The sequence below is a fragment of the Duganella sp. GW821-FHT07F09 genome (genome assembly GCF_059418705.1).
The window spans coordinates 56,590-169,559 of the sequence record NZ_JBWKQJ010000010.1 but is presented as its reverse complement, the minus strand read 5'-3'; the positions used below and the strand labels follow the sequence as shown (position 1 = coordinate 169,559).

The window sequence follows — 112,970 nt, the reverse complement described above, 5'->3', positions numbered from 1 at the left end:
GGGCGGTTCAGGGACAAAGCCTCGGACAGCGTCTCCCGATGGTGCTCCGCCACGGCATGCGCCACCTCATGGGCGAGCAAGGTGGCCAGTTCGCCGTCGCTGAGCGCCAGTTTGTGGACAAACGCGCCTCCCACCAGAATTTTTCCGCCCGCCATGCAGAAGGCGTCCACCTCCGGATCGCTGGTGGTGTGGACCTCCCACTGCCATTCCGCCGCTTCCGGCTTCATCGCCACGGCGGCCTTGATCAATCCTTCGCTGATGACACGCAGCCGCGCCAGCAGCGCGCGGTCCTCGTCAAGCTTGCCGGCGGCGGCCAGATCGACCATGCGGTCGATGTATTTGTCCTCCATGCGGGCGCCAACTTCGTCGGCGCTGAAGCTCAGTTCCTGCGCGCGCCCGGACTCGGGCACCTGGGCGCGGGCGCAGGCATACATCAGGCTCAAGGCCATCAGGCCAACGGCGACCACTTTCATCCTGCCTCCCGGGAGCATTCTGATATAAACGATTTATATCAATATATGCCATGCGCGGTCGAAGGCAAGCGTGATAGATCAAATCTGTTGCGTATTCGTGTATCCCGGCAGCCGCGCGATTTGCCCCGCCAGATGATCGAGCAGCAACCGCGCGCGCAGCGGCTGGTAGCGGCGCGATGGCGACAGCAGATGCAGCGCCTGCGGCTGGCCCTCCCACTCCGGCAGCACGCGCACCAGTGCACCGCTGTCGAGCAAATCCTGCACCAGCCATAACGGACACAATCCAATCCCGCCGCCGGCCGCCAGGCTTTCGCGGATCGCCAGCGCGTGGTTGACGCGGTAGCGCCCGCGCGTGACCACGCTTTCAATCTTGTCGCCACTATGGAGCGTTAGCATATCGCCATCGGCCAGCCAGGCAAAGCGGATGTAGTCGAAGTTCGCCAGCTCCGCCGGATGGAGCGGTTGGCCGCGCAGGCGCAGATATGACGGCGCCGCCACCAGGTGTCTGGGAGACATGCCAGCCAGCCGCGCCACCGCATCCGGCGGCAGTTCACGGCCCTGCCGCAACGCGATATCGACGCCCTCCTTGACCAGATCGACCATGCGGTCGTCGAGTATCAGTTCGATGTCGACCTGCGGATATTGTTCGAGGAAGGACGCCAGCATGGCGTTAAGCCGGAACTGGCCAAAGGCAGCCGGCGCGTTGACTCGTATCAGTCCCGCCGGCGTGTCGGTCTGGCCGCGCGCTTCGGCCACGGCCTCCTGGTATTCCGCCAGCACACCAAGCGCGCGCTGATAGAAGCGGCTTCCCTGCGGCGTCGGTTGCAGGCTGGTGGTGCTGCGCTCGAGCAGACGCACGCCCAGTTCGCGCTCCAGCCCCGCCATCAGTTTGCTGACGGTGGGCTGGGTGGTGCGCTCCTCGCGCGCGACGGCAGAGAGGCTGCCCAATTCGATGGCGCGCACGAAGCAGCGCAATGACCGGATGGTATCCATGGCTCGCTTATTCGATATTTGAATGAAGTATAGTCCAATTCCTCGTCTTCACGTGATATTCGGAATGACCTATCGTGTGGCTTTACAGGAGCCCATGATGAAAACCTTGAACTATCTCGCCCTGGCGGCCGCGCTGGCAGTGGTGGCGCCGTCATATGCCGCCGAACGATCGGGCGGCTGGACCACCAGTTGGTACGCCAGCCCGCAAGCCACATGGGGAGCGGATTTTCCACTGCCGACCGCCGTTCCGGCAACGCTGGAGCGGCAAACCGTACGCGAAACGGCGCGCATCAGCGTCGGCGGGACACGCGTACGTATCGTCTTGTCGAACCGCTACGGCGACCGGCCGATCGTCATTGGGGAAGCGCGCATCGCCCGTGCCGGTGACACGGGCGGTTCCGCGCGGGAGCTAACCTTCGGCGGCCAGCGCGCCGCCACCATTCCGGCCGGGGCGCCGTTGATCAGCGATCCTGTCGATATGCGCGTGGACGCGCTGGAAAAGCTGGCGGTCGGCGTATTCCTGCCGCAGGCAACGCCGTTGAAGACCTTCCATTGGGGTGCGCAGCAGACCGGCGATATCGTCGACGGCAACGCCACCGGAGCGGCGACGTTGAAAGGTGCGCGAGCGATGCATGGACGGGCCCTGCTCAGCGCCATCCTGGTCGAAGCGCCGGGTGGCAAAGGCGCTTTGGTGGCCTTGGGAGACTCCATCACCGATGGCAACGGCTCGACCCCGGATCGTGACCGGCGCTGGCCGGATTATCTGGCCGCCCGTTTCGGCGCGGACGGCGTCGCCGTGGTCAACGCCGGCATCTCCGGCGCGCGGTTGCTGGGTGATCGCATGGGCGTCAATGCCGCCGCGCGTTTCGAGCAGGATGTATTGAGTCAGCCCGGCGTCAGGACTGTCGTGGTTCTGTTGGGGATCAATGATATCGGGTGGCCGCAAAGCGCCTTCGCGCCGGACGAGCCCCTGATGCGGGCGGAGCGCATGGTCGCCGTGTATCGACAGCTGATCGCGCAGGCGCGCGTGCGCGGGGTGCGTATCGTCGGTGCGACGTTGCTGCCGTTTGAGGGGGCGCTGCATGGCACGCCGTTCGAGGGTTATTACACTCCAGAGAAGGATGCGGTGCGGCGCGAGGTCAATCAGTGGATCAGGGACGGTGGGGAGTTCGACGCGGTGGTCGATTTTGACAGGGCGCTGCGCGATCCGGCGCGGCCGGCACGCATGTTGCCGCGCTACGATAGCGGCGATCACCTGCACCCCGGCGATGCCGGTTACGAGGCGATGGCCAAAGCGGTGGCGGCGAACGGATTGGGTGGGACGCCGTAATCGGCCATGTGTGAGCCGTCGACGGAGCACACATTGGCCGATTACGCTGCGCTAATCCGCCCTACGTGTTTCCGGGGTCGTTCAATGTCCCATGCCCCAGTGGCACGTAGGGCGGATTAGGCGGAACGCCGTAATCCGCCAATGCGTGAGCCGCCAACGGCACTCGTCGGATCAACCGTTGTTGACCACCAGACGCGGCTCGTCGCCGGCGCTGTCGAAGCGCTTCTTGATCGACGCGGTGATGCCGGCGCCATCCAGGCCCACGCTGGCGAGCAGCTTGGCCGGGTCGCCGTGGTCGATGAATTTGTCCGGCAAGCCAAGCATCAGCACCTGCTTGACGATGCCTTCGGCGGCCAACGCCTCGGCAACCGCCGAACCTGCGCCGCCCATGATCGAGCCCTCTTCCACCGTCACCAGATAATCGTGTTCGGCGGCCAGTTGCTTGACCAGCTCCACATCCAGCGGCTTGATGAAGCGCATGTTGGCGACCGTCGCGTCGAGCGTCTCGCCCGCCACCATTGACGGCGTGACCATCGAACCGAACGCCAGGATCGCGATCTTCTGCCCCTTGCGCTTGATCTCGCCCTTGCCGATCTCGATCGTCGTCAGCTCCGGCTTGATGGCCGCGCCGATGCCGGCGCCGCGCGGATAGCGGATCGCCGCCGGTCCCTTGTACTGGTAGCCGGTGGTCAGCATCTGGCGGCATTCGTTTTCGTCCGAGGCGGCCATGACGACCATGTTCGGGATGCAGCGCAGATAAGCCAGATCGTAATTACCCGCGTGCGTGGCGCCGTCGGCGCCGACCAGGCCGGCGCGGTCCAGCGCGAACGTCACGTCCAGGTTTTGCAGCGCCACGTCGTGGATCAGTTGATCGTAGGCGCGCTGCAGGAAGGTCGAATAAATCGCCACCACCGGCTTCATGTCCTCGCACGCCAGGCCGGCGCCGAAGGTCACCGCGTGCTGCTCGGCGATGCCGACGTCGAAGTAGCGGTCCGGATATTCCTGCTCGAAGCGGACCATGCCCGAACCTTCGCGCATGGCGGGCGTGATGCCGACCAGTTTCTTGTCGGCGGCCGCCATGTCGCACAGCCAGTTGCCGAAGACGTCGGTGTAGGTCATCTTGCCGGGAGCGACCGCCGGCTTGATGCCTTCGGCCGGATTGAACTTGCCAGGGCCGTGGTACAGGGTCGGCTCGGCCTCGGCCAACTTGTAGCCCTGGCCCTTCTTGGTCACCACGTGCAGGAACTGCGGCCCCTTGAGCTGCTTGATGTTCTGCAGCGTCGGGATCAGCGAGTCCAGATCGTGGCCGTCGATCGGGCCGATGTAGTTGAAGCCGAATTCCTCGAACATCGTGGCCGGCACCACCATGCCCTTGGCATGTTCTTCCAGCCGCTTGGCCAGTTCCAGCACGGGACCGGGCAGCACCGATTTGCCGACGTTCTTGGCGGCGGCGTAGAACTGCCCCGACATCAGGCGCGCCAGGTAGCGGTTCAAGGCGCCGACCGGCGGCGAGATCGACATGTCGTTGTCGTTGAGGATAACCAGCAGGTTGATGTCGTCCTGCACCCCGGCGTTGTTGAGCGCCTCGAACGCCATGCCGGCGGTCATCGAGCCGTCGCCGATGACGGCGATCGCGTGGCGGTGCTCGCCCTTGATCTTGGCCGCCTGCGCCATGCCCAGCGCGGCCGAAATCGACGTCGACGAATGCGCGGTGCCGAAGGTGTCGTACTCGCTCTCGTCGCGCTTGGGGAAGCCGGAGATGCCGTTCAGCTGGCGCAGGGTATTCATGCGCTCGCGCCGGCCCGTGAGGATCTTGTGCGAATACGTCTGATGGCCGACATCCCAGACGATGCGGTCGTGCGGCGTGTTGAACACGTAGTGCAGCGCCACGGTCAGTTCGACCGTGCCGAGATTGGACGACAGGTGGCCGCCGGTCTTGGAGACCGAATCGAGCAGGTAGGCGCGCAGTTCGTGCGCCAGCGGCGTCAATTGGGTGTACGCCAGTTTGCGCACATCGGCTGGTGAATCTATATTTTGTAGCAAGTTCATTTATGCCTTCCGCTGCACGATCAAATCCGCGAGTTCGCGTAACCGCAGAGCTTTGTCTCCGAACGGCGCGAGCGCTACGTGCGCATCGAGCCGCAATTTTTGCGCCAGCGCGCGCGACGGTTCCAGACCCAGTATCGACACGTAGGTCGGCTTGTTGTCGGCGGCGTCCTTGCCGGCGGTCTTGCCCAGGGTGGCCGAATCGGCCGTGGCGTCGAGCACGTCGTCGACCACCTGGAACGCCAGGCCGATGGCGCGCGCGTAGGTGTTCAGCGCCGTCATTTCGGCCTGGTCCAGATCCTTGCCGGCCAGCGCGCCAAGGATCACGGCGGCGCGCAGCAGCGCGCCGGTTTTCAACTGGTGCATCCGCTCCAGCTGTTCCAGCGTCAGACTCAGGCCGACGCTGTCGAGATCGATCGCCTGGCCGCCGCACATGCCGGCCGAACCGGAGGCGTGGGCCAGCAACCGCAGCATCGCCACCTGGCGCGACGCGGGCACGCCGGTCGCCTCGGACAGCACCAGGAAGGCCTGCGACTGCAGCGCGTCGCCAACCAGCAGCGCGGTCGCCTCGTCGTAGGCGACGTGCACGGTCGGCTTGCCCCGGCGCAGCGCGTCGTCGTCCATGCACGGCATGTCGTCGTGCACCAGCGAATAGGCGTGGATCATTTCGACGGCGGCCGCCGCGCGGCTCAGGGTGGCGGTGTCGGCGTCGAACAGCGCGCCGGCCGCGTACACCAGCAGCGGGCGCACGCGCTTGCCGCCGCCCAGCAGCGCGTAGCGCATGGCCTCGTGCAGCTTGGCCGGCACCGTCGTCGCGGTCGGGAGGAAACCGGATAAATCGTTTTCGGACCCGGCCTGCACGGTTTTCATCCAGTCGTCGAAGGCGCCGCTCATTGCTCGGCCTCGCCGCTCTCCGCGAACGGCTTGAGCATGTCGCCCTCCAGCACCTTGACCTGGGATTCGACTTTTTCCAACTGGGCGGCGCAGAACTTGACCAGCTCCGAGCCGCGCGCATAGGCGGCCACCGACGCTTCGAGCGGCAGTTGCCCTGCTTCCATTTGCGCGACCAAGGTTGCCAGCTCCGCCATCGCTTCTTCAAACGAGACGGGGGCGGCGGCGATCGCGTCGGCGGTTAATTTCTTAGACATAGTCACTCAGGCTTCAAGGCAAACTTCAGGGCTCATTCCAGGCTAACTTGCGGTTAACAATACCCGCCAGCGCAGTGTAGCCCGTTATTTTAGAACAAACCACCTTCTCCGGTGGAACTATAGCGGCCGCACCGGCGGCGAACTATGGATTTTATCGCAATCGACCCCATATCCTCGATCTGCATGTGTTTGTTACAAGTTTTTGCACGAAAAACGAGCACGGCCGTCTGTCGGTCAGGAATGAAACGCGGTATAATCGCCGGTTCTGTCCGAAATACCATTTTCAACGAACTTGAATTCAGGTCTTTACGGATTCTGTCTCTCTTTGGTTTGATGTACATATTAAGGGGGGTTGGGATGTCCGATCTGGGTACCCACGCCAAGCTGGCGCGTCCACACGCGCAACTGCCGGTAAACGTCTACTTCGACGAAGCGCTGTTGCAGCGTGAAATGCAGCAATTATTCCAGGCCGGTCCGCGCTACGTCGGACACGAACTGATGGTGCCGAACGTCGGCGATTTTGCGACCCTCGTTTCCGAAAACGAAGGGCGTATGCTGGTGCGCAACGCAAACGGCCTCGAACTGCTGTCCAACGTCTGCCGCCACCGCCAGGCGCTGATGTTCAACGGCCGTGGCAATGCCAACAACATCGTCTGCCCGCTGCACCGCTGGACCTACGACCTCAAGGGCGAGTTGATCGGCGCGCCGCACTTCGCCGAGACGCCGTGCCTGAACCTGCCCAAGACCCGGCTGCAAAGCTGGAACGGCCTGCTGTTCGAGCAAAACGGCTACAACGTCATGGACAAGCTCAAGAACCTGTCGGTGACCGGCGACCTGGATTTTTCCGGCTATATGTTCGACCACGCCGAAGTCCAGATCTGCAACTACAACTGGAAGACCTTCATCGAGGTCTATCTGGAGGATTACCACGTCGAGCCGTTCCACCCGGGCCTGGGCGGCTTTGTCAGCTGCGACGACCTGCGCTGGGAATTCGGCCGCGACTACAGCGTGCAGACCGTGGGCGTGAACAAGGGCCTGCTCAAATCGGGTTCCGAGGTCTACAAGCGCTGGCAGGAGCAGGTGCTCAAGTTCCGCGGCGGCGAACCGCCTCCGTACGGCGCCATCTGGCTGACCCTGTACCCGAACATCATGGTCGAGTGGTATCCGCACGTGCTGATCGTCTCGACCCTGTGGCCGGACGGCCCGCAGCGCACCCGCAACGTGGTGGAGTTCTACTATCCCGAGGAAATCGTGCTGTTCGAGCGCGAGTTCATCGAGGCCGAACGCGCCGCCTATATGGAAACCGTGGCCGAGGACGACGAGATCGCCCTGCGCATGGACGCCGGCCGCAAGGCCCTGTTCGAGCGCGGCACCAGCGACGCCGGTCCCTACCAGTCGCCGATGGAAGACGGCATGCAGCATTTCCACGAGTGGTACCGCGCCAATATTGACACGTAGGGCGGATTAGCGAAGCGTAATCGGCCATCCGTGCGCCGCCGGCGGCTCATAAATGGCCGATTACGGCGTTCCGCCTAATCCGCCCTACGTGAAACCGTTTCACGTCGATGTAAGGAATCAGATGCAGTCACTTTGGATGTTGTTCGCAAGCTTCATGTTCGCCATCATGGGGGTGTGCGTGAAGCTGGCCTCCGAAGAGTTCTCGACATCTGAAATGGTCATGTACCGGGGCATCGTCGGCGTCATCGTGCTGGCGGTGATCATCCGCGCCCAGGGCGACACCTTCCGCACCAGCATGCCGATGGCGCACTTCTGGCGCTGCCTGATCGGCGTCATCTCGCTGTGGCTGTGGTATTACTCGATCGCCAACCTGCCGCTGGCCACCGCCATGACGCTCAACTACCTGTCGCCGATCTGGATCGCCGTCTGGCTGTTCACGATGGGCTGGTGGCACGCCAAGAACCAGGTCAAATGGCCGCTGCTGGTGGCCGTGGCGATGAGTTTTGTCGGCGTCACCCTGCTGCTGCAACCGGCCTTCCACGCCAACCAGCTGGTGCCGGCGCTGATCGCGCTGTTCTCGAGCGTGCTGACGGCGATGGCCTACATGCAGGTGCGCAAGCTGGGCCTGGCCGGCGAACCGGAAAACCGCGTGGTGTTCTACTTCGCGGTGATGAACATCGTCGCCGGCGTGGCCGGCAATTACCTGTTCGCGGGCGACAAGCCGGCCGTCTGGCATCCGATCAACACGGTCCACGGCGCCCTGCTGCTGCTGGGCATCGGCGTCTGCGCCACCAGCGCGCAGATCGCCATGACGCGCGCCTACCGCCTCGGCCAGACTCTGGTGGTCGCCAATCTGCAGTACACCGGCATCGTGTTCTCCAGTATCTGGGGCGTGCTGGTGTTCGGCGACGTGTTCAGCTGGCACAGCTGGGCCGGCATCGCGATCATTCTGGCGTCGGGCGTGGCCGCGACGTTCTACAATACCCGTAACACCGAACGCGGTAAGGCCATCGCCAATACCGACCCGATCGCCAGTGAAGTTTAAGGAGTCCGGACCATGCACACCACGTTGATCAGCGCCGCCGACCTGTCCCAGCATCTGAACGATGACAACTGGGTCATTCTCGATTGCCGGCACGACCTGATGAATCCGAACGCGGGCCGCGACGGTTTCGCCATCGGCCACATCCAGAACGCGCAATTCGCCAATATCGACACCGACCTGTCCGGCGCCAAGGTGGGCGCGGACGGCAAGTTCCAGGGCCGCCATCCGCTGCCCGACCGCGCCGCGCTGATCGAGACATTACGCGGCTGGGGCATCAACGACGACACGCAAGTGGTGGGATACGACGCGCACGGCGGCATGTTCGCGGCGCGCTTGTGGTGGCTGCTGCGCTGGGTCGGCCATCCGGCGGTGGCGGTGCTCGACGGCGGCCTGGCCGCGTGGCAGTCGCAGGGCTTGCCGCTGGTGACGATGGTGGCCGCGCGTTCGGGCGGCACGATAGCTGACAAGCCGTCACTGGCGCACACGGTCACGGTGGAGGACGTGGAGTCGAACCTGGTCACGCAGACGCGGGTGGTGGTCGATGCGCGCGCGGCGGACCGCTTCCGTGGCGAGAACGAGACCATCGATCCGGTCGGCGGCCATATCCCCGGCGCCAAGAACCGCTTCTTCAAGGACAACCTGACGCCGGATGGGCGCTTCAAGAGCGCTCAGCAGCTGAAGCAGGAATTCTCGCCGCTGTTCGCGGCGGCACCGCAGGCGATCATGCAGTGCGGCTCGGGTGTGACGGCTTGCCACAATTTGCTGGCGTTGGAGATCGCCGGGCTGCCGGGCGCGGCGCTGTATCCCGGCTCGTGGAGCGAGTGGTGCTCGGACCCGGCACGGCCGGTGGCGACCGGGGGCTAAGGCTTCCGGCTGTGCCGAGCCCAACGAGTGATTCTGACTTCATTGCTCGCGATGTAGTACTCCAGAATATGTCCTGTTTTCGGCACTGGGTATCGGCGACGCCCTGCACGAGTGGGAGTTCCTATCTCTGGCTGAGTCGAAATCAGGAGAAGCGCTTTTTCCACGCGTTGGGCTACAAGCATCGAAGCCTGCTGGTCTTGGCTAGCAATATAAGTAATGGATTGACTATAGGCCTTGCGCGCACTGGGAATCCAGCGCACGGAACAGTTCTTTTGCCTAGCCCCTTGGCTTGCCATGGACGGCAATCAATTTCTTGATATCAGCCATCACTTCGGCGTTGTCGATACCCGCGTTGGACTTAAAGTACTCGTCGGCCTCAATGTCCGCAAGAATGCCTTCTTCGACGTCGTCGAAACCATAAAGCCAGACATCCGGCCAAAGATCATCAGCACTAAGCTTCGCCATCGCTGCCAAGCGCTCCAGACGTGAACGGTCCGCATCGGAGAGCGCAGCAAACGCCGCCAACTGCTTCGTCGATTTCAAATCCATATCTTCTCCTGCAATCGGCCGATCAAATGCGCAACTAAGCCGGGCCTTACTTAGGCTTGGCACGACTATCTAATTTGCGCCATGCTCCATTACTTCTTCGTGAGGTATCGTCCGACCAGCAGCGATATCCTCATCAGCGGCTAGATCCGCGTCGACGCTTTCTTCAATGTCTTCGAATCCGTAGAGCCACACCTCATCCCAGATCGCCTCTGGGCTGACGCCGGCGCGCGCGGCCAAGCGCTCCAGGCGAGCACGGTCGGAGGCCGGAAGGGCCGCTAACGCTTCCGCCTGCTTCTTTTCTCTGGAGTTCATCCCGCCATGATACGCCGGGCGGCGCCGGCTGCAAGCGTCTCGCCGCAAACGAAAACGCGTGGATCAATGACCGTTGGTCAGGAACAGCACGATGGCGACGCCGGTGGCGATCAGCAGCACTTGCGGCACCGATTCGCGCAGCGTGGCGCGGCGTTGCATCTGCGGCATCAGGTCGCTCACGGCGATGTAGATGAAGCCCGACGACGCGAACACCAGCACATACGGAATCAGCTCGCTGGCGCGGTCCAGGGTGTAATAGCCCAGCAGGCCGCCGGCGATCGCCAGCAAACTGCACAGCAAATTGTAGACATACGCGCGCGTCCGCGAAAAGCCGGCGTTGAGCAGCACGATGAAATCGCCGATCTCCTGCGGGATCTCGTGGGCGATGATGGCCAGCGCCGTCACCAGGCCCAACTCCGGATTGGCCATGAAGGCGGCGGCGATCAAAATGCCGTCGGTGAAGTTGTGCATGCCATCGCCGACCAGGATCATCCAGCCGGCCTTGCCCGCCTCGTGCTTGTCATGCCCGTGATGGTGGTGGTGGCCGTCGCCCTCGTGGTGGTGCGAGTGGCGCATAATCGCCAGTTTTTCCAGCAGGAAGAACGCCAGCAGGCCGGCCAGCAGGGTCGCGAACAGGCTGCGCGCGCTGGCGTGCGATTCGAACGCTTCCGGCAAGGCGTGCAGCAGCGAGGTCGACAGCATGATGCCGACCGACAGGCTGACCATGCGCTCGACCACCTTCGAGAGCAGCGTAAACGAGAACACGGCAGCGGCCGAAATGCTGACGACACCGGCTAGTGTGGTCGCCAGTAATATGGAGATAAGTATGGGATCGATGTTATAGCCTCTTGTACCTGGAGCCGTGCCGCTGCGCAGGCCGGGGGCGTTATTTTACCGCCCGGCACGCTTTCCTGCTCATTTTTGGCTAAAAACAGTTAAAACGGCGTGATCGGCTCCAGTTCAGGCGACCCCGTTCTGCCTGAACCATGCCAGCATGCGTCCCCAACCGTCCTTGGCGTCCGCTTCCACATAGCTGGGACGGTAGTCCGCGTGGAAGGCGTGGCCGGAGTTGGGGTAGATGACGAAGGTCGATTTGTTCGGTCCCTTGGCCAGCATGGCCTGCATCGCCTTGATCGAATCCTGGGTGATGCCGGTGTCTTTTTCACCATACAAGCCCAGCACGGGCACGTTCAAAGATGACGCGATATCGATCGGATGCCTGGGCGTGTTGGCGTTGGAGGTGCCGATCAGGCGGCCGTACCAGGCGACGCCGGCCTTGATCGACGGATTGTGCGCCGCGTACATCCACGTCACGCGCCCGCCCCAGCAGAAGCCGGTGATGGCGATCTTGTCTGGGTTGCCGCCGTTGGCCTTGGCCCAGGCCACCAGCGCGTCCAGGTCGGCCATGACCTGGGTGTCGGGGGTTTTGGAGATGATGTCGCGTTGCAGGTCGGCGATCGAGGCGGATTTTTGCGGATCGCCCTGGCGCACGAACAGGTCCGGCGCCAGCGCCAGGTAGCCGAGCTTGGCGAAGCGGCGGGCGACGTCGGCGATGTGTTCGTGCACGCCGAAGATTTCGGAGATCACCAGCACCACCGGCAGATTGGTCTTGCCTTCCGGCTGGGCGCGGTAGACGGGGACGGTTTGGCCGTCGACCGTCAGGGTGATGGTGCCGGCGGTCAGGCCGGTGGTGTCGGTTTTGATGACGTTTTGCGCCATCACCGGCATGGCGGCGGCGGCGAAACCGCTGCCCAGCGCCACCTTGAGGAAGTCGCGGCGGTCGACACCGTCCGACAGGCTGGTTTTCGTCAGCAAACTCTCCGCGTCCCGCTTCAAATCATCCATGCGACTCCTCCGTTGATTACGTTGGTTGGGGTAATGGTCAAATCATATGTTATCGGCGGCGCTTGGCGGATTACGGCGTGCCGCCTAATCCGCCCTACGTGTCTCCGCGGTCTCCTCGTGCCCCGGGGCGATGTTTTACGTTTGCCATGGTCATGCCGCGTCCGTCGTGTTGTTCCACGTAGGGCGGATTAGCGCAGCGTAATCCGCCATTCGGCGCGCCGCCGATAACGCATCCGGAGCGCGAAGCACGTTTTAATGCGCCTCGTCCCAGTTCTTGCCGACGCCGACTTCCGCCGTCAGCGGTACTTTCAACTTCGCCACGCCGGCCATCAACTCCGGCAGCTTTTGCTTGACCAGCTCCAGCTCGGCATCCGGCACTTCCAGCACCAGTTCATCGTGCACCTGCATGATCATCTTGGTCTGCAGCTTGTCGGTCTCGAGCCAGTTCTGCACCGCCACCATCGCCAGCTTGATCAGGTCGGCCGCCGTGCCCTGCATCGGCGCGTTGATCGCGGCCCGTTCGGCGCCCTGGCGGCGCGGGCCGTTCGGCGAGTTGATCTCCGGCAGCCACAGGCGGCGTCCGAACACCGTTTCGACATAGCCGCGCGCCTTGGCCTGCAAACGCGTATCGTCCATATACTGCTTCACGCCGGAGAAACGGGCGAAATAACGGTCGATGTAGCTTTGCGCTGCGGCGCGCTCGATGCCCAGGTTGGACGCCAGGCCGAACGCGCTCATGCCGTAGATCAGGCCGAAGTTGATGACCTTGGCATAGCGGCGCTGCTCGCTCGACACCTCGTCCGGCGCCACGCCGAAGATCTCGGCGGCGGTGGCGCGGTGGATGTCGACGCCCTCGGCGAACGCGCGCAGCATGTTCTCGTCGCCCGAGATGTGCGCCATGATGCGCAGCTCGATCTGCGAATAGTCGGCCGAGACGATGTGGCTGCCCGGCGGCGCGATGAACGCCTCGCGGATGCGACGCCCTTCCTTGGTGCGGATCGGAATGTTCTGCAAGTTCGGATCGTTCGACGCCAGGCGTCCCGTCACCGCCACCGCCTGCGCGTAGTTGGTGTGCACGCGGCCGGTTTCCTTGTTGATGCCCTTGGGCAGCTTGTCGGTGTAGGTCGACTTCAGCTTCGACAGGCTGCGGTACTCCAGCAGCACCTTCGGCAACGGATAGTCCTCGGCCAGCTTTTGCAGCACTTCCTCGTCGGTCGACGGCGCGCCGCTCGGGGTCTTTTTGACCACCGGCAGTTTCAACTTCTCGAAGAAGATCTCGCCGATCTGCTTCGGCGAGCCCAGGTTGAACGGCTGCTCGGCCAGCTCGTGCGCCTTGGCCTCCAGCTCGATGATGCGCGCACCCAGTTCGGCCGATTGCGTGTCGAGCAGCGCGGCGTCGATGTGCACGCCGTTGCGCTCGATCTTTTGCAACACCACCGCCGTCGGCAGCTCGATGTTGCGGTAGATGTAGCTCAGGCGCTCGTCGTTCTCGACCTCGCCGATCATCGCCAGGTGCAGGCGCAGCGTGATGTCGGCGTCCTCGGCCGCGTATTCGGTGGCGCGCGCGATGTCCACCTTGTCGAAGGTGATCATGCTGGCGCCCTTGCCGCAGACGTCGACGAACGGGATCGTCGTGTGGTTCAGGTGGCGCAACGCCAGGCCGTCCATGTCGTGCGTGCGGTGCGATTCGAACACATACGATTGCAGCAAGGTGTCGTGATGGATGCCGCGCAGGCGCACGCCGTGGTTGGCGAAGATGTGGCTGTCGTATTTCAGGTTCTGGCCGACCTTGAGCTTGGTCTCGTCCTCCAGCCATGGCTTGAGTTTGTCCAGCACATGCTCGCGCGTCAGTTGTTCCGGCACGCCGGGATAGGCGTGCGCGACCGGGATATAGCAGGCCACGCCCGGCTGCACCGACAGCGAAATGCCGACCAGTTGCGCCGTCATCGGCTCCAGCGACGTGGTTTCGGTGTCGACGGCGGTCAGCTCGGCGGCGCCGATCAGCGCGATCCACTTGTCGAGCTGTTCGTCGGTGAACACGGTCTCGTAGTTGACGTTGACCTTCGGCACTTCGCCGAACAGGTCGCCGTTGGCCGAGACCGCGCCGCCGGCGGCGACGGCCGCCGCCGCTGCCTTGCCCGCCGCGCCGATGGGCGCGGCAGGCGTCAGCGCGTTCAGTTCGCGCAGCAAGGTCTTGAAGCCGTACTGGCCGAAGAACGTCAGCAAGGTTTCCGAGTCCTCGGGGCGGGCCACCAGCGATTCGCTGATCGACATCATGTGCTCCGACAGGTTGCAATCGGTCTTGACGGTGATCAGCTCGCGGCCCTTCGGCAGCCACTCCAGCGCCTTGCGCAGGTTCTCGCCAACGGCGCCGGTGATCTTGTCGGCATTGGCCATCACACCGTCCAGGCTGTCGTACTGCGTCAGCCACTTGAGCGCCGTCTTCGGCCCGCATTTGGCCACGCCGGGCACGTTGTCGACGGTGTCGCCGATCAGGGTCAGGTAGTCGATGATGCGATTCGGCGGCACGCCGAATTTGGCCAGCACGCCCGCCTCGTCCATCTTCTCGTTGGTCATCGTGTTGATCAGCATGACTTGCGGATTGACCAGCTGCGCCAGGTCCTTGTCGCCGGTCGACACCACCACGTTCATGCCGGCCTTGGCCGCGTCGACGGAAAGGGTGCCGATGACGTCGTCGGCCTCGACGCCGTCGACCATCAGGATCGGCCAGCCCATGGCCTTGACGGCGATATGGATGGGCTCGATCTGCAGGCGCAGGTCGTCGGGCATCGGCGCGCGCGTGGCCTTGTAGTCGGGATACATGTCGTCGCGGAAGGTCTTGCCCTTGGCGTCGAACACGCAGGCGATGTAGGCGGCCGGATAATCGGCGCGCAGGCGGCGCAGCATGTTGACCATGCCGTGCATGGCGCCGGTCGGGTGGCCGTCCGGGCTGCGCAGGTCGGGCAGCGCGTGGAAGGCGCGGTAAAGGTAACTGGAACCGTCAACTAACAGCAGGGTATTTTGCATAGGAACGAAAGAGATGTGAGGGCAAAAGTGCGTGATTTGCCACGAATGCCGCATTATCGCAGGTTTTGGCCGCCGTCCGCCTGTCCCGCCCGCGTTTCAAGTATGACAATACCATGAAGAAATTCCACATTCCCTGTGGGGAATTCCTCAGGAAATCAGCTCGAAATCAGCCACTGCGCACAGCGAAGCGTGTCTGTTTGTTACAATGGATCATACATAAAAATTCCACGGCTTTTTACCTACTAAGGCGATCCATCATGACGCGCACCTCACTCCTCTGGCCGGCACTCCTCCTGGCGCTCGGCGCCAACGCGTTCGCGCAGTCGACGCCGAGCCAGGCGCCGCCGAAACTGGAAAAGCTGGAAGAAGTGGCCGACGATCCGATCACGGTGACGGCCAAGCCGGCGCCGGAGCGCCAGATCACAGAACGCCGCGACAACAGCGGCAACGTGGTGGAAGCGACCGTCAAAAGCGGTCCGAGCACGTACACCTTGAAACCGACCCATCCGGTCGGCAGCTCCTTGCCGGGCGACGCCATGTCCGGCGCCGCGCGCGGCCCGCAGTGGACCGTGATGACCTTCGGCGGCAAGAAGAAGAAAAATCCGGAAGACGAAGCGGCGGCCGAGACCGACGCACCGCCACCGCCACCAGCGGCGCCGGCCGCCAAGTAAACCCGGTAGTATCGATAACAATTTATCGCCAACACCTATTAAAAAACGCGCCTGCTCCGGCAGGCATTCCGGACGTCCGCCACGGCGGGCGCCGATACAACGAACCTCATCAAGCTTGCACATGGCAGTGTTTACCCCGGTCACCCTGGACGATGTCACCCAGTGGATCACGCAATTCCCCCTCGGCAAGCCGCTGGCCCTCAAGGGCATCGCCTCCGGCATTGAGAACAGCAATTTCTTCTTGACCACGGAGCGCGGCGAGTTTGTGCTCACGATCTTTGAAAACTTATCGTTCGAGCAATTGCCGTTTTATCTGAACCTGATGCGCCACCTGGCCGATCGCGGCGTGGCCGTGCCAGCGCCGATCGCCACCGACAAGGGCGAGCTGATCGTGCCGCTGCACGGCAAGCCGGCGTCCATCGTCACCAAGCTCGAAGGCAGCTCGCAGATGGCCCCGCAACCGGCGCATTGCGCCGAAGTGGGCGCCATGCTGGCGCGCATGCATTTGGCCGGCCGCGACTATCCGCTGCACCAGCCCAATCTGCGCGGCCTGGACTGGTGGAACGCCACCACGCCGCAAGTGCTGCCTTTCCTGTCGGAGAGCAACGCCCACCTGCTCAAGGCCGAGATGCACTTCCAGGAGGCGTTCGCCGGTTGCGGGACCTACCGCCAGCTGCAAAGCGGCCCCGTGCACGCAGACCTGTTCCGCAACAACGTCATGTTCGACGGCGAGCGCCTGACCGGCTTCTTCGACTTTTACTTCGCCGGCTGCGACACCTGGCTGTTCGACGTCGCCGTCACCGTCAACGACTGGTGCATCGCCCTCGACACCGGCGTGCTCGACCCGGCCCGCGTGCGCGCGCTGCTCGACGCCTACCACGCCGTGCGCCCGTTCACCGAGGCCGAACAAACCGCCTGGCAGCCGATGCTGCGGGCGGCGGCGCTGCGCTTCTGGCTGTCGCGCCTATATGATTACCACCTGCCGCGCGAAGCCGAAATGCTGACCCCGCACGATCCGACCCACTTTGAGCGCATCTTGCGCGAACGCATCGCCACGCTGGCGCCGAAGCTTTTCTGATGAATAAATTCCCCGCGCGCGCCGGATGGCAATGGGTCAAGCAGGGCATGATGCTTTTCCGCAAGCAGCCCGGCGGCCTCATGGCGCTGTTCTTCTGCTGCATGTTCGTCTCGCTGTTCTCGATGATCGTGCCGCTGCTGGGGCAGATCGCGCCGTTCATCCTCACGCCGCTGTTCTCGGTCGCGCTGCTGGAAGGCTGCGCGCAGGTCGACCAGGGCAAGCGCGCGCTGCCGAATCTGCTGCTGAGCGGTTTCCGCAAGCCGGTGCGCGGTCCGCTGCTGGCCATGGGCGTGCTCAACCTGTTGCTGCTGGTGATCGCGCTGGGCGTGCTGTACGCCATGGCCGGCGACGCCGTCATGCAGATGGGCACGCGTCCGCCGAAGATCGACCAAGACCAGCTTGAAGGGCTGCTGGGCGCGGTGTTCACCTCGTCGACGATCTACACGGTGGGCTGGATGCTGACGTGCCTGACGGCGCCGCTGATCTACTGGCAAAAGATGAAGTTGAACAAAGCGCTGTTTTTCAGCGTGGTCGCGGTGCTGCGCGGCTGGAAGGCGTTCCTGACGGCGGCCGTGACGTTGCACCTGATGTACTTCGTCGGTTGCAAGATCGTCGTGCTGATCCTCGGCTCGTCGCAGCTGGCGGTGGCGGGCATCTTCACGCTGTTCCTGATCACCATCGTGCTCACGCACTGCACGTTGTACATCGCGTACCGGCAAATCTTCGGCCCCACCGACCTCGCGGTCCCGGTCAAGGCCGACGGCCCCGAACCGTTGCTTTAACTCCGGAGTGGGATTAGTGGGCTAAACGCTCGAGCTTGGCGATGCTGAGATCGAGCACCTTCATGCCGTTGCTGCCGAAGTTGATCTGCGCGCGCGCGTTGGCGCCGCTGCCTTCGATATTGACAATCACCCCTTCGCCGAACTTGCCGTGCGCGACAGACTCGCCAATGCGCCAGCCCGCGCCCGGCGATTTGTGCGCGATCTTTTGCGCGATCGCGTTGTCGGAACCGGCCAGCGGCACGACGTCGTCCCACGGCGTTTTCTTGTTGGCGAACCAGTGCGATTGCACCTTCGGCGACAGCCACTTGAGCGAGTCCTCCGGCAATTCGTCGAAGAAGCGCGATTTCATGTTGTAGCGGGTCTGGCCGTGCAGCATGCGCGTCTGCGCGAAACACATGTACAGCCGCTGCCGCGCGCGCGTGATCGCGACGTACATCAGGCGTCGCTCCTCCTCCACGCCGCCATCCTCGCGCGAGCTGCTTTCGTGCGGGAACAAGCCCTCCTCCAGCCCGGTGATGAAGACGTTGTTGAACTCCAGGCCCTTGGCCGAGTGCACCGTCATCATCTGCACCGCTTCCTGGCCGGCCGTGGCCTGGTTGTCGCCGGCCTCCAGCGACGCGTGCGACAGGAAGGCCGACAGCGGCGACATCACCGTCGCCAGCGGCGCGTCGGCATCGAGAATTTCGAAGCCGTCCTCGTTGACCACGGGCAGGCCCGACTGCTCCTGCGCGCGCGGCCCCAGGTGCGCCGGCGCGCCCTGGCCGAAGCCTTCCTCCGAGACGAACTGCGTCGCGGCGCTGACCATCTGTTCCAGGTTCTCGATGCGGTCGGCGCCTTCCTTTTCGGTCTGGTAATGCGCCAGCAGGCCGCTGGCCTCCAGCACCACGCGCACCAGCTCCGGCAACGCCATCTGCTGCGTCTCGAAGCGCGCGCCCTCGATCAGCTTGACGAAGCCGCCCAGCGACGAGCCGGCCTTGCCCATGACATACGGCACCGCCGCGTACAGCGACACCCGGTGCTGGTCGGCCGCCGCCTGCAACGCTTCGATCGAACGCAGGCCGATGCCGCGCGTCGGGAAGTTGACCACGCGCAGGAAGGCCGAGTCGTTGTGCGGGTTGTCCATCAATTGCAAATACGCGATCGCGTGCTTGACCTCGGCCCGCTGGAAGTAGCGCAGGCCGCCGTAGACGTGGTACGGAATCCCGGCCGAAAACAATGCGTGCTCGATCACGCGCGATTGCGCGTTGGAGCGGTACAGCACCGCGATCTCGCTGCGCGAGGCGCCGTCGGCGATCAGGTTCTTGGTTTCCTCGATGATCCATTGCGCCTCGGCCAGGTCGGAGCTGGCTTCGTACACGCGCACCTGCTCGCCGTGGCCGGCGTCGGTGCGCAAGTTCTTGCCCAGACGCTTGCTGTTGTTGGCGATCAGCACGTTCGCCGCGTCCAGGATGTGGCCGTGCGAGCGGTAGTTCTGCTCCAGCTTGATCAGGTTCTTGACGTGGAACTCGCGCTCGAAGGCGCTCATGTTGCCGACGTTGGCGCCACGGAAGGCGTAAATGCTCTGGTCGTCGTCGCCGACGGCGAACAGCGCGCCGCCGCCCTGCTCGCCGTGGCCGGCCAGCAGCTTGAGCCATTTGTATTGCAGATCGTTGGTGTCCTGGAACTCGTCGACCAGGATGTGCTGGAAGCGCTGCTGGTAATGCTGGCGCAGCGGCTGGTTGCGGCTGAGCAGTTCATAGGTGCGCAGCAGCAGCTCGGCGAAGTCGACCACGCCTTCGCGCTGGCATTGGTCGTCGTACAGCTGGTACAACTCGACCTTCTTGCGCTCGTCGGCGTTGTACGGGTCGATCTTGTCGGCGCGCAGGCCCTGGTCCTTGGCGCCGTTGATGAAGTACATCACATCCTTCGGCGGGAACTTCTCGTCGTCGATGTTGTTGGCCTTGATCAGGCGCTTGATCGCCGACAGCTGGTCCTGCGAGTCGAGGATCTGGAACGTCTGCGGCAACGCGGCATCGCGGTGGTGCGTGCGCAGCAGGCGGTTACACAATCCGTGGAAGGTGCCGATCCACATGCCGCGTGTATTAATCGGCAACATCGCCGACAAACGCGTCGTCATTTCCTTGGCGGCCTTGTTGGTGAAGGTCACGGCCAGGATGCCCGACGGCGACACCTGCCCGGTCTGGATCAGCCAGGCGATACGGGTCGTCAATACGCGGGTTTTGCCGGAGCCTGCGCCCGCCAGAATCAGGGCGCTTTGGGCCGGCAGGGTCACGGCAGCGAGTTGTTCGTCGTTAAGATTGTGAAGAAGATTTTGCATGCCGTGATTATACCGGCAGCGGCCCTTCGGGGTCGGTCCATGTGGTGGCGATGCGGCGTCCGCCGGGACGAATCGACCTCCCGGCGGCGCGCGGTTTTGCCTACATCCGCGCCGGGGCCGGCACCGCTTTGCCGCTGCGGATGGTTTCCTGCATCAAGGCCTTGAAGTCGAGGTCGGCCTGACGCGTTGCATTGGCCTGCTCGCGGCTCAGTTCACCCATGCGACGGCCCAGTTCGGCCATCGGTTTGTTGGCTTCGACCATCTTCTTATTAAGCTCCTTCATCGGCTCGCTGTTGATACGCGCCTTGGCCATCTTCTGCGCCATGTCGCGCTGCAATTGCGCCATCTCCTTATGCAATGGGGAAATCTCTTTCTGGTACGCCTGCACCGCCTCATTGTGTTTGCGCAGGTTTTCCGGACTTTGGTCACGGGCCAGCGCCTCGGCGGTCGCGGCAACGCGCTTGCCGACGGCTGCTTGCTTTTCCCCCAACGCTTCCATCTGCCGCTCCAGCCGCTCGCGCTCGGCCGCGCCAGGGCCGGTTTCCATGTCGCGGGTCAGCCTGTCGATTTGCGCGCCGAGGCCGTCCATGACTTTGCCCTGGCTGTCCATCTGCTTGGTTTGCGCCTCCATGCGCGCCTCGATCGCACGGACCGGTTTCCACAACGCCTGGGTCTTGGCCAGCACCGCCGGGTCCTGGATCAGATAGGTCTTGCCGCCGTCACGGTACCAGACGAAGTCGCCCTTGATCTTGGGGCGCAGTTCGCCGATGCTGCGCATGTCTTCGGCATTTCCGGAGACGTGCACCTGATCCTTGCTGTTGTTCACGATGGCGTAGGCATTGTCGACCTTCATGTCGGACATGGTCATCGTCGTATAGCTAAGGGAAACCGGCCCCTTGGGCGCCGCCGGAGCGGCTGGGGGCGCCGGGACAGCCGGGACAGCCGGGACAGCCGGCATTGCCGGAGTGGCCGGAGTGGCTGGCATTGCCGGCATTGCTGGCGGGGCCGGCATGGCAGCGACAGCGGGGACTGCCGCAGCGGCTGGCGCGGCCGGTGGCGCTGGCGGCGCCGCGGCAACCTCCGGCGGTTCCGCCGGCGCGGCCGGCTCTGGTGGTTCCGGTGGTTCCGGTGGTTCCGGCTGGGCGGAAAGCTCGACCATGTCGGCGGCGGGCGCGGCGTCGGCCACCAGCGCAACCGCTGCCACGCCGGCGGCCGGCATCGCCGCCGGCGGCTGCGGCGCGGCCTGCACATAAAACACGGCGCTGGCCGCGAACAGGCCGATCAACGGCACAGCCATCTTCCAGCTGACCGGTTCAACATCGGGACGCAGCAGGCGTTTGATACGAGACATGAGATTTCCTCCGTGAGCCGCGTGGGCTAGTTGTGTGGTATCGAACTGGAATTGATCCAGCTCGGACAAGGCCTTTGCCAGCATCCGCGGTTGACCGAGCATGGTGACTGCAAGGTCATCGGCGATTTGTTCTCGCTCTACACGGATACGGCGCGACAAGGCCCAAACACTAGGGTGATAGAACAGCACGATTTCCACCGCGCTTTGAATGAGGTTGACCAGATAGTCCCGGCGCTTGATGTGCGCCAGCTCGTGCGCCAGCAGCGCCTCGAGCAGATTGGGCGCCATGCCGGTGATCAGCGAGGCCGGCACCAGCACGATGGGGCGCCAGCAGCCGGCGGTGATCGGGCTGTCGAGCAGGTCGGCGACGCCGAGCCGCACGTGTTGCGGAATCTCGAAACGGCGCGCCATCTCGGACAGGCGGCGCTGCCAGTAATGGTTGACGGTGTAATGGTCGCTTCGGGTGCGCTCGGCAACCCACTTGAGGCCGATGGCCAGGCGCAGCGACATCAGCGCGGCGCCGGCCAGCCACAACCCGACGACCCACGGCAATTGCGCCCGCAGCGCGGCTTCCCAGCCGGCCAGCGCGCCGTCGTCGACCAGCTTGGCGGCGCCCGTTTGCGCGGCGTCGGCGCCGGCCGACAGGACGGGGATCAGCAAGGCGGCGCCGAGGCCGGCGCCGGAAAGCGCGCCCGCATCGGCGGCGCCGACATGCATGATGACGCCGGCCAGCGGCAACGCCGCGCACAGCAGCAAGCCGGCGCAGGCGACCGCGTAGCGGGTCTGCGGGCGCGCCTTGCGCAGCGCAAGCAGCGCCAACGACACGCCCCAGCCGATCAGCAGCCCTTGCCAGACGAAGTGCAGCAGTGCCCAGCCGATGGCCGGCACCAGGGCGGACAGGGCGCTAGCCATGGGCGCCCGCCCGCCGCGAATTCATATGTATGCGTAACTTGTTCATGCCGCACTCCCGGTTGATGGATGTAGAATAAATTATCTAGAACGCCGTGTCTAGAACTTTTTTTCTACATCCTTCCGCGGCGGCGATCGCGCCTAGTAGATCACGACGGAACGGATCGATTCGCCACTCTTCATCAGGTCGAAGCCCTCGTTGATGCGCTCGAGCGGCAAGCGATGGGTGATCAGGTCGTCGATATTGAGCTTGCCTTCCATGTACCAGTCGACGATCTTCGGCACGTCGGTGCGGCCGCGGGCGCCGCCGAAGGCCGAACCCTTCCACACGCGCCCCGTCACCAGCTGGAACGGACGGGTGGAGATCTCCTGCCCCGCCGCCGCCACGCCGATGATGATCGACTGGCCCCAGCCCTTGTGGCAGCACTCGAGCGACTGGCGCATCGTGGTGGTGTTGCCGATGCACTCGAAGCTGTAGTCGGCGCCGCCGTCGGTGATCTGGACGATGGTGTCGACCACGTTCTCCACCTCGGTCGGATTGACGAAATGGGTCATGCCGAACTTGCGCGCCATTTCCTGGCGGGCCGGATTGATGTCGACGCCGATGATCTTGTCGGCGCCGACCATTTTCGCCGCCTGGATCACGTTCAGGCCGATGCCGCCCAGGCCGAACACGACGACATTGGCGCCCGCCTCCACCTTGGCGGTGAACAACACCGCGCCGACGCCGGTGGTCACGCCGCAACCGATGTAGCACACCTTGTCGAACGGCGCGTCCTCGCGGATCCTGGCCAGCGCGATCTCCGGCACCACGATGTAGTTGGAGAAGGTCGACGTGCCCATGTAGTGGTAGATCGGCTTGCCGTCGATGGAGAAGCGGCTGGTGGCGTCGGGCATCAGGCCGCGTCCCTGGGTCGAGCGGATCGACTGGCACAGGTTGGTCTTTTGCGACAGGCAGAATTTGCACTGGCGGCATTCCGGCGTGTACAGCGGAATGACGTGGTCGTCCTTCTTCAGCGATTTGACGCCGGGGCCGACGTCGACCACCACGCCGGCGCCCTCATGGCCCAGGATGGCGGGGAAGATGCCTTCCGGATCGGCGCCGGACAGCGTGTAGTAATCGGTGTGGCAGATGCCGGTGGCCTTGATCTCGACCAGTACCTCGCCCTCGCGCGGTCCGCCCAGTTCCACTTCCTCGATCGTCAGCGGCTGGCCCGCTTGCCATGCAATGGCGGCTTTGGTTTTCATTGTTTGTCCTCTGGCTGGTGAATACGGGAGACCGGAACGGCAAACCGTTCCGGCGATCCGCCATGATAGCAAGCCAGGGGCCCAACGGGGATATCGCCAGTCCTCGACCAGCTATTGCGGCTCGACCGGCATCGCCGGGCCGATGGCCAGCAGGTCCGACACGGTGCGCCACAGCTGGCGCGGCGAGGTCCACGGCTTGGGCAGGAAGCTGCTGCCGGCCATGTGGCGCTCCGGATGGCGGGCCGAGTACAGCAACACGCGGGCGTCCCGCTGGTGCTGGTGCAAGCCATGCAGCAAGGCGCCGCCGTCGCCGTCCTGCAGGTCGGGATCGATCACCACCAGCGCGAACTGCTCGCGGCGCAGCAGGTCCCGGGCGGCGGCCATCGTCGCCACATGGGTCACCTGGGTTTCCGGCACCAGCAAGGCGGCCAGCACCAGCGCGGCGTCGGCGTCGCTGTCGATGTGCAGCACGCGCGGCGCGGCCGCGTAGATGGAAAAGCCGATCGCGGCGCCGCCTTCCTGGTCGCTGAACGGACGCGAGGTGTCATGGGAATAATCGTTGGTCATGGTGTTCTCCGCACAAGGCTGAAATCAATGCAAAGCCGGCAGCGATCGTGTTAAAGCTGACGGGGAGCAGGTCGGCGGAGTTGGGCCGAGGAGTCGGGACGGCCGCGGGGAAATGGCGGCCGGAGCGGCGGCAGGCGACGGTGAGGTCCTGCGGCGGTGGAATGCTGTTTTTCTAGTTGATATTGTACAACAAGAATTCCACAAGGAAATAAAAAAGGCGGAAAATTCCTACCTTGTGGCGCGAATGCCGCGCGGCCACGGTGGCACGTGCCACGGCGCATGCATGGCGGATTACGCTGCGCTAATCCGCCCTACGTGTCTCCGGGGTGTTTATACAGCCCGGTGTTATTCCGGATTCCGGTGCTATTTTTTCAGGCGCTGGTTGAAGGCGGCGTGCAGGCCGTTCAGCGTTTCCTCGGCGGCCAGCAGCTGGTCGGCCACCTCGTTGACCTTGCGGCGGTTGGAGCGGGCGTGGTCGCGCAACACCTCGAACGCCGTGTTGCGGTCGGTCTGGAATTTGCACATCAGCAGGCCCACGGCCAGGCTGGTTTCGCGGCCGGCCGCCAGCGCGGCGTTCAGATTGAGCTCGGTGCGGCGCAGCTGGCGGATCTCGTCGGCGCGCGCCAGACCGGCGGCGAACGCCGGCATCAGGTGCTTTTCGTCGACCGGCTTGACCAGGAAGCCGACCGCGCCGTACGAGGCGGCCTGCTTGCCGGCGTCGGCGTCGCCGCGTCCGGACAGGAACATGAACGGCACCGAGCTGGTCGCGTGCAGCTGCTTGGCCAGTTCCAGCCCGGTCATGCCCGGCATGTGGATGTCGAGCAGCGCCAGGTCCGGTTCGCGCTGGGCGATCACGTTCAGGGCCTGCTCCGCCGACGAGGCCTTCAGGATGTCGTAGCCGGCGTTGCCCAGTACTTCGCCAAGGAAGTCGAGCAGCAGTTGGTCGTCGTCGACGATAAGGATCAGACGCTTGGGGCTGGGAGAAACTGGCATGTGGCGGCAACCTTGGGCTATTGCTAACGGCCCAATTATAAAGCGGAAAGCCCGTGGCGCCGGAATGATTTGCTGGTGTTGTGTATGACAAACATCGACGCGAAGGCGCCGACCGCGCCGCCCACGCTTGCAGCTTGATAGACGCTGCTGATGGCCGCGACCATGCCGGCGCCGCGCGCCACCAGCGGCGCCGCGTTCTCCGGCGTCATGCCGCCGATGACGACCGTTGGAATGCCGATCGTTTCGCGCGCCTGGTCGAGGATCTCGGGCCGCGTGGTGACCGCGTATTGTTTAACACGGGACGGGTAGAAGCCGCCGAAGGCCACATAGCTGGCGCCGGCCCGCTGCGCCGCCAGCGCGCGCGGCATGTCGCCGTAGCACGAGGCGCCGATGATCTTGTCGGCGCCGAGTTGCCCACGCACCTGCGCGACGTCGGCGTCGGTGCCGCCGAGGTGCACGCCGTCGGCGCCGGTGTGCAGGCACAGGTCGACGAAGTCGTTGACGATGAACGGCACGCCGTAGCGCCGGCACAGCGCCAGCAGCGCGCCCGCCTGCTCCAGGCGCAGATCGGGGCCGGCTTCCTTGTGGCGGTACTGCAGCAGCGCGACGAGGTTGCCCCCCTCTTTGCCCCCGCCGCCGTCCCTTTTCGCCGCGGCGCCGGCGTCGAGCGCCTCTTCGCTCGCGTCCAGCAGCCGCGCGGTGTCGTCCCAATTGGGCGTGACCAGATAAAGTCCTTGCATGATGTCTCTCCTGATTTATGTGTGGTTCTAGCGCAGCGGAATGCGCTGCCCGGGGGCGACCGTGTAGGCGTCGCGCAGCGCGGCATTGCAGTAATACTGGGCCTGGTCGAGCGCGCAGCCGGTCGGCATGCCGAGCGCCAGCTGGCCGGCGATGGCCGAGGCCAGCGTGCAACCGCTGCCGTGGAAGCCGCCGTCCAGGCGCTGCCAGCGCCATTGCTGCGTGGCTGGCGGGTCTTCCCCGGGCTCGGCGCCGGGACCGAACCAGCGATTCACTATTTCATCGCCATCGCCATGGCCGCCGGTGATCAGCACGTGGCGGCAGCCAAAAGCGCGCAGTACGCGCGCCTGCGCGCCGGGCGCGGCGTGCCCACTCAGCGCCAGCGCCTCCGGACCGTTCGGCGTCAGCACCGTCACCAGCGGCAGCAACGGCGCCAGCGCCGCCACCGCGTCGCCGCGCGACAGCGTGTCGCCATGGCCGCTGGCCAGCACCGGGTCGAGCACCACCGGCAGTTCCGGTTGCAGCGCGCGCAGCTCCCGGATCGCCCGCGCGATCGCCAGCGCGTTGGCGGCGCTGCCGGGAATGCCGATCTTGACGGCGGCGACCGCGATCTTGTCGGTCAGCGCGCGCGCCTGGCGCAGCAGCAGGTCCGGTTCGACCGGCCGCACCTCGTGGGCCCGGTCGTTGTCCTGCACCGTCAGCGCGGTGACGACGCACAGCGCATGCGCGCCCTGCGCCGCCACCGCCTGCGCGTCGGCGACGATGCCGGCACCGCCGGAGGGATCCATCCCGGCGAACACCAGCACGCAGGGCCGCGCGGCCGCGCTCATGCGAGCCGGCCCGCCATCGGCGACGACGGCGAGGCGGCGAACTTGCGCGCGATGCGCCCGGCCAGGTAGGCCTCGCGGCCGGCCCGCACGCCCAGCTTCATGGCGCGCGCCATGCGCACCGGGTCGCGGGCGCCGGCGATGGCGGTGTTCATCAGCACACCGTCGCAGCCCAGCTCCATGGCGATGGCGGCGTCGGAGGCGGTGCCGACGCCGGCGTCGACCAGCACCGGCACCCTGGCCTGGTCGATGATCAGCGACAGGTTCCACGGATTGAGGATGCCCATGCCGGAACCAATCAGCGACGCCAGCGGCATCACCGCCACGCAGCCGATGTCCTCCAGGATTTTGGCCTGGATCGGATCGTCGCTGCAGTAGACCATCACGTCGAAGCCGTCCTTGACCAGGGCCTCGGCCGCGATCAAGGTCTCCGGCATGTGCGGGAACAGCGTCTTCTCGTCGCCCAGCACCTCCAGCTTGACCAGCTTGTGGCCGTTCAGCAGTTCGCGCGCCATCTGCAGGGTGTAGACCGCGTCCTTGGCGTTGTAGCAGCCGGCGGTGTTCGGCAGGATGGTGTAGCGCGACGGTGGCAGCACGTCCAGCAGGCTGGGCGCCTTCGGGTCCTGGCCGATGTTGACGCGGCGGATGGCCACGGTGATGATCTCCGCCCCGGCGGCATCGGTCGCCTCGCGGGTTTGTTGCAGGTCCTTGTATTTGCCGCTGCCGACCAGCAGGCGCGATTTATACTCCTTGCCCGCGATGGTCAAGGATTCCTGATTGCTCTCGTCTTGATTGCCCATATCTCTTTCCTTATCTAGTTAACCGCCGCCGATGGCGCGCACGATGTCCACTTTGTCGTGCGGCTGCAGCACGCGCGCCGGCCATTGCTGGCGCGGCACCACCGAGCGGTTGACCGCCAGCGCCAGCGCCTGCCCGGTCAGCGACAGCGCGTCGACCAGCTGGGCCAGCGTCTGTTGCGGCGGCACCTGGTGCGGCGCGCCGTTCAGTTCTATCGCAATGCGCTCGTTCATGCCGGCCTCACAGCTTGCGATACAGTTCGGCGCCGTTCTTGACGAACTCCACCGCCTTGACCTGCATGCCCCGCTCGATCGCCACGCCGTCGCTCATGCCGTTGGCGGCCGCGTATTCGCGCACCTCCTGGGTGATCTTCATCGAGCAGAAATGCGGGCCGCACATCGAACAGAAATGCGCCACCTTGGCCGAGTCCTTGGGCAGCGTCTCGTCGTGGAACTCGCGCGCCTTGTCCGGATCGAGGCCCAGGTTGAACTGGTCGTCCCAGCGGAATTCGAAGCGCGCCTTCGACAGCGCGTTGTCGCGGATCTGCGCGCCCGGGTGGCCCTTGGCCAGGTCGGCGGCGTGGGCGGCGATCTTGTACGTGATGATGCCGTCCTTGACGTCGTTCTTGTCCGGCAGGCCCAGATGCTCCTTGGGCGTGACGTAGCACAGCATCGCGGTGCCGTACCAGCCGATTTGCGCGGCGCCGATGCCGGAGGTGATGTGGTCGTAGCCGGGCGCGATGTCGGTGGTCAACGGCCCCAAGGTGTAGAACGGCGCCTCGTGGCACTGCTCCAGCTGCAGGTCCATGTTCTCCTTGATCAGTTGCATCGGCACGTGGCCCGGGCCTTCGATCATCACCTGCACGTCGTGCTTCCAGGCGATTTGCGTCAGCTCGCCCAGGGTTTTGAGCTCGCCCAGCTGCGCCTCGTCGTTGGCGTCGTAGATCGAGCCGGGACGCAGGCCGTCGCCCAGGGAAAACGACACGTCGTAGGCCTTCATGATTTCGCAGATCTCGTCGAAGTGCGTGTACAGGAACGATTCCTTGTGGTGCGCCAGGCACCATTTGGCCATGATCGAGCCGCCGCGCGAGACGATGCCGGTCAGGCGCCTGGCCGTCATCGGCACGTAGCGCAGCAGCACGCCGGCGTGGATGGTGAAGTAGTCGACGCCCTGCTCGGCCTGCTCGATCAAGGTGTCGCGGTAGATCTCCCAGGTCAGGTCCTCGGCCTTGCCGTTGACCTTTTCCAGCGCCTGGTAGATCGGCACGGTGCCGATCGGGACCGGGCTGTTACGGATGATCCATTCGCGCGTCTCGTGGATATGCTTGCCGGTCGACAGGTCCATGACGTTGTCGCCGCCCCAGCGGATCGCCCACGTCATCTTCTCGACCTCCTCGCCGATCGACGAGGTCACCGCCGAATTGCCGATGTTGGCGTTGATCTTGACGAGGAAATTGCGGCCGATGATCATCGGTTCGATCTCGGGGTGGTTGATGTTGGCCGGGATGATGGCGCGCCCGCGGGCGATCTCCTCGCGCACGAATTCGGCGGTGATCTCGGCCGGGATGCTGGCGCCGAACGATTGCCCCGGATGCTGGCGGCCCATCAGGTCGGCCAGGCGCTGCCCCATCGGGCCGGAGCCCTTCAGGTTGTCCAGGTATTCCTTGCGGCGCAGGTTTTCGCGGATCGCCACGAACTCCATCTCCGGCGTGACGATGCCCCGGCGCGCGTAGTGCATCTGCGTGACGTTGGCGCCGTCGCGCGCGCGGCGCGGCTTGCGGTGCAGGTTGAAGCGCAATTCGGCCAGCGCCGGATCGGCCAGGCGCGCCTTGCCGTAGTCGGAGGTCGGGCCGTCGAGTTCCTCGGTGTCGCCGCGCTCCAGTATCCACGGCAGGCGCGGGGTGGCGGCCAGGCCGGAGCGGATGTCGATCACCGCGTCCGGGTCGGTGTACGGGCCGGACGTGTCGTAGACGTAGACCGGCGGATTGGCCTCGAAGCCGAACGAGGCGGGCGTGTCGGCTTGCGTGATTTCGCGCATCGGCACGCGGATGTCGGGCCGGCTGCCTTCGACGTAGATCTTGCGGGAATTGGGTAACGGTTTGATCGCTGCCTCGTCCACGGTGGCGGTGGCGGACAGGAATTTGGGATTGGCGTTCATGTGGCTCCTTGGTTGGCGACAGGAGCCAGCAAAGGAGGTTGGACGGCGCCGCGTCCGGAGCATCGATGGAATCGATGGGATGGATCGGAACGCGGCGTTGTCCTAAGCTTCCCTTCGCTGGCATTATCCAGATCAGGTTCGGAGGGTATTTCTCACCCGCGCATCGCCTTCAATACGATGCGCAGGACCCCTAGCGTGCGCCGCCTCGCGGCAGCCGGGCGATTATAACAGAGATGGCGGGGTGGACCAGCCGTGGCGCGGGCCCGGGGACGGGGGGGCGCCGTTCCGGCGCAAGAATATCGGCGCCAACGGCACGAGCGCGGCAACAATCGGCGCGGCCGCCATGCCGGCGCCGCGCGCCGGCCGCGGCGGCGCGTGGCGAAAATCCGACGCCCGGCCCCGTCCTTGTGGCGGGGCGGTCCGTGGGGGGCCGCGGCTGATGTATAGTCGATTTATGCCAGAATGCAACTTCAATCGTCCCGCCGCGCTGCTGCTACTGCTGCTGTGGCTGTTGGCGCCGCCGCGCGCCGCCGTCGCCGCCGAACCGGACCGCTGGGCGGCGCTGACCCACACCGCGTTCAAGCACCAGCCCTATGCCGACACCGGCGCCGGCCTGTGCTTCGCGCAGGACCACAGCGGTTTCGTGTGGATCGGCACCCAGACCGGGCTGGTGCGCTGGGACGGCAACCGGCCGCGCAAATTCTTCGCCGACGCGCTGCGCGACGACGCCCTGCCCGACAACTACATCACCAGCCTGCTGATCGACGGCGCCGGCCGGCTGTGGGTGGGCACCAGCTCGGGCGGCCTGGCGCGCTACGACGCCGCGCGCGAAAACTTCACCCGCTTCCCGCACGCCCCTTCCGGCCTGGGCAACGCCCAGGTCACGGCGCTGGCCGACGACGGCGCCGGCGGCGTGTGGGTGGGCACCGGCGGCGGCCTCGACCATATCAACGCCGCCGGCGCGGTCACGCGCGGCGCCGCCACCGCCGCCCCGCTCGACGCGCGGGCGGTGCCGGCGCGCGCGGTCGGCGCGCTGCTGCGCGAGCGCGGCGGCACGTTGTGGATCGGCACGCGCGAAGGCTTGCTCAAGCTCGAGCGCGGCGCGCCCGCGCCGGTGGCCGTGGCGCTCGAAGGCCATGACGGCGGCGCCAACACCGGCGCCAACATCAGCACCCTGGTGCCGGACAGCTCGGGACGGATCTGGATCGGCACCCGCAGCAACGGCGCCTTCGTCATCGAACCGGGCAGCGCCGAGGCGCGCGCCGTGCGCGAGGGCGGCCCGGCGCCGACCCTGGACAAGGAGCGCGTCACCGCCATCGTCGAGGCCGGGCTCGGCGAGGTCTGGCTCGGCACCGACGGCGCCAACGGCGGCATCGTGGCGGTCGATCCGCTGCTGGGCACCACGCGCCGCATCCGCCACCAGCCCGACACCCCCGACTCCCTGTACGAAAACGACATCCTGGCGCTGTTCCGCGAGCGCAGCGGCATCATCTTCGCCGCCACCATGGGCGCGCTGAGCCAGCACGATCCGCTGCCGCGCGCGGTGACGACGATCCGCTCGACCGGCGGCGGCGGCGGCAACAAACTAAGCGTGCCGAGCTTGCTGGCCCACCCGGACGGGCGGCTGTGGCTGGGCGTGGTCGGCGGCGGCGTCGACATCGTCGATCCGCAGCTGGGGGCCGTCGCCCACCTCACGCCGGCCCCGCCCGGCACGCCAGGCGCGCTGCCGACCGGGCGCGTACTGGGCATGGCGCTGGGACCGGGCGGCACGGTCTACCTCGGCACCGAACAGGGCCTGTACCAGGCCGACGCCGACGGCGGCAACGTGCGCCGCCTGGCCGTGCCGCAGCGCCGCCCCGACGCGGCGGTGTGGGCCGTGGCGCTGGTGGACGAGGTGTTGTGGCTGGGCGGCATGGACGGCCTGTGGGCGGTGTCGGCCGGACCCGGCGGGCATCTGGCGCTGCTGCGCCACGAGCAGCACAGCCTGGGCGATCCGCGCGTGACCTACCTGCTGCCGGGCGACGGCGGCATCTGGGTCGGCACCCGCGTCGGCCTGGCGCGGGTCGGCTACGGCGGCGGCGTCGAGCTGGTGCCGACGGTGCTGGCCGAGGCGGACCGCATGCCGCCCGGCTATGTGTCGTCGATGCTGCTGGACCGGCAAGGGCGCCTGTGGCTGTCGCAGTTCGGCACCGGCATCGTGATATTGGAACGCACCGACGCCGACGGGCGGCGCCGCTTCCGCCGGCTGGGCACGGCCGACGGGCTGGAGGACAGCGGCGCCAACATGCTGCTCGAGGACGCCGCCGGCGCCATCTGGGCCAGCACCGACGCCAACCTGGCGCGGGTCGATCCGCGCAGCTTCGCCATCCGCACCTTCGGCCCGGCCGACGGCGTCCACATCCCCACCTACTGGACCGCCTCGGGCGTGCGCACGGGCGCCGACGAGCTGGTGTTCGGCGGCCTGTCGGGCGTGACGGTGCTGCGGCCGGAACGCCTGAGCCAGTGGCACTACCGGCCGCCGGTGGTGGCCACCCGCATCCTGGTCAACGACCGCGAGATTCCCGCCGGCCGCTACAACGGCGGCGCCGGCGGCAAGGCGGCGCCGATCGAGGTCACGCCGGAGGGGCGCGGGCGCGGCTTCTCGCTCGAGTTCGCCGCGCTCGACTACTCGGCGCCCGAGCGCAACCGCTACGCCTACCGCCTGGCCGGCTTCGATCCCGACTGGATCAAGGCCGACGCCACGTCGCGCCGGGCCGGCTACACCAACCTGCCGCCGGGCGACTATGTGCTGCAGCTGCGCGGCTCGAACCGCAACGGCGACTGGTCGGCGCCGCTCGAGGTGCCGGTCAGGGTGTCGCCGGCGTGGCACCAGCGCCCGCTCGCGCGCATCGCCGGCGGCCTGCTGGCGCTGGGGCTGCTGGCCGGGCTGGTCCACGTGCGCACGGCGCTGCTGCGGCGCCGCCAGCGCGAACTGCTGGCCATGGTCGACGCCCGCACGGTCGAATTGCGCGCCACCCAGTCGCAGCTCGAGCAACTGGCCTATGGCGACCCGCTGACCGGCCTGGCGAACCGGCGCCTGTTCAACGACGAGCTGCGCCACCTGGTGGCGCAGGCGACGCGCGGCGGCCCGGGCTTCACGCTGCTGCTGATCGACCTCGACCACTTCAAGCAGATCAACGACACGCTGGGGCACGACGCCGGCGACGCCCTGCTGGTGGCGGCCGCGGCGCGCCTGCGGGCGGCCGTGCGCGAGACCGACCGGCCGTTCCGGCTGGGCGGCGACGAATTCGCCGTGCTGCTGGCCCAGACCACCGAGCGCGCGACGCTCGAACCGGTGTGCCAGCGCATCCTCGACAACCTGGCGCAACCGCTGCCGCACGGCGCGGCCACGATGCGCATCAGCGCCAGCGTCGGCGCCGCCGTCCACCACGGCCAGGACGGCCGGGACGGCCCCCCCGGCACCCACGAGGAGCTCTACAAGCGCGCCGACGTGGCGCTGTACCAGGCCAAGGCCGCCGGGCGCAACACCTGGCAACTGGCCGGCGACGCTTGATTTTTTGACACGCCCGCGGCGGCGGACTCCGCGTCATCTATAATGGCTGTTTTCGCACACGCGTTTACTACAATACATCAGCCAAATCATGGAATTAGCCAAGTCTTTCGAGCCTGCCGACATTGAACAATTCTGGCGCACCGAGTGGGAGGCGCGCGGTTACTACGCCGCCACCCTCGACGCCGGCAAACCGTCGTTCAGCATCCAGCTGCCGCCGCCGAACGTGACCGGCACCCTGCACATGGGCCATGCCTTCAACCAGACCATCATGGACGGCCTGACCCGCTACCACCGCATGCTGGGCCACAACACCGCCTGGATCCCCGGCACCGACCACGCCGGCATCGCCACCCAGATCGTCGTCGAGCGCCAGCTCGACGCGCAGAAGATCTCGCGCCACGACCTGGGCCGCGAGGCCTTCGTCAAGAAGGTCTGGGAGTGGAAGGAGAAATCCGGTTCCACCATCACCGGCCAGATGCGCCGCCTGGGCGCCTCGCCGGACTGGCAGCGCGAATACTTCACGATGGACGAGACGCGCTCGAAGGTCGTCACCGACGTCTTCGTGCGCCTGCACGAGCAGGGCCTGATCTACCGCGGCAAGCGCCTGGTCAACTGGGATCCGGTGCTGGGCACGGCCGTCTCCGACCTCGAGGTCGTCTCCGAGGAGGAAGACGGCTCGATGTGGTACATCAAGTATCCGCTGGCCGACGGCAGCGGCTCGCTGACGGTGGCCACCACCCGTCCCGAGACCATGCTGGGCGACGTCGCCGTGGCGGTCGATCCGGCCGACGAGCGCTACGCCGCGCTGGTGGGCAAGATGCTGGTGCTGCCGCTGGTGGGCCGCGAAATCCCGATCATCGCCGACGAATATGTCGACAAGGCCTTCGGCACCGGTTGCGTGAAAATCACGCCGGCGCACGACTTGAACGACTACGCGGTCGGCCAGCGCCACAAGCTGCCGATGCTGTCGATCATGACGCTGGAAGCGAAGATCAACGACGAGGCGCCGGAAGCCTATCGCGGCATGGACCGCTTCGTCGCGCGCAAGCAGATCGTCGCCGACCTCGACGCGCAGGGCCTGCTCGAACAGGTCAAGCCGCACAAGCTGATGGTGCCGCGCGGCGACCGCACCGGCGTCATCATCGAACCGATGCTGACCGACCAGTGGTTCGTCGCCATGAGCCAGCCGGCGCCGGAAGGCACCTTCTTCCCGGGCAAATCGATCGCCGAGGTCGCGCTGGAGAAGGTCGCCAGCGGCGACATCAAGTTCGTGCCGGAAAACTGGAGCACCACCTACAACCAGTGGCTCAACAACATCCAGGACTGGTGCATCTCGCGCCAGCTGTGGTGGGGCCACCAGATCCCGGCCTGGTACGACGAGGCCGGCAACATCTTCGTCGCCAAGACCGAGGCCGAGGCGCTGGTCAAACAGCAGGCGGCCGGCAGCACGGGGCCCCTGCGCCGCGACAACGACGTGCTCGACACGTGGTTCTCGTCCGCGCTGGTGCCGTTCTCGACCCTGGGCTGGCCGGAAGAAACGCCGGACCTGAAAGCCTTCCTGCCGTCGTCGGTGCTGGTGACCGGCTTCGACATCATCTTCTTCTGGGTGGCGCGCATGGTGATGTTCACCCTGCACTTCACCGGCAAGGTGCCGTTCGAGACCGTGTACGTGCACGGCCTGGTGCGCGACTCGCAGGGCCAGAAGATGTCCAAGTCCAAGGGCAACACGCTCGACCCGATCGACCTGATCGACGGCATCGGCATCGACGCGCTGGTGGAAAAACGCACCACCGGCCTGATGAATCCGAAGGCGGCCGAGAAGATCGCCAAGGCCACGCGCAAGGAATTCCCGGAAGGCATCGCCGCCTACGGCACCGACGCGGTGCGCTTCACGATGGCCTCGTACGCCTCGCTGGGCCGCAACATCAACTTCGACCTGGGCCGCGCCGAGGGCTACCGCAACTTCTGCAACAAGCTGTGGAACGCCACCCGCTTCGTGCTGATGAACACGGAAGGCAAGGACTGCGCCGCCAGCCCGGCCGAGTTGGCGTCGAACTTGTCGAACGCCGACAAGTGGATCATCTCGCTGCTGCAAAAGGCCGAACTGGACGTGGCCAAGGGCTTCGCCGACTACCGCTTCGACAACATCGCCTCGACGATCTACAAGTTCGTCTGGGACGAGTACTGCGACTGGTATCTGGAAGTGGCCAAGGTGCAGGTGCAAAGCGGCACCGAGGGCCAGCAGCGCGCCACCCGCCACACCTTGCTGCGCGTGCTGGAAGTGGTGCTGCGCCTGGCGCATCCGGTCATCCCGTTCGTCACCGAGGCGCTGTGGCAGGCGGTCGCGCCGCTGGCCGGCAAGACCGGTGATTCGATCATGACGCAGCCCTACCCGATCGCCAACACCGCCAACATCGACGAAGCGGCCGAGGCGTGGATGCAGCAGCTCAAGACGCTGACCGACGCCACCCGCAACCTGCGCGGCGAAATGCAGCTGGCGCCGTCGCTGCGGGTGCCGTTGATCGTCGAGGCCGGCAATGCGGCCGACAAGGCGGCGATGGAGGGCTTTGCGCCGTACATCCAATCGCTCGGCAAGCTGTCGGAAGTGCAGATCGTCGACGCGCTGCCGGAATCGCCGGCGGCGGTGTCGATCGTCGGCACGACCAAGCTGATGCTGAAGGTGGAGATCGACGTCAAGGCCGAGCGTGAGCGGCTGTCGAAGGAGATCGCGCGCGTCGAGGGCGAGATCAACAAGGCCAACGGCAAGCTGTCGAACGAGAGTTTCGTCGCCCGCGCGCCGGCCGAGGTGGTGGCGCAGGAGAAGGAACGCGTGGCCAACTTCTCGGCGACGTTGGACAAGATGCGCGAGCAGTTCGCCAAACTGCCAGCGGCGTGATGAGGTAGCCCGCCACGGCGAACCAACCACAAACACGAATCAGCCGGTTCTTGAAAGTAGCTGGCAAATCAAGGAGCCGCCCGGTGCAAACCGCGCGGCTTTTTCACGCCGCGAGCAGCCGTTGGCGAGTGCAAGACGATAGCGCCAGACCTTACTGCGCACGATTATCAGGGAAGGGGCGCCCTCCCATTTTTTCGCGTTTTACTAAAACGCGCTAACGCTTACTAACTCACGATAGACCGCGCTATTTCGCGCGCGTCCGTACTAATTCTGAACTAAATCCTACTAACTGCCTCTAAAGGATATGAGCGCTTAAAAAATAGTATCGATTAGCGTTCATTACGGAATTTTTAGTAAGTGTTAGCGTGCTTTAGAACGAATACACTGCGATTAGCGGTGTCTAGTAAAAGCCGATTTTTCGGGAGCCCCCACCATGTCTCTCCACTTCCCCATCCGCGTGCCCAGCGAATTGCTTGAAGAATTGGGCGCGTTCACCGGCCATTTCTGGTCGGACTCTTTAGCGCTGGAACCCCACATTTGCAAGGCGATTCGGAGCTACATTGCTCCCCAGCCGCCCCAGTCGCAGCCGCAGCCGGCGGAGCCATCCGATCCGCAATGCGAGCCAGGCTACCAATGGAAAGAGGTGTTTTTGCCCGAGGGGACCAAACTGCGTGCCAAGTTCGGCAAACAATCCTATTTCGCCAGCGTGCGGGGCGAGGAAATCACGTATGGAGAGCAAGCCGTGTCGCCGTCCTGCTTTGCAAATCTGCACGGCAGTGGCAATCGCAACGCGTGGAAAGCAATCTGGCTACGGCTGCCGGGCAGCGATGCGTGGCTGCCTGCCGATGTGTGTAGGGCCGGGCGGAAGGCGTCCATCACACGCTGGCTCGAGGACGGCCAAGGCGATCGCGCCCAGCGCGGGCACGCCGCTGGAAAACGCGCGCGCCGCCGTAAGCGCCGCGCCAAGAAGAACAACCCCGACAATTAACGCGGTTATCGCGGTTATCGCGGTTATCGCGATATTATTGCGCCAGCAACGCGGCGTAGCGCTCGATATCGACGTTACCGCCGCTGATGATGATGCCCACCCGCTGACCGCGGAGTTGATCCTTCATCGCCCGCGCGGCCGCCAGGCCCAGGCAGCCGGTCGGCTCCACGACGATCTTCATGCGCGCCGCGAAGAAGCGCATCTCGGCGCGCAGCTGCTCGTCGCTCACCGTCAAAATATCGTCCACATCGCGCTTGATGATCGGAAACGTCAGCTTGCCCAAATGCTGCGTCTGCGCGCCGTCGGCGATCGTCTTCGGTGTGTCGATGTGCACGATGGCGCCGCTGCGGAACGATTGCTGGCCGTCGTTGCCGGCCTCCGGCTCCACGCCATACAACGTCGTCTTCGGCGACAAGGCACGCGTCGCCAGCGCCGAGCCACTGAGCAAACCACCGCCGCCCAGGCAGACAAACAAATAATCCAGTTCGCCCACCTCCTCGAACAATTCCTTGGCGGCAGTGCCCTGCCCCGCGATCACGTCGGCGTGGTCGTACGGCGGGATCAAGGTCAGACCATGCTTGGCCGCCAGATCGCGGCCGATCTGCTCTCGGTCCTCCGTGTAGCGGTCATAGAGCACCACCTGCGCGCCATAGCCACGCGTGGCGGCGACCTTCGACGGCGGCGCGTCGTGCGGCATGACGATGGTCGCCGGTATCCCCATCAACTGCGCCGACAGCGCGATGCCCTGCGCGTGATTGCCCGACGAGAAAGCCACCACGCCGGCGCTGCGCTGCCGCGCGTCGAACTTCGCCAGCGCGTTGTAGCTGCCGCGGAATTTGAACGCCCCCATGCGCTGCAAATTCTCCGCCTTGAAAAACACCCGGGCGCCCAGTTCGGCGTCGGCCGTGCGCGAGGTCAGCACCGGCGTGCGGTGCGCATGGCCGGCGATGCGCTGCGACGCGGCGACGACGTCGGCATAGGTTGGCAGTGGTTCGCCCATCTTTAGTTCGCTCGTCTTTAGTTCGCTCATCTTTTTCCTTTGTGATTACCAGGGCCAGGCGATGCTGGTCCCGGTGCCGTTTTCCAAAGCGCGCCGGTGCAGCATGCGCGCCACTGTAAGGTCCTGCAGGGCGATGCCCGTCATGTCGAAAATGGTGATGGCGTCGGCCGCGATGCCGTCGCGCGCCGGCGCTCCGGCTGCCAGCAGCGTGCCGATTTCACCCGCCGGCGTTCCGGCGGCCCATTGCAACTCGCCGATGGCGTGCGCCTGGATCAAGTCGTCGGCCCAGACGCTGCCCAGCGCCAGCAAGCCCTCCGGCAGTTCGCGCTTGCCGCGCGTGTCGCTGCCGACGCAGTTCAGGTGCGTGCCCGGCTTGACCGCGTGCGTGGAAAACAGCGCGCCTCCGCCACGCGTGGCGGTGATGACGATGTCGCTTTCGGCGACGGCGTTATCGGCGCTGGCGCCGGGTGCGACGTCGCAGCGCGCGGCGAACAGCGCTTCGAATCGCGGATCGCGGCGGCCGTCCGATGTCAGGTAGCGTACGCGCCGTATGCCGGGCATGACGCGCAGCGCGTAATCGGTGTGCGCCACGCCCTGCACGCCGGTGCCGAACACGCACAAGCTCTCGCTGTCGCGACGCGCCAGCGCCAGCAAGCCCACGGCGCCCGCCGCCGCCGTGCGCGTCGTCGTCACGGCGTTACCGTCGATGACGCATTGCGGCCGTCCCGTGGCCGGGTCGAACAGCATGATCGTCGCTTGATGGCCGTCGGCGCCGTGCGCGCGGTTGCCGGGCCAGAAGCCGGCCGCCTTCATGCCGAGTAGCTCGCGCTCCGGCACGCCGCCCGATTTGATGCCGAATACGCCGGCCGGCAGCGCCTCGCGCACCAGCGGGAAGATCTTCCCGGCGCCGGTGGCGTGCAGCAGGAAGGCGTCGCGCACGGCCTCCAGCACGTCGTCCGGCCGCAGCAGCGCGCCGGCCTGGTCGCGGTCCAACAAGAGAAGGCTTGAGTTATCTGGCATCGTTGTACACCGTGGCGCGTGAGACGTTTAAATAGGCGGCGACGATTTCCATCGCGCGCCGCACATCGCCCAATCCCGATTCCTTCAGTTCGCGCATCAGCGCCTTGCGCTCGTCGGCCTTGAGGGCGCGCGGCGTGGTCGCCAGCCGCGCCGCGAACTGGTCGATGCGCGCGCGGATGGCGTCGGCGCCGGCGGGCTCCAGCGTTTCGCTGACGCCGGCGGCGGTGCTGACGCTGCCGAACTGCGTCAGCAGGCTGTTCAAGCTGCGAAACACGGTCAGGTCGACATTCAGGCACAGCGCGGCGATGTAGCGCCCGCCGCTGTCCTTGATGCCTATCGACGTGCTCTTGGCCGGCCGGCCGTCGGCGAAGGTGTTGGGGTAGTTGGCGATCACCTGCGCGAAATCGGGATCGGCGGCGCGCGCCAGTCCCAGTTCGGTGGCCGGCGCGCCGACGGCGCGGCCCGACAGGTTGTTGTGGATGGCGAGGATGGCGTGCTCGGGATCGAGCAAGTCGTGCAGCACGACCTCGCAAAACGGCGCCAGGGTCTGGCCCAGGCCGTCGGCGACCTGCTTCATCTGTTCGAGCAGGTTTTGCTGTTCGGGTGTCTTTTTCATCTGCACATATTATCTTGTTTTAGATAATATGTGCAATTCGATAGAAAATAGTACGACCGGTCATTTATTTGCTACACTCGTCTGACAAAAAATAACCCTTTGGAGACCACCATGAAATTCGCCGCCTTCGCCCTCACCGCGCTGCTGTCCATCGCCCCCGCCTTCTCCTTCGCCGCCGAAACGCCCGTCGGCCTGTGGAAGAACATCGACGACGAGACCGGCAAGCCGAAGGCGCTGATCCGCATCACCGAGAACGACGGCGCCTTCCAGGGCCAGATCGAAAAGCTGTACCGCGAACCGAACGAAGACCAGAACCCGAAATGCGACAAGTGCGAAGGCGCGCGCAAGGACCAACCCATCGTCGGCATGGTCATCCTGTCGGGCCTGAAGAAGGATGGTGACGAGTTCAACGGCGGCGAGATCGTCGACCCGAAAAACGGCAAGGTCTACAAGGCCAAGATGCACATGACCGACGCCGGCAAGAAACTGAACGTGCGCGGCTACATCGGCATGCCGATGCTGGGCCGCTCGCAGGTATGGGTGCGCCAGGACTAAACCGGCGCCCGCGGCGTCTGAGGTTAAATCTCCACAACGTTTCCTAGTATCAATGTGATGTGCGCGATAGCGCACATACCCCTCCAGGGGGGCATGACATCGTGGCCTATTGGTCCACCGGTTTCAGCACAAAGGAAACACCATGAATGTCCTGCAGAGATATACCAAGACGCTGTTCTGTTCCATCGGCTTCCTCGCCACCGCCCTGCTGGCGGGCTGCGGCGGCGGCGACCAGGGCCGCGATCCCATCCTCGGCGTGCCGGCGGCGACCCTGGTGTCGCTGGCCGTCACGCCGGCGGCGCCAAGCATCGCGCCCGGCGCAACCCAGCAGTTCACCGCCACCGCGACCTACAGCGACGGCAGCACGCAAGCGGTGGTCGCCGCCTGGACCTCGGCCACCCCGGCCGTCGCCACCGTCGCCGCCGCGACGGGCCTGGCCACCGGCGCCAGCGCCGGCAGCGCCGTCATCAGCGCCGCCTACAGCGGCAAGACCGCCTCGGCCACGCTGACCGTCATCCCCCCCGCGCTGCTGTCGATCGCCGTCACGCCGGTCGCGCCAAGCATCGCGCTGGGCGCAAGCCAGCAGTTCACCGCCAACGGCACCTTTAGCGACGGCACCACGCAAGCGGTGGCCGCCACCTGGACCTCGGCGTCGCCGGCCGTCGCCACCGTGCCCGCCGCGACCGGCCTGGCCACCGGCGCCAGCGCCGGCAGCGCCATCATCAGCGCCGCGTACGGCGGCAAGACCGCCTCGGCCACGCTGACCGTCACGCCCGCCGTACTGCTGTCGATCGCCGTCACGCCGCAGGCGCCGACGGTGCAGATCGCCGCCACGCGCCAGTTGGCCGTCATCGGCACCTATTCGGACGCGACCACGCAAAACCTGACCGCCAGCACGACCTTCGTGTCGGCAACGCCAGCCAGCGCCACCGTCAACAACGCCGGCCTGGTCACCGGCGCCGCGCTGGGCACCTCGCTCATCACGGCAACCAACAATGGCAAAAGCGCCACCACCACGGTCACCGTGCCCGCCGCCACGCTGACCGGCATCGCCGTCACCCCGGCCACCGCCACCGTCCTGGTCGGCGGCCAGCGGCAATTCGTCGCCACCGCGACGTATTCGGATAACACCACCGCGTTCGTCACCGGCACCGCCGTCTGGAGCTCGTCGAGCCCATCGATCGGCACCGTGGCCGCCAGCGGCATCGCCACCGGCGTCGCCGCCGGCGCCACCAACGTCACCGCCACCGTCGGCGCGCAATCGGGCAGCGCCGCGCTGACCGTCACCGCGGTGTTGCCACCGTCGGCCGTACTGGCCGTACCACTGGGCGGCGCCGCCAACTTCGCGGTGCTGGCCGGCACGTCGCTGACCAACAACGCCGGCGGCACCACCTTGGTCACCGGCGACGTCGGCGCGCCGTCGCAAACCGTCGACCCGACCCAGGCGGCCGGCTACACCAACTACAAATCCGGCGCCATCCTGGCCGGCGCCCTGGCCGACCTGCAAACGGCCATCAGCGACGCCAACGGCCGCACCTGCGACGTCAGCTTCGCCGGCGACATCGACCTCGGCGGCCTGACCCTCGCGCCCGGCGTGTACTGCTACGCCGGCGCCATCAGCATCACCGGCACCGTGACCTTGAACGGCCCCGGCGTGTACATCTTCCGCACCGCGCTGACGCTCAACTCGACCGCCAACTCGATCGTCGCGCTGGGCAACGGCGCCACCGCGGCCAATGTCAACTGGCTGCCGGTCGGCCCGACCACGCTGGGCGCCAACAGCGTCTTCAAAGGCACCATCCTGGGCCAGTCGGCCGCGATCACGGTGGGCGACAACACCACGCTGCTCAATGGCCGCGTGCTGACCGGCGCCGCCGTCACGCTGCGCAACAACCAGATCGCCAAATAAACGCCCCCCATTCAAGGACACCATCATGACCATCGCCAAGACATTCGGAACCCTGGGCGCGCTCGCCTGCGCCATGCTCTCCATCCAGGTGGCGCAAGCCGAGGACACCTTCATCAATCCGGAGTGGGCCAACAGCGCCTGGTACATCGGCGCGGGCCTCGGCCGCTCGCGCGGCAACATCGACCAGGACCGCCTGACCCGCAGCCTGTCGGCCAACGGCGCCAGCGTCACCGCGTTCAGCACCGACGAGCGCGACACCGGCTACAAACTGTTCGTCGGCAAACAGCTGAACCGCTACCTGGCGCTGGAACTGGGCTACTTCGACCTGGGCAAATTCAGCTTCAACTCGACCACCTCCGGCAACGGCGCGTTCAACGGCGAGGCGGGCTTCCGCGGCGCCAACCTGGACCTGCTGGCGCAGCTGCCGCTGGGCGAGCGGCTGTCGTTGCTGGGCCGGGTCGGCGCCAACTACGCCAAGGCCGGCACCCATTTCAGCGGCAACCGCTTGAATGCCGTGACCGGGCCGAACCCGTCCGAGCGCAAGCTCAACGCCAAGGCCGGCCTGGGCCTGGAATACAAACTGAGCGAAGCGCTGGCGCTGCGCGGCGAGGTCGAGCGCTACCGCGTCAACGACGCCGTCGGCAACCGCGGCGACGTCGATCTGCTGTCGGTCAGCCTGGTCTATAAACTGGGCCGCCCGGCGCGCAGCGCGCCGGTGTACGTGCCGCCGCCGGCGGCCGAACCGGCGCCGCCGCCGGCCGCGCAGCCGATGCCGCCACCGCCCAAGGCGCCGGAGCCGACCTCGGAAAAAGTCTCGTTCGCCGCCGAAACCCTGTTCGATTTCGACAAATCGGCCGTCAAGCCGGCCGGCAAGGCCGCGCTCGACGATCTGCGGCTCAAGCTGAAAGGCATGAACACCGAGGTGGTGGTGACGGTCGGCCATACCGACTCGGTCGGCTCGAACGAGTACAACCAGAAACTGTCGCTGCGCCGCGCCGAGGCGGTCAAGGCCTATCTGGTCGGCACGGGCATGGACGCCGCGCGGGTCTATACCGAGGGCAAGGGCGAGACCCAGCCGCTGGCCGACAACGCCACGGCGGAAGGCCGCGCCAAGAACCGCCGCGTGACCGTCGAAGTGGTCGGCACCCGCAACGCCGCCAAGTAAGCCGCTACTGCTGGATGCCCCTGCCGGTGGCGGTCCAGTAGACGCCACCCATCAGGTGCGACAGGTATTGCGGGTCTTTGTACATCTCGCCGTTGTCCCAGCGAGGTGACGAACACGCGCAAGGCACTGAACGTGCGCGGCGACAACGGCATGCCCATGCCGGGTCGTTCGCAGGTGAGGGTGCGCCAGGACTAAGCCGATATTAACGGCAGACCCGCATTACCACACAGACAATTTAATTAACCAATTGACACATTTTTTCATTGATGTTCTACTAAGCCCCTTTTTAAAACAAAACTGGGGGTTTGAATGAAAAAAATAATTGGCCTGCTCGCCGGGTTCGCGATGCTGGGTTCGGCACATGCCGCTGTTGTCACGTACAACTTCACGGCGACGGTCGCTGCAATCGATGAAACGTTGCCACCCGCTTACACTTCCACCCTCAAAGATCTGAGCACATTGACTGGGATGACGGTCGCGTTGGGACAGGAGATCCACGGCTCGTTCAGCTACGATACCGCCATGGGGCTGGACGTCAACTATCAACCGCCGCCTGAAGCCAGCGGCACTTACCTGTTATACAGCGATCCCGACAACGCAACGACCATCACCGCGCCGGACGTGTTCTCCCGGCCACAAGAGGTGATCTATGGAACGAATCTGCTGCAAATCGCCAACGACGCTACGACGTTCTCCGGCGGCGACATTTTGTCGCTGTCCACCACGGTGATGGCGCCGGACTTCAGCAGTTTCAACGGCTCCATTTCCCTGTTTGACTTCAGCGGCACGGCGTTTGACCATGGCGGAGTGCCGACATCGCTAAGGCTGTCCAGCTTCGACTACGCCGCCTATGAGCTGTATTATTTCCTGCCCACGGGCGGCTACGTCAGGATCCAAAGCGCGATCACCGCGCTCACGCCCGCCGCGGCGGTCCCGGAACCGGAAACCTATGCGATGCTGATGGCCGGCCTGGCGCTGATCGGCTGGCGAACCCGCAAGCGCGCCTAAGCGCTTATTGCTGCATGCCCCTGCCGGTGGCGGTCCAGTAGATGCCGCCCATCAGGTGCGACAGGTATTGCGGGTCTTTGTACATCTCGCCGTTGTGTCCCAGCGACGTGACGAACACGCGACCCTTCTCCACCTGGTGGTACCACGCCACCGGGTGGTCCTTGCCCATGCCTTTAGACACCTGCCCCGGCCAGATCTTGGTCGGGTCGTAGGTGCTTTCGTCAACGTTGAGCACCGGGTTGACCTTGACGTTGTGCGGATTGTCGAACACGTACCACTCGTCGCTCCAGATCCAGCGCGCCGGCAGGCCGAAGGTCGCAGGGAATTTCCTGTCGACCACCTCGGCCACGCCGGTCTGCAGCATCGGATGGTTGCCGACCCGGCGCCCGATCAGCTTCTCGAACCACGGCCACGTATTGGGCGGAATGATCAGCGCCCGGTGCACCAGCATGGCGTTGCCGCCGTTGCGCATGTACTCCTCGAACTTCCTGCGGCGCGGCTCGCTGAGCTCCTCGCCCGGCGTGTTGAGGAACATCACCATCGCGTACTGGCTCAAGTCCCCATCGAACACTTCCGGACGGTGCGTATAAACCAACTCGAACGCGTGCAGCTTGGCCTGCTTTTCCAGGCTTTCGCGGGCGATCGGGATGTACTCGTAGTGGTATTTTCCCGGCATGGCCAGCACCAGGATTTTGTACTGGTCGTCGGCGCGCGCGCCGGCGGCGGACAGCAGCAAGCAGGCCAAGGCCATGCAGGCCAATATGATTTTTCTCATTCCATGTCTCCACAAAGTTAGCGCTATCATTCAGGCGGGTTCAATATACACTTTTTCGCTCGAGTGGTGATACGATTCTCGCTAGGCTTGCAGCCCAGCAAGCAACGGAAACTCGATGAAAATAGTATTGAATCTGATCGGATGCGTGGCGGTCGCGCTTGGCGTGCTGGGCATTTTTCTGCCGCTGCTGCCGACCACGCCGTTCCTGCTGCTGGCCTCGGCATGTTTCGCGCGCGGCTCGACCCGGCTGCACAACTGGCTGCAAACCAACCGCGTGTTCGGCAAATACCTGCGCGACTACGAGAACGGCAAAGGTATTCCGCTGCGCGGCAAGCTCTGGATACTGGTCTTCATGTGGGGCTCGATGAGTTACTCGATCTGGCGCACGGACGCGCTGTACGTGCGCGTCCTGATCATCCTCATCGGATGCTGCGTGACCCTCTACCTGACCCGCTTCGTGCCCACCATGCCGGTCCCGCGCGCGCGCGATCACACCAATTAGTGGGTCACCTCGGGCCGGTGGTGAACTTCCAGGTTTTCGAGCGCGCGCCGCCGTCGACGATGCCCGCGAACGTCACGGTATACACGGTGTTCGGTTTCATCCTGGCCAGCGGCACGATGGTCAGCGTGAGCGGTGCGATCTTCTCGTCGTTCTGCAGGGCCGGCCCGGTGGTGGAGAAAGTGCCCCCGACCGGGCTGACCAGGATTCTGGCGCCCAGCGGCCGCCCGTCCGCCGTGGCGATCGACAAATGATCGACGACGATGGCCGGCTTGGCCCGGGCCGCCGGGAACGATTTCGTCTTGAAGTTCAGCGTCACGGGGGGACCCAGCTCGAAATACTCCGGCAGCGGCGACGGCTCCTCGGTATGGTTGTAGAAAACGGTCGGCACGCTGGTCTGGTCTGGATACGGATACACGCGTATCGTCCCGTCGCCGGGCAGTTGCTCGACCTGGGCGGCACCCATGGAAAAGTTCACCACGCACACGGTGTACTTGCCGAAAACCGGATCGTTCCTGGTCGCCAACGCGGCGATGCCGACGTCGCGCATGCCGGAGAAAAACAGGCCGACATGGTAAATGCTGTTGGCCCAGCTCGCCGCGCAGCCGGCGAACTGGCCCGCGCCGTTGGAACCGTGCACCACCTCCTCGATGTAGGCGGCGCCATATCCGGCGGCCTTGCCCCTGGCGGTGGCGTCGGCGCCTGTGAAGCCGATGTTTCCCGCCGTCTCGGCGTGCAAGTTCACGAAATCGCTGGTGTTCAGGTAGCGGTGATGCGCCAAGGCCGCCTGGTCGAGCTTGGCATTCTGGGACAGCAAGCCGGAGCCCACTTTTTCACGCAGGGCGTTGACGGCATTGAACACGTGGGCGTTGCCACTTTCCTCCGCATACGAGGGAGCGGCCACGCGCCGGACCAGCGCGCCGGGGTCGGCGGGAGGGATGGCGTCCGCCGGCGCGCGCATGCGAGGGGTGCCGACTACGGAACCGCCGGCGCAGGCGGTCAACCACGAGGCAATGGCGATTGCCGTAAAACTTACACAACGCACTTCAGTCTTCCCAAATATTTTTATAGGTATCGAATTTCAAATCGGCACAAATTGATGCCAAAATGGAATTTCAATTGATTATATTCTATATTTGGTGGGCGACTATTATTGCCCCTTTATGCAGACGCCGGCGGCGTCGCGTATTTGCGCAGGTGCCGGTCGAGGCTGTTGGCGAAACTCTGGCGGTCGCCCTGGTTGAAGGCGGCCGGGCCGCCGGTATCGACGCCGCTGCCGCGCAATTCATCCATGAAGGCGCGCATGCTGAGCATCTGCGCGATGTTGTCGTTGGTGTAGAACTCGCCGCGCGGATTGAGCGCGTAGCCGCCCTTCTTCAACACGTCCGACGCCAGCGGGATGTCGCCGGTGACGACCAGGTCGCCCGGCGCCAGCAGCCGCACGATCTCCTGGTCGGCCACGTCGGCGCCGGACGGCACCTGCACCGAGCGGACAAAGCGCGACGGCGGCACGCGCAGCAGTTGGTTGGCCACCAGGGTCACCTGCATTTGCATGCGCTCGGCCACGCGGTACAGGATGTCCTTGATGACGGCGGGACAGGCGTCGGCGTCGACCCAGATCTGCATCACAGGTCCCACAGTTCGCCGTTGGGATTGGTGCGCGGCGGCGTGACGCCGAAGTGCTTGTACGCGGCCGGCGTGGCGACCCGCCCGCGCGGCGTGCGCTGCAGGAACCCTTGCTGGATCAGGTAGGGTTCGAGCACGTCCTCGATGGTGTCGGCCGCCTCGCCGATGGCCGCCGCCAGGTTGCCGATGCCGACCGGGCCGCCGCCGAACTTGTACAGCACCGCCTCGAGCAGCTTGCGGTCCATGACGTCGAAGCCGACGGTGTCGACGTCGAGCATGACCAGCGCGGCGTCGGCCACGGTCTTGGTGATGTCGCCGTTGGCCTTGACCTCGGCATAGTCGCGCACGCGGCGCAGCAGGCGGTTGGCGATGCGCGGCGTGCCGCGCGCGCGGCGGGCGATCTCGACGGCGCCGTCCGGGGCGATGTTGGCCTTGAGCAGCGCGGCGCTGCGGGTGACGATCTTGGTCAGTTCCTCGGTGTTGTAGAACTCGAGGCGGGCGACGATGCCGAAGCGGTCGCGCAGCGGATTGGTCAGCATGCCGGCGCGGGTGGTGGCGCCGACCAGGGTGAACGGTTGCAGGTCGAGCTTGACCGAGCGCGCGGCCGGCCCTTCGCCGATCATGATGTCGATCTGGTAGTCCTCCAGCGCCGGGTACAGGATCTCCTCGACCACCGGCGACAGGCGGTGGATCTCGTCGATGAACAGCACGTCGTTCGCTTCCAGGTTGGTCAGGATGGCGGCCAGGTCGCCGGGACGCTCGAGCACCGGGCCGGAGGTCTGGCGCAGGTTGACGCCCATCTCGCGCGCGATGATGTTGGCCAGCGTGGTCTTGCCCAGGCCCGGCGGGCCGAACAGCAACGTGTGGTCGAGCGCCTCCTTGCGGTTGCGCGCGGCGGCGATGAAGATCTCCAACTGGTCGCGGATCTTGGCCTGCCCGACATATTCATCGAGATGCTTGGGGCGCAGCGCGCGCTCGATCGCCTCTTCGTTGGGCGACGACGGCGCCGCGTCGATGATGCGCTGTTCGGTGAAGCTGTCGGTCTGGATGCTCATTCAGTTGCTGGTTGCCTATTTAAATCTTGGTTTGAAAACACGTTGATAATAGTTGTCTATTTGTCTTTTGGTGATCCGCAGTTGCCGCTGTTCCCGCTCAGTCAACATGCGATACGGAACATTCGCTAGTTCGGGCGGCGTATCTATTTTGACCACAAGCGATTCTACCTTGCCTTCAGCTATCAACTGCTTCCAGACCCTCAATGATTCTTTCAGCTGAAGCAGTTTGGCTGAGATATCGGGCTTCTGACGCGGTGAGGCATTCGAACCCGAACCCGAACCGTTGTCGCCACCAGTATTCAATGTGTCCATGTTTCCTCCTTAGCTCTGACAATTGTGCGCTCGTTAGGGCTAGCTCCGCCGAATAGTCCTTACCGGTTAAAACCGTTGCGCCGATGACGCACCCTTTCTGCGCGAGGATATGACCTCGTAAATTGGCAAGCGTTCCGCCTTGGCCGATAAAGTCATCGACCATTAGGTAGTTTAGGCCAATTACGATCGGACCTGCGAAGAGCACCTGTCGTTGAAGCCGTTCATAGCCAGTTGCGCCAGTGTGACTGACTTTGTTCGCTTGAAATATTCTACGCTCCCGTGGCCAATCAAGAACATCCGAGATCAGCCACGCCAGTGCCCGAGGTATGGCGTTGATGCCAGACGCCTCCTGCGCATGTGCGCTGACCAATATCGGCGCCAAGTCGTTAAACCGCTTCCAGAGCTGCTCCAAAGTTTTAATCGAGACCGCATCGCTAACCAGTTCCATCGCAGCGAAACCATCCCCCGCCTTGGCTGCGGCATACGCATGATGGGTCTTAACGAAGCTCTCGGCCGCGTGAATAAAAACGGCGGGAAAATGACTCCAGGGAAAGCGTGTTGCTTGTTCCATGATCGGCACCTCCGCTTTGCTCGACCTTCAAGCATAGGCCGCGGCACCGGCGCTTCGTTTGAGGCGTGTCAGCCTTTGGACAGCGCCTTCAATGCCTGCTTGATGCCGTCAGACACGCCGCTGCCGGCCGGCACGGTCTTGAGCGCCAGCAGCGCCTCCTTGTCGGAGTAGCCCAGCGCCAGCAGCGCGTTGAGGATGTCCGACTGCGAATCGGGCACCGCATGGCCGCCGCCGGCGCCGATGTCCGCGCCCAGCTTGCCCTTCAGCTCCAGCAACAGGCGCTCGGCGGTCTTCTTACCGATGCCGGGCACCTTGATCAGGCGTCCGGACTCCTGCAACGTCACAGCCTGCGCCAGGTCGGAGATCGACATGCCCGACAAAATCGACAGCGCGGTGCGCGCGCCGACACCGGTGATCTTGATCAGCTGGCGGAACACGGCGCGCTCCTCGGCGTTGCCGAAGCCGAACAGCAAGTGCGCGTCCTCGCGGATCGCCTGGTGCGTGAACAGCACCACCTTTTCGCCAACGTGCGGCAGGTTGTAGAAGGTGCTCATCGGCACATCGACCTCGTAGCCGACACCGGCGCACTCGACCAGCAGTTGCGGCGGATTTTTTTCAAGCAGAATACCGGAGAGACGACCGATCATCGTGTTGTAGCCTTCTTAATTAGGGGAGTTAGCCGACCAGGCGGCCGTTCTTCATGCGCAGGCCGGCCAGCGGGCCGCTCTTGGCGGTGCTGGTGCCCTTGCCCGCGCCGGCGATCAGGGTCAAGGTTTCGCGGCTGTGGGCGTGGCAGATGGCGATGCCGAGCGCGTCGGCGGCGTCGGTGCCGGGCAGGCCGGGCAGCGACAGCAACCGCGCCACCATGTCCTGCACCTGCGCCTTGACCGCGCGGCCGGTGCCGACCACGGCCTGCTTGACCTGTGTCGGCGAATATTCCGCCACGCTGAGCTCGGCCGACACCAGCGCGCAGATGGCCGCGCCGCGCGCCTGCCCCAGCAGCAAGGTCGATTGCGGATTGACGTTGACGAACACCTGCTCGATGGCCGCGCATTCGGGCTGGTAGATGCGGGCGACCTCGGCCACGCCATCGAGGATCACCTTCAAGCGCGTCGGCAGGTTGCCCTCGCCGCTTTTGATGGTGCCCGAGGCGACGTAGTACAGCTTCGCGCCCTGCTTGCGAATAACGCCAAAGCCGGTCGTGCGCAAGCCGGGGTCGATGCCGAGAATTATCATTGATGGATTGTATGCAGTAAAGAAAGCGCCCGCAAGGTTGCGGGCGCTTTTATGTTCGCGACGGCGCAATGCCGACGGTTTTAAAAATCAATGGCGGAAATGGCGAATGCCGGTGTAAACCATAACGACGCCGCGCTCGTTGGCCGCGTCGATCACTTCCTGGTCGCGCATCGAGCCGCCCGGGTGGATCACGCAGGTCGCGCCGGCGTCGACCACCACGTCCAGACCGTCGCGGAACGGGAAGAACGCGTCCGACGCCACGACCGAACCGGTCAGCGACAGGCCGGCGTTTTGCGCCTTGATCGAGGCGATGCGGGCCGAGTCGATACGGCTCATCTGGCCGGCGCCCACGCCCAGGGTCATGTTATTGCCGCAGAAGACGATGGCGTTCGACTTCACATACTTGGCCACGCGCCAGGCGAACATCATGTCCTGCAACTGCTGCGGCGTCGGCTGCAGCTTGCTGACCACTTTCAGGTCCGTCAACAGCACGTTTTTCGCATCGGCCGACTGCACCAGCAAACCGCCGCCGACGCGCTTGAAGTCCATCGCGTTGACGCCGTTGCCCAATGGGATCTCCAGCAAGCGCACGTTCTGCTTGGCCGACAGGATCTGCTTCGCTTCCGCCGAGTACGACGGCGCGATCAGCACCTCGACGAACAGCTTGGCCAGCTCGGTGGCGGCGGCCGCGTCGATCTCGACGTTGAAGGCGATGATGCCGCCGAAGGCCGAGGTCGGATCGGTCTGCAGCGCGCGCTTGTAGGCGTCGGCGGCGTCGGTGCCCAGCGCCACGCCGCACGGATTGGCGTGCTTGACGATGACGCAGGCGGCGCTTTGCTGGAAGCTGCCCATGCTCTTGACGCATTCCCACGCGGCATCGGCGTCGGCGATGTTGTTGAACGACAGTTCCTTGCCCTGCAGCTGGCGGTAGTTGGCCAGCGCGCCGTCGGTGGCGGCGACGTCGCGGTAGAACGCGGCCGACTGGTGCGGGTTCTCGCCGTAGCGCATGTCCTGTACTTTTTCAAACGCCACGTTCAAGGTGGTCGGATAGGCGTTGCGGCTGGCGTGCTGGCGGTCGGCACCCAGGCTGGTCAGGTAGTTGGCGATCGCGCCGTCGTACTGCGCGGTGTGCGCGTAGACCTTGGTGGCCAGCTTGAAACGGGTGTCGTAGCTGACATAGCCGGGCGAATTGTCGGTGGTCTTCATTTCCGCCAGCACCACGCCGTAGTCCGACGGATCGCAGATGACGACCACGTCCTTGTGGTTCTTGGCCGCCGAGCGCAGCATGGCCGGACCGCCGATGTCGATGTTCTCGATGGCGTCGTCCAGCGAGCAATCTTCCTTGGCGACGGTGGCCTGGAACGGGTACAGGTTGACCACCACCATGTCGATGGTCGGAATGGCGTGCTCTTCCAGCTTGGCCACGTGCTCCGGGAAATCGCGGCGCGCCAGGATGCCGCCGTGTATTTTCGGATGCAGCGTCTTGACGCGGCCATCGAGCATCTCCGGGAAGCCGGTGTAGTCGGCGACCTCGGTCACGGCCACGCCGTTGTCGGCCAGCAGTTTGGCGGTGCCGCCGGTCGACAGGATCTTGACGCCCATGGTGGACAGCGCGCGGGCGAAGTCCAGCACACCGGTTTTGTCGGAGACGGAGATGAGAGCTTGTTTAATCATGGCTGTGAAAGGCTAGGTGGGTTGATGTCTGATTGCGGCCCGGCGGCCGTTCCCAGCCGCCGATGCCGGAAAGATCGCCGCTGTTTACAGCAGGCCGTGTTCTTGCAGTTTCTTGCGCAGGGTGTTGCGGTTGATGCCCAGCATCTGCGCCGCGTGCGACTGGTTGCCGTCGGCGCGCGTCATGACCACTTCCAGTATCGGTTTTTCCACGGTCAGCACGACCATATCGTAGATATTCGATGCCTGCTGCTCGCCCAGGTCGTTGAAGTAATCTTCAAGGCTCTTCTGGACTACTTCCTGGATACTTTCTTTGCTCATTTTGATGTCGTTCGCTAAATAATCTGTTGACGCTGGTAAATCATTCCTGGACTCATGATCCTGGCGCTTACCCTTCTGATATAACTTTTTTTAGTGCTCTAGCTTGGTTATGCGGCTTGTAATTTATCGTCTTGCAACAATTCCGGGAGGCGGTATTGTAACCGCTCGCCGTAAGTCCACTGGGATTCGAAAAACTGGTCGACGGCAAGCAACTGCTCGTCGGTGGACTCCAGCAGATTCATCTTCTGGCGGAAATCCTCGCCGCCCGCGAGGTCGCGCACATACCAGCCGATATGTTTGCGCGCGGTGCGCACGCCCAGGTATTCGCCGTAAAACGCGTAGTGGGCGCGCAAGTGTTCGTCCATCAGCGCGCGCACCTCGTCGACGTACGGCGACGGCAGATGGGTGCCGGTGCGCAGGAAATGCTCGATCTCGCGGAAGATCCACGGCCGTCCCTGCGCCGCGCGGCCGATCATGACGGCATCGGCGCCGGTGTAATCGAGCACGAACTTGGCTTTTTCCGGCGTCGTGATATCGCCGTTGGCCACCACGGGTATCGCCACGGACTGCTTGACCGCCGCGATCATGTCGTACTCGGCGTCGCCGGTGTAGCCGTCGGCGCGCGTGCGGCCGTGCAAGGTCAGCATGGCGATGCCGGCGTCCTCGGCGATGCGCGCGATCTTCAGCGCGTTCTTGTTTTCGCGGTTCCAGCCGGTGCGGAACTTCAAGGTGACCGGCACGTCGACCGCGCCGACCACGGCTTCGACGATCTCCCTGACCAGCGCCTCGTTCTGCAACAAGGCCGAACCGCACCAGCTGTTGCACACCTTCTTGACCGGGCAACCCATATTGATATCGATGATCTGGGCGCCGCGCTCGACGTTGAAGCGGGCGCAATCGGCCAGGTCCTTGGGATCGGCGCCGGCGATCTGCACCGCCTTCGGCTCCATTTCGCCGGTGTGGTCGGTGCGGCGCGAGCTCTTTTCGGTCGCCCACAGGCGCGGATTGGACGCCGCCATCTCGGATACCGCATACCCCGCCCCCAGCTGTTTGCACAGCTGACGGAAAGGCCGATCCGTCACTCCTGCCATGGGAGCGACGAAAACGTTGTTGCGCAGTAAATGAGGGCCGATTTGCACTGGCGATACCTGATGGGAAGGAGGAACCTTCTATTTTAACCGAAGGGGTGCTCAAATAATAAGCACTATTTTTTATGAAAACTGCAAATGTGCAGCCTGAACGTTATGAACGATCAGATCACATCGTCCATCGCGGCCAGACTCAGGTGCTCCACCTCGCCCCAGCTAGTTAGCGCTAACTTACCGTCAGAAAACGTAAAGCGGTTGATGCTGGCGTTCTTGACCTGGAAGTCGCGTGGGCTGTCGAGCTGCATGCCGACCGCCTCGCGGTAGGCGCATTCCAGCACGCCGCCATGGGCGACGACGGCGATGGTTTTGCCCGGATGACGCTCGGCCCACTCGCGGATGGCCGAGGTGGCGCGCGCGTAGAACTGGCGGAAACTCTCGGCCACCCGCTCGCCGGGCGGCATCACCGCGTCGATATCGCGCGCCTGCCACAGCGCGAAGTCGGCCGGATATTGCTGCTCGACCTCGGTGTACAACATGCCTTCGAAGACGCCATAGCAGCGTTCGCGCAAGTTGGCGTCGGTATGCACGTTGGCGCCGTCGTACTGGTCGGCCACGGCCTGGGCCGTTTGGCGGGCGCGTTGCAGGTCGCTGGAAATAATCACGTCGACCGACTCGGCGGCCAACGCCTGGGCCAGCGCGCCGGCCTGGCGTTCGCCTTCGGCGTTGAGCGGGATGTCGATATGGCCTTGCAGGCGGCGCACGGCGTTCCAGGCCGTCTCGCCGTGGCGGATCAGCAAAATATTGGTGTTGTTCATGCGGTCTTTTTTCTTGGCTTGCGGGCCGGTTCGGCGGCCAGGGCCGGATTCAAAGTATACGTGCCGATCAGTTGCGCCTCATCGACGATATGGCCGTGGATGGCGTTGAGCACGTCGACACAAGTAAAGCGCCCTTCCAATGCCAGACGCGGCACATCGAGCGCATACATGCGAAATATATAATGATGGACGCGCTCATCGTTCCACGGCGGACAGGGGCCATCATACCCGTAATAGTCGCCGGCCATCGCCGGGTCGGTGGAAAACCACCGGGTGTAATCGTTGACGCCCTGCCGCAGGGCCGCGCCGTCCAGGCCCAGTTCGGGACCGGTTTTGCCGCGCGCCACCACGCCATCCGACACCGCGCCCTCGGCGAGCCGATGCAGGCGGACCGGGATATCGATCAAGCTCCAGTGGAAAAAATCGTCGCGCGGCATACTCGCCGGCAAGGTGACGCCGGGGCGGTTGACGTCGGTGGCATCCTGCGGCACATCGCCGTCGATGCACAGCAATACCAGCGATTCGGTGCCGGCCGGCACGTCGCTCCAGCTCAGTTGGGGATTGCGGTTGGCGGACAGCGTCACCTGGCCGTCCGCGCCCATCGCGGCAAAGGCGCAGGCGGCTGGAATCGCCGTGCCGTCGCGAAAGCTCTCACTCGACAGTTTCATCTTTGGTCTCCCCACTGTTCTTTATTTAGAGTTGGTTTGCAGCCAAAACGTTACGGGTCCGTCGTTGGTGAGAGTGACTTTCATGTCCGCACCAAACTGGCCCGTTTGCACCACCGTGTGCCGCAACCGCGCCTGCTCGACAAAATAAGTGAACAGGCGTAAGCCGTCGGCCGGCACGGCCGCCGGCGTGAACGAAGGACGCGTGCCGGACTTGGTGTCGGCCGCCAAGGTGAACTGCGGTACCAGCAGCAGGCCGCCGGCCACGTCCGCCACACTGCGGTTCATCTTGCCGGCGTCGTCCGAAAACACGCGGTAGCCCAGCATTTTGGTCAGCAGCGCGTCGGCGTCCTTCTCGGTGTCGTTGCGCTCGGCGCACACCAGCACCATCAAGCCGGCCCCGATGACGCCGATGGTGGCGCCATCGACCACCACTTTCGCGTCGCTGACCCGTTGCAGCAGCGCGATCATGCGGACAGGGTCACGCGGGCGAACTTGCGCTTGCCCACTTGCAGCACGAAGGTGCCGGCCTCGATCTTGACGGCCTTGTCGCTGATGACGGCGCCGTCGAGGCGCACGCCGCCCTGGTCGATCATGCGCATCGCCTCCGAGGTGGACGGGCACAGGCCGGCCATCTTCAGCAATTGCGGGATGCCGACCGGCGCGCCGCCCAGCGCCACTTCCGGCACGTCGTCCGGAATGCCGCCCTTGGAGCGGTTGACGAAGTCGTTGAGCGCCTCGTCGGCCGCCGCCTGCGAGTGGAAGCGGGCGACGATCTCCTGCGCCAGCGCCACTTTGGCGTCGCGCGGATTGGCGCCGCCGTCGATGGCGGCCTTGAGCGCGGCGACATCGGCGATCGAGCGGAACGACAGCAGCTCATAGTATTTCCACATCATCACGTCGGAAATGCTCATGATCTTGGCGAACATGGTGTTCCCGGGCTCGGTGATGCCGATATAGTTGTTCTTCGACTTGGACATCTTGTCGACGCCGTCCAAACCTTCCAGCAGCGGCATGGTCAAAATGCACTGCGGTTCCTGGTCGTAGTCCTTCTGCAGCTCGCGGCCGACCAGCAAGTTGAATTTCTGGTCTGTTCCACCCAGCTCGAGGTCGGACTTCAAAGCGACCGAATCGTAGCCCTGCATCAAAGGATAAAGGAACTCATGGACCGCAATCGGTGTCCCACCCTTGAAGCGCTTGCTGAAATCGTCACGCTCCATCATGCGGGCCACGGTGTAATGCGAGGCCAGCTTGATCAACCCGCGCGCGCCCAGCGGATCGCACCACTCGGAGTTGTAGCGGATTTCCGTCTTCGACGGATCGAGCACCAGCGACGCCTGCTTGAAATAGGTCATGGCGTTTTGCTCGACCTGCTCCTTGGTCAGCGGCGGACGCGTCATGTTGCGGCCCGACGGGTCGCCGATCATGGAGGTGAAGTCGCCGATGAGGAAAATGACTTGATGGCCCAGATCTTGCAACTGACGCATCTTGTTCAGCACGACGGTGTGGCCGAGGTGCAAATCCGGCGCGGTCGGGTCCAGGCCCAGTTTGATGCGCAGCGGCACGCCGCTTTGCTCGGAGCGCGCCAGCTTTTGGGCGAACTCGCTTTCAATCAGCAACTCGTCGACACCCCGTTTGGTGATCGCGAGCGCCTCTAGTACACGGTCGGTCAGGGGCAGTGCTTTCGAGGCGGGCGGCGGTGTGGAAGAAGGGGTAGTCATATATTTTGGGAGTTTTTTTCAAAAAAAGGTAGTCAGCCTCAGGAGTTTGTTATAATCCTCGATCCATCAATCTTGCCGTACGAAAACGAAACCCGACAATAATTAGAAGAAATAAAAGGTTCCTGAATAGTTCAAGCGGCAAATTTTAACTGATTGCATGAACCAAATACATAAATTCACGAGCTCACGCTTGTACAGTCTGATGGCTTCAACGCGCAAAGCGCGCATTGTCAGCGCCTCGGCACTGTTCCTCACAGTATGTGCGTTCGGTGCGGCCGGCGTCGCGCCGCTCGCCCCGGATCCAGCCGATCTGCCGGTTAAATCCGTGCAAGAAACGGTCACGATGCCGGATCTTACGCCACAGATCAACGCACTTGAGCAACAATCCTCCAACGAGCACTTCGTCCACGAAGAACGCATCCGCGCCGGCGACACGCTCGCCACGCTGCTGACGCGTCTGGGTGTGGAAGACGACGCCGCCGAAACCTTCATCAAAAAAGACAAGGTCGCCAAAGGCGTCATGCAGCTGAAGACGGGTAAACGCGTCCAGGCGCAGACCGACGACGAAGGCAATCTGCAATGGCTGCGCGCGGTCGTGGTCGACGGCAAGGACATCCCTGTCAAAAACATCAAGATTTCCCGCAAAAACGACCGCTTTGTCGCGGAAGAAGAGCCGGCCAAGCTGGAACGCCGTGTCGAGATGCATGCCCGCACCATCACCTCGACCCTGTTCGCAGCGACCGATTCGAACGAGGACGGCACCAAGCTGCCGGACGCGATCGTCAAGCAAATCGTCGAGATGTTCTCGACCAGCATCGACTTCCGGGGCGACCTGAAGCGCGGCGACCATTTCAACGTGGTGTACGAGACGTTCTGGCAGGATGGGGAATTTGTTCGCGCGGGCCGCATCCTGGCTGGCGAATTCACCAACCGTGGCACGACGTACCAGTCGGTGTGGTTTGAAGACCCGCAGACCAAGCAGGGCGGCGGCTATTACAGCTTCGACGGCAAGGCGCTGAAAAAGGCCTTCCTGAAGTCGCCGGTGGAATTCTCGCGGATTTCGTCGGGCTTCTCGATGCGCGTGCATCCGGTGTCCGGCCAGTGGAAAGCCCACAAGGGCATCGACTTCCCTGCCCCGACCGGCACGCCGATCCGCGCCTCCGGCGACGGCGTCATCGATTTCGCCGGCACCCAGAATGGCTACGGCAATTTCGTCACGATCAAGCACTGGAACAATTACTCGACCGCTTACGCGCACATGAGCCGCTTTGCGCCGGGCATCAAAAAAGGCAGCAAAGTCAGCCAGGGAGACGTGATCGGCTATGTCGGCAGCACCGGCTGGTCGACCGGCGCGCACTTGCACTACGAGTTCCGTGTCGGCGGCGAGGCCAAGGACCCGAGCAAGATGAACGTGCAAGCCCAGGCGCCGCTGACGGCGGCCGAACTGTCGCGCTTCAAGGTCTACGCGTCGGACATGTCGCACCGCTTCGCGCTGCTGCAACCGGGTGGCTCGACCGGCACCCGCGTCGCGGCGAAATAAACCGCAACGCTTAATACCAAACAGGCCGCCGCATCGGCCTGTTTTTTTTCGTCTGTTTCTTTTGCTCTGTAGCCATAATGCTCCGCCCAGCACGCTTGTTCCGTGCGACAGCACACGCAAGCTCAGGCAAAATAGCTTTTTCAGCTTGAGGAAACAACAATGACCCACTATATCGGTTTGATGTCCGGCACCAGCCTGGACGGCGTGGACGGTGCCCTCGCCGATTTCTCCGGCGACGCCGTCGACACCCTGGCCGCCGCCTACATCGCGTTTCCTCCATCGTTGCGCACCGAGTTGATGGCGCTGCAAGCGGCCGGCGACAACGAGATCGAGCGCGAGGCGCTGGCCGCCAATCAACTGGCGGAATTCTACGCCCAGTGCGTCGCACAGCTGCTGGACGAGGCCGGCCGCAAGGCCGACACGGTGCGCGCCGTCGCCGTCCACGGCCAGACCATCCGCCACCGTCCCGAACTGGGTTTCACGCGCCAGACCAACAACCCCGCCCTGCTGGCCGAGCTGTGCGGCATCGACGTCATCGCCGACTTCCGCAGCCGCGACATCGCCGCCGGAGGCCAGGGCGCGCCGCTGGTGCCGGCCTTCCACCAGGCGCTGTTCGGCAAGCCCGGCCAAGCGCGCGTGGTGGCCAACATCGGCGGCATCTCCAACATCAGCGTACTCGACGGCGAAGGCGGCGTGATCGGCTTCGACACCGGCCCCGGCAATGTGCTGATGGACGCGTGGATCGGCCGCCACCTGGACAAGGAATACGACGCCGACGGCGCCTGGGCGGCCAGCGGCAAGGAAATCCCCGAGTTGCTGCAGGAATTGCTGCACGAGCCCTATTTCGCGCTGCCGGCGCCGAAAAGCACCGGTCGCGACCTGTTCCACCTGGAGTGGCTCGACACGCGGCTGGCCGTGTACGGCGACGCCGCGCCGGAGGATGTGCAATTCACGCTGACCAAGCTAACGGCGGTCTCGCTGGCGCGGGCCATACAGGCTTATGGCGGCGGCGCGGACGCGGTGTATGTCTGCGGTGGCGGCGCCTACAACAGCGTGCTGATGAGCGAACTGGGCGCCGCGCTGGGCAATAACGTACTAGTGGCATCGACGCAGGCGTTGGGCGTGGCGCCGAACCGGGTGGAGGCGTTGGCGTTCGCGTGGCTGGGTTACCGCTTCAGCGAACGCCTGGCCGGCAATCTGCCGAGCGTCACCGGCGCCAAGGGCGAGCGCGTACTCGGCGCCCTCTATCCCCGCTAACCTCTCGGGGGTCAGTGCCGACATTCGGACACGGACTCAAGCGTATCGCCGTCGGCCAGGATGAGGTCGTGTCCGAATGTCGGCACTGACCCCGGGGTTTAAATTGGTATTGGCAAGCGCTGTAAACGACAACGGCGGACAACCGAAGTTGTCCGCCGCGTTGTACAGCTAGAACCGATTTATACCGAGAACGAGGAGCCGCAGCCGCAAGTCGACGTCGCGGTCGGGTTCTTGATGACGAATTGCGCGCCTTCCAGGTCGTCCTTGTAATCGATCTCGGCGCCCACCAGGTACTGGTAGCTCATCGAGTCGATCAACAGCTGGACGCCGTTCTTGACCATCGTGGTGTCGTCTTCGTTGACGATTTCGTCGAACGTGAAGCCGTACTGGAAGCCGGAACAGCCGCCACCCTGCACGAACACACGCAGTTTCAGGTCGGGATTACCCTCTTCCTCGATCAGCTGGGCGACCTTTTCGGCCGCGCTATCGGTGAAGATGATCGGCGACGGGATTACATCTACTAGTGATTCGGCTACAGCATTCATTTCAGACTCCTACGTGAAAACATTTAGGTCATTATAGACCCTTGGCGTTGTTTATGCTCCAGACCCCTCGAAAATGGGGGATCTTGTGCCAAATATCAATGCCCGATGTTACGGCAGCAACGCGATCTGCGTCAGTCCGGTCGATTCTTCCAGCCCGAACATCAGGTTCATACACTGCACCGCCTGGCCGGACGCGCCCTTGACCAGGTTGTCCTGCACCACCAGCACGATGACGGTGTTGCCATTGTCCGGACGATGCAACGCCAGGCGCAGCACGTTGGCGCCGCGCGTCGAACGGGTCTCGGGATGCGAGCCGAACGGCATGACATCGACGAACGGCGAGTCCTTGTATTGCTCTTCGAACAATGCCTGCAGTTCCTCGTTGCTCACTTCCTTGGTGAGGCGGCCGTACAGCGTCGAATGCATGCCGCGTATCATCGGCACCAGATGCGGCGTAAACACCAGGCCAACCTTGTCGCCGGCGAACTTTTGCAGCTGAGCCACGGTTTCCGGGGTGTGGCGGTGACCCGACACGCCATAGGCCTTGAAGTTATCGCTCGACTCGGAGAACAGCGTGCCGATCTCGGCCTTGCGACCGGCGCCGGAAACGCCGGACTTGCAGTCGGCGATCAACGAACCGGCGTCGATCACGCCGGCCTTGAGCAGCGGGTAGTAGCCCAGCTGCATCGTGGTCGGATAGCAACCCGGATTGGCGACCAGGCGCGCGCCCTTGATGGCGTCGCGGTTCAGTTCGGCCAGGCCGTAGGCGGCTTCTTCCAGCAGATCCGGGCAGGTATGTTCGATCTTGTACCATTTTTCAAAGACGGCCTTGTCCTTGATGCGGAAATCGGCCGCCAGGTCGATGACCTTGACGCCGGCCGCCAGCAACTCCGGCGCCTGCGCCATGGCCACGCCGTGCGGGGTGGCGAAGAACACCACGTCGCACTGCTTGAGGTCGGCCTTGTCCGGCGACGAGAACGCGATGTCCACGCGCCCGCGCAGCGAAGGGAACATATCGGCAACCGGCAAGCCATCCTCCTTGCGCGACGTGATGGCCGTCAGCTGCACATCGGGGTGGACGGCCAACAGTCGCAGCAGTTCCACTCCGGTGTAACCGGTGCCGCCGACGATGCCAACTTTGATCATGTTCGTTCCTTGAATGAAGTATTAAAAAACCACGGAAACACGTAGGGCGGATTAGGCGGAACGCCGTAATCGGCCATATATGAGCCGCCGATGACGCCGACGTGGCCGCGCCACCATATCTGGAGGGTCATTTTATCAGGCATGCGCTACCGGCGTATGACCGCACCCCATAGCAAAAAAGCCGCCCGGCACAAGGCCGGCGGCTTTTTCGACAGCACGCCGCAAGCGGCGCGCCATAGCGTACAAATTAACGCTTCGAGAATTGCTTTGCGCGACGTGCTTTGCGCAGACCAACTTTTTTACGTTCAACTTCACGTGCATCGCGGGTAACGAAGCCGGCGCGTGCCAGATCGCCCTTCAGCGCTGCATCGTAGTCGATCAGGGCGCGGGTGATGCCGTGACGCACAGCACCTGCCTGGCCGGACTCGCCGCCGCCGTGCACGTTGACTTTGATGTCAAAACGCTCGACGTTGCCGGTCAGTTCCAGTGGTTGACGAATAACCATCAGGCCGGTTTCGCGGGAGAAGTACTCAGCCGCTGGCTTGCCGTTAACGATGATTTGGCCAGTGCCAACTTTGATAAACACACGAGCTACTGCACTCTTGCGACGGCCGGTGCCGTAATTGTAGTTACCGATCATGTCAGTTCCTTAGATTTCGAGTGCTTTAGGTTGCTGGGCAGCGTGCGGGTGCGAACCTTCAGCGTACACTTTCAGCTTCTTGATCATTGCGTAGCCCAGTGGGCCCTTCGGCAACATACCCTTGACTGCTTTTTCCAGAGCACGGCCTGGGAAACGCTGTTGCATTTTCAGGAAGTTGGTCTCGTAGATGCCGCCTGGGTAGCCCGAGTGACGGTAGTAGGTCTTCTCGGTGGCTTTGGTGCCGGTCACGCGCAGTTTGCCTGCGTTGATGATGACGATGAAATCGCCGGTATCGACGTGAGGAGTAAATTCTGGCTTGTGTTTGCCGCGCAGTCGGAGTGCCACTTCGCTGGCAACACGTCCGAGGACTTTGTCCGTCGCGTCAATCACGAACCAATCGCGCTGGACTTCATGGCCCTTAGCGGAAAAAGTTTTCATGTTGACTTCCTAAATAGTAAAACACGCTCAAATGGTGGTTCCGCCATTGCTTCAGCGGACTCGGCCTTCTTATTTACTTTCCTGAGCGAACGGAAAGCCGATAAGTATAAGCGGGAACCACCAGCCGAGTCAAGCCGCCAGTTGGTCTTCCGCCAGCTGCGGCTCGCCGTAGCGGAAAACATTGACCACATTGAAAGTCGTGTCCGGGACGTACAGCCGGCCCTTGGCGGCGTGGATGAAGTACGGCATCCACACGCCGCCCGCGTCCGGATACTTCTTGAACACGGAAATGCCGGTCTCGTAGGTCAGCGTGTCCTCGCCGATGCGGAACACCTTCAGTGCCCGGTTGACCAGGTCGTTGACCATCAGCCGGTCGCCGTCGATGCATACGCTGGCCGGCAACATGAACTTTTCATAATCGACATCGACGTCGTCGCAATAGCCGAGGTAGCCGTAGCTCCACAAGCTCCCGCCCTCGCGGTCGAACACGCGCAGGCAGTTGTTGAACTGGTCGCAGACGAACAAGCGGTCGTTGGCGTCGATGGCGATGTCGCACGGGGTGAAATCCTCGTCCGCGTGCCAGCGGAAGTTCTTGCGGAACACCACGTAACCGGTCGGCTGGATCTGCCACATCGAGATGCGGTTGTTGAGCGAGTCGGCGATATAGATCTCGCCCCGGCCGTTGACGGCGATGCCCTGCGGCGCCTTCAGGGTGCCGTCGCCGCCGATGCCCTCGCGTCCGAACGGCACGCCGTAGTTGATCAGGAAGCCAGACGGGCTGAACTGATACATCGACACCGTGCACATATTGAAGTTGGTGACGAAGATGATCGGCGTGCCCGGGCAAATCTGCCCCAGCGGCGGCGTGTGCGGATAATAGACATCCATCGCCAGGTCGCCGGGTACGAAGAAGCCGCGCATCATGTCCTGCATCTGGTGGTAGGGGTCGCTGTCGGTATTAAAGGTTTTCATGCACCAGTTGCCGGAGTCGATATTCAGCGAACCGCGCCCGATGCGCGCCAGCGGATCGATGCCCGAATGCGTGCGGAACTGGTCGTACCAATATTGGTAGACGCGCGTGGTGGCCGTGGCCCACTGGTCGATCCAGCTGCCGCCGGCGACCTCCTGCGGCGGCGCGCGGCGGTCCGGATCGATGCCGAGCACCGCCGTCATGCAGTTGAACTGCGAAGTCTTGCGCAGACGGTCCTGATCGTCGCGCCGATGGCCTACCGACGCGATCAGCAGCGCCTCCTCCTCGCCCGTCATGCGCGGGATGCGCACCTTGATGATGCTCGACGCAAACGGTTCGCTGACGTAATACACGTCCGGCTCGGTGGCCGCGCACACTTGATAGGGGCCGACGAAGACGACGTCCTCCAGCACGCCGTAGACCAGGTCCGACATCGAATGCACCGGCTCCATGCGGTGGTTCCACAATGGCTGCAGACCGTTGACGATGGTGACCAGTTCGCCCTCGAGGTTATAGACGGCAATGGCGTTCTCGATGTGGCCCGGCACGAACACGCGGTCGCCGATCACACACACCGAGCGCATCACATTGAACTTGCCGATGCCGGTCGGTTTGCCGTGCTGGTGCAGCATCACCGTATCGTGCGGCGCCTGCACGCATTCGTCGACGATGGGCCAGTCGGTGCTGATCTTGAGCACTTCGTAGTGGCCGGTGTTGGCAAGGTAAATATTGCCCCTGGAATCGCTGGCGATACCTTGCGGCCACAGCAGCTCGTGGCCGCCGCCATGTTCGGCGTCCGGGCAGGCGACACGGCGGAACTGGCTGACGAAGTTGCCCTCCAGGGTGAACTTGACACAGCGGCTGGCCAGGTCGTCCTTGGTATGGAAGAACTCGTCGCAAACGTAGAGGTAGTCGACGCCGTCGCGTTCGCGCACGGTGGTGATGCCGTTGGGGTCGGACAGCGGCAGATAGTCGCCCTCACCCTGGCCCTCGCCGAACGCAAAGCTGAACCACACCTCGTGCTCGTCGTAGCCGAAGGCGGCCACCCTGCCGTGGCCCATGTCGGTGCAATACATCAGCTTGTCCGTCGGATGCGGACACACATGGAAAGGCATCAGCAGGCGCGGCGCCTGCGGCGTGGCCTCGCCGGGACCCTCGATCACGTGCAGCAGGGTGGACAGGTCGGGAGAGAACACCAGCAGGCGGCTGTTGCCGGTGTCGCACACCCACAGCCGGCCGTAGCTGTCCGCGTGCACGCCGACCGGGGAATTGAGCGTGAAATCATCGGCCAGTTCGCCGACGGCCGTGCTGCCCGGCTTGGTCAGATCACCATATGAACAAAGGTACTCAATAGCTTGGCTCATCAAATGCTCCTTGATTTTAGTCAAACAAAGCGCATTAAATTATCAAGCGGCTTGGGTGGATGTCCAAGCGAAAAAACTTCATGCAAGCCACTCGGCACCGGACTCCTTTACAATACGGACAACGATTTTTAACGGAGAGAATGATGGAATGCAAAGTCAGCTGGAACGGCCCGTCGGGCATGAGTTTTTTGGCCCAGACCGGCTCCGGTCATCTGGTCAACATGGACGGCGCGCCCGAGGGCGGCGGTCACAACCTGGCGCCGCGTCCGATGGAAATGGTGCTGCTCGGCACCGGCGGCTGCACGGCATATGACGTGGTGCTGATTCTGAAGAAGGGCCGCGCGGATATCCGCGGCTGCGAGTGCACCCTGAAGGCGGATCGCGCGGACGTGGACCCTAAGGTGTTCACCAAGATTAATTTCCACTTTGTCGTGACCGGCAAGGGCTTGAAGCCGGAGGCGGTGGAGCGCGCGATTTCTCTGTCGCATGACAAGTATTGCTCGGCGTCGATCATGCTGGGCAAGATGGCCGAGATCACGCATTCGTTCGAGATCGTTGAGGTGGAATAAGGTCCGTCGCTGTTCCACGTAGGGCGGATTAGGCGGAACGCCGTAATCGGCCATGCATGCGTCTCGACGACGCACGCATGGCGGATTACGCTGCGCTAATCCGCCCTACGTGTATCCGCGGTCATTCATCTCCGTGGCCATTCATTTAGCGGCCGTCGGATGAGTCAGATGTAATACGCGGTGGTGGTCATGATCTTGCCCATCACCGACATCACGGCCTGCACCGGCGCCGGCGTTTGCGCGGCGCCCAGCGCTTGCGCGGCGGCGCCGTGTTCGATCTCGTCGATACGCATCTGCTCGACGATCGCGCGCGACTTGGCGTCCTGCGGCGGCAACTTGTCCAGATGGCTGGCCAGGTGCGCCTCCACCTGGCGCTCGGTCTCGACCACAAAACCCAGGCTGCGGGCGTCGCCCAATACCGCCGCCACCGTGCCGAGCGCGTACGCGCCGGCATAGAACAACGGATTCAACACGCTGGTATGCGAGCCCAGCTCGGTCAGCCGCTGCGCGGTCCACGCCAGATGGTCTTCCTCTTCCCTGCCCGCCTGCTCGAACTGGGCGCGCATTTCCGCCGTCTTGGCGAAGCGGCCCTGCGAGTTGTACAGCGCCTGCGCGCAGACCTCGCCCACGTGGTTGACCCGCATCAGGCCTGCGCTGTGGCGCTGTTCCGCCTCGCTCAGCTGGCCGTCGTCGGCATGCAGGCCCGGCGTCGGTCGCGACGCCGAGGCGACGCCGGCGATCACGCGCAGCGCCTTGTCGGCATCAGCAATAAAACGGTCCAATGGAGTGTGGTGGAAGGCGGCCATGGCGGTTCGTGGTTCGTCAAAACCACCATTATAGAGGCGCGTTTTAGTTTGCGTCCGTCTCTTCGCGCAGCTGCCGCTGGCGCTCGATATAATCGGCCACGGGGCCGCGCACGTCGATCTTCGAGATATCCTTGGCCACGCCAAGGTTCAACCCGAGCAGGAAGGGGATGTTCTCGACCGGCACATCGGTGCAATGTTCGGAAAAGGCTTTGAGGAAGCGCTTGGACTCGACCACCCGCACCACTTTCTCTCCGCTCATGTATTGCAGGATGCTGGTGATGCTGTGGCCCTTGCCGATCGTGTGGTAAATGAAACGGTTGAAATCGCGGTCCAACACCTTGAAATCCAGCGTTTCCTTGGTCATCAGGCCGGCCAGGTAATACAGACCAAGGGCCACGCGGAAGAAGCCCGTGCACTCGGTGCGATCGACGCCGCAGTGGGTCACCGCGAGTATTTTTTCCTGCAGTTGAGCATTCATATTCCGCCGTTCTCCATATCATCACTATAACAAGACATTTGCCGCCATACTTGCTTGCAAGCCAGAATTTTTACATGCTATTCTTGAAATCTTTAATAAAAGAACAGCAAAGGGCAGCGAAATGATCGAGGTAAAAGGCTTGGCCAAACGCTTCCGTTTGCCCTCGCGCACCGGCAAGGCAGCTCCCGCGCTCGATCCGCGCGATCACGACGGCTGGTTCCATGCCGTGCGCGACGTCAGCTTCAGTTGCGCGCCCGGCGAGGTGCTGGGCCTGCTCGGCCCCAACGGCGCCGGCAAAACCACCACCCTGCGCCTGTTGTCGACCGCGCTCAAGCCCGACGCCGGCAGCATCCACGCCAACGGCGTCGATCTGCTGCACAATCCGCTCGTGGCGCGCCAGCACATCGGCTTCCTGTCCGGCAGCACCGGCCTGTACGGCCGCCTGACCGCGCGCGAGAACGTCGAATACTTCGGCCGTCTGCATGGCATGCGGGCCGAGCACCTGAAGCGACGCTGCGACGAGCTGTTCGACCTGCTGCAAATGCACGAGTACGGCAACAAGCGCGCCGACCAGCTCTCCACCGGCATGAAGCAGAAATGTTCGATCGCCCGCACCGTTGTGCACGAGCCGAAGATCGTCATCCTCGATGAACCCACTACCGGCCTCGACGTGATGGCCGCCAAGGTCTTGCTCGACTTCATCGCCAGCTACAAGGCGCTGCGGGTGCCGCTGATCTTTTCCACCCACCACCTGCACGAGGTGGAAAAACTGTGCGACCGGGTCTGCATCATTAACCACGGCAAGACCGCTTTCCACGGCAGCGTCGACGCCCTGCGCCACCTGGGCGGCAGCGCCGATCTATACGACGCGTTCGTCGGCGTCATCAACCGGGGGGACTGAGCCATGTGGACCATCTATCTGAAGGAATTGCTGGAACTAATACGCGACCGCAAGACGTTCTTCTTCACCGTCTTCGTGCCGGTCATCGCGATGCCGCTGATCTTCACCGGCTTCGGCATGCTGTCGACCACGATGTTCAAGCAGGCCAGCCAGGCGCAGATGACCTACGCCATCTTCGGCAAGGACCACGCGCCGCAACTGGCGGCCCGCTTCGCCGAGGAGAAAGGCTTGCGCGAGGTCGTGCTGTCCGGTCCCGGCGAGATCAAGGCGGCCATCGGCGACGACCGCATCAAGTTCGCGCTGGTGATCCCGCCCGACCTGGAAAGCACCCTGGCGCGGCACCAGCAGGGCGTGATCGAGCTGCACTACAACAGCGCCTCGGCGATCGACATGACGCGCAAGCGCGTGACTGCGGTGCTGGGCAACCACAACAACGCGGTGCGCGAGCAGGCACTGTCAGCCCTCAACCTGAACAAGGACCAGCTGCGCTTCGCGCTCGATCCGATCAAGCTGGAGGACCGCTCGACCGCCAACAAGCGCGAGCAAACCGGCGCCATGATCGGCGGCCTGGTGCCCTACATCCTGTTGATGGTGTGCCTGGTGTCGGCGATGTATCCGGCCATCGACACCGGCGCCGGCGAAAAGGAACGCGGCACCCTGGAAACCCTGTTGCTGGCGCCGGTCTCGCGCACCAGCATCGTGCTGGCGAAATTCCTGATGCTGTTCACCGTCGGCCTGACGTCGGCGCTGTTGATGATCGCCAGCCTGGGCGGGCTGCTGATCTTCGGCGAGTCGCTGATGAGCGGCGACGTGGCGCAGATGGCGCGCTCGATCGGCCTGTTCGACCTGGCCATGGTGGCGCTGATGCTGGTGCCGACGGCGGCCATGTTCGCCGCCATCCTGCTGTCGATCTCGGTGTATGCGAAGAGCTACAAGGAGGCTTCCGGCCTGATCTCGCCGTTGATGATCGTCACCATCCTGCCCACCCTGGCCGCGCTGCTGCCCGGCGTGGAAATGAACTGGAAATGGGCCATGGTGCCGCTAACCAATGTTTCCCTGGCGATGAAAGAACTGGTCAAAGGCACCATGGACTACAGCATGCTGTCGGTGATCATGCTGTCGACCACGGTAACCGCCGGCGCCCTGCTCGCGCTATGCCGCTGGTGGTTCAACCGCGAGGCGGTGCTGTTCAGAAATTGATGCCGAGAATGGTATTGAATTCGTCAAGTTGTCTATTCAAGCAAGTGGTCACGGACGGCGTTCTGGTAGGCCGTTTGCGCAGTCTGGCGCGCAGTTTCCGCCGCCCATCGCAATGGCGCCCCATGTATAGAACAAATTCAATACAATGCCATCATGTGAAAAGTGTATGGCCGTGCAGAAATGCTGGTTGTGCAGCGGCAGAATCATTCAGGAGTCAGCATGGAATTACGCATCAGCAACTTGTCTAAAACCTACGGCAATGGGGTCGTGGCGTTGGACAATATATCGCTTACCATCCCCACCGGGATGTTCGGCTTGCTCGGCCCCAACGGCGCCGGCAAATCGACCCTGATGCGGACCTTGGCGACGTTGCAGGAATGCGATTCCGGTTCGGTGTTCCTCGACGACATCGACGTGCTCGACGAAAAAGACGAAGTGCGCCGCCTGCTCGGCTATCTGCCGCAGGACTTCGGCGTCTACCCGAAGGTGACGGCCTACGAACTGCTCGACCATTTCGCCGAGCTCAAAGGCTTGTCCAACCGCAACCGCCGGCGCGAGGTGGTCGACGGCCTGCTGCAGCAAACCAATCTGTTCGACGTGCGCCACCAGCGCCTGGGCGGCTTTTCCGGCGGCATGCGCCAGCGCTTCGGCATCGCCCAGGCGCTGCTGGGCGACCCGAAACTGATCATCGTCGACGAGCCGACCGCCGGCCTCGACCCGCAAGAGCGCGTGCGCTTCCACAACCTGTTGTCGGACATCGGCGAGGACAAGACCGTCATCCTGTCGACCCACATCGTCAGCGACGTCGCCGACCTTTGCGCTAACATGGCGATCATCAACAAGGGCCACCTGCTGCTGTGCGGCCCGACCCAGGAACTGATCCACGAGGTCAGCGACAAAATCTGGGCCCGCTTCATCGACAAGCGCGACCTGCAATCGTTCCAGCTGCGCCACCCGGTCATCTCGTCGCGCCTGCTGTCGGGCCGCACCCTGATCCACGTCTACAGCGAGAACGATCCCGGCGACGGTTTCGAGGAGGCCATCGGCGACCTCGAGGATGTCTACTTCGCCACCATCGCCGGCCGCCACCAAGCCGCCGCCACCTGCGACTAAGGCGGCCGCATGTTCGCCATCGCCTTTTTTGAAGCGCGCCAGCGCCTCAAGCTGCTGTCGACCTGGGTCTACTTCCTCGGGTTCCTGTCGTTGTCGCTGCTGTGGATGGCCGCCGCCGGCGGCTTCTTCAAGGAAGCCCACGTCACCTTCGGCAGCCTGGCGATCAATTCGCCGCGCTCGCTGATGTTCACCGTCAGCGCGCTCGGCTCCTTGGGCGTGGTGGTGATCGCGGCCATGATGGGCCGCTCGGTGCAGCAGGATTTCGAGTACGACATGCAGCACTTCTTCTTCAGCGCGCCGATCAAGAAGCACCAGTACATGTTCGGCCGCTTCCTCGGCGCCTATTTCACCTTGGCGGTGATCTTCACCAGCATCATCCTCGGCGCCTGGCTGGGCAGCATGCTGCCTGGCATCGACCCGGAGCGGCTGGGCTTGCCGGGGCCGCTGGGCTACCTGATCCCCTACCTTGTCGTCATCCTGCCCAACATCTTCATCTTCGGCGCCGTGTTCTTCATCCTGGCCGCGCTGACGCGGCGCATGCTGCCGGTCTACATCAGCAGCGTGGTCATGCTGATCGGCTACATCGTCGCCCCCGGCCTGGCGCGCGACCTCGACTACAAAACGCTGGCCGCGCTGATCGACCCCTTCGGCACCACCGCCGTGCTGCGCCTGACCGAATACTGGCCCATCATCGAGCGCAACACGCGCATGGTCTGGCCGGAGGGCGTGTACCTGCTCAACCGCGCGCTGTGGTCGTCGTTCGCGCTGGCCGGCCTGCTGCTGGGTTACTGGCGCTTCCACTTCATCGCCACCGTCGACAGCGGCGCCAGCCGTGGCGAGGGCGAGCAGCCGCCGCATCTGTCGGCCGTCTCGACCAACACCCAGGAAACGCCGGACTTCAAATCGCGCAGCCTGGCCGGACTGCTCATCAAGATGAGCTGGCTGAACCTGCGGGAAACCACCAAGAACATCTACTTCGTCGTCATCGTGCTGGCCGGCGTGCTGATGATGTTCGCCAGCGCGCTGGACATGGGATCGATGTTCGGCACCAACACCTACCCGGCCACCTACCTGATCCTCGACTCGGTGACCGAAACGTTCGAGCTGTTCATGCTGGTGATCACCACCTTCTACGCGGGCGAGCTGATCTGGCGCGAGCGCGAGGCGCGCATGGCGCAGATGCTCGACGCGCTGCCGATCCCGAGCTGGCTGCCGCTGCTGGCCAAGCTGTTCGCGCTGATCGGCCTGCAGGCCCTGCTGATGTTGGTCGTCATGCTGTGCGGCATGGCGATCCAGATCTGCAAAGGCTATTTCATCCTGGAGCCGGGGCTGTACCTGCACCAGCTGTTCCTGATCCAGCTGCCCGGCTACGCGCTGGCGGCGGTGCTGGCGATCGCGCTGCAGGTGCTGATCAACCAACGCTACCTGGCCTACTTCGCGATGATCATGTACTACGTCGCGATGTTGACCATGAGCTCTATGGGCGTGGACGAACCGCTGCTGGCCTACGGCACCATGCCGCACTTCATCTATTCCGCCATGAACGGCTACGGCCATTACCTGCCGCGCGAGCGCTGGTTCGAGGCGTACTGGGGCGGCGCCGCGCTGTTGCTGGTGGTCGGCTCGCTGCTGTTCTGGGCGCGCGGCACCAACGACGGCTGGCGCCAGCGCATGCAACTGGCGCGCCACGCGCTGACCAGGCCGGTGCTGGCCACGATGGCGGCCGGCGCGCTGGTCTTCGCCGGCGCCGGCGCGGTACTGTTCTACAACACGCACATCGTCCACTGCTACAAATCGACCTACGAAAAAGACGCCGAGCGCGCCGACTACGAACGCAAGTACAAGCAATACGCGGCGCTGCCGCAGCCGCGCATCACCGACGTCAAGCTCGACGTCGCCATCGCGCCGGCGCAACGCAGCCTCAAGGTCAAGGGCCGCTACGTGCTGCAAAACAAAACCGCGCAAGCGGTCAGCGACATCATCATCCAGCAGGACGCCGACGCCACCGGCTACAAGGCGCGCTTCAGCCAGGAAGTGCGCGCGGGCCTGCGCGACACCGACCTCGGTTTCTACACCTACAAGCTGGCCAAGCCGCTGGCGCCGGGCGCGCGGATGGCGCTCGAGTTCGAGGTCGACTACGTACCGACGGGCATCTTCGGCATGGGCCAGGACACGCCGGTCGTCCACAACGGCACCTTCTTCAACAACAGCGTGCTGCCGCGCATCGGCTACCAGCAGGAGAACGAACTGAGCGACGCGCGCGACCGCAAGAAGCACCAGTTGGCCGCGCGCGAACGCATGTTGCCGCGCGACGACGCACGCGGCCTGGCCAACAATTTCAGCGGCAACGACGCCGACTGGATCAACTTTGACGCCATCGTCAGCACCAGCGCCGACCAGATGGCCATCGCGCCGGGCACGCTGGTCAAGGACTGGAGCAGCAAGGGCCGGCACTACTACCACTACAAGATGGACCAGCCGATCCTGAACTTCTACGCCTTCCAGTCGGCGCGCTATCTGGTCAAGCGCGACTGGTGGCAGGATGTCGGCATCGAGATCTACTACCACCCTGGCCACGAATACAACCTCGAGCGGATGAACCAGGGCATCAAGGAATCGCTCGACTACTACACGCGCAACTTCGGACCGTACCAGCACAAGCTGGTGCGCATCGTCGAATTCCCGCGCTACGCCACGTTCGCGCAATCGTTCCCGAACACGATTCCGTACGCCGAATCGCTGGGCTTCATCGCCAAGGTCGACGACGGCAATCCGAAGGACATCGACTACCCGTTCTACGTCACCGCGCATGAAATGGCGCACCAGTGGTGGGGTCATCAACTGGTCGCCGGCAGCACGCGCGGCGGCAGCGTGCTGAGCGAAACGCTGGCCGAATACTCGGCGTTGATGGTGATGAAAAAGAATTTCGGCGCCAGCAAAATGCGCCGTTTCCTGCACTACGACCTGCACCAATACCTGCTGGGACGCGCGCTGGAGCGCAAGAAGGAACTGCCGCTGGCCGACAACGAAAACCAGAACTACATCCAGTATCGCAAGGGCAGCCTGGCGATGTACCAGTTGCAAGACATCCTGGGAGAGGCCAGGATCAACGGCGCGCTCAAGGAGCTGCTGGCGAAACATGGGCGCAGTGGCGGGCCGTATCCAAGCGTCACGGTGCTGGTCGACGCGCTGCGCGCCATCACGCCGCAGGAATACGCCTACCTGATCGACGACTTGTTCAACCACATCGTGCTATATGAAAACCACGGGATATCGGCGACGGCGCGCAAGCTCAACGATGGCAAATACGAAGTCAGCTTCGTCGTCAGCGCGGCCAAGGTGCGCGCCAACGACCAGGGCGAGGAGCGGGATGTGGCGTTGAAGGACTACATCGACGTCGGCGTCGACGACAAGGACGGCAACAGCCTGGTGCGCGAGCGCAAGCTGATCGACCGCAAGGACAACAGCTACACGGTCATCGTCAGCGGCCGTCCGGCCAAGGCCGGCATCGACCCCGACAACAAGCTCATCGACCGCAAGCCCGACGACAACATGGTCAACGTCGAGCTGCAAGCGCAATAAAACCTGCGGGGGTCAGGTCCGACATTCGGACACGACCTGGTCCGTATAAACGCTTTACGGACGGGCCCGTGTCCGAATGTCGGACCTGACCCCCGCTGTTTTAGGCGGTAACTTTGAAGATGTTGACGATGGCGCGCAAGTCATCGGCCTGATCGTTCAGCGAGGCGGCGGCGGCGGCGGCCTCCTCCACCAGCGCGGCGTTTTGCTGCGTGACCTGATCCATCTGGATCACTGCCTGGTTCACCTGCTCGATGCCGGCGCTCTGCTCGTGGCTGGCCGAGCTGATTTCGCCCATGATGTCGGTGACGCGCTGGATGCTGTCGACCACGTCGCTCATCGTCATGCCCGCTTGCGTGACCAGGGTGCTGCCGGCGTCGACCTTCTCCAGCGAGTCGTCGATCAGCGCTTTGATTTCCTTGGCGGCCGTGGCGCTGCGTTGCGCCAGGCTGCGCACCTCGCTGGCGACCACCGCGAAGCCACGTCCCTGCTCGCCCGCGCGCGCCGCTTCCACCGCCGCGTTCAAGGCCAGGATGTTGGTTTGGAAGGCGATGCCGTCGATCACGCTGATGATGTCGACGATCTTGCGCGCCGAGCCGTTGATCGCTTCCATCGTCTCGACCACGTCGGCCACCTCCGTGCCGCCGCGCCGCGCCACTTCCGACGCCTTCACCGCGAGCTGGTTGGCCTGGCGGGCGTTGTCGGAGTTCTGCTTGACGGTCGAGGTCAACTCTTCCATCGACGCGGCCGTCTCTTCCAGGCTGGAGGCCTGTTCCTCGGTGCGGGCCGACAGGTCCATATTGCCGGCAGCGATCTCGCTCGACGCCGTCGAAATGCTCTCCGTACCATGGCGTACGTCGTTGACGATGCCGATCAAGCCGTCGTTCATCGAGCGCAGCGCTTGCAGCAGGCGTCCGGTCTCGTCGGTGCTGCCGACCTCAATGGTCGACGTCAGGTCCTTGTTGGCCACGGCCACGGCGATGTCCACTGCCTGGTTCAGCGGCACGGTGATGCCGCGCGTCAAACGCCAGGCGCAGCCGACGCCCAGCGCCAGCACCACCAGACCGAACACGATCATGAATTGGCGGCTGTTCTGATAGATCGTCTCGATCTCGGCCGCGTTGGCGTCGATGCTTTTGCGCTGCATGTCCAGCAAGCCGCTCAGCGAGGCCAGGTAGGCCTTGCCGTCCGGCGTGAAGCGCTGGTCCAGCACCTCGTTGGCCTGCTCGAGCTGCCCTTCCTTCTTCAGCTTGACGATGGTGTCGCGCGACGCCAGGTAGCGCTTGCGGTTGGCCATCATCTGCTCGAACAGGGCTTTTTCCTGCTCGGTCTCCAGCAGCGGCTCGACCTTCTTTTGCAAGCCGTTGACCTCTGCTGTGGAGGCGACCGTTTCCTCGGCAAAGAACGGGCCGAGCGACGGATCGGAGCTCTTCGAAATCGCCGACGTCCGGCGCACGCTGGTGTGGATCAACCGGTACCAGTCGCTGATCATGCGTTCCTTGGCTAAAGGCTGTTGCATCATGTCACGGGTGGCCTCGGCCACGTCTTGCATATGCGTGATGCCGATCACCGTCATCAAAGTCATCATGGCGAGGACCAAACCGAAGCCTGCGGCGAGGCGCGTGCCGATTTTCAAATTTTTCATGGTAAAAGTTGCCGGTCAGGGCAGTATCTGGAATAAAGAAGCGGTGCGACGTTTGAGAACCGCGAATCGGGCAGAAGGAGTGAATTGCCCCAAAGAATCAATAGTTTAGCACAGCAACTAATTTACTACTGTAATAAAGAATTGTGATAATAGGTCGTTAAATATGTCAAAAAATTAATTTCAACAGGCTTTACCGGCGATGCCGGACCACTTACCATCGTGGGCATGACGACCTTTCACCAGCGGTGCAAAACCGCCCTCTTCTCGTTGGCGCTGACCGCCAACGCCGCCCATGCGGCCGACGCCACCCATGGACAACATGGCATGGCGCTGTTCGGCGGCAAGGAGGGACTGTACGCGTCCCATCTGCCGCTGTTTCATGCGCCGCACGACTATCAGGTGATCTTGCGGGTGCACGTGGCCGATCCGGCGACCGATGCCGCGCTGCGCGCCCGGCTCGACGGCAAGACCGCGTTGTGGACCATCGCGCCGGAAAAATTTGAGCTGTCGCGTCTGGCGCCCGGATCGGCCGCGCCGCTGCGCCGCTTCAACGCCGACCTGGTCCAGGGTCATTTCGAGCGCGGCGGCTCGACGCGATACGCCGCGGCCACCATCGTGGTCGACCAGGTGATCGTCTACCGCCAGTTGTCGCCGGTGGTGAAGGCCAACGCCAGCGCCAGCTATATGCAGATCGGCGGCGGCAAGCAGCGCTACCTCATCAAGCAAATCGACAGCCGGCCGGACTTCGACCACATCATCGCCTATACCGCCGCCACCCACGCGCCGGCCGCCGCCATCACGCTGGACAAACCCGCGCTCCGGCAGCCCTCCGACCGGGCGCTGGCAGACGCGCTGCACGTGCCCGTCAGCGCCATCGAGGGCACTGTCTACTTCGAGACCGAGGATTTGAAATAAGGGAACTGCTGCGATCGGTTGATCTCGGCGCCAGAGTTACTGCGCCAACTGCACGCACATGTCATTGAGCACGACGTGCCTGATCGCGCGCAGCAGGCGCAGCTCGCCGGCGATGTGGGCGCCGGCGGCGACCGGGTCGGGACTGCGGTCGGCTTCCTGGCGGCTACCGGCCTCTATCTCTTCGATCAATTTGTCGGCGGCCGCCGGAAGCGCGGTCAGCAAGCGATCCAATTCCCGCAGGGCGGTCGCGCGCGCCAGGCCCAGACTGGCGCCCGCGGCGAGAACGTGCTCGCGCCGCACGTCGCCAAAGTTCCGAATGCCCGGCAGCGAAAAGGCCAACTCGCTGCGCGGCCACTTGGCGTTCTCGGCGGCGAAGGCGCGCGTGTCATACACGGTCGTGCACAGCATGTCGTAGGCCGGTGCGACGTCGATGCCGTTCGCGTCGACCGTAAACGAAATGTTCTTCAAATGGTTGTCGCCATTGCCGACGAGGATGTTGAACAGCACCCAGCGGTACAGCTGCAGCCGCGCCGCCGCTTTCGCCCGGCATAGTCCGATCGCCTCCACCAGCGTGTCCAGATGGGCGGCGGAGTATTTGAAATTGCGTGCCTTGTTGAGCAGCTGGCAGGTGTCGATCACATGACGCCGCCTGACCAGCTCAGCCTTCGCGGCCGCATCGCCGCCGGATTTCGCAGGCCGAACGCGGTCGAAACGGTCGATCAAATAGACCGGCTGTGGCGCGTACAGGCGATGCACGCCCGGCACGTTCATGCCCACGCGCTGGGCCAGGCGCATGGTGAAGTATTCGTTCATCACCGACGCAGGATAATCCCCGCTTGGATGGTTGGGCTTGAGTATCTGGGTGGAGGGCGTGGCCGGCAGCGGCTCGTACAGGTCGTCGCCGTCGCGTATCACCAGCATCTTGTGCTGGGCGCCCGCCAGCGACATGCGCTTGGGCGCATCCTTGGTCAGCGGCGCGTGAGCGAGGTTGAGTATGCGCTGATTCAATTCGGCCAACGGTAACGGACGCACGCCATGTCCGGCCTCCTCGGGTGCGCCAGGATTGCGCAGCACCAGCGAACCGGCGGACTCGCCACCGAAATATGCCAGCAGTCCGAATGCGTCCTCGGCATTCAGATTGGCGTCTTTTGCGATCGTAATGCGCAACGCTTCCTCTGGCAGCAGATTGTCGAAGTACCATTGCACGGGACGGGTGGAGGCGCCGTCGATGTGCAACCCCGGGTCGCGGGACAGTGCCGGCGACAGGTCGAATCCGGTGGCGGAAGCGCGCCACTCAGCGGTGTACTCGAACTGCCACAGATCGTTTTCCTCGCGCAGCCAGCCAACCAGATCGCGATTGACAATGACCTCCAACTGGCGCACGGTCATTCCTTGTCCTTGGGCGCCATGGAAAATTTGCGCGGGACAAGCGGCTTGACGCCAGTCGCTTTGAGCTGTTCGAACGCGGCCATGACGTCGTCCGAAACGTCCGCCTTGAGTTCGATTCCCAGCTCGTGCAATACCTGCAGCACGCGACCCAGTTGCACGGTTTCCTTGCCACGCTCGACCTCGCGGACGAATACGGGGCCGACCCCCGCGCTACCGGCGACGTCATCGATCCTGACCTTTTGCTGCTTGCGCGTTGCGCGCATCAGCAAGCCAAGCTCACCCGGCGTTTTGATTTTGAGAAGCATATCGACCTCTATCGATGCAATTACATCGATTATGCATCAAAGTCGAAAACGGAACAATTAAACGATGCAATTGCATCGTTTTCATCGAGCCAATGCAAGAATTCAAGAAAAACGATGCAATAGCATCGATAAAAAAAGGACCGCGAAGTTACCTTCGACGGTCCTTTTTTATGTGTGCCTGCCGAAGCTTACTCGGCGGTCGCGGCGGCCTTCTTCGGCGCGGCTTTTTTTGCCGGCGCTTTCTTCGCAGCCGCTTTCTTGGCCGGCGCGGCCTTGGCGGCGGCGGCCTTCTTGGCCGGCGCTTTCTTGGCCGGCGCCGCGTCGGCCGCCGCGCCGTCGGCGCCCTCGTCCGCTACCGCTGCCGACTTGTCGGCCGCGGCCTTGCCCTTGGCCGGCGCCTTGGCCTTGCGCTCCTCGAACTCGAAGCTGATCTTGTTGTCCTTGCCCTTGACCAGGAAGGCCTTGAACGGACGACGCGTGCGCTGCGAGACGAAACCCGGCAACAGATCGGTCTTGCCTTCGTTGATCAGCTTGGCCATCTGCTCGGGCAAGATCTCCTGCTGCAGAATGATGCGGCCGCTGCGGAAGTCGCACGTCTTCGGCTTGGCGACGCTGTTCTCGCACACATACGCCAGGCCCATTTCGTACACGCCGCCGGCGCACTTCGGACAAGGCCCCAGCGGGGTCTGGCCGGTGAAGTCGACCGCTTCCGCGTCTTCCGAATCGTCGTTCTGGCCGAAGTCGAACTCCAGCTTGAAGTTCTTGATCTCTTCGTCGCGCACGATGCGCAGGATGGCCGCGAACGGACGTCCCATCTTCGAGCGGAAACCTTGCAGCGGACCGATGGTGCGTTCTCTCAGCAACTGTTCGACTTCCTCGATCTCGAACTGGCGGCTGCCCGGCGTTTTGCTCATCGAGAAATCGCACTTGGTGCAAGCGAAACGGCGATAGTTCTCTTTGACCACGCTGGCGCAGTTCGGGCACGGCGTCGTCAGCGTGGCGTAATCGCCGGGGATCGTGTCGTTGTTGTATTCCTTGGCGCGCTTGACGATGACTTGCGTCATCTGGGCGATTTCACGCATGAATTCCTCGCGCGAGATCTTGCCCTTTTCCATCTGCGACAGCTTGTATTCCCATTCGCCGGTCAGCTCCGGCGCGGTCAGTTCGTTCACGCCCAGGCCGCGCAGCAACGTCATCAGCTGCGACGCTTTGGCGGTCGGCATCAGTTCCCGGCCTTCGCGCAGCAGATAGCGCTCGGTCAGCAAGCCTTCGATGGTGGCCGCGCGCGTCGCCGGCGTGCCCAGGCCCTTGCCGGCCATGGCGTCGCGCAACTCGTCGTCCTCGACCAGCTTGCCGGCGCCTTCCATGGCCGACAGCAACGTCGCCTCGGTGTAGCGCGCCGGCGGCTTGGTGACCAGGCCGTTGGCGTTGACCTTGTCGGTCAGCACCTTCTCGCCCTTGGCGACCGGCACCAGATTGCCGTTGGCGTTGCCTTCCTTGTCATCGTCGGTCGACGCTTCCTTGCCGTAGATCGCCAGCCAACCCGGGTTGGTCATGACCTTGCCCTCGGTTTTGAACTGATGGCCGGACACTTCCGTATAACGGGTGGTGACCTGGAACTCGGCGGGCGGGAAGAACACGGCCATGAAGCGGCGCGTGACCAGGTCGTACAGCTTCTGTTCCGGCTCGGACAGGTTCTTCGGCGCGATCGTGGTCGGGATGATCGCGAAGTGATCCGAGATCTTGGTGTTGTCGAAGATGCGCTTGTTCGGCTTGACCCAGCCCTTGTCGAGGATCTGCTTGGCGAACTGGTGGTAGTTCGGGTTTTCCTTGACCACTTCCAGCGCCTGCTGCACGGTCGGCATGTAGTCTTCCGGCAGGTGGCGCGAATCGGTACGCGGATAGGTCAGCACTTTGTGCTTTTCGTACAGCGCCTGGGCCAGGCCCAAGGTGTTCTTGGCCGAGAAGCCGAAGCGCGAGTTGGCCTCGCGCTGCAGGCTGGTCAGGTCGAACAGCGCCGGCGCCATCGACGTGGTCGGCTTGGCTTCCTCGGTGACGATGCCCTGCTTGCCGCGGCAGGCCATGGCGATCGAATCGGCGGCGGCCTTGCTCCACAGGCGCTCGGCGCGCTTCTCCGGATCGGTCTCGTCCTTCTTGAACTTGGTGTCGAGCCAGCGGCCCTCATACACGCCGGCGGCGCACACGAACTCGGCGCGCACTTCCCAGAAGTCGCGGGCGACGAATTTCTTGATCTTCTCTTCGCGCTCGACCACGATCGACAGGGTCGGCGTTTGCACGCGGCCCACGGTGGTCAGGTAGAAGCCGCCCTCTTTCGAGTTGAACGCGGTCATGGCGCGGGTGCCGTTGATGCCGATCAGCCAGTCCGCTTCCGAGCGGCAGCGCGCGGCGTCGGCCAGCGGCAGCATTTCCTCGTCGGTGCGCAGATGGGTGAAGCCTTCGCGGATCGCGCCCGGCGTCATCGATTGCAGCCACAGCCGCTTGACCGGTTGCTTGGCCTTGGCGTTCTGGGCGATCAAACGGAAGATCAGTTCCCCTTCGCGGCCCGCGTCGCATGCGTTGATGAGGGTGGTGACGTCTTTACGCTTGATCAGCTTGTTCAGCACCTTGAGGCGCGCCTCGGTCTTGGCGATCGGATTGAGCGCGAAGTACGGCGGGATCATCGGCAGGTGCGCGAAGCTCCATTTGCCGCGCTTGACGTCGTGCTCTTCGGGCACGGCGATTTCCAGCAGGTGGCCGACGGCGGAGGACAGCACGTACTCGTCGGATTCAAAGTACTCATCGTGCTTGGTGAAGCCGCCAAGCGTCTTCGCGATGTCGTTCGCGACAGAAGGCTTCTCGGCGATGATGAGGGTTTTCGTCATATTTCGTATCTCGTTTTTTAACACTTGGGGTGGGTACAGCATGCGCATCATACATGGATCGCGCCGCAGTCTGCACTTTTGCGCCGCCGATGGCAAGGCCGGAGTGTGACAGTCTTGTCAAAGCGCAAATGATAAGCGGGTTGTCGGCAGGACTGCAAGCAAACCGCGCGGCAGGCCGGCGTGATATATCGCCAACGTATGGCTAAGAAGTGACGAATGTGTTGCTTTTTGGAACGGAGAACGGTCGCCGGCGGGCGCGCCGGCTGTTCTTATTAGTGCAGCAGGCGCGGCGCCTGGTCTTCGTCCGAACCGAACAAGTCGTCGAACATCAGCGCGTCCGGTTCCTTGCCTTGGCTCCAGAGCAACATCAGCACGATAACTTTGAGCTTGCCCAGGGTGACCGGCGCCTCTTCCAGCGCCAGTGCCCGCTCGACAACGATTTCACGTTGCAGCGGAGACAAGACCTTGGCCGATTCGAGGAACTGAATGAAGCCGATGGCGGCGGTGCCCAGCACGTCCTGCTCTTCCTCGACATAGAAGCGGGTGCCGGTCGAGGCGGCCGTCAGCGAATGCTCGACGCCGGCCATGGCCGTCAGGTCGTTAAGCCAGACCAATGCCTCGGAAATCTCGACATCGTCAAAACCAACAGCCGACAGCTTCTTGGCCAACGCAGCCGGTTCGGGGCAAGCATCGGGACGGTAATAAGTCTCGTAGAGATAAACAAGGATGTCGAACATGGCTCTACTCTATCAGTTAAAACAGATCGGACACAAGTACCGCACAGCTTGCCTAGCGGTTTGCCAGTTCGCCCCCTTCACGCACGCAACCTTTGAAACATTCCGCCCGGCAAACGCTCCAGCAAACCGGCCAATTCCAGCGCCAGCAACTGCCCCTGCAGCTCGGCGGCGGACTGGCCCAGCATGACCGCAAGGGTGTCGGCGCGGACCGGATGCTCGCCGATGGCGTCGAGCACCCGATCGACGAAGCTGTCGTCGATCGCGGGCCGGGCGCCGGCCATGCCATCGGTTGCCATTTGCATATCGTCAAGCACATCGGCGGCCGTCTCGACCAGCTTGGCGCCCTCGCGTATCAAGCGGTGGCACCCCTTGGCCAGCGCCGCGTGGACCGAACCCGGCATGGCATACACGTCGCGCCCCTGGGAGATGGCCAGCCGCGCCGTGATCAGCGAGCCGGACTTGGCGGCCGCCTCCACCACCAGCACCCCGCGCACCAGCCCGCTGATGATGCGATTACGGCGCGGAAAGTTATCGCGCAACGGCGGCGTGCCGAGCGGGTACTCGCTGACGATACACCCCTCGTGGGCGATCCGGCGCGCGAGGTGGCCGTTGCTGGCGGGATAGATGCGGTCGGCGCCGGTGCCGATCACGGCCAGGGTGCCGCCGGCGCCGCACAGGCCGCCCGCGTGCGCGGCCGCGTCGATGCCCAGCGCCAGGCCGGAGACGATGGTCAAGCCCGCGTCCGACAGCGCGTGCGCCATGCGCTCGGCGTTGAGCATGCCCTGGACGCTGGCGTTGCGCGAACCGACCACCGCCACCGATGTGCGCGTCAGCAACTCGGCGCGCCCCTTGACGTACAGCATCAGCGGGGCGGCGCCGATCTCGCGCAGCCGCGCCGGATAATCGGGATGGTCGAAGGTCAGGAACAGGTTGCCCGGCTGCTCGCGCCAGGCCAGCACGGCGTCGGCCCGGGCCGTCAAGGCGTCCGCCTCGGCGGACGAAGGCGGCCGCAGCAAGGCGTCGGCCTGGTCGGGCTTGACCAGCGCCAGCAATTGCTGGCGGCTGGCGTCGAAGATGGCTTGCGGCGAGCCCAGCTTGTCGAGCAGCCGGTGCGCGCTCAGCAGGCCTACGCCTTCGGTGCGCTCCAGGCGCAGCCACGCGATCAGCGCGGGCGCCGTGGCAGGGGTGGGGGTTTCCGTGGCTTGCACGGCGGGGGTTACTCCGGCGACTTGGCGACGTCGCCCACTTCCACCGGCGCCGTCACCTGCATGATCAAGCCGTAGGAAATATGCTTGAACACGCGGAAGATAAACAGGGTGCCCACTCGCTCGTCCGGCAGCCTGACCTGCTGTTCGCGCATCCCCAGCCAGCTTTTCGGCGCGGTGGAATCGCGAACAGTTCTTCCCGCATGGTACAGCTGCAGCACGGCGCCGACATCGAGTCCGTCAAGCTTTCCTCGATTAATACTGACCACCTGGTTCTGGCCAGCGTGCGTGACGCCGCCGTAGATGGCCATCACGCGCGACTCCACGGGTTGCTCGGGCGGATGCGGCACGTAGTTCTGCATCGGCATCGGCGGAATGGCGCGCAACTGGTCGCCCTTGCCCATTTCCTCCTTGGCGCTGGCGACGACGAAGGTGTGCACATCGCTGCCGCCGGCGGGCTGCGCGGCGGCCTGCAATTTGAGCGTGCCTAAATAGAAAGCCTCGTGGCCGATCACCTCTTTGGTCACCGGGTCGCGCAGCGGGTTACCCGGCCGGAACACCTGGAACGAGGTATTGCCGTTGAGCTCGCCACGGACGTAGGCCCTGTCGTCCTTGCCGATGAACACGTGGTCGTCCTGGGTGGCGATGATGCGCGGCGCGCCCTTGAGTTCGTCGTTTTCGATGATCAGCGGCTGGCTCAGGAAGGGCTCGATGACGCCGGCCGGTATCGACGGCACCGCGTCCTTGCCCAAGCCCTCGACCCGCACGCCCGGCGAACGGCGCTGGGTGGCCGGATCGTTGCCGCCATTGGCGTCGATCCTGTTGCCCAGGCGCAGGCGGCCGGCGGCGCGGTCGAACCAGATGATCTGGCCCGGGTAGATCCAGTGCGGATTGGCGATTTCGTCGCGGTTCATGCCCCAGACGGTCGGCCAGCACCATGGCTGTTGCAGGAATCTGCCGGAAATATCCCACAACGTATCGCCCCGCACCACCGTGTGCTGGTCGGGGGCGTCGGCCCGGAACTCGCACGTGAGCGCGGCCGCCGGCGCCGCCACCACGCCGCAAAATAGCGCCGTCCATACTAAGCGGGTGCCGACTGTGCTAAAATTTTTCATTAGTAGGTCCGGTAGATGCGCTAGCAACAGCGCCGGCACACAACAGCAAGCAGTGTCCTTATCAGAGGATAAGGTTGCTAATTTGAATCAAATTCTGCCCATAAAACCCTGAACTAGCAAGCGAAACCGCGCTACGGCAAGCAGCGCGGCTGTTGCATTTTTGGTGGGGGAAATCGCCGCGGCAACCGTCTTCCAGGGCCGCGCGTTATCAAGGCAATCACATAGTTATCAACACAGTACAGACATGGCCATCTTAAATATTCTGCGTTACCCCGATCCGCGCCTGCATAAGGTCGCCAAGCCAGTCACCGTCTTCGACGCGCGCCTGGAGCAACTGGTCGCCGACATGGCCGAAACCATGTACGACGCGCCCGGCATCGGCCTGGCCGCCTCGCAGGTCGACGTGCACGAGCAATTGCTGGTCATCGACATCACCGAGACCAAGGACGCATTGGTCACCTACATCAACCCGGAAATCATCTGGGCCAGCGACGAGAAACAAGTCTACGACGAAGGCTGCCTGTCGGTGCCCGGCGTCTACGACGGCGTCGAACGCCACGCCCGGATCAAGGTGCGCGCGCTCGACGTCAAGGGCCAGCCGTTCGAGGTCGAAGCCGATGGCCTGCTGGCTGTCTGCATCCAGCACGAGATGGACCACCTGCTGGGCAAGGTCTTCGTCGAATACCTGTCGCCGCTCAAACGCAACCGCATCAAGACCAAGATGATCAAGGAAGAGCGCGGCCTCGAGCGCGAAGCGCAACTACGCGCGCAGGGCCGTCGGTACTGACTATGAAAGTCATCTTCGCCGGCACCCCGGAGTTCGCCGCCGTGGCACTGCAAGCCCTGCACGAGGCCGGCTTCGAAATCCCGCTGGTCCTGACCCAGCCCGACCGCCCCGCCGGTCGCGGCATGCATCTGCAACCGTCGGCCGTCAAGCAATACGCGGTCGCGCACGGCATCGAGGTGCTGCAGCCGCTATCGCTGCGCACCGACAGCAAGGACCCGCAGCGCGCCGGGGAGGCGCTGGCCGCCCACGCGCGCCTGCTGTCGACGCCGTATGACGTGATGGTGGTGGCCGCCTACGGCCTGATCCTGCCGCGCAGCACGCTCGACATCAAACCCTGCCTCAACATCCACGGCTCGCTGCTGCCGCGCTGGCGTGGCGCCGCGCCGATCCACCGCGCCATCGAGGCCGGCGACGACGAAACCGGCATCACCATCATGGAGATGGAGGAAGGCCTGGACACCGGCCCGATGCTGCTGATCGAGCGCGTCGCCATCGGCGAGCGCGACACCACCGGCATGGTGCACGACAAGCTGGCCGCGCTGGGCGGCAAGATGATCGTCGAGGCGCTGCGCAAGATGGAGCACAACCAGCTCGAAGCGGTCACGCAGCCCGAGGAAGGCGTCACCTACGCCGCCAAGATCAGCAAGGAGGAAGCGGCGCTCGACTTCGGCCAGTCCGCCGTCGAGATCGGCCGCAAGATCCGCGCCTTCAATCCCTTCCCCGGCGCGCACGCCACGGTCAACGGCGTCAACGTCAAGCTATGGGGCGCCGAAGTGGTGGAGGCCGACAGCAAAACGCCGGCCGGCCAGGTGCTGGCGGCCGACGCGCAACACGGCATCGTGGTCTCCTGCGGCGTCGGCGCGCTGCGCCTGACGGAACTGCAAAAACCGGGCGGCAAACGCCTGCCGGCCGCCGAGTTCATCAAGGGTTTTCCGCTGGAAAATCTTACTTTCGAGTAAGTCCTGGGCGGGTTCAAGCAAGCTCTCGGATTGCACGTTATGATGGTTCCCCCGCTTCCAGCCTCGCCTGGAAGCACTTTTGACAGGAGCCCCGCATGACCGATTTGACCGACAAGCTGCACTGGCGCTACGCCACCAAAAAATACAATCCCGCCAAGACGGTGGATGCCGAGAAGCTGGAGCGCATCCTGGAAGCGGTGCGCCTGGCGCCGACCTCCAGCGGCCTGCAACCGTTCGAGGTGTTCGTCGTTGAAAACCCGGAGCTGCGCGCCAAGATCCGTGAAGTGGCCTGGGGCCAGCCGCAGGTGACCGAAGCGTCGCACCTGCTGGTGTTCGCGGCCTGGGACGACATCACCGAAGAACGCATCGACATGATGTTCGACCTGACCAACGAGCAGCGCGGCACGATCAACGAGGGCTGGGAAGCCTACCGCGCCAAATTGAAGGACATCGTCGCCGCGCGCGGCCAGCAGGGCAACTACGAATCGGCCGCCCGCCAGACCTACATCGCACTGGGCGTGGCGCTGGTCGCCGCCGCGTTCGAAGGCGTCGACAGCACGCCGATGGAAGGCTTCAGTCCGGAAGCCGTCGACGACATCCTGTCGCTCAAGGAGCGCAACCTGCGCAGCGTCGTGATACTGCCGCTCGGCTACCGCGAACCCGAAGGCGACTGGCTGGAGGGCCTGAAGAAAGTACGCCGTCCACGCGAAAAGCTGGTGACGACCCTGTAACGCCGAAATACCTCGAAGACACGTAGGGCGGATTAGGCGGAACGCCGTAATCCGCCATTTACGAGCCGTCGACGGAGCATGCCAACAGCCACGAAGGAGCCATCACATGCCCATCGAATTCTGGTTCGACTTCGCCAGCAATTACAGCTACCTGAGCGTGATGCGCATCCGCCAGCTCGTCCCCAATGGCGTGATCTGGCGTCCCTTCCTGCTCGGCCCCATCTTCAAGGACGCGGGCTGGAACAACTCCCCCTTCGTCCTGCAAAAAGACAAAGGCGCCTACGTCTGGCAGGACATGCCGCGCCAATGCGCCAAATACGGCCTGCCCTGGCGCCAGCCATCCGAATTCCCGCGCAACTCGATGCTCGCCGCGCGCGTCGGCATCCTGAGCGAAAACCAGCCATGGATGACGGATTTTTGCGAACGCGTGATGCTGGCCAATTTCGCCGACGACCGCGACATCGCCAGCGCCGACTGCATCGCAGGCATCCTGTCGGCCCTCGGCCAGGACGCCGACACCATCCTGCGCGACGCGCAAACCGACGACAACAAAGCCCGCCTGCGCGCCCGCACCGAACAAGCCAAGGCGTTGCACATCTTCGGCGCCCCGACCTTCATGGTCGGCGATGCGATGTTCTGGGGGAACGACCGGCTAGACGACGCCCTGGCCCACGCACAGCGCGACGCCAAGACCTAGTCCAGCCGCACCACGCGATCGCCCTCTTCCGGCTTGCAGCCATCGGCGATCGGCGTCCAGCCACGCCGGACGACGATCCGCCGATCGTCATGGCAAAGCTCCACCCGCTCGCTGGCGGGGAAGCGCGCCCGCACAAAGGCCTCTATCGTCGACGGCAGGCTGACCCGCAGCTTCATCTCCGCCACATCCTGCTGCGGATGATCGCTCAAATGCACCAGCGGCACGAAGTACGACGCCAGCATCAGCAGCCGCGAATTGACATCGACCGGCTCCGGCGCATACCCCTGCCCGCGCAGCCAATCCTGCGCCCTCTCGCGCAGATCGCCGCCGTCGGGCAGGTCGCCCCAACCCGCGGCCAGCATCTCCATCACCCACTGATTACAGTTTTGATAGCGCGTGCCGTAAGCGTACGCATTCGCGCTGTACTGCGCGGCCAGCATGCTCTGCACGCGCGGCCGGTCCAGCAAGGCCGGACGCAAGGCCAACACCGATTCCGGCGGCAGCCGCACGATGCTCAGGTAGCCCACTTTGGGATCGTCGGTGCCCATGGCGAAACCGGCCAGGCCCTGATCGAAAATACGCGGCCGGCTTTCATCGCAAGCGTAGTACAACTGGCGCGCCGACCACACGCCCTCCTCCGAACGCCACGCCAGCGATGCATGCGAATAGCGGATGCCGAAGCGCGACAAGTCCAGGCCGGAGCGGCTGACCAATGCCACGCTATCGCCGCCGCCCGCCAGCTCCTCGCGCAGCACGCCGGCGAAGCGCAGCAGGCGGTCCTGCTCGGCCGCCGTGAGCGGCTGCGCGCGGTCGCAAAAGCGCGACGAGTTGGAAGCGCCGGCATGCGCCGCGCCGGATGCGCAGGCCGCACCTAAAACGGCGCACGCCAGCAGCCACGGCGCCAGCGCGCGCACGATCTTCACAACGATTTAAAGCGTGACTGGACGCGAAGCCAGTTCGCTGTACCACTCGTCGGCCAGCACCAGGTAGAACGGCTGGCGCGTGTCGCCGCGACCGAACTCGATGCCGTAGACGCGGTTTTGCGCGTACATCTTGTCGCCGGCGGCCAGTTGCTGCGGCTCGAAGGTCGCCTGCGGCATGTCCAGCACGATGCGGTCGTCCGGATTGTCGGCCTGCAGGGTCAGGCGGGTGCGGCCGGCGCGGTCCGGCGTTTGCGCGATCTGGATGATGCGGTAGTCGCCGTCGGCCACCTTGCGGTCACTCTTGGAGCTGTCGCTTGAACCGGACAGGGAATCGGAAACGCTGCCGCTCGACGCGGAACCGGCGCTGGAGGCCGACGATGCGAAACTCTCGGCGTTGGCGCCCAGCGCCAGGGTCAGGGCGCCGGCGGCGGCGATGCAACGAAATGCGAAGGAGATGGACATCAGAATTCCTTTATTTTACGAACGGGAAGTATAAATGCTTCCTTCCGCCCGCAGAGACAAAAGTTCAAAAGCGAACCGCTGTGTACAGCATTTGACGATCGATAAACCTTGTCAACCGAATTTCTGTTGCTGAGACGCAGCGGTGGCCTGAAGCTTATTCAGGGATGCCGTATAATTTTAGACCGGCGACCGCTCTCGTCCGCCGCGCCCTCCGATCAAAGAAAGTAATAAATGAATAACACCGTGTCCCATACCGTCATGTCCAAGACCGATGCCCAGCTGCGCGAAATCCTGGCGCGCCGCATCATGATCCTCGATGGCGCGATGGGCACGATCATCCAGCAGTACAAGCTCGACGAGACCGCCTACCGTGGCGGCCCGGCAGGACGCTTCATCGACTTCGCGGCGCCGGCGGACAGCGGCGCGCGCGAGCTGTTCGTCAAGGGTAACAACGAACTGCTGACGTTGACGCAGCCGCACGTGATCCAGGAGATCCACGAGCGTTACCTGGCCGCCGGCGCGGACCTGATCGAAACCAACACCTTCGGCGCCACCACGATCGCGCAGGACGACTATCACATGGCCCACCTGGCCTACGAGATGAACCTGCAGGCCGCGAAACTGGCGCGCGCCGCGTGCGACAAGTACAGCAGCGCCGACAAGCCGCGCTTCGTCGCCGGCGCGCTGGGGCCGACGCCGAAGACGGCGTCGATCTCGCCGGACGTCAACGACCCGGCCGCGCGCAACATCACCTTCGACCAACTGGTCGAGGCCTACCACCAGCAAACCAAGGCGCTGGTCGAAGGCGGCGTCGACGTGCTGCTGGTCGAAACCATCTTCGACACCCTGAACTGCAAGGCCGCGCTGTTCGCGATCGACAAATTCTATGCCGAGAATCCCGGTGTGCCGCGCCTGCCGCTGATGATCTCCGGCACCGTCACCGACGCGTCGGGCCGCATCCTGTCCGGCCAGACCGTGCCGGCCTTCTGGAACTCGGTGCGCCACGCCAAGCCGCTGACGATCGGTCTCAATTGCGCGCTGGGCGCGGCGCTGATGCGCCCCTACGCGCAGGAACTGTCGCAAATCGCCGATACCTTCGTCTGCATCTACCCCAACGCCGGCCTGCCCAACCCGATGAGCGACACCGGCTTCGACGAACTGCCGGCCGACACCTCGGCGCTGCTGCGCGAGTTCGCCGACGCCGGCTTCGTCAACATCGCCGGCGGCTGCTGCGGCACCACGCCGGACCACATCAAGGCCATCGGCGAGATGCTCGCCACCACCGCGCCGCGCGCGGTGCCGGACGTGCCGGTGGCGCAGCGCCTGTCGGGCCTCGAACCGTTCACCATCGACGAGAGCTCGCTGTTCGTCAACGTCGGCGAGCGCACCAACGTCACCGGCTCGAAGGCGTTCGCGCGCATGATTTTGAACGAGCAGTACGACGAGGCGCTGTCGGTGGCGCGCCAGCAGGTGGAAAATGGCGCCCAGGTCATCGACATCAACATGGACGAGGCGATGCTCGACTCGCAGGCGGCGATGACGCGCTTCCTGAACCTGATCGCGTCGGAACCGGACATCTCGCGCGTACCGATCATGATCGACTCGTCGAAGTGGTCGGTGATCGAAGCGGGCCTCAAATGCGTGCAGGGCAAATCGATCGTCAACTCGATCTCGATGAAGGAAGGCGAGGAGGAGTTCATCCGCCAGGCGCGCCTGTGCCTGAGCTATGGCGCCGCCGTCATCGTCATGGCCTTCGACGAAAAAGGCCAGGCCGACACCTTCGAGCGCAAGATCGAAATCTGCGAGCGCGCCTACAAGCTGCTGGTGAACACGGTCGGCTTCCCGCCGGAAGACATCATCTTCGACCCGAACATCTTCGCCATCGCCACCGGCATCGAAGAGCACAACAACTACGCGGTGGACTTCATCAACGCCACCCGCTGGATCAAGGACAACCTGCCGCACGCGAAGATCTCGGGCGGCGTCTCCAACGTCTCGTTCTCCTTCCGCGGCAACGACCCGGCGCGCGAGGCGATCCACACCGTCTTCCTGTACCACGCCATCAAGGCCGGCATGACCATGGGTATCGTCAACGCCGGCATGGTCGGCGTCTACGACGACCTGCCGGCCGAGCTGCGCGAACGGGTCGAGGACGTGGTGCTGAACCGCCGAGACGACGCCACCGAGCGCATGATCGACATCGCCGGCACCCTGAAGGCCGGCGCCGGCAAGCAGGACGCGCAGAACCTGGAATGGCGCAACGCCCCGGTGGAAAAGCGCCTGGCGCACGCGCTGGTGCACGGCATCACCCAGTTCATCACCGACGACACCGAGGAGATGCGCCAGCAGGTCTTGGCCGCCAACGGCCGTCCGATCCACGTGATCGAAGGCCCGCTGATGGACGGCATGAACATCGTCGGCGACCTGTTCGGACAGGGCAAGATGTTCCTGCCGCAGGTGGTCAAATCGGCGCGCGTGATGAAGCAGGCCGTGGCCCACCTAATCCCGTACATCGAAGAGGAAAAGCTGGCCGAGGAAAAGCGCACCGGCATCGTCGCCAAACCGAAGGGCAAGATCGTCATCGCCACCGTCAAGGGCGACGTCCACGACATCGGCAAGAACATCGTCTCGGTGGTCCTGCAGTGTAATAACTTCGAGGTGGTGAACATGGGCGTGATGGTGCCCTGCTCCGAGATCCTGGCGCGCGCCAAGCTGGAAAACGCCGACATCATCGGCCTGTCCGGCCTGATCACGCCGTCGCTCGAGGAGATGGCCTACGTCGCCAAGGAGATGCAGCGCGACGAGCATTTCCGCATGCTCAAGATCCCGCTGCTGATCGGCGGCGCCACCACCAGCCGCGCCCACACGGCCGTCAAGATCGCCCACAACTACGAGGGGCCGGTGGTGTACGTGCCGGACGCCTCGCGTTCGGTGTCGGTGGCGCAGTCGCTGCTGACGCCCGAAAGCCGCCAGCAGTACATCGACGACATCGCCGAGGACTATGTGCGCATCCGCGAGCAGCACGCCAACAAGAAGGCGCTGCCGATGCTGTCGCTCAAGGACGCCCGCGCCAACAAGATGAAACTCGCCTTCGACGGCGCCGGCGCGCCGGTCAAGCCGAAGTTCATCGGCCGCCGCGAATTCAAGAACGTCGACCTGGCCACCATCGCGCGCTACATCGACTGGGGCCCGTTCTTCCAGACCTGGGACCTGGCCGGCCCGTTCCCCGCCATCCTGACCGACGAAGTGGTGGGCGAAGCGGCCACCAAGGTGTTCGAGGAAGGCCAGGCGCTGCTCAAGAAAGTCATCGACGGCCGCTGGCTGACCGCCAACGGCGTCATCTCGCTGCTGCCGGCGAACACGGTCAACGACGACGACATCGAGATCTACACCGACGACACGCGTGCCACCGTCGACTTCACGTATTACGGCCTGCGCCAGCAGGGCGTCAAGCCGGTGGTCGACGGCGTGCAGCGGCCGAACCAATGCCTGTCCGACTTCATCGCCACCAAAGCGTCGGGCGTGAAGGATTACATCGGCATGTTCGCCGTCACCGCCGGCCTGGGCATCGAAAAGTACGAGAAGCGCTTCGAGGATGCGCACGACGACTACTCGTCGATCATGCTCAAATCGCTGGCCGACCGGCTGGCCGAAGCCTTCGCCGAATACCTGCACGAGCGCGTGCGCAAGGACCTGTGGGGCTACGCGGCGGGAGAAGAGCTCAGCAACGACGACATGATCGCCGAAAAGTACGCCGGCATCCGTCCCGCGCCGGGCTACCCGGCCTGCCCGGAGCACACGGTCAAGCGCGACATGTTCAAGACCATGCAGGCCGAAGAGATCGGCATGGAGCTGACCGAATCGTTCGCCATGTATCCGGGCGCGGCCGTCTCCGGCTTCTACTTCGCGCATCCGGAATCGAAGTACTTCGTGGTCGGCAAAATCGGCGAGGACCAACTGGCCGACATGGCCGCCCGCCGCAAGGTCGACAAGGCCGAGCTGGAGCGCTGGCTGGCGCCCAACCTGTCTTAAACGCAACTCCGGGGTCAGGTCCACCTTTTCTACACGGGCTGGACATTGGACCTGGCGCCGCGCGCTAATCGAGCGGCGGAATGGCGCCCTCCGCCAACGTCTTAAGCAGGCGCGCGCGGCGCCGCTCCAGCTCCGCGATTTGTTCTTCGATCGACGCCAGCCGCTTGCGCTGCGCGTCGGTGGTCTCGCTGCACGCGGCCGCCCCTTCAATCATCAACATACAATCGGGAAACGAACGGATCTCCGCCAGGCTGAATCCGCTCGCAATCATGCGCTGGATCTGCCGGACCTGGGTGACGGCCGCCGGAGGGAACACCCGATAGCCGTTGCTGGCGCGCAGCGATTTAAGCAGCCCGTGTTCGTCATAGTGGCGGATCGAGCGCGCGCTGGCGCCGGTGGCGGCGGCCAGCTTGCCGATGCTGAGCGGCTCGGAATGGTTTGCTTTGGTCATGCGCACAGCATAGCATTTTCCGCTTGCCCCTGACACCGGTGTGAGGGTTGACACTACGCGCTCCCGATCAACTTTTGGAGCCGCACCATGTCACCGTCGCCCGTTTTCCCATCAATACTTTCCCTGCTGCGCGCCATGCTGCTCGCCTGCGCGCTGGCCGCCGCGTCCACCAGCGCGCAGGCGGGAACCAAAACCTATACCGTCACCGCGCCTGACGGCGTCACACTGGCGGTGCGGGAGTCGGGCGATCCGCAAGGCGCCGCGGTCATCTTCATCCACGGCCTGCTGGGTAGCACTCTCAACTGGGAAGCGCAGGTCGGAGATCCACGGCTCCAGCGCTACCGTCTGATCAGCTACGACATGCGCGGGCACGGGCTGTCCGGCAAGCCGGCCGGTGCCGAGGCGTACAGCGACGGGCGACGCTGGGCCGACGATCTGCAAGCCGTCATCAAGTCGTCGCGGGCGGCCAGGCCGGTGCTGGTCGGCTGGTCGCTGGGCGCCGCGGTCATCTCGAATTATCTGGCGGCGTACGGGGATGGCGCGATCGCCGGGGCGGTCTACGTCGACGGCGTGATCGAACTCAAACCGGAGCAGATCGTCGCCCACCCCGGGATCTACCGCGACCTGAACGCGCCCGACTTGAAAACGCACCTGGATGCGGTGCGCGATTTCCTGCGCCTGTGCTTCCACACCCAGCCCGCGGCGCCCGACTTCGAGCGCCTGCTGGCCAACGCCGCCGTGGCCTCCTGGGACATGCAGCGCGCGGTCCAATCGATGAACGTCGATCTTGCCGGCTTGGGCAAGGCCAAGGTTCCGGTTTTGCTGGTCTACGGCGCGCGGGATGCGCTGGTCAAGGCGCGGCCGGCGATCGCCAGGGCGTCCGAGGTGAATCCGCGTATCCGCGGCAAGCTCTACGACGCCTCGGGCCACGCGCCGTTCATTGAGGAAGCGGATAGGTTCAACCGCGATCTGTCCGGCTTCGTCGACGGCCTGGAACGCTGAGCGGCACGCAGGTTCAGGTTTTGGCAACGTTGAACTTTTAAGAACGCGGGCGGACTAACAAGGTACGCCGTCGTTCGGCGCTTACCAGGGAGGCAAATATGGCAAATACATCCAACACGTCCGCCAAGCGCTGGCAGGACCAGCTGATCCTGCTACTGGGCTTGTGGTTCTTCATCACACCCTGGGTGTTCGGCTATCCGATACCGTCGCTGCAGGCCTGGACCGCGTTCATTTCCGGCGCGGTGATCGCGCTGCTGGCGGCGTTCGATCTGTACAAGACCTACTTCTGGGCCGTCACGATCAACCTGCTGCTGGGAATCTGGGTGGCGGTATCGCCGTGGGTGCTGGGGCTGGCCGACAACCTCGAGTTGACGTGGAACTCGCTGATCGTCGGCGTCGCGGTGGCGGTGCTGGCGCTGTGGGAGATGCGCACCGATCCGGAGTTGGTCAAGCATTGGCCGGGGGCCGGGCACGCGACGTAGGGCGGATTAGCGCAGCGTAATCCGCCCTACGTGATTCCGAGGTGATTGGGAAGTCAACGCAGAGTGTGACAGCCACCATCACAGCGCGTACCGCACCACGTTGTCGCTCCACTCGAACGCGGCCAGCTCCAGCTCCACCAACTCGTCGGTGGACATCGCCAGATTGCGCAGCGCGGGTACGATGTGCTCGTCCATCTCTTCGATGCGCTCGATGCATTCGGCCAGCTTGAGCAGGTCGCCGTAGAAGCCGTCACGATACAGCAGCGCTTGCGAAACGTCGTCGTTGACCGGTATCTGCGCCAGGATATCCGCCATCGGCATGCCGAACAAGGTATCCATCAGCGACATGATGCCGACCGTGAAGGCGATATCGGCGACATGGCGCTGGCTCGGCCGCAGCTTGCCGGCCAACAGTTCCAGCAGGCGGCCGCGCGTGGTCGCCAGCATCAGCAACGGCGTCATGCTGTGGCCGCGCTTGCTCGGTTCGGCATATAGCATGATCTGCAGCCAGCGCTGCAACTGGCGCCGGCCCAGCAGGGTCACCGCCTGGCTCAGCGAATCGATGCGCTGGCGCGCACCCACCGCCGGCGTGTTCACCAGCCGCAGCAGATTGAGCGCCAGCGAGACGTCGCGCTTGATCGCGCGCTCGATATCGATATTGTCGGCGTCCGACGTCACCAGGGTCATCAACTCCATCACCGCCAGCTGCGACGGCGACAGCTTCTTGCCGCTCATGATCACCGGCCGCGAGAAATAATAGCCCTGGAAATAATCGAACTCCAGGTCCAGCGCGTTCTTGAATTCCTCGCGGGTTTCGACCTTCTCGGCCACCAGCTTCTTTTTCTGCTGGCGGAAGCGCGGCGCCAGTTTTATCAAGGTCGACAGCGGCGTGCTGCGCATGTCCATTTTGACGTACTCGATCCACGGCAACAGCGCGACGACGGCCTCGTTCTCGCCGCTGACATCGGCCAGCGCGAAGCGGAAACCCTGGCCCGCCAGCTCCTCCACGCGCGCCAGCAATCGCGGCGTGACGGGCTCGGTGGCGCACACCTCCAGCACCATTTTTTCACGCGGCAAGAAGGAAAAAATGTCGGTCATGACGACATCGGCGTCGACATTGACAAAGCCGAGCGCATCGCCGACGGTCCTTTCCATGCCCAGCTGCGAGGCGTGGGCGATCACCGCCGCCGTCGCCGACAGCTCCGTGGTGATATGGGCCGGCCCCACCGGAGCGTTACGGAAAAGCAATTCGTAACCGAACAAGTTCTGGTTACGGTCGAGGATGGGCTGGCGTCCCAGATAGAATTCGCGCACGCGCAGATTGCGCGGGCCGGCGTCATGTTGGGAGAGATCGATCATTGCTTCTGCCATTCTTGTCAGGGAGCGAATATTTCGCTGTACTAAGATTTTGACAGTAATGACCCCGGCTGTCTTGAGAATTTAGCGTTTAATCAACCGCTTGTGGCACACCGTCGATAAAAAGCTTCAGTTCGCCACTGGCAAAAGCTGTCCATTTTTCATTGGTCGTTAGCGGTTGGGTAACGATAATGGCCACCCGATCATTGGGGGTCGTCACCTGGGAGAAATCGACGCTGACATCCTCGTCGGACAGCTTGGCGGTATCGAACGGATATTTGCGCACCAGGTAGAACAAGTTGGTCGAGCAATGGGCGAACAGCTCGCCGCCGGACGACAGCAGCATGTTGAAGGTGCCATGTGCGGCGATCTCGTCGACCAGCGCGCCCAGGGCGGCCCGCAATTCCGCCAGCTGAGGCCGCTGTTCGCCGAAACGGGCCCGCAACTGCTGCAAAATATAGCAAAACGCGCGCTCGCTGTCGGTGTTGCCAACCGGACGGAAGGCGCCGTTCAGCAGCGGATGGAATTCCTTGAGGTCGCCGTTATGGGCGAAGACCCAATACTGCCCCCACAGTTCGCGTACGAACGGGTGGCAATTCTCCAGCGCGACCCGGCCCTGCGTGGCCTTGCGGATATGCGCGATGACATTGGTGGATTTGATCGGATAGCGCTTGATCAGCTCGGCGATCGGGGAAGCGATGGCCGCCTGGTGGTCGACGAAGTGACGCACGCCCGCGCCTTCGAAGAAGGCGATGCCCCAGCCGTCATGGTGGGTGTCGGTATGGCCGCCGCGCATGGCGAAGCCGGTGAAACTGAACACGATGTCGGTCGGGACATTGCAGTTCATGCCGAGTAGCTGACACATTATTTCTTTTCTCTTATAGCGATTGACTTGCGACCGACAATATAACAGCTGGAGGCGAAAAACCAATGACAGCGGCCGGCGACTGCATTAACCAATTACAACATCGGCGCCCGCGCCCGGGAAGACGACATTCTTTTTGCATATAAGATCACGGGGCATTACCGATGGCATCCAAACAAAGCCAGCCGCGAAAGCGAACAGGGCGGATTACCGTAAGGTAACCCGCCCTGTGGATTCAAACGAGCGGCCAGACCGCTCTAGTCGTCAGTGCAACAGCACCGGATGACTCATGAGTTCGTCGTAACTGCCCAAAAATTCATCAATCTCAGCCATGGTCGGCTCGCCGGCGATCAGTTCGTTGACGTCGCGGCGGAAATTCTGTGCCAGGATGCCATTGATAAAAATCTCCCGCTTGCCGCCTTTGTCGACGATTTCATAACCGCCAAAGCGCAATGCATCCAGACTACGATCGGCGCCGAATTCGACAACGCTGTATTGCTCGCTGTTATAGATGAGGTTCATTTTGCTTCCTTTCTCCAGGGGCGAAACACTGCTCGGTTTCACTTCACTACCCACATGGGGCTCAAAGTGGACGATTCAAGTCTAAAGAACAGGACCCGATCTGCAGGCAGGGCTTAGGCCTCGATGTCGGATTGCAAGTCTAGCAAGTCGCCGTACGGGGGCTCGGACAGCCATGCACGCAGCAGTTCGAGGTGTTCAGCAGTAGCCAGACTGATGTAGAGCCGCGCCGGTGGATGACGCAGCACACGATTCAATGTTACCCGCAAAACGAGATTCCCGCTGCAATGGAGACAGCCAGGGGCAATTCGCAACACTTTTGGAACAGGAGCAACACCGACGGGACCGTCGGCGGCATCGAAGGCGAGTGCCGAACCGCCGTCCGACAAACCTTCCAGAATAATAACAGTGGGCAATTCCATGCCACCATCCCGGGACAAACGCGCGGCAATGGCCGCCTCGCGCGCGCCGGCGCGGTCGCCGGTCACCAGCCACGTCGGCACCGGCGCCCGGACGAGGGCGCCGGCTATCCCAACACCGCTCACGGCGTCAGAGGTTTTTTTTGGCCAGCTTGCCCGGCTCCACGCCCAGCTGCTTGAGCTTGCGGTACAGGTGGGTGCGCTCGAGGCCGGTTTTCTCGGCCACGCGGGTCATGCTGCCGCCTTCGCGGCCCAGATGGTGCTCGAAGTACATGCGCTCGAAGGCGTCGCGCGCCTCGCGCAGCGGCAGGTCGAACGACAGGTTGAACATGTGGTTGTCGGCGCCGGCGATGGTGGCGCCGCCGCGCACCGCGATCGCGGCGGCGGGGTTGGGCGGGTTGAAGCCGACGCTGGGCGCCTCCTCCTGCTGGACCGCCGCCGGACGTGGCGCCAGCACCGGCGCGCGCACCGTTTCCTGCGCCCGCGTCAAGCCCTGCTGAACCGCCTTGAGCAGCTTTTGCAGCGCGATCGGTTTCTCCAGGAAATTGAGCGCGCCGATGCGCGTGGCCTCGACTGCCGTATCGATAGTCGCATGGCCGGACATCATGATCACGGGCATGGTCAGCAAGCCATCACGCTGCCATTCCTTGAGCAAGGTGACGCCGTCGGTATCCGGCATCCAGATATCGAGCAGCACCAGATCCGGCGCGCCGCCGGCGCGCGCTTCGCGTGCCTGCTGCGCGTTCTCGGCCAGCTGTATTGCGTGTCCCTCGTCGCTCAAGATTTCCGAGAGCAACTCGCGGATACCCATCTCATCGTCCACTACCAGAATGTTTGCCATCTTCCCTTGCCTTCCTCATTTTCGCCATCGATGCGGCAAATGATTTTGTATTGAACTTAACTTCAAGTATTGTGCGTCGTCGGTGCTAACTTTAACAGCAAAATCAATACAGACGCGCCACTTCCATCGACATGATTCTGGATATCAATCCTGCCCCCATGCTCGTCGATAATTTTCTTCACCATCGCCAACCCCAGGCCGGTGCCGCGCGCCTTCGACGTCACGTACGGCTCGAACGCCCGCGCCAGGATCTTGGGCGCGAACCCGGGGCCGTTGTCGACGATCGCCAACCGCACCGCCACGCGCGTGCTGCCGTCCGCACCCTGATAATGGATGGCTTCGCTGACGACGTCAATGCGCGGCTGCATGTCCGGCCGCCCGGCCGCCTGCTCGGCCATCGCATCCTGCGCGTTTTGCAGCAGGTTGTGGATCACCTGGCGCAGCTGCGTGGCGTCGCCCATCACCAGCGGCAGGCCGGCGGCCAGCTGCGGATGGATGATGTCGTCGCCCTCGCCGCTCACGTACAGGTGCAGGATCTCCTCGACCAGCGCGTTCAGGTCGAGCGGCTCGAGCACCGCCGGCGGCGTGCGCGCGTAGTCGCGGAAATCGTCGACCATGCGCTTCATCGCCGCCACCTGGTTGACGATGGTGGCGGTTCCCTTGTTGAGCAGCACGACGTCGTCCGGCGCCAGCTTACCCTCAAGTTTCATTTGCAGGCGTTCGGCTGACAACTGGATCGGCGTCAGCGGATTCTTGATCTCGTGGGCCAGGCGGCGCGCCACCTCCCCCCAGGCGATCGAGCGCTGCGCCGAGATGACGTCGGAGATATCGTCGAACACCACCAGGTAGCCGCTGCCGCCCTCGATCGGCAGGCGCGAGCCGCGCGTGAGCAGGGTCAAATCGTTGTCGTCCAGGCTGGTGGAACGGCGCGGCACCTCGATCTGGCGCTGCCAGTGCAGGCGCTGCAGGTTGCGTCCGGCGGCCGACTGCGCGCTCTGCGCGGCGAACGCGGCGACGATGGCGGCGCCGAATTCCTGCATGCCCTCGACCTCGTTGAGCTTGCGCCCTATCATCGTCACGCCGGCTTGCTGCAGGATGCGCTCGACCGAATCGTTGAAGCTAATCAGATGGAACTCGTGGTCCAGCACCATCACGCCGGCCGACATATTGGCCAGCACCGATTCCAGGTGGGCCTTGGCGTTTTGCAGCGCCGCGCGGTTGCGCTCGACGGCGCTGCGGGCGTCCGACAGCTGGCGCGTCATCGTGTTGAACGACTGCGTCAACGTGCCCAGCTCGTCGGAAGTGGCGACGATCGGGCGCGGCGACAGGTCGCCCTCGGCCACCGCGCGCGTGCCCTCGGCCAGCAGCAGCAGCGGCTGCGCCAGGTCGCTGGCGATCAGGAAGGCGCTGGCGATGGCGCCGAACACGGCCAGCAGCAAGGTCAGCGTCAAGGTGACGATGTACATCTTGCGCAGGCCGACGCGGGCCACGAAGCGCTCCTTGTAGTTGGAATAGGCGCTGCGGATGGTCTCGCCGTCGGCGGCCAGTTGCGCCGGCGCCAGCTGGATCAGTTGCAGGTAGCGCGGCGCCAGCTGGGTGCCGTTGGGCCGCACACGGTCGGGAATGGCCATCACCACCCGCAATCGCAGCTGGCTGAGGCTGTCCTGGGCGTTGACGGGGGCGTCGACCAGGTCGCTGCGCAGCTCGTTGCCGCCCTCGGGCGCGCCGTAGGATTCGTCGCTCTTGGCCTTGGCCATCATCTCGCGGGTCGGCAGGTCGGCGCTGAGGTTGCCGCTGCGGCTGGCGCGGGCGCTGACCACCAGCCCGCCCTCGGCGTCGACGATGATGGCGTTCTGCATGCCGGGCTGCTCCTTGACCAACTGGGCCAGGATGATGCGCTCGGTGCCGTCGCCCTCGCCGGCGAGGCGCTGGGTGGTGCGGGCGGCGGTCGCGGTGAGCTCGTTGAGCGAGCGGTCCAGGCCCTCGCGGCTCAGGTTGATGCCAGATTCGAGCGCCTCCTCGACCGGCACGTTGAACCACGATTCGATCGAGTGGGAGACGAACTGCACCGACACCAGGAAGATCACCAGCCCGGGCAGCACGCCGACGGCGGCGAACAGCAACACCAGCCGCGTCATCAGCTTGGAGCCGAACTTGCCGCTCTTGTAGCGCGCATACAACCGGAACAGCGACACCGCCACCAGCAGCAGCAGCGCGCCGGCCACCGCCGCGTTCAGGCCCAGCAACCAGGCGTAGTAGCGGTCGAAAAAGCCGGAATTGTCGGAGGCCGAGGCCAGCAGGAACAGCAGGATGCTGACGACGGCGCCGCCGATGACGGCAAAATACCGGAGCGCTGTGCTCACTTACTCGGCCTTGTAGAGGAAGGTTTTCTTGTCGGACGCCAGGCGCCATTCATTGTTGTTGAGGGCGTTGATCTGGATCGGCTTGGGCAGGTAGTTCGGGTCCAGTCCCATGCTCAGCTTGACGCTATAGGTCTCGCCGACCTTGAGCGCGCCGCGCGGCGCCACGATCCAGCGGTTGGGGCGGCGGATCAGGAACAGCGCGTCGTCGAGCGACGAGAAACTCTGCCGCACGCTGCCGATGACGGCCACGTGGTACTGGCGCGTGAGCACGTTGTACGACAGGCTGATGGTCTGGCGCGCGACGATGGCCTTCTCGTCGAACCAGTACCAGCGCGGACGGGTGAATTCGATGCTGGTGGTGAAATACAGCACCACGCCGTATTGCAGGGTGTCTTCCAGGCCGTGGCTGAGATCGAAACCGTAATTGGCCGACAAGCGGTAGCCCTCGTCGGTGGCCTCCACATAGGCCCGCTTGATCTCGACGCCGTCGGCAGCGCTGGCCGCCTGCGGCAGCGCGCAGGCCAGTATCAGCAGCAAGGGCCCGATCAGCAGGCGAAAAAATCGTTGTATCACGTGTGGGCCGGTGCTCAATAGGTGCGTAATACGCGGGGGTGCGACAGGAAATGCAGCAAATAAACAGGCAAAACGCTTACGCATTTTTCTGGAAAAGCGCGTAGAACAAACCATCGTGGTCCTGGCCGTCGCCGCCGGCCGGCAGCAATTGACCGGGCGCGTCGAGCCGCACCGCATTGTTGCGCACGGCGAAGGCGGCGGCCTGCGCTTCCGATTCCTGCGGCCACAAGGAACACGTTACGAACAGCAATTTACCATCCGGGGCAAGCATCTGCCAAAGGTTGTCGAGGATTTTGGCCGAAAGTGTTGCAAGTTGGAGCGTGTCGCCCTTGCGGCGCAGCCAGCGGATATCCGGGTGGCGGCGCACGATGCCGGAGGCCGTGCACGGCACGTCGGCCAGGATGCGGTCGAATTGTTTGCCGTCCCACCAGGTCGACGTTTGCGCCTCGGCCGCCTGCAATGCGGCTTTCAGCTGCAATCGCTGCAGATTTTCCTCGACCCGCGCCAGGCGCTTGGGGTCGGCGTCGAGCGCGGTCACATCGGCGTCGGCCAGCTCCAGGATGTGGCAGGTCTTGCCGCCGGGCGCGGCGCAGGCGTCGAGCACGCGCATGCCGTTTTGCACGTCCAGCAGTGGCGCGGCCAGCTGGGCGGCGGCGTCCTGCACCGACGCCAGGCCGTCGGCGAAGCCCGGAATCAGGCCCACGCCGACCGGTTTGGCCAGCCGCACGGCGCTCGGGCCGATTTGCGTGGCGTCCATGCCGGCGGCGGCCAAGGTCGCCAGATACTGTGCCACCGAGGTTTTGCGGACGTTGACGCGCAACGTCAGCGGCGGCGCGGTGTTGCCGCTCGCCAGCACCGCCTGCCAGTCCTGCGGCCAGGCCGCGCGCACCGCGTCGATCCACCATTGCGGGTAGTTCCATTTGGCCAGCGGCTGCAGCAGCGCCGTCTCGAGCAGCGCCTTGCGCTCGCGCAGGAAACGGCGCAGCACGGCGTTGACCATGTTTTTGGCGCGCGCGGTGTCCGGGTGGGCGTCGGCCGCCGTCACGGTCTGGTCGACGACGGTGAATTCCTCGTACGGCTTGACGGCGTCGGGCGCCGTCATCAGGGCCAGCGCGCAGGCCAGCAGCGCGCCGACCAGCGGATCCGGCGCCTTGGGCGCCATCAGCGCGATCAGGGTCTCGCTCTGGCCCAACTGGCGCATGCAGCGGTAGGCGATGTCCTGCATGGCGCCGCGCGCCTGCGGGGTGGCATCGTTTTTCGCCCACACCTGGGCCAGCGCCTGCGGCAGATTGGTGCCGGTGCGGACCTGGGCCACCGCGTGCGCCGCGCCGATCAGGCTAAAAGCGAGCGAATCGGGCCGCAGGCCGGTCTGGAAGCTGGTTTGCAGCGCCGGTTTCAGGTCACGCGCATGGCTGGCGCGCAGCTTGGGCGCTGCCGCCTTGGCGGGTGACTTCAGTGAGAGCGTCGGGCGCTGCTTGTTCATATGCTAATTCCAGAGAGCGGCCGGCAGCCGTGATCGCGCAGTATACAGTAGTGCCACAGCAGCGCATATGACAAGTCGCCGACAAGAATGTAAAAGTCGGTTAGCCGCCACCCCTCGCTTCCCCTCGCATGCGCCCCCCGCACGGCGGCGGGAGCGCTCGGCTACCCTCACCGGCTCCGTGCAAACCAGTATAATGACCATTGTTTGGCCGGTGCCAGAGCGCCGGCCGTTTTCGCTTTCAGATGAATTTTTTAGCGCGGCCCGGCCGCCATTTCGCTCATGCTCGCCCAACAAAAACAAGATATCACCGCCCTGTTCCAGGCCGCCCTCGCACCGATCCTGGCCGGGACGGAAGTCACCGGCAACGTCGTGCTGGAGCGCCCGCGCGACCCGTCGCACGGTGACGTGGCCTGTAACATCGCCATGCAACTGGCCAAGCAGCTCAAAATGAACCCGCGCGAACTGGCCACCAAGGTGGTCGAGGCGCTGCTGGCCAACCCCGCCGGCAAGGGCCTGGTGGAGTCGGCCGACATCGCCGGCCCGGGCTTCATCAACCTGCGCGTGAGCGCCGCCGCCAAGCAGGCCGTGGTCAAGGCCGTGCTGGCGCAGGGCGCCGCCTACGGCAGCAGCGATACGGGCGCCGGCAAGAGCGTGATCATCGAATTCGTCTCGGCCAACCCCACCGGCCCGCTGCACGTGGGCCACGGCCGCCAGGCCGCGCTGGGCGACGCGCTGTCGTCGCTGTTCGGCTCCCAGGGCTACAAGGTCACCCGCGAGTTCTACTACAACGACGCCGGCGTGCAAATCCAGACCCTGGCCAATTCGGTCCAGGCGCGCCTGCGCGGCTTCAAGCCGGGCGACGCCCAGTGGCCCGAATCGGCCTACAACGGCGACTACATCGCCGACATCGCCGAGGACTTCAAGGCCAAAAAGACCGTTTCGGCCTCCGACGGCGCCCCGGCCACCGCCTCCGGCGACATCGACGACATCGAATCGATCCGCGCCTTCGCCGTGACCTACCTGCGCAACGAGCAGGATATCGACCTGCAGGCCTTCGGCGTCAAGTTCGACAACTACTACCTCGAATCTTCGCTGTACGCCGACGGCAAGGTCGACGCGGCCGTCGACATGCTCAATAAATCCGGCAAGACGTACGAGGAGGAAGGCGCGCTGTGGCTGCGCACCGAGGACTACGGCGACGACAAGAACCGCGTGATGCGCAAGAAGGACGGCACCTACACCTACTTCGTGCCGGACGTGGCCTACCACATCGTCAAGTTCCAGCGCGGTTTCGGCCAGGCGATCAACGTCCAGGGCTCCGACCACCACGGCACCATCGCCCGCGTGCGCGCCGGCCTGCAGGCCGTCAACGTCGGCGTCCCGCAGGGCTTCCCGGACTACGTGCTGCACAAGATGGTCACCGTGATGAAGGGCGGCGAGGAGGTCAAGATCTCCAAGCGCGCCGGTTCCTACGTCACCGTGCGCGACCTGATCGAATGGTCCGGTGGCGGCGACATCACCAAGGGCCGCGACGCGGTGCGCTTCTTCCTCATCTCGCGCAAGGCCGACACCGAATTCGTGTTCGACGTCGACGTCGCGCTGAAAACCTCGGATGAAAATCCGGTGTATTACGTGCAGTACGCCCACGCGCGCATCTGCCGCATGCTCGAACAGTTCACCGGCGACGTCGCCGCGCTGGCCGATGTCGACCTGTCGCCGCTGACCGCGCCGACCGAGGCGACCCTGCTGGCGACCCTGGCCGCGTACCCGGAGACGCTGGCGCGCGCCCAGGCCGAACTGGGCCCGCACCAGATCGCGTTCTACCTGCGCGACCTGGCCGCCAACCTGCACAGCTTCTATTTCGCCGAACGCGTGCTGGTCGACGACGAGGCGCTCAAGGCGGCCCGTATCGCGCTGATGGTCGCCACCCGCCAGGTGCTGCAAAACGGCCTGGCGCTGATCGGCGTCTCCGCTCCCAACAAAATGTAATTGCGAAGGATATCCCGCACAATGAATTTCCGTACCAGTCTCACTCCGCGTTCGCGCCAACAGGGCAACACCTTCATCGGCATCGTCATCGGCCTGGTCATCGGCCTGACCGTCGCCGTCGTCGTCGCGCTGGTGATCAACAAGGGGGCCTCCCCGTTCACCGACAAGGGGCGCAGCAACAAGAGTACGGAAACGACCGCGGGCCAGGCGGCCGATCCGAACAAGCCCATGTACGGCAGCAAGGAAGCGGCGCGCGCGGCGGCCAAGGACTTGAGCCGCGATCCTCCGCCGGCCGCCCCGGCACCCGCTCCGGCGCCGGCTCCGAAAGCGCCGGCGGCCGATCCGCTGCAGGCGGTGGTCGACCGCATCCAGGGCGCGGCGGCCGACAAGCCGAAAACCGTTCCTTCGGCGTCGAACGTGACGCCGACGCCGGTCGCCAAGACCCCGGCCAACACCGCCGCACCGGCGGCGGGCGCCGCCACCGCGCCGGCCAACGGCGGCGACGAAAAGTACATCTATTACCTGCAGGCCGGCGCCTTCCGCGAGGTGGCCGACGCCGAAAGCGCCCGCGCCAAGCTGGCACTGCTCGGCTTCGAGGCCAACCTGTCGGACCGCACCACCGACACCGGCGTGCTGCACCGGGTTCGCATCGGCCCGTTCAACCAGGTCGAGGCGATGAACAAAGTCCGCAGCAAGTTGTCTGAAAACGGCGTCGACGTCGCAGTCGTGCGCAATCAAAAGTAACGAACCAAGCCAGGAGTAATGATGCGAATTCTGAAATACGTTTTGAGCGCGCTGATGCTGAGCGCTGTCGCCTTGTCGTCGGCCTCCGCATCCCCTGCCGATCCGAAGAACGGCGTCGAGTACAAAACCCTGCCGACGCCGCAGCCCGTCGACACCGGCAAAAAGGTGGAAGTGATCGAGTTCTTCGACTACGCCTGCCCGCACTGCCACGCGCTGGACCCGTCGCTGACCGCATGGGTCAAGAAACAGGGCGACAACATCGTCTTCAAGCGCACGCACATTTCACGCACCAACACCGAGCTGCCGCAGCAGAAAATGTTCTACACGCTGGAAGCCATGGGCCTGATGAACGAAGCGATCAACACCAAGATCTTCAACGAGATGCACGTCAACCGCAACCGCATGAACCGCGACGAGCTGGTGTTCGACTTCATCGCCAAGCAGGGCATCGACCGTCAGAAATTCATCGACGCCTATCGCGGTTTCGGCGTGCAGGGCCGCGTCCGCAAGGCCACCGCGATGATGGACACCTACGGCGTCGACTCGTGGCCGATGTTCGCCATCGACGGCAAGTATGTGACGTCGCCATCGATGTCCGACGAAGGCTCCAAGACCGCCACCAGCGAGGCCCAGCTGCACGCCCAGGGCCTGCAGGTGATGGATATCCTGGTCGCGAAAGCGAAAGCGGAAAAGAAGTAAGCATGCCCTCCAAAGACGCGTTGACAACGGCTTCGGCCCGGCGGCCGGCGCCACCTGGCGCCCGGGCATGAGCGGTCAGCGCGTCTTCATCACCGGCGCCTCCAGCGGCATCGGCGCCGCGCTCGCGGCGCAATACGCGTCGCAAGGCGCCGTCCTCGGGCTGCTGGGCCGGCGCGGCGAGGCGCTCGATAGCCTGATCGCCTCACTCCCCAATTCGGAAAAACACCGCGCCTACGTCGTCGATGTGCGCGACCACGCGGCCATCGCCGCCGCCGCGCGCGACTTCCTGGCCCATGCCGGCGGCGTCGACGTGGTCATCGCCAACGCCGGCATCTCGGCCGGCACCTTGACCGAGTTCGCCGAGGACCTCGCGGTGTTCGAAGCCATCATCGCCACCAACGTGGTCGCCACCGCCGCCACCTTCGCGCCGTTCATCGCGGCGATGAGGGCGCAGCGCACGCCGGCGCGGCTGGTCGGCATCGGCAGCGTGGCAGGCATACGCGGCCTGCCGGGCGCCGAGGCGTACAGCGCCTCCAAGGCGGCCGTGATCAGCTACTGCGAATCGCTGCGGCTGGAGATGAAGCCCTATGGCATCAAGGTTGTCACGCTCTGCCCCGGCTACATCGATACGCCGATGACCAAGGTGAATCCTTATCCGATGCCGTTCCTGATGGCGCCTGAAAAATTCGCCGCCAAGGCCGCGCGCACCATCGCCGCCGGCGCCAGCTATGCCGTCATTCCGTGGCAAATGGGCGTGGTCGCCAAGGTGCTGCGCCTGATGCCAAACGCCGTCTACGATTTCGCCTTCGCCAGGGCCCCGCACAAACCGCGCAAGGCCGCACCATGACCGCCGCATCCCTGTCCTCATCTTTATCCCTGTCGCCGGAGGCCGTCGCCGCCCGCTGCGCCACCAGCGCCACCCACGTGGCTATCGAAGTCGTCGCCGAAACCGGCTCCACCAACGCCGATCTGCTGGCCCGCATCGACACGCTGGACGGCCCGCTGCTGCGCATCGCCGAGAACCAGACCGCCGGCCGTGGCCGCGCCGGGCGCAGCTGGCTGTCCACGCCGGGCGCCGCGCTGATGTTCTCGCTGGCTTGGCGCTTCAAGGGACCGTTGCACCGCATGACCGGCCTGCCGATGGCGGTCGGCGTGGCGCTGGCCGAGACCATCGCCTCGCTGGGCGTGCCGGTGCAAATCAAATGGCCCAACGACCTGCTGCGCGACGGTAAAAAGCTGGCCGGCATCCTGGTCGAAACGCAAACCTCGCGCAAGGACGGCGATGGCGCCGTCTGGGCCGTCATCGGCGTCGGCATCAACCTGCTGATGCCCGACGAACTGGAAGAACAGATCGGCCGCGCGGTGGCGGCCGCGCCGTGGCTGGCGAAAATGGACCGCAACGAATTGATGGCCGCTTTACTGAGCCGCCTGGCCGCCGTGCTGGCCGAATTCGACGACACCGGCTTCGCGCCCTTCGCCGAGCGCTGGAACCTGCTGCACGCGTGGCAGGGGCGGGACGTCGTCATTCTCGACCACGGCCAGGTGCTGCAACAGGGCCGCGCGGCCGGCGTCGACGCCATCGGGCGGCTGATGCTCGACACGGAGCACGGACGCGTCGAGGTGCTGTCCGGCGACGTCTCGCTAAGGTTGTCGTCAACCATCCCCTCCTCCATCGGATTATCATGATTTTACTGATCGACGCCGGCAACACCCGCGTCAAATGGGCGCTGGCCGAGGCGGACGCGCAGCCCGGCGCATGGCTGGCGCATGGCGCCGTGGTCCACGCCGACCTCACGCAGCTTGAACTGATCTGGGGCGAAGCCGTCGCCCAGCGTCCGGTAGAGCGCATCCTGATCGCCAACGTGGCCGGCAACGCGCTGCGCGTCCACCTCGAGTATGTGCTGCAGCGGACCTTCCCCGCCATGCCGCTGGCGCAGGCGATCGACTGGTTCGAATCGCGGCCGACGCTGGCGGGACTGACCAACGGCTACCGCAATCCCGCGCAACTGGGATGCGACCGTTTCGCCGCCGCCATCGCCGGCCACACCCTGGCGCCGGGTCGCGCCATCGTCGTCGCCAACTGCGGCACCGCCACCACCATCGACGCCATCACCGCCGACGGCGTTTTCCTGGGCGGGATGATCCTGCCCGGCCTGGGTCTGATGGCCAGTTCGCTGGCGCGCAACACGGCGCGGTTGCCGCAAATTGCACAAGACGGTAAGCTGCCTGACGGATTCGCCGACAATACCGACGACGCCATCTTGAGCGGCTGCCTGGCCGCGCAGAGCGGCGCCATCGAGCACGCGTTCGCGCGGCACCAGGCGGCGGAATGCATCATCTCCGGCGGCGCGGCGCCCTACATCGCGCCGATGCTGAAGGTGCCGCATCGTATCGTCGAGAATATCGTGCTGATAGGCCTGCACGCCGCCGCTACCGGCGCGGCGCGGGCCCTCTGAATCGAATTGCCCCACCGAGGAAGCCCGTGCTGAAGTTTATTTTCTGGTCGCTGTTAGCCGTCAACGCCGCGCTGTTCGCGTATGGGCGGGGCTATCTCGGTCACTTCAGCGGCAACGAGCGCGAACCGGCACGCCTTGTCAACCAGCTTAACGCCAATCAGCTGACCATCGTTTCGGCGGAGCGGGCCGGCCATGCGCCCGCGGGCGCCGCCGCGGGCGATGCGGCCAGCGCGCCGGTTGACGGCAAGGCCGCGCCGCAGCCGCTGGCGTGCGTGGAGATCGGCAGCTTCGTCATCGCCGACGCGCGCCGGTTCGAAGCGCGTCTGGCCGCGTTGAATCTGGGCGACCGCCAATCGCGCCGCAACCTGCCGGGCACCGAGATATCGAGCTACATCGTGAACATCCCGCCGATGGGCAGCAAGGAAGCCGCCGACAAAAAAGCGGCCGAACTGCGCGGGCTGGGGGTAACCAATTACTTCGTCATGCCGGACAACTCGCCGATGCGCTGGGCGATCTCGCTCGGCGTGTTCAAGAGCGAAACGGCGGCGCAGAACCAGTTGGCGGCGCTGGTCAAGCAAGGCGTGCGCACCGCGCGCGTCACACCGCGCATGAGCGGCAGCAAGCTGCTGGCATTCCAGTTCCGCGACGTCGACGCGGAATTGCAAGCCAACCTGGAAAAGATCCGCGCCGATTTCCCGAATACCCAGACCCACGGTTGCAAGTGACCGTTTATCCGGCAATGCCAACGATAACGCATGCACGGCGGATTACGCTGCGCTAATCCGCCCTACGTAGTTCAGAAAACGCGTGCGACCACGATTGTTTCGGGACCACGGAGACACGTAGGGCGGATTAGGCGGAACGCCGTAATCCGCCATGTGCGAGCCGCCAAACGGCCCATACCTCAGCGCTGGACGACAATCGGCTTGAGGCTCAACGACGACGGCAACCCCTGCGCCGCCTGCAACGCCTCCTGGCGGCTGGCAAACGGTCCGCCGAACAAACGGTGCACCGGCCCGCTCTGCACCACTTCCAGGGTTGAAAAACCATTCCCCGTCAGCTTTCCCCGCACGGCTTCCGCGTTCTCCGCCCGCGTGTAAGCGCCAAGCTGCAGATAAAAGCCGCTGGCGGCGGCCGGCACGCTATCGGCCAGCATCAACGTCTCGATCTCGGACTTCGCGCCCGGCGCGGCCGCCGAAGCAACCGCCGGCGCGGCAGCCCCACCTCCACCCGATACCGCCTTCGGCGTCAATACCAACGGCTGCGGCGTCGTCGACAGCTGCTTGCCGCCCTCCCCCGCATACGATGACAACCGCGCCCCGGACGGCGACGACGTCTGCAAGCGCGGCGCCTTCGTACCCGACACGCCCTCCTTCGTCGCCAGCATGCGGTCGATCTCCTCGGGCAGAATGCGCTCGATTTTCAGCTCATGGCTGCCCTTGCCCAGCAAACCCAATTTCAACGCCGCCGTGTACGACACGTCGATGGCGCGCTTGGCATGGAAAGGCCCCCGGTCGTTGATACGCACGATCACCGTCGCCCCGCTGACCATGTTCGACACACGCGCGTACGATGGAATCGGCAGCGTCGGATGCGCGGCCGTCATCTTGTACATATCGTATATCTCGCCCGACGACGTGCGCTGGCCATGGAACTTTTTGCCGTACCAGGTGCCCACGCCCACCTGCGTGAACGGCTCGTTGTCCGTGATCGGCGTATAGGTCTTGCCAAAGACGACATAAGGGCGGTTGGAGCGCGGCAGCAGCGGATCGTTGCGCACGTCGGCATCCGGCACATCGGCCAGATTGTCCGGCGGCGCGTCGCCGGGGCCGTCGTCCTGGTAGTAGCCACCCCGCCCCGAGTTAGCCGGCGGCAGCGCCGGCAGGCCGGTGGCCGGCTTGGTGGCGGACGGCGCCTTGATCACAGGTCCCGAGGTACGTGGCGGCCGGGAGGTCGTTTCGTCCGATGTCGGAACGGTGCCGCAGCCGGCCAGCGCCAGCATGGCCAGCGCCACGCAGGCGTTCCGTAGTTGGCTTCGGTTCATACACATGGCGTCGTCCTCATTGGTTTTTCCGCACCACCGGTGCCGGTTGCGTGGTGGGCGCCGGAGCGGCCGGCGCCGGGGCTGGCGCGGGCGCCGGCGCGTCCGGTGCCGCCGGCTGTGCCGGCGCCGTGCCGTTCGCGTCGCCGGTCACACCGGCGCCACGCTCCAGCCTTGCGGCCGCGGCCTGCTCTTCCAAGGTCTGACCTTCCACCGGCACGATTTCTTCCGCGTCTTCTTTTTCCACTTTGGTTGTATCCTTTCCGGCCGGGCGTTTGCCCAGCAGGTAATAGTCGAGGGCCTTGCGCGCGATAGGCGCCGCTTCCAGGCCACCCTTGCCGGCGTTCTCCACCACCAGCGCGATCGCGATGCGCGGTTTCTCGGCCGGCGCGAAGGCGGTGAACAACGCGTTGTCGCGCAGGCGTTCCGCCAGTTTGGCGGCATTGTACTTGTCGCCCTTCTTAATCGTGATCACCTGTGCCGTACCGGTCTTGCCGCCGACGCGGTATTGGGCGCCGGTGAACGCGCGCACGCCGGTGCCGCCGGCCTCCGTGGTCACGCCGACCATCGCGTTCTTGATGAAATCGATGTTCTCCTGCTTGAGCGGAATCCGATAGCTCTCCTTCGACACCGTCAGCGCGCGCGCGCGCGTGGCGCCATCCTCGATTATCTTCACCAGGTGCGGCTTCATCACCACGCCGTCGTTGGCCAGGTTGGCCACCGCGTGCGCGATCTGCAGCGGGGTGTAGGCGTTGTAGCCGGATCCGTTACTGATCGAGATCGTATCACCACCTACCCAGCGCCCCGCCGCACCCTTGAAACGCTTGCGCTTCCACTCCTGCGACGGCAGCACGCCGACCTTCTCGTTGAAAAGGTCGATGCCGGTCTTCTGGCCAAAACCGAAGGGCTTCATGAAATCGTGGATCATATCGATCCCCATGTCATGACCCAGCTCGTAGTAATAGGTGTTGCAGGAGACGACGATGGACTTGTGCATGGCGACCGAACCATGGCCTCCGACCACATCGTCGTTGAATTTGTGGCCGCCCAGGTAGTAGTAGCCGGGATCGTAGGTGGCCTGGGTGGTGGTGCGCTTGCCCAGCTCCAGCGCCGCCAGCGCCATGAAAGGCTTGAAGGTGGACCCAGGCGCATAGGTGCCCGACAGCGGCCGGTTCACCATGGGCCGGTCCAGCGAGGTGTTGAGCTCATTCCAGCTCTGCGTGTCGATGCCGTCGACGAACAGGTTCGGATCGTAACCGGGCCGCGACACGTACGCCAGGATATCGCCGGTGGAAGGCTCGATCGCCACCAGCGCGCCGCGCCGGTCCCCGAAGGCGTCCTCCACCACCTTCTGCAACTCGATATCGATCGACAGGATCAGATTGCTGCCCGGGACGGCGGGTTTGCGCGACAAGGTACGCACCGCCCGGCCGCCGGCCGTCACCTCCACCTCTTCATAGCCGGTGCGGCCGTGCAGCTGCTGCTCGTAGCTTTTTTCCAGCCCCTCTTTGCCGATATGGTCGGTGCCCTTGTAGTTGGTGGCGTCCTCGCCGTCGTCGATGGCATTGGCCTCGGCGCGGCTGATGCGGCCGATGTAGCCGATCACGTGCGACGCCGTCTCGCCCAGCGGGTACTGGCGGAACAGGCGCGCCTGCACCTCGACGCCACGGAAGCGGAAGCGCTGCGCCGAAAATCGCGCCACCTCCTCGTCGGTCAACCGGGTGCGCAACGGCACGCTCTCGAAACGCTTGGACTCCTCCATCAGCTTCTTGAAGCGCTTGCGGTCCTTTACTTCGATGTTGACCAGTTTGGCCAACTCATCGATCGTCTCGTCCAGCGTCGCCGTCAGCTTGGACGGCGTGATCTCCAGCGTGTAGGCCGAGTAGTTGCGCGCCAGGACAACGCCGTTGCGGTCCAAAATCAGCCCGCGATTCGGCGTGATCGGGACGATGGCGATACGGTTCTCCTCCGCCTTGACGACAAAATCGTCGTGCTTGATCACCTGCAGCCAGATGAAGCGCGCCAGCAGCAATCCAAAACAGACGAAAACCGCCAGGCCCAGCACCGCGATCCGCGTGCGGAACTCTTTCAGTTCGCGCTCGGTGTCTTTGATCTCCATCATGCCAGCGCACCCCACGCCGGCGCGCCGGAACCGCTACGCACGCTGCGGCTGTGCCGCTGGATGCTCATTAAAATGCCGGCGCCAAGGCCCAGTGTCAGCAGCGCGGTGCCGCCATAGCTCATGAACGGCAGCGGCACGCCGACCACCGGCACGATACCGCTGACCATGCCCATGTTGACGAAAGCGTAGGTAAAGTAAATCATCGTAATGGCGCCCGCCAGCAGGCGCGTGAAGAAAGTGGATGCATTCAGGGCGATGGAGAGCCCGCGCCAGATCAGCAGCAGGTACAGCACCATCAGCACCAGATTGCCGGTGAGGCCGAATTCCTCTGAGAAGACGGCGAAAATGAAATCGGTGGTGCGCTCGGGGATGAACTCCAGGTGCGTCTGCGTGCCGTGGGTCCAGCCCTTGCCCGCCGCGCCACCGGAGCCGATGGCGATCATCGACTGGATGATATGAAAGCCCTTGCCCAGCGGGTCGTGATACGGATCGATCAAGGTCAGCACGCGCTCGCGCTGGTAGTCGTGCATCACGGACCACAGCAACGGCATGCCGACGCAGGCTGCCGCCGCCAGCGCCGCCAGCGCCTTCCACGACAGGCCGGCGAGGAAGATCACGCAGGCGCCGGCCGCCACCACCAGCAA

General features: G+C 64.3%; 103 protein-coding genes and 1 riboswitch (2 of these 104 only partly in view). Of the genes, 37 read left to right on the top strand and 66 right to left on the bottom strand.

Features of this window, described 5'->3' with window-relative positions:
- Together AC07P1_RS24955 and AC07P1_RS24950 are read right to left on the bottom strand one after the other, a co-directional pair.
- On the bottom strand, positions 1-473 hold the 5' portion of the coding sequence (locus tag AC07P1_RS24955) for a M48 family metalloprotease (protein WP_494698368.1). It extends 289 nt beyond the left edge of the window; 473 of the gene's 762 nt are visible here — the first part of the coding sequence; the start codon lies at positions 471-473; its stop codon lies beyond the left edge, outside the window.
- Between the two features lie 78 nt (positions 474-551).
- Positions 552-1,466: a LysR family transcriptional regulator gene (locus AC07P1_RS24950; protein WP_494698367.1), complete on the bottom strand. Its 915-nt coding sequence runs from the start codon at positions 1,464-1,466 to the stop codon at positions 552-554.
- Positions 1,467-1,563: 97 nt separating this feature from the next.
- Here AC07P1_RS24950 and AC07P1_RS24945 point away from each other — a divergent pair, with 97 nt between their 5' ends.
- Positions 1,564-2,796, top strand: a complete 1,233-nt coding sequence (locus AC07P1_RS24945; RefSeq protein ID WP_494698366.1) for an SGNH/GDSL hydrolase family protein — start codon at positions 1,564-1,566, stop codon at positions 2,794-2,796.
- A 171-nt stretch (positions 2,797-2,967) separates the two neighbouring features.
- Here the strand turns inward: AC07P1_RS24945 and dxs are convergent, their stop codons facing one another.
- The 3 genes from dxs to AC07P1_RS24930 are packed head-to-tail and all read right to left on the bottom strand — an operon-like array spanning position 2,968 to position 5,990.
- Positions 2,968-4,845 (bottom strand): 1-deoxy-D-xylulose-5-phosphate synthase, encoded by a 1,878-nt coding sequence (gene dxs, locus AC07P1_RS24940; protein ID WP_494698365.1) that lies wholly within the window; start codon positions 4,843-4,845, stop codon positions 2,968-2,970.
- Positions 4,846-5,736 (bottom strand): polyprenyl synthetase family protein, encoded by an 891-nt coding sequence (locus AC07P1_RS24935; RefSeq protein ID WP_494698364.1) that lies wholly within the window; start codon positions 5,734-5,736, stop codon positions 4,846-4,848.
- A complete protein-coding gene (locus tag AC07P1_RS24930; protein ID WP_494698363.1) occupies positions 5,733-5,990 on the bottom strand; it encodes an exodeoxyribonuclease VII small subunit in 258 nt (85 codons plus the stop codon). Before AC07P1_RS24930 ends, AC07P1_RS24935 begins: the two co-directional genes overlap by 4 nt.
- 357 nt (positions 5,991-6,347) lie before the next feature.
- Here AC07P1_RS24930 and AC07P1_RS24925 point away from each other — a divergent pair, with 357 nt between their 5' ends.
- The 3 genes from AC07P1_RS24925 to AC07P1_RS24915 all read left to right on the top strand — a co-directional run bounded on the left by AC07P1_RS24925 (position 6,348) and on the right by AC07P1_RS24915 (position 9,357).
- Entirely contained in the window at positions 6,348-7,448 is a 1,101-nt protein-coding gene (locus tag AC07P1_RS24925) for an aromatic ring-hydroxylating oxygenase subunit alpha (protein ID WP_494698362.1), read from the top strand.
- Positions 7,449-7,569: 121 nt separating this feature from the next.
- Entirely contained in the window at positions 7,570-8,493 is a 924-nt protein-coding gene (locus AC07P1_RS24920; RefSeq protein WP_494698361.1) for a DMT family transporter, read from the top strand.
- Positions 8,494-8,505: 12 nt separating this feature from the next.
- Positions 8,506-9,357: a sulfurtransferase gene (locus tag AC07P1_RS24915; protein WP_494698360.1), complete on the top strand. Its 852-nt coding sequence runs from the start codon at positions 8,506-8,508 to the stop codon at positions 9,355-9,357.
- Here AC07P1_RS24915 and AC07P1_RS24910 read toward each other — a convergent pair.
- From AC07P1_RS24910 to polA, 6 genes are all read right to left on the bottom strand, one after another.
- The gene (locus AC07P1_RS24910) at positions 9,354-9,653 is read right to left on the bottom strand and encodes a type II toxin-antitoxin system RelE/ParE family toxin (RefSeq protein WP_494698359.1); all 300 of its coding nucleotides are present in this window, start codon (positions 9,651-9,653) and stop codon (positions 9,354-9,356) included. The genes AC07P1_RS24915 and AC07P1_RS24910 overlap by 4 nt on opposite strands.
- Positions 9,634-9,906, bottom strand: coding sequence for a hypothetical protein (locus AC07P1_RS24905; RefSeq protein WP_494698358.1), 273 nt, complete (start codon positions 9,904-9,906; stop codon positions 9,634-9,636). Before AC07P1_RS24905 ends, AC07P1_RS24910 begins: the two co-directional genes overlap by 20 nt.
- A gap of 69 nt (positions 9,907-9,975) precedes the next feature.
- Positions 9,976-10,218 carry a hypothetical protein gene (locus AC07P1_RS24900; protein WP_494698357.1) on the bottom strand — a complete coding sequence of 81 codons (243 nt, stop codon included), beginning with the start codon at positions 10,216-10,218 and terminating at the stop codon, positions 9,976-9,978.
- A 63-nt stretch (positions 10,219-10,281) separates the two neighbouring features.
- Entirely contained in the window at positions 10,282-11,040 is a 759-nt protein-coding gene (locus AC07P1_RS24895; protein ID WP_414646073.1) for a ZIP family metal transporter, read from the bottom strand.
- 138 nt (positions 11,041-11,178) lie between these two features.
- Complete coding sequence (locus AC07P1_RS24890; RefSeq protein WP_494698356.1) at positions 11,179-12,063, bottom strand: dienelactone hydrolase family protein; 885 nt, start codon at positions 12,061-12,063, stop codon at positions 11,179-11,181.
- A gap of 252 nt (positions 12,064-12,315) precedes the next feature.
- On the bottom strand, positions 12,316-15,090 hold the full coding sequence (polA, locus tag AC07P1_RS24885) for a DNA polymerase I (RefSeq protein ID WP_494698355.1): 2,775 nt from the start codon (positions 15,088-15,090) through the stop codon (positions 12,316-12,318).
- Between the two features lie 257 nt (positions 15,091-15,347).
- On the opposite strand from polA, the gene AC07P1_RS24880 reads away from it, so the two are divergent.
- From AC07P1_RS24880 to AC07P1_RS24870, 3 genes are all read left to right on the top strand, one after another.
- On the top strand, positions 15,348-15,761 hold the full coding sequence (locus tag AC07P1_RS24880) for a hypothetical protein (protein ID WP_494698354.1): 414 nt from the start codon (positions 15,348-15,350) through the stop codon (positions 15,759-15,761).
- Positions 15,762-15,882: 121 nt separating this feature from the next.
- Positions 15,883-16,839 carry a homoserine kinase gene (locus AC07P1_RS24875; RefSeq protein ID WP_494698353.1) on the top strand — a complete coding sequence of 319 codons (957 nt, stop codon included), beginning with the start codon at positions 15,883-15,885 and terminating at the stop codon, positions 16,837-16,839.
- Entirely contained in the window at positions 16,839-17,621 is a 783-nt protein-coding gene (locus AC07P1_RS24870; protein WP_494698352.1) for a BPSS1780 family membrane protein, read from the top strand. Before AC07P1_RS24875 ends, AC07P1_RS24870 begins: the two co-directional genes overlap by 1 nt.
- A 13-nt stretch (positions 17,622-17,634) precedes the next feature.
- Here the strand turns inward: AC07P1_RS24870 and AC07P1_RS24865 are convergent, their stop codons facing one another.
- The 10 genes from AC07P1_RS24865 to thiC all read right to left on the bottom strand — a co-directional run bounded on the left by AC07P1_RS24865 (position 17,635) and on the right by thiC (position 29,526).
- A complete protein-coding gene (locus tag AC07P1_RS24865; protein ID WP_494698351.1) occupies positions 17,635-19,938 on the bottom strand; it encodes a UvrD-helicase domain-containing protein in 2,304 nt (767 codons plus the stop codon).
- Between the two features lie 100 nt (positions 19,939-20,038).
- Complete coding sequence (locus AC07P1_RS24860) at positions 20,039-22,201, bottom strand: M56 family metallopeptidase (RefSeq protein WP_494698350.1); 2,163 nt, start codon at positions 22,199-22,201, stop codon at positions 20,039-20,041.
- 138 nt (positions 22,202-22,339) lie between these two features.
- Positions 22,340-23,446 (bottom strand): S-(hydroxymethyl)glutathione dehydrogenase/class III alcohol dehydrogenase, encoded by a 1,107-nt coding sequence (locus AC07P1_RS24855; RefSeq protein WP_494698349.1) that lies wholly within the window; start codon positions 23,444-23,446, stop codon positions 22,340-22,342.
- A gap of 111 nt (positions 23,447-23,557) precedes the next feature.
- Positions 23,558-24,013 (bottom strand): response regulator, encoded by a 456-nt coding sequence (locus tag AC07P1_RS24850; protein ID WP_494698348.1) that lies wholly within the window; start codon positions 24,011-24,013, stop codon positions 23,558-23,560.
- Between the two features lie 363 nt (positions 24,014-24,376).
- Complete coding sequence (locus AC07P1_RS24845; RefSeq protein WP_209725082.1) at positions 24,377-25,006, bottom strand: ANTAR domain-containing response regulator; 630 nt, start codon at positions 25,004-25,006, stop codon at positions 24,377-24,379.
- A 35-nt stretch (positions 25,007-25,041) separates the two neighbouring features.
- Entirely contained in the window at positions 25,042-25,746 is a 705-nt protein-coding gene (gene thiE / locus AC07P1_RS24840; RefSeq protein ID WP_494698347.1) for a thiamine phosphate synthase, read from the bottom strand.
- Positions 25,747-25,773: 27 nt separating this feature from the next.
- Complete coding sequence (gene thiD, locus AC07P1_RS24835) at positions 25,774-26,574, bottom strand: bifunctional hydroxymethylpyrimidine kinase/phosphomethylpyrimidine kinase (RefSeq protein WP_494698346.1); 801 nt, start codon at positions 26,572-26,574, stop codon at positions 25,774-25,776.
- Positions 26,571-27,371 carry a thiazole synthase gene (locus AC07P1_RS24830; protein ID WP_494698345.1) on the bottom strand — a complete coding sequence of 267 codons (801 nt, stop codon included), beginning with the start codon at positions 27,369-27,371 and terminating at the stop codon, positions 26,571-26,573. The genes thiD and AC07P1_RS24830 overlap by 4 nt, the downstream gene beginning before the upstream one ends.
- An 18-nt stretch (positions 27,372-27,389) precedes the next feature.
- Positions 27,390-27,602 carry a sulfur carrier protein ThiS gene (thiS, locus tag AC07P1_RS24825; RefSeq protein WP_494698344.1) on the bottom strand — a complete coding sequence of 71 codons (213 nt, stop codon included), beginning with the start codon at positions 27,600-27,602 and terminating at the stop codon, positions 27,390-27,392.
- Positions 27,603-27,609: 7 nt separating this feature from the next.
- Positions 27,610-29,526 (bottom strand): phosphomethylpyrimidine synthase ThiC, encoded by a 1,917-nt coding sequence (gene thiC, locus AC07P1_RS24820; RefSeq protein ID WP_494698343.1) that lies wholly within the window; start codon positions 29,524-29,526, stop codon positions 27,610-27,612.
- Positions 29,527-29,618: 92 nt separating this feature from the next.
- Positions 29,619-29,728, bottom strand: a riboswitch (TPP riboswitch).
- Positions 29,729-29,980: 252 nt separating this feature from the next.
- Here thiC and AC07P1_RS24815 point away from each other — a divergent pair.
- The 3 genes from AC07P1_RS24815 (at position 29,981) to AC07P1_RS24805 (ending at position 36,963) form a co-directional block, all read left to right on the top strand.
- Positions 29,981-33,079, top strand: coding sequence for a diguanylate cyclase domain-containing protein (locus tag AC07P1_RS24815; protein WP_494698342.1), 3,099 nt, complete (start codon positions 29,981-29,983; stop codon positions 33,077-33,079).
- Positions 33,080-33,167: 88 nt separating this feature from the next.
- Positions 33,168-35,975: a valine--tRNA ligase gene (locus AC07P1_RS24810; RefSeq protein ID WP_494698341.1), complete on the top strand. Its 2,808-nt coding sequence runs from the start codon at positions 33,168-33,170 to the stop codon at positions 35,973-35,975.
- Positions 35,976-36,408: 433 nt separating this feature from the next.
- Complete coding sequence (locus tag AC07P1_RS24805) at positions 36,409-36,963, top strand: hypothetical protein (protein WP_494698340.1); 555 nt, start codon at positions 36,409-36,411, stop codon at positions 36,961-36,963.
- Positions 36,964-36,997: 34 nt separating this feature from the next.
- On the opposite strand, the gene AC07P1_RS24800 is transcribed toward AC07P1_RS24805, so the two are convergent.
- Genes AC07P1_RS24800 through AC07P1_RS24790 form a run of 3 tightly spaced genes read right to left on the bottom strand, consistent with a single transcriptional unit; the run spans position 36,998 to position 39,599 of the window.
- Positions 36,998-37,993 carry a threo-3-hydroxy-L-aspartate ammonia-lyase gene (locus AC07P1_RS24800; RefSeq protein WP_494698339.1) on the bottom strand — a complete coding sequence of 332 codons (996 nt, stop codon included), beginning with the start codon at positions 37,991-37,993 and terminating at the stop codon, positions 36,998-37,000.
- 15 nt (positions 37,994-38,008) lie between these two features.
- Positions 38,009-38,983 carry an ornithine cyclodeaminase family protein gene (locus AC07P1_RS24795; protein WP_494698338.1) on the bottom strand — a complete coding sequence of 325 codons (975 nt, stop codon included), beginning with the start codon at positions 38,981-38,983 and terminating at the stop codon, positions 38,009-38,011.
- Positions 38,973-39,599 (bottom strand): helix-turn-helix transcriptional regulator, encoded by a 627-nt coding sequence (locus AC07P1_RS24790; RefSeq protein ID WP_494698337.1) that lies wholly within the window; start codon positions 39,597-39,599, stop codon positions 38,973-38,975. The genes AC07P1_RS24795 and AC07P1_RS24790 overlap by 11 nt, the downstream gene beginning before the upstream one ends.
- 111 nt (positions 39,600-39,710) lie before the next feature.
- Here AC07P1_RS24790 and AC07P1_RS24785 point away from each other — a divergent pair, with 111 nt between their 5' ends.
- The 4 genes from AC07P1_RS24785 (at position 39,711) to AC07P1_RS24770 (ending at position 44,236) form a co-directional block, all read left to right on the top strand.
- A complete protein-coding gene (locus AC07P1_RS24785; protein ID WP_363503440.1) occupies positions 39,711-40,154 on the top strand; it encodes a DUF2147 domain-containing protein in 444 nt (147 codons plus the stop codon).
- Positions 40,155-40,296: 142 nt separating this feature from the next.
- On the top strand, positions 40,297-42,063 hold the full coding sequence (locus tag AC07P1_RS24780) for an Ig-like domain-containing protein (RefSeq protein ID WP_494698336.1): 1,767 nt from the start codon (positions 40,297-40,299) through the stop codon (positions 42,061-42,063).
- Between the two features lie 25 nt (positions 42,064-42,088).
- Positions 42,089-43,228, top strand: coding sequence for an OmpA family protein (locus tag AC07P1_RS24775; protein ID WP_494698335.1), 1,140 nt, complete (start codon positions 42,089-42,091; stop codon positions 43,226-43,228).
- Positions 43,229-43,537: 309 nt separating this feature from the next.
- The gene (locus tag AC07P1_RS24770) at positions 43,538-44,236 is read left to right on the top strand and encodes a PEP-CTERM sorting domain-containing protein (RefSeq protein WP_494698334.1); all 699 of its coding nucleotides are present in this window, start codon (positions 43,538-43,540) and stop codon (positions 44,234-44,236) included.
- A gap of 4 nt (positions 44,237-44,240) precedes the next feature.
- On the opposite strand, the gene AC07P1_RS24765 is transcribed toward AC07P1_RS24770, so the two are convergent.
- Positions 44,241-45,011 (bottom strand): ThuA domain-containing protein, encoded by a 771-nt coding sequence (locus AC07P1_RS24765; RefSeq protein ID WP_494698333.1) that lies wholly within the window; start codon positions 45,009-45,011, stop codon positions 44,241-44,243.
- A 115-nt stretch (positions 45,012-45,126) separates the two neighbouring features.
- Between AC07P1_RS24765 and AC07P1_RS24760 the strand changes: the two genes are divergently transcribed.
- Entirely contained in the window at positions 45,127-45,513 is a 387-nt protein-coding gene (locus AC07P1_RS24760) for a YbaN family protein (protein ID WP_494698332.1), read from the top strand.
- A 4-nt stretch (positions 45,514-45,517) separates the two neighbouring features.
- Here AC07P1_RS24760 and AC07P1_RS24755 read toward each other — a convergent pair whose 3' ends face one another.
- From AC07P1_RS24755 to tyrS, 13 genes are all read right to left on the bottom strand, one after another.
- Positions 45,518-46,471 carry a CAP domain-containing protein gene (locus AC07P1_RS24755; protein ID WP_494698331.1) on the bottom strand — a complete coding sequence of 318 codons (954 nt, stop codon included), beginning with the start codon at positions 46,469-46,471 and terminating at the stop codon, positions 45,518-45,520.
- Positions 46,472-46,671: 200 nt separating this feature from the next.
- Positions 46,672-47,136: a YaiI/YqxD family protein gene (locus AC07P1_RS24750; RefSeq protein ID WP_494698330.1), complete on the bottom strand. Its 465-nt coding sequence runs from the start codon at positions 47,134-47,136 to the stop codon at positions 46,672-46,674.
- On the bottom strand, positions 47,136-48,191 hold the full coding sequence (gene ruvB / locus AC07P1_RS24745; RefSeq protein WP_209725130.1) for a Holliday junction branch migration DNA helicase RuvB: 1,056 nt from the start codon (positions 48,189-48,191) through the stop codon (positions 47,136-47,138). The genes AC07P1_RS24750 and ruvB overlap by 1 nt, the downstream gene beginning before the upstream one ends.
- A 175-nt stretch (positions 48,192-48,366) precedes the next feature.
- Complete coding sequence (locus AC07P1_RS24740) at positions 48,367-49,074, bottom strand: phosphoribosyltransferase (RefSeq protein ID WP_494698329.1); 708 nt, start codon at positions 49,072-49,074, stop codon at positions 48,367-48,369.
- A gap of 68 nt (positions 49,075-49,142) precedes the next feature.
- Positions 49,143-49,721 carry a Holliday junction branch migration protein RuvA gene (gene ruvA, locus AC07P1_RS24735; protein WP_471704208.1) on the bottom strand — a complete coding sequence of 193 codons (579 nt, stop codon included), beginning with the start codon at positions 49,719-49,721 and terminating at the stop codon, positions 49,143-49,145.
- A 28-nt stretch (positions 49,722-49,749) separates the two neighbouring features.
- Positions 49,750-50,310: a crossover junction endodeoxyribonuclease RuvC gene (gene ruvC, locus AC07P1_RS24730; RefSeq protein WP_494698328.1), complete on the bottom strand. Its 561-nt coding sequence runs from the start codon at positions 50,308-50,310 to the stop codon at positions 49,750-49,752.
- An 87-nt stretch (positions 50,311-50,397) separates the two neighbouring features.
- A complete protein-coding gene (purH, locus tag AC07P1_RS24725; RefSeq protein WP_494698327.1) occupies positions 50,398-51,984 on the bottom strand; it encodes a bifunctional phosphoribosylaminoimidazolecarboxamide formyltransferase/IMP cyclohydrolase in 1,587 nt (528 codons plus the stop codon).
- Between the two features lie 84 nt (positions 51,985-52,068).
- Positions 52,069-52,302, bottom strand: a complete 234-nt coding sequence (locus tag AC07P1_RS24720; RefSeq protein WP_008445162.1) for a helix-turn-helix domain-containing protein — start codon at positions 52,300-52,302, stop codon at positions 52,069-52,071.
- A gap of 107 nt (positions 52,303-52,409) precedes the next feature.
- Complete coding sequence (dusB, locus tag AC07P1_RS24715; protein WP_494698326.1) at positions 52,410-53,441, bottom strand: tRNA dihydrouridine synthase DusB; 1,032 nt, start codon at positions 53,439-53,441, stop codon at positions 52,410-52,412.
- A gap of 113 nt (positions 53,442-53,554) precedes the next feature.
- A complete protein-coding gene (locus AC07P1_RS24710; protein ID WP_494698325.1) occupies positions 53,555-54,205 on the bottom strand; it encodes a histidine phosphatase family protein in 651 nt (216 codons plus the stop codon).
- Positions 54,202-54,873 (bottom strand): YbhB/YbcL family Raf kinase inhibitor-like protein, encoded by a 672-nt coding sequence (locus tag AC07P1_RS24705; protein ID WP_494698324.1) that lies wholly within the window; start codon positions 54,871-54,873, stop codon positions 54,202-54,204. Before AC07P1_RS24705 ends, AC07P1_RS24710 begins: the two co-directional genes overlap by 4 nt.
- A 21-nt stretch (positions 54,874-54,894) precedes the next feature.
- Positions 54,895-55,341, bottom strand: coding sequence for a D-aminoacyl-tRNA deacylase (gene dtd / locus AC07P1_RS24700; RefSeq protein WP_494698323.1), 447 nt, complete (start codon positions 55,339-55,341; stop codon positions 54,895-54,897).
- Complete coding sequence (tyrS, locus tag AC07P1_RS24695) at positions 55,338-56,591, bottom strand: tyrosine--tRNA ligase (protein WP_494698322.1); 1,254 nt, start codon at positions 56,589-56,591, stop codon at positions 55,338-55,340. Before tyrS ends, dtd begins: the two co-directional genes overlap by 4 nt.
- Positions 56,592-56,748: 157 nt before the next feature.
- Between tyrS and AC07P1_RS24690 the strand changes: the two genes are divergently transcribed.
- Both AC07P1_RS24690 and AC07P1_RS24685 read left to right on the top strand, forming a co-directional pair.
- Entirely contained in the window at positions 56,749-58,131 is a 1,383-nt protein-coding gene (locus AC07P1_RS24690; protein WP_494698321.1) for a M23 family metallopeptidase, read from the top strand.
- Positions 58,132-58,290: 159 nt separating this feature from the next.
- A complete protein-coding gene (locus AC07P1_RS24685) occupies positions 58,291-59,388 on the top strand; it encodes an anhydro-N-acetylmuramic acid kinase (protein ID WP_494698320.1) in 1,098 nt (365 codons plus the stop codon).
- Between the two features lie 179 nt (positions 59,389-59,567).
- Here AC07P1_RS24685 and erpA read toward each other — a convergent pair whose 3' ends face one another.
- The 5 genes from erpA to AC07P1_RS24660 form a co-directional block, all read right to left on the bottom strand.
- Positions 59,568-59,933 carry an iron-sulfur cluster insertion protein ErpA gene (gene erpA, locus AC07P1_RS24680; protein WP_090316908.1) on the bottom strand — a complete coding sequence of 122 codons (366 nt, stop codon included), beginning with the start codon at positions 59,931-59,933 and terminating at the stop codon, positions 59,568-59,570.
- Positions 59,934-60,041: 108 nt separating this feature from the next.
- Positions 60,042-61,079, bottom strand: a complete 1,038-nt coding sequence (argC, locus tag AC07P1_RS24675) for an N-acetyl-gamma-glutamyl-phosphate reductase (protein ID WP_315212383.1) — start codon at positions 61,077-61,079, stop codon at positions 60,042-60,044.
- 247 nt (positions 61,080-61,326) lie between these two features.
- Positions 61,327-61,719 (bottom strand): 30S ribosomal protein S9, encoded by a 393-nt coding sequence (gene rpsI / locus AC07P1_RS24670; protein WP_008445137.1) that lies wholly within the window; start codon positions 61,717-61,719, stop codon positions 61,327-61,329.
- Positions 61,720-61,728: 9 nt separating this feature from the next.
- On the bottom strand, positions 61,729-62,157 hold the full coding sequence (gene rplM / locus AC07P1_RS24665; protein ID WP_056157909.1) for a 50S ribosomal protein L13: 429 nt from the start codon (positions 62,155-62,157) through the stop codon (positions 61,729-61,731).
- A 129-nt stretch (positions 62,158-62,286) separates the two neighbouring features.
- Positions 62,287-64,491 (bottom strand): NHL repeat-containing protein, encoded by a 2,205-nt coding sequence (locus AC07P1_RS24660; RefSeq protein ID WP_494698319.1) that lies wholly within the window; start codon positions 64,489-64,491, stop codon positions 62,287-62,289.
- A 143-nt stretch (positions 64,492-64,634) separates the two neighbouring features.
- Between AC07P1_RS24660 and AC07P1_RS24655 the strand changes: the two genes are divergently transcribed.
- On the top strand, positions 64,635-65,060 hold the full coding sequence (locus tag AC07P1_RS24655) for an OsmC family protein (RefSeq protein ID WP_315212385.1): 426 nt from the start codon (positions 64,635-64,637) through the stop codon (positions 65,058-65,060).
- A 164-nt stretch (positions 65,061-65,224) separates the two neighbouring features.
- Here the strand turns inward: AC07P1_RS24655 and coq7 are convergent, their stop codons facing one another.
- Positions 65,225-65,866 carry a 2-polyprenyl-3-methyl-6-methoxy-1,4-benzoquinone monooxygenase gene (gene coq7, locus AC07P1_RS24650; protein ID WP_494698318.1) on the bottom strand — a complete coding sequence of 214 codons (642 nt, stop codon included), beginning with the start codon at positions 65,864-65,866 and terminating at the stop codon, positions 65,225-65,227.
- Positions 65,867-65,909: 43 nt separating this feature from the next.
- A complete protein-coding gene (locus AC07P1_RS24645) occupies positions 65,910-66,344 on the bottom strand; it encodes a hypothetical protein (RefSeq protein WP_363503391.1) in 435 nt (144 codons plus the stop codon).
- Between the two features lie 121 nt (positions 66,345-66,465).
- On the opposite strand from AC07P1_RS24645, the gene AC07P1_RS24640 reads away from it, so the two are divergent.
- The 4 genes from AC07P1_RS24640 to AC07P1_RS24625 all read left to right on the top strand — a co-directional run bounded on the left by AC07P1_RS24640 (position 66,466) and on the right by AC07P1_RS24625 (position 73,140).
- Entirely contained in the window at positions 66,466-67,245 is a 780-nt protein-coding gene (locus tag AC07P1_RS24640) for an ABC transporter ATP-binding protein (RefSeq protein ID WP_494698317.1), read from the top strand.
- A 3-nt stretch (positions 67,246-67,248) separates the two neighbouring features.
- Complete coding sequence (locus tag AC07P1_RS24635; protein ID WP_494698316.1) at positions 67,249-68,445, top strand: ABC transporter permease; 1,197 nt, start codon at positions 67,249-67,251, stop codon at positions 68,443-68,445.
- 219 nt (positions 68,446-68,664) lie between these two features.
- Positions 68,665-69,558, top strand: a complete 894-nt coding sequence (locus AC07P1_RS24630) for an ABC transporter ATP-binding protein (RefSeq protein ID WP_471704193.1) — start codon at positions 68,665-68,667, stop codon at positions 69,556-69,558.
- Between the two features lie 9 nt (positions 69,559-69,567).
- Complete coding sequence (locus tag AC07P1_RS24625; RefSeq protein ID WP_494698315.1) at positions 69,568-73,140, top strand: M1 family aminopeptidase; 3,573 nt, start codon at positions 69,568-69,570, stop codon at positions 73,138-73,140.
- Between the two features lie 100 nt (positions 73,141-73,240).
- On the opposite strand, the gene AC07P1_RS24620 is transcribed toward AC07P1_RS24625, so the two are convergent.
- The gene (locus tag AC07P1_RS24620; protein WP_494698314.1) at positions 73,241-74,782 is read right to left on the bottom strand and encodes a methyl-accepting chemotaxis protein; all 1,542 of its coding nucleotides are present in this window, start codon (positions 74,780-74,782) and stop codon (positions 73,241-73,243) included.
- A gap of 225 nt (positions 74,783-75,007) precedes the next feature.
- Here AC07P1_RS24620 and AC07P1_RS24615 point away from each other — a divergent pair, with 225 nt between their 5' ends.
- Entirely contained in the window at positions 75,008-75,697 is a 690-nt protein-coding gene (locus AC07P1_RS24615; RefSeq protein ID WP_494698313.1) for a hypothetical protein, read from the top strand.
- A gap of 36 nt (positions 75,698-75,733) precedes the next feature.
- On the opposite strand, the gene AC07P1_RS24610 is transcribed toward AC07P1_RS24615, so the two are convergent.
- The 6 genes from AC07P1_RS24610 to AC07P1_RS24585 form a co-directional block, all read right to left on the bottom strand.
- Positions 75,734-77,086 carry a HipA domain-containing protein gene (locus AC07P1_RS24610; protein WP_494698312.1) on the bottom strand — a complete coding sequence of 451 codons (1,353 nt, stop codon included), beginning with the start codon at positions 77,084-77,086 and terminating at the stop codon, positions 75,734-75,736.
- Positions 77,083-77,391 carry a helix-turn-helix domain-containing protein gene (locus tag AC07P1_RS24605; protein WP_494698311.1) on the bottom strand — a complete coding sequence of 103 codons (309 nt, stop codon included), beginning with the start codon at positions 77,389-77,391 and terminating at the stop codon, positions 77,083-77,085. The genes AC07P1_RS24610 and AC07P1_RS24605 overlap by 4 nt, the downstream gene beginning before the upstream one ends.
- Positions 77,392-77,579: 188 nt before the next feature.
- Positions 77,580-80,273, bottom strand: coding sequence for a DNA topoisomerase III (locus tag AC07P1_RS24600; protein ID WP_494698310.1), 2,694 nt, complete (start codon positions 80,271-80,273; stop codon positions 77,580-77,582).
- A gap of 272 nt (positions 80,274-80,545) precedes the next feature.
- Positions 80,546-81,010: a Smg family protein gene (locus tag AC07P1_RS24595; protein ID WP_209725183.1), complete on the bottom strand. Its 465-nt coding sequence runs from the start codon at positions 81,008-81,010 to the stop codon at positions 80,546-80,548.
- Positions 81,011-81,087: 77 nt separating this feature from the next.
- Positions 81,088-82,218 carry a DNA-processing protein DprA gene (dprA, locus tag AC07P1_RS24590; protein WP_494698309.1) on the bottom strand — a complete coding sequence of 377 codons (1,131 nt, stop codon included), beginning with the start codon at positions 82,216-82,218 and terminating at the stop codon, positions 81,088-81,090.
- An 8-nt stretch (positions 82,219-82,226) separates the two neighbouring features.
- Positions 82,227-83,330 carry a LysM peptidoglycan-binding domain-containing protein gene (locus AC07P1_RS24585; RefSeq protein ID WP_494698308.1) on the bottom strand — a complete coding sequence of 368 codons (1,104 nt, stop codon included), beginning with the start codon at positions 83,328-83,330 and terminating at the stop codon, positions 82,227-82,229.
- 244 nt (positions 83,331-83,574) lie between these two features.
- On the opposite strand from AC07P1_RS24585, the gene def reads away from it, so the two are divergent.
- The 4 genes from def (at position 83,575) to AC07P1_RS24565 (ending at position 86,504) form a co-directional block, all read left to right on the top strand.
- Positions 83,575-84,117 carry a peptide deformylase gene (gene def, locus AC07P1_RS24580; protein WP_494698307.1) on the top strand — a complete coding sequence of 181 codons (543 nt, stop codon included), beginning with the start codon at positions 83,575-83,577 and terminating at the stop codon, positions 84,115-84,117.
- A 2-nt stretch (positions 84,118-84,119) separates the two neighbouring features.
- Positions 84,120-85,076: a methionyl-tRNA formyltransferase gene (fmt, locus tag AC07P1_RS24575; RefSeq protein ID WP_494698306.1), complete on the top strand. Its 957-nt coding sequence runs from the start codon at positions 84,120-84,122 to the stop codon at positions 85,074-85,076.
- A 95-nt stretch (positions 85,077-85,171) separates the two neighbouring features.
- A complete protein-coding gene (locus AC07P1_RS24570) occupies positions 85,172-85,807 on the top strand; it encodes an NAD(P)H-dependent oxidoreductase (protein ID WP_494698305.1) in 636 nt (211 codons plus the stop codon).
- 106 nt (positions 85,808-85,913) lie between these two features.
- On the top strand, positions 85,914-86,504 hold the full coding sequence (locus tag AC07P1_RS24565; RefSeq protein WP_494698304.1) for a 2-hydroxychromene-2-carboxylate isomerase: 591 nt from the start codon (positions 85,914-85,916) through the stop codon (positions 86,502-86,504).
- Here AC07P1_RS24565 and AC07P1_RS24560 read toward each other — a convergent pair.
- Both AC07P1_RS24560 and AC07P1_RS24555 read right to left on the bottom strand, forming a co-directional pair.
- A complete protein-coding gene (locus tag AC07P1_RS24560) occupies positions 86,501-87,427 on the bottom strand; it encodes a DUF2145 domain-containing protein (RefSeq protein ID WP_494698303.1) in 927 nt (308 codons plus the stop codon). The genes AC07P1_RS24565 and AC07P1_RS24560 overlap by 4 nt on opposite strands.
- A gap of 6 nt (positions 87,428-87,433) precedes the next feature.
- Positions 87,434-87,889 (bottom strand): hypothetical protein, encoded by a 456-nt coding sequence (locus AC07P1_RS24555; RefSeq protein WP_494698302.1) that lies wholly within the window; start codon positions 87,887-87,889, stop codon positions 87,434-87,436.
- A 258-nt stretch (positions 87,890-88,147) separates the two neighbouring features.
- Here AC07P1_RS24555 and metH point away from each other — a divergent pair, with 258 nt between their 5' ends.
- Positions 88,148-91,921, top strand: coding sequence for a methionine synthase (gene metH, locus AC07P1_RS24550; RefSeq protein WP_494698498.1), 3,774 nt, complete (start codon positions 88,148-88,150; stop codon positions 91,919-91,921).
- Positions 91,922-91,985: 64 nt separating this feature from the next.
- On the opposite strand, the gene AC07P1_RS24545 is transcribed toward metH, so the two are convergent.
- Positions 91,986-92,372 carry a MerR family transcriptional regulator gene (locus tag AC07P1_RS24545; protein ID WP_494698301.1) on the bottom strand — a complete coding sequence of 129 codons (387 nt, stop codon included), beginning with the start codon at positions 92,370-92,372 and terminating at the stop codon, positions 91,986-91,988.
- 135 nt (positions 92,373-92,507) lie between these two features.
- Here AC07P1_RS24545 and AC07P1_RS24540 point away from each other — a divergent pair, with 135 nt between their 5' ends.
- Both AC07P1_RS24540 and AC07P1_RS24535 read left to right on the top strand, forming a co-directional pair.
- Positions 92,508-93,374, top strand: a complete 867-nt coding sequence (locus AC07P1_RS24540; protein WP_494698497.1) for an alpha/beta fold hydrolase — start codon at positions 92,508-92,510, stop codon at positions 93,372-93,374.
- Positions 93,375-93,472: 98 nt separating this feature from the next.
- Positions 93,473-93,856, top strand: coding sequence for an SPW repeat protein (locus AC07P1_RS24535; RefSeq protein ID WP_494698300.1), 384 nt, complete (start codon positions 93,473-93,475; stop codon positions 93,854-93,856).
- Positions 93,857-93,934: 78 nt separating this feature from the next.
- Here AC07P1_RS24535 and AC07P1_RS24530 read toward each other — a convergent pair whose 3' ends face one another.
- The 8 genes from AC07P1_RS24530 to rsmB all read right to left on the bottom strand — a co-directional run bounded on the left by AC07P1_RS24530 (position 93,935) and on the right by rsmB (position 102,275).
- Positions 93,935-95,215 carry an EAL and HDOD domain-containing protein gene (locus tag AC07P1_RS24530; RefSeq protein ID WP_494698299.1) on the bottom strand — a complete coding sequence of 427 codons (1,281 nt, stop codon included), beginning with the start codon at positions 95,213-95,215 and terminating at the stop codon, positions 93,935-93,937.
- 88 nt (positions 95,216-95,303) lie between these two features.
- On the bottom strand, positions 95,304-96,077 hold the full coding sequence (locus AC07P1_RS24525; RefSeq protein ID WP_494698298.1) for a class II glutamine amidotransferase: 774 nt from the start codon (positions 96,075-96,077) through the stop codon (positions 95,304-95,306).
- A gap of 264 nt (positions 96,078-96,341) precedes the next feature.
- Positions 96,342-96,599 carry a BTH_I0359 family protein gene (locus AC07P1_RS24520; RefSeq protein WP_090316980.1) on the bottom strand — a complete coding sequence of 86 codons (258 nt, stop codon included), beginning with the start codon at positions 96,597-96,599 and terminating at the stop codon, positions 96,342-96,344.
- Between the two features lie 113 nt (positions 96,600-96,712).
- Entirely contained in the window at positions 96,713-97,084 is a 372-nt protein-coding gene (locus AC07P1_RS24515; protein WP_494698297.1) for a GTPase, read from the bottom strand.
- Positions 97,085-97,145: 61 nt separating this feature from the next.
- On the bottom strand, positions 97,146-97,856 hold the full coding sequence (locus AC07P1_RS24510; RefSeq protein ID WP_494698296.1) for a response regulator: 711 nt from the start codon (positions 97,854-97,856) through the stop codon (positions 97,146-97,148).
- A 62-nt stretch (positions 97,857-97,918) separates the two neighbouring features.
- Positions 97,919-100,219: a sensor histidine kinase gene (locus AC07P1_RS24505; protein ID WP_494698295.1), complete on the bottom strand. Its 2,301-nt coding sequence runs from the start codon at positions 100,217-100,219 to the stop codon at positions 97,919-97,921.
- The gene (locus AC07P1_RS24500; protein WP_494698294.1) at positions 100,220-100,876 is read right to left on the bottom strand and encodes a DUF4390 domain-containing protein; all 657 of its coding nucleotides are present in this window, start codon (positions 100,874-100,876) and stop codon (positions 100,220-100,222) included.
- On the bottom strand, positions 100,869-102,275 hold the full coding sequence (rsmB, locus tag AC07P1_RS24495; protein WP_494698293.1) for a 16S rRNA (cytosine(967)-C(5))-methyltransferase RsmB: 1,407 nt from the start codon (positions 102,273-102,275) through the stop codon (positions 100,869-100,871). Before rsmB ends, AC07P1_RS24500 begins: the two co-directional genes overlap by 8 nt.
- A 279-nt stretch (positions 102,276-102,554) precedes the next feature.
- Here rsmB and argS point away from each other — a divergent pair, with 279 nt between their 5' ends.
- The 7 genes from argS (at position 102,555) to AC07P1_RS24460 (ending at position 108,888) form a co-directional block, all read left to right on the top strand.
- The gene (argS, locus tag AC07P1_RS24490; protein WP_494698292.1) at positions 102,555-104,264 is read left to right on the top strand and encodes an arginine--tRNA ligase; all 1,710 of its coding nucleotides are present in this window, start codon (positions 102,555-102,557) and stop codon (positions 104,262-104,264) included.
- 21 nt (positions 104,265-104,285) lie between these two features.
- Positions 104,286-105,008, top strand: a complete 723-nt coding sequence (locus AC07P1_RS24485) for an SPOR domain-containing protein (protein WP_494698291.1) — start codon at positions 104,286-104,288, stop codon at positions 105,006-105,008.
- 21 nt (positions 105,009-105,029) lie between these two features.
- A complete protein-coding gene (locus AC07P1_RS24480; protein WP_494698290.1) occupies positions 105,030-105,707 on the top strand; it encodes a thiol:disulfide interchange protein DsbA/DsbL in 678 nt (225 codons plus the stop codon).
- Between the two features lie 67 nt (positions 105,708-105,774).
- A complete protein-coding gene (locus AC07P1_RS24475) occupies positions 105,775-106,554 on the top strand; it encodes an SDR family oxidoreductase (RefSeq protein ID WP_494698289.1) in 780 nt (259 codons plus the stop codon).
- Complete coding sequence (locus AC07P1_RS24470; RefSeq protein ID WP_494698288.1) at positions 106,551-107,393, top strand: biotin--[acetyl-CoA-carboxylase] ligase; 843 nt, start codon at positions 106,551-106,553, stop codon at positions 107,391-107,393. The genes AC07P1_RS24475 and AC07P1_RS24470 overlap by 4 nt, the downstream gene beginning before the upstream one ends.
- Positions 107,390-108,163, top strand: coding sequence for a type III pantothenate kinase (locus tag AC07P1_RS24465; protein ID WP_494698287.1), 774 nt, complete (start codon positions 107,390-107,392; stop codon positions 108,161-108,163). Before AC07P1_RS24470 ends, AC07P1_RS24465 begins: the two co-directional genes overlap by 4 nt.
- A gap of 26 nt (positions 108,164-108,189) precedes the next feature.
- Positions 108,190-108,888 carry an SPOR domain-containing protein gene (locus AC07P1_RS24460; protein ID WP_494698286.1) on the top strand — a complete coding sequence of 233 codons (699 nt, stop codon included), beginning with the start codon at positions 108,190-108,192 and terminating at the stop codon, positions 108,886-108,888.
- Positions 108,889-109,067: 179 nt separating this feature from the next.
- Here AC07P1_RS24460 and AC07P1_RS24455 read toward each other — a convergent pair whose 3' ends face one another.
- The 3 genes in view from AC07P1_RS24455 to rodA are tightly spaced (at most 10 nt apart) and all read right to left on the bottom strand, a layout consistent with a single transcriptional unit that may run on beyond the window.
- Entirely contained in the window at positions 109,068-110,213 is a 1,146-nt protein-coding gene (locus AC07P1_RS24455) for a septal ring lytic transglycosylase RlpA family protein (RefSeq protein ID WP_494698285.1), read from the bottom strand.
- Between the two features lie 10 nt (positions 110,214-110,223).
- Entirely contained in the window at positions 110,224-112,326 is a 2,103-nt protein-coding gene (mrdA, locus tag AC07P1_RS24450) for a penicillin-binding protein 2 (protein ID WP_494698284.1), read from the bottom strand.
- Positions 112,323-112,970: the 3' portion of a rod shape-determining protein RodA gene (gene rodA / locus AC07P1_RS24445; RefSeq protein ID WP_494698283.1), read on the bottom strand. Its footprint extends 498 nt past the window's final position; 648 of the gene's 1,146 nt are visible here — the last part of the coding sequence; its start codon lies beyond the right edge, outside the window; it ends in the stop codon at positions 112,323-112,325. The genes mrdA and rodA overlap by 4 nt, the downstream gene beginning before the upstream one ends.

What these genes read in the sequence shown, in the direction of transcription:
- AC07P1_RS24950 (WP_494698367.1), bottom strand. Translation starts at nt 1,466, where the DNA reads ATGGATACCATCCGGTCATTGCGCTGCTTCGTGCGCGCCATCGAATTG.
- AC07P1_RS24945 (WP_494698366.1), top strand. Translation starts at nt 1,564, where the DNA reads ATGAAAACCTTGAACTATCTCGCCCTGGCGGCCGCGCTGGCAGTGGTG.
- dxs (WP_494698365.1), bottom strand. Translation starts at nt 4,845, where the DNA reads ATGAACTTGCTACAAAATATAGATTCACCAGCCGATGTGCGCAAACTG.
- AC07P1_RS24935 (WP_494698364.1), bottom strand. Translation starts at nt 5,736, where the DNA reads ATGAGCGGCGCCTTCGACGACTGGATGAAAACCGTGCAGGCCGGGTCC.
- AC07P1_RS24930 (WP_494698363.1), bottom strand. Translation starts at nt 5,990, where the DNA reads ATGTCTAAGAAATTAACCGCCGACGCGATCGCCGCCGCCCCCGTCTCG.
- AC07P1_RS24925 (WP_494698362.1), top strand. Translation starts at nt 6,348, where the DNA reads ATGTCCGATCTGGGTACCCACGCCAAGCTGGCGCGTCCACACGCGCAA.
- AC07P1_RS24920 (WP_494698361.1), top strand. Translation starts at nt 7,570, where the DNA reads ATGCAGTCACTTTGGATGTTGTTCGCAAGCTTCATGTTCGCCATCATG.
- AC07P1_RS24915 (WP_494698360.1), top strand. Translation starts at nt 8,506, where the DNA reads ATGCACACCACGTTGATCAGCGCCGCCGACCTGTCCCAGCATCTGAAC.
- AC07P1_RS24910 (WP_494698359.1), bottom strand. Translation starts at nt 9,653, where the DNA reads ATGGCAAGCCAAGGGGCTAGGCAAAAGAACTGTTCCGTGCGCTGGATT.
- AC07P1_RS24905 (WP_494698358.1), bottom strand. Translation starts at nt 9,906, where the DNA reads ATGGATTTGAAATCGACGAAGCAGTTGGCGGCGTTTGCTGCGCTCTCC.
- AC07P1_RS24900 (WP_494698357.1), bottom strand. Translation starts at nt 10,218, where the DNA reads ATGAACTCCAGAGAAAAGAAGCAGGCGGAAGCGTTAGCGGCCCTTCCG.
- AC07P1_RS24890 (WP_494698356.1), bottom strand. Translation starts at nt 12,063, where the DNA reads ATGGATGATTTGAAGCGGGACGCGGAGAGTTTGCTGACGAAAACCAGC.
- polA (WP_494698355.1), bottom strand. Translation starts at nt 15,090, where the DNA reads ATGCAAAATACCCTGCTGTTAGTTGACGGTTCCAGTTACCTTTACCGC.
- AC07P1_RS24880 (WP_494698354.1), top strand. Translation starts at nt 15,348, where the DNA reads ATGACGCGCACCTCACTCCTCTGGCCGGCACTCCTCCTGGCGCTCGGC.
- AC07P1_RS24875 (WP_494698353.1), top strand. Translation starts at nt 15,883, where the DNA reads ATGGCAGTGTTTACCCCGGTCACCCTGGACGATGTCACCCAGTGGATC.
- AC07P1_RS24870 (WP_494698352.1), top strand. Translation starts at nt 16,839, where the DNA reads ATGAATAAATTCCCCGCGCGCGCCGGATGGCAATGGGTCAAGCAGGGC.
- AC07P1_RS24865 (WP_494698351.1), bottom strand. Translation starts at nt 19,938, where the DNA reads ATGCAAAATCTTCTTCACAATCTTAACGACGAACAACTCGCTGCCGTG.
- AC07P1_RS24860 (WP_494698350.1), bottom strand. Translation starts at nt 22,201, where the DNA reads ATGGCTAGCGCCCTGTCCGCCCTGGTGCCGGCCATCGGCTGGGCACTG.
- AC07P1_RS24855 (WP_494698349.1), bottom strand. Translation starts at nt 23,446, where the DNA reads ATGAAAACCAAAGCCGCCATTGCATGGCAAGCGGGCCAGCCGCTGACG.
- AC07P1_RS24850 (WP_494698348.1), bottom strand. Translation starts at nt 24,013, where the DNA reads ATGACCAACGATTATTCCCATGACACCTCGCGTCCGTTCAGCGACCAG.
- AC07P1_RS24845 (WP_209725082.1), bottom strand. Translation starts at nt 25,006, where the DNA reads ATGCCAGTTTCTCCCAGCCCCAAGCGTCTGATCCTTATCGTCGACGAC.
- thiE (WP_494698347.1), bottom strand. Translation starts at nt 25,746, where the DNA reads ATGCAAGGACTTTATCTGGTCACGCCCAATTGGGACGACACCGCGCGG.
- thiD (WP_494698346.1), bottom strand. Translation starts at nt 26,574, where the DNA reads ATGAGCGCGGCCGCGCGGCCCTGCGTGCTGGTGTTCGCCGGGATGGAT.
- AC07P1_RS24830 (WP_494698345.1), bottom strand. Translation starts at nt 27,371, where the DNA reads ATGGGCAATCAAGACGAGAGCAATCAGGAATCCTTGACCATCGCGGGC.
- thiS (WP_494698344.1), bottom strand. Translation starts at nt 27,602, where the DNA reads ATGAACGAGCGCATTGCGATAGAACTGAACGGCGCGCCGCACCAGGTG.
- thiC (WP_494698343.1), bottom strand. Translation starts at nt 29,526, where the DNA reads ATGAACGCCAATCCCAAATTCCTGTCCGCCACCGCCACCGTGGACGAG.
- AC07P1_RS24815 (WP_494698342.1), top strand. Translation starts at nt 29,981, where the DNA reads ATGCCAGAATGCAACTTCAATCGTCCCGCCGCGCTGCTGCTACTGCTG.
- AC07P1_RS24810 (WP_494698341.1), top strand. Translation starts at nt 33,168, where the DNA reads ATGGAATTAGCCAAGTCTTTCGAGCCTGCCGACATTGAACAATTCTGG.
- AC07P1_RS24805 (WP_494698340.1), top strand. Translation starts at nt 36,409, where the DNA reads ATGTCTCTCCACTTCCCCATCCGCGTGCCCAGCGAATTGCTTGAAGAA.
- AC07P1_RS24800 (WP_494698339.1), bottom strand. Translation starts at nt 37,993, where the DNA reads ATGAGCGAACTAAAGACGAGCGAACTAAAGATGGGCGAACCACTGCCA.
- AC07P1_RS24795 (WP_494698338.1), bottom strand. Translation starts at nt 38,983, where the DNA reads ATGCCAGATAACTCAAGCCTTCTCTTGTTGGACCGCGACCAGGCCGGC.
- AC07P1_RS24790 (WP_494698337.1), bottom strand. Translation starts at nt 39,599, where the DNA reads ATGAAAAAGACACCCGAACAGCAAAACCTGCTCGAACAGATGAAGCAG.
- AC07P1_RS24785 (WP_363503440.1), top strand. Translation starts at nt 39,711, where the DNA reads ATGAAATTCGCCGCCTTCGCCCTCACCGCGCTGCTGTCCATCGCCCCC.
- AC07P1_RS24780 (WP_494698336.1), top strand. Translation starts at nt 40,297, where the DNA reads ATGAATGTCCTGCAGAGATATACCAAGACGCTGTTCTGTTCCATCGGC.
- AC07P1_RS24775 (WP_494698335.1), top strand. Translation starts at nt 42,089, where the DNA reads ATGACCATCGCCAAGACATTCGGAACCCTGGGCGCGCTCGCCTGCGCC.
- AC07P1_RS24770 (WP_494698334.1), top strand. Translation starts at nt 43,538, where the DNA reads ATGAAAAAAATAATTGGCCTGCTCGCCGGGTTCGCGATGCTGGGTTCG.
- AC07P1_RS24765 (WP_494698333.1), bottom strand. Translation starts at nt 45,011, where the DNA reads ATGAGAAAAATCATATTGGCCTGCATGGCCTTGGCCTGCTTGCTGCTG.
- AC07P1_RS24760 (WP_494698332.1), top strand. Translation starts at nt 45,127, where the DNA reads ATGAAAATAGTATTGAATCTGATCGGATGCGTGGCGGTCGCGCTTGGC.
- AC07P1_RS24755 (WP_494698331.1), bottom strand. Translation starts at nt 46,471, where the DNA reads ATGCGCGCGCCGGCGGACGCCATCCCTCCCGCCGACCCCGGCGCGCTG.
- AC07P1_RS24750 (WP_494698330.1), bottom strand. Translation starts at nt 47,136, where the DNA reads ATGCAGATCTGGGTCGACGCCGACGCCTGTCCCGCCGTCATCAAGGAC.
- ruvB (WP_209725130.1), bottom strand. Translation starts at nt 48,191, where the DNA reads ATGAGCATCCAGACCGACAGCTTCACCGAACAGCGCATCATCGACGCG.
- AC07P1_RS24740 (WP_494698329.1), bottom strand. Translation starts at nt 49,074, where the DNA reads ATGGAACAAGCAACACGCTTTCCCTGGAGTCATTTTCCCGCCGTTTTT.
- ruvA (WP_471704208.1), bottom strand. Translation starts at nt 49,721, where the DNA reads ATGATCGGTCGTCTCTCCGGTATTCTGCTTGAAAAAAATCCGCCGCAA.
- ruvC (WP_494698328.1), bottom strand. Translation starts at nt 50,310, where the DNA reads ATGATAATTCTCGGCATCGACCCCGGCTTGCGCACGACCGGCTTTGGC.
- purH (WP_494698327.1), bottom strand. Translation starts at nt 51,984, where the DNA reads ATGATTAAACAAGCTCTCATCTCCGTCTCCGACAAAACCGGTGTGCTG.
- AC07P1_RS24720 (WP_008445162.1), bottom strand. Translation starts at nt 52,302, where the DNA reads ATGAGCAAAGAAAGTATCCAGGAAGTAGTCCAGAAGAGCCTTGAAGAT.
- AC07P1_RS24710 (WP_494698325.1), bottom strand. Translation starts at nt 54,205, where the DNA reads ATGAACAACACCAATATTTTGCTGATCCGCCACGGCGAGACGGCCTGG.
- AC07P1_RS24705 (WP_494698324.1), bottom strand. Translation starts at nt 54,873, where the DNA reads ATGAAACTGTCGAGTGAGAGCTTTCGCGACGGCACGGCGATTCCAGCC.
- dtd (WP_494698323.1), bottom strand. Translation starts at nt 55,341, where the DNA reads ATGATCGCGCTGCTGCAACGGGTCAGCGACGCGAAAGTGGTGGTCGAT.
- tyrS (WP_494698322.1), bottom strand. Translation starts at nt 56,591, where the DNA reads ATGACTACCCCTTCTTCCACACCGCCGCCCGCCTCGAAAGCACTGCCC.
- AC07P1_RS24690 (WP_494698321.1), top strand. Translation starts at nt 56,749, where the DNA reads ATGAACCAAATACATAAATTCACGAGCTCACGCTTGTACAGTCTGATG.
- AC07P1_RS24685 (WP_494698320.1), top strand. Translation starts at nt 58,291, where the DNA reads ATGACCCACTATATCGGTTTGATGTCCGGCACCAGCCTGGACGGCGTG.
- erpA (WP_090316908.1), bottom strand. Translation starts at nt 59,933, where the DNA reads ATGAATGCTGTAGCCGAATCACTAGTAGATGTAATCCCGTCGCCGATC.
- argC (WP_315212383.1), bottom strand. Translation starts at nt 61,079, where the DNA reads ATGATCAAAGTTGGCATCGTCGGCGGCACCGGTTACACCGGAGTGGAA.
- rpsI (WP_008445137.1), bottom strand. Translation starts at nt 61,719, where the DNA reads ATGATCGGTAACTACAATTACGGCACCGGCCGTCGCAAGAGTGCAGTA.
- rplM (WP_056157909.1), bottom strand. Translation starts at nt 62,157, where the DNA reads ATGAAAACTTTTTCCGCTAAGGGCCATGAAGTCCAGCGCGATTGGTTC.
- AC07P1_RS24660 (WP_494698319.1), bottom strand. Translation starts at nt 64,491, where the DNA reads ATGAGCCAAGCTATTGAGTACCTTTGTTCATATGGTGATCTGACCAAG.
- AC07P1_RS24655 (WP_315212385.1), top strand. Translation starts at nt 64,635, where the DNA reads ATGGAATGCAAAGTCAGCTGGAACGGCCCGTCGGGCATGAGTTTTTTG.
- coq7 (WP_494698318.1), bottom strand. Translation starts at nt 65,866, where the DNA reads ATGGCCGCCTTCCACCACACTCCATTGGACCGTTTTATTGCTGATGCC.
- AC07P1_RS24645 (WP_363503391.1), bottom strand. Translation starts at nt 66,344, where the DNA reads ATGAATGCTCAACTGCAGGAAAAAATACTCGCGGTGACCCACTGCGGC.
- AC07P1_RS24640 (WP_494698317.1), top strand. Translation starts at nt 66,466, where the DNA reads ATGATCGAGGTAAAAGGCTTGGCCAAACGCTTCCGTTTGCCCTCGCGC.
- AC07P1_RS24635 (WP_494698316.1), top strand. Translation starts at nt 67,249, where the DNA reads ATGTGGACCATCTATCTGAAGGAATTGCTGGAACTAATACGCGACCGC.
- AC07P1_RS24630 (WP_471704193.1), top strand. Translation starts at nt 68,665, where the DNA reads ATGGAATTACGCATCAGCAACTTGTCTAAAACCTACGGCAATGGGGTC.
- AC07P1_RS24625 (WP_494698315.1), top strand. Translation starts at nt 69,568, where the DNA reads ATGTTCGCCATCGCCTTTTTTGAAGCGCGCCAGCGCCTCAAGCTGCTG.
- AC07P1_RS24620 (WP_494698314.1), bottom strand. Translation starts at nt 74,782, where the DNA reads ATGAAAAATTTGAAAATCGGCACGCGCCTCGCCGCAGGCTTCGGTTTG.
- AC07P1_RS24615 (WP_494698313.1), top strand. Translation starts at nt 75,008, where the DNA reads ATGACGACCTTTCACCAGCGGTGCAAAACCGCCCTCTTCTCGTTGGCG.
- AC07P1_RS24610 (WP_494698312.1), bottom strand. Translation starts at nt 77,086, where the DNA reads ATGACCGTGCGCCAGTTGGAGGTCATTGTCAATCGCGATCTGGTTGGC.
- AC07P1_RS24605 (WP_494698311.1), bottom strand. Translation starts at nt 77,391, where the DNA reads ATGCTTCTCAAAATCAAAACGCCGGGTGAGCTTGGCTTGCTGATGCGC.
- AC07P1_RS24600 (WP_494698310.1), bottom strand. Translation starts at nt 80,273, where the DNA reads ATGACGAAAACCCTCATCATCGCCGAGAAGCCTTCTGTCGCGAACGAC.
- AC07P1_RS24595 (WP_209725183.1), bottom strand. Translation starts at nt 81,010, where the DNA reads ATGTTCGACATCCTTGTTTATCTCTACGAGACTTATTACCGTCCCGAT.
- AC07P1_RS24585 (WP_494698308.1), bottom strand. Translation starts at nt 83,330, where the DNA reads ATGAAAAATTTTAGCACAGTCGGCACCCGCTTAGTATGGACGGCGCTA.
- def (WP_494698307.1), top strand. Translation starts at nt 83,575, where the DNA reads ATGGCCATCTTAAATATTCTGCGTTACCCCGATCCGCGCCTGCATAAG.
- fmt (WP_494698306.1), top strand. Translation starts at nt 84,120, where the DNA reads ATGAAAGTCATCTTCGCCGGCACCCCGGAGTTCGCCGCCGTGGCACTG.
- AC07P1_RS24570 (WP_494698305.1), top strand. Translation starts at nt 85,172, where the DNA reads ATGACCGATTTGACCGACAAGCTGCACTGGCGCTACGCCACCAAAAAA.
- AC07P1_RS24565 (WP_494698304.1), top strand. Translation starts at nt 85,914, where the DNA reads ATGCCCATCGAATTCTGGTTCGACTTCGCCAGCAATTACAGCTACCTG.
- AC07P1_RS24555 (WP_494698302.1), bottom strand. Translation starts at nt 87,889, where the DNA reads ATGTCCATCTCCTTCGCATTTCGTTGCATCGCCGCCGCCGGCGCCCTG.
- metH (WP_494698498.1), top strand. Translation starts at nt 88,148, where the DNA reads ATGTCCAAGACCGATGCCCAGCTGCGCGAAATCCTGGCGCGCCGCATC.
- AC07P1_RS24545 (WP_494698301.1), bottom strand. Translation starts at nt 92,372, where the DNA reads ATGACCAAAGCAAACCATTCCGAGCCGCTCAGCATCGGCAAGCTGGCC.
- AC07P1_RS24540 (WP_494698497.1), top strand. Translation starts at nt 92,508, where the DNA reads ATGCTGCTCGCCTGCGCGCTGGCCGCCGCGTCCACCAGCGCGCAGGCG.
- AC07P1_RS24535 (WP_494698300.1), top strand. Translation starts at nt 93,473, where the DNA reads ATGGCAAATACATCCAACACGTCCGCCAAGCGCTGGCAGGACCAGCTG.
- AC07P1_RS24530 (WP_494698299.1), bottom strand. Translation starts at nt 95,215, where the DNA reads ATGATCGATCTCTCCCAACATGACGCCGGCCCGCGCAATCTGCGCGTG.
- AC07P1_RS24525 (WP_494698298.1), bottom strand. Translation starts at nt 96,077, where the DNA reads ATGTGTCAGCTACTCGGCATGAACTGCAATGTCCCGACCGACATCGTG.
- AC07P1_RS24520 (WP_090316980.1), bottom strand. Translation starts at nt 96,599, where the DNA reads ATGAACCTCATCTATAACAGCGAGCAATACAGCGTTGTCGAATTCGGC.
- AC07P1_RS24510 (WP_494698296.1), bottom strand. Translation starts at nt 97,856, where the DNA reads ATGGCAAACATTCTGGTAGTGGACGATGAGATGGGTATCCGCGAGTTG.
- AC07P1_RS24500 (WP_494698294.1), bottom strand. Translation starts at nt 100,876, where the DNA reads ATGCGTAAGCGTTTTGCCTGTTTATTTGCTGCATTTCCTGTCGCACCC.
- rsmB (WP_494698293.1), bottom strand. Translation starts at nt 102,275, where the DNA reads ATGAACAAGCAGCGCCCGACGCTCTCACTGAAGTCACCCGCCAAGGCG.
- argS (WP_494698292.1), top strand. Translation starts at nt 102,555, where the DNA reads ATGCTCGCCCAACAAAAACAAGATATCACCGCCCTGTTCCAGGCCGCC.
- AC07P1_RS24485 (WP_494698291.1), top strand. Translation starts at nt 104,286, where the DNA reads ATGAATTTCCGTACCAGTCTCACTCCGCGTTCGCGCCAACAGGGCAAC.
- AC07P1_RS24480 (WP_494698290.1), top strand. Translation starts at nt 105,030, where the DNA reads ATGCGAATTCTGAAATACGTTTTGAGCGCGCTGATGCTGAGCGCTGTC.
- AC07P1_RS24475 (WP_494698289.1), top strand. Translation starts at nt 105,775, where the DNA reads ATGAGCGGTCAGCGCGTCTTCATCACCGGCGCCTCCAGCGGCATCGGC.
- AC07P1_RS24470 (WP_494698288.1), top strand. Translation starts at nt 106,551, where the DNA reads ATGACCGCCGCATCCCTGTCCTCATCTTTATCCCTGTCGCCGGAGGCC.
- AC07P1_RS24465 (WP_494698287.1), top strand. Translation starts at nt 107,390, where the DNA reads ATGATTTTACTGATCGACGCCGGCAACACCCGCGTCAAATGGGCGCTG.
- AC07P1_RS24455 (WP_494698285.1), bottom strand. Translation starts at nt 110,213, where the DNA reads ATGTGTATGAACCGAAGCCAACTACGGAACGCCTGCGTGGCGCTGGCC.
- mrdA (WP_494698284.1), bottom strand. Translation starts at nt 112,326, where the DNA reads ATGATGGAGATCAAAGACACCGAGCGCGAACTGAAAGAGTTCCGCACG.